The organism is Lewinella sp. W8 (assembly GCF_004375085.3).
Classification (GTDB): Bacteria; Bacteroidota; Bacteroidia; order Chitinophagales; family Saprospiraceae; genus Neolewinella.
This window is the reverse complement of the sequence record NZ_SNAQ03000013.1, coordinates 73,358-188,700: the sequence shown is the minus strand read 5'-3', so window position 1 is coordinate 188,700 and position 115,343 is coordinate 73,358. Positions and strand designations below refer to the sequence as shown.

Genomic DNA, 115,343 nt, shown 5'->3' with positions numbered 1-115,343 from the left:
CCGGAGATATCAGTGGAAACGACATCTATCTCGCCGACTACGTGGAGGAGTTAATTGCTGCTTTAACGGACCCCAATTACGTAATTAATGGAACAATTGCTTATGAGGGAGATAACTATTACGATGGCGACACCATCTTCTATTTCCACCTTCCTGATGAGATCATTGAGACTCAGCTAGCTCAACTACAAGAGGTGGACATTCTCATCAATCAGAACTATCCGGTGAGCAACCTGAGTTGGTTTGAAGCAGAACAAATTCCAGGAGCAGGCCCAATAATTACAAGCACCAGCCAGGGACGAGCCAATCTCAGCATTAAGCATAACCATTTTGGCGGTCTAGCCAAACTTGTTGCCACCTACGGAGGTGAAACAAGTACCGTCTGGTTCTACCCCGTAAACCCTCAGTTAGACCTTGGCATTTACGAGGATTACGTGATGGAAAGTCACGAAGATATCTCCATCAACCTGGAGATGAAAAACAACAAAACCTATTTCAACTTCCACCCCAGTTTAAAACTCCAGACGGACGTTCTCACCGCCTACGGGAGCATCTCGAGCTATATGTGGAGTCTAGGGCCTAACGATTACAATATTCTGGAGTGGTCGCGTTTAGAGGACCAGTGTGACTACGTGGACCTTAGGTTTCACCTGATAAGGGGGAACCAAACCATCATTACAAGAACGAAAAGAATTCAAATTAAATGTCCGATCAAAATACTGGGTCTAAGGGCCATGTCTCACGATAGTGAAACCGGCACCATAAATACGGATAGGATTGCCCTTGGCGGTTTTGACGGCGACTACCCCGGTGGAAGAAACGACACTCTATTCATCGTGTCCAACGACAATGACCTGTCGCGTAAGATTCGGTACGAAATCGTTTGGGAAGGAGGACCTCCCCAACCGGAGGATTACTGGGGGGAGTCCGGTAACGCCGGGGCTACCGGCGTAGAACCGATATGGTATTTTGGCTCACCCGGACTCAACCTGTGGGACGTTTCCCCAGAACCAGCCACCACCTACCACCGGGAAGGAGAATTCTCCGTATTGTACAATAGTTCTGCCTTCCCTGGTGCCTGGGTATTTAACCCCGACGTAGGAGACGTAGATGAGAACCATTACGAAGCGGGGGTCCGGGCATTTAGGGAGTTTGAGAACAGCCAAATTGTTGCCCAGGAACACCAAAAGGTCAATATCGCATTCGTCCGAGACTCTCGCTTTGACCGTACCAGAGACCTGGGGTCTTTGGGAACAATCATCCTGAACGGTGAGGAAGTCATCAGTGAGAGCCCAACGTTTTTTCAATTTTTGTCGGTTATTTTCGCCGCAAAAAATGACATAGAGTCCTTTATGGATGACATCGGACTCGGGGGCACCTATTTGGACCAATTTCTTGATGAATTTGAACCGGGGACCTCGATCGAAGAATCCTACTTTCAAAAAGAAGATGAAAGTAGTCGGCACTATTTAAACGTAATTGAAAAAGCATATAAGGCCTCTCTGAATAAAGAGTTTGGGCCTTACCCCGTACCTAGTTTAGGGGTTGATTTATGGATCGGGAGACTAGGGATCTTCTGGGGGGCAGAGTTAGGGCTTTACTACTTAGAGGAAAAAGCACTAGAGAAGTACTACTTCGCGAATGAGTACCAACAAACTGGTTTAACCTACGAGCATGGATTCAATGGTGGCATTTCACTTCAGGGAGGCTTCACCACCAATGAGGAATACGAGGGGGTTTTCCAAGTGACCGCCCTGGGTAGTGCTTCGGCCTCGGTGGAACTGAAATGCAAAGACAATTTTAGCCCGTCTGGTTACGAAAGTACGACCTATGAGCTTCACATCATGCCCATAGTCTTAGGCATCAACTTAGTACTGACACTCGGATCACAAGACAGTGGTTACAACTGGGATGTATTTAACGAAACGTATTCTTGGCACCTTTCCGACAAAATGGAGTTCGTAATTGGGGAAGGCACCAATGGTTGTTTCGGCACCCAATAATTGAAATTCAACACCATGAATTTACCTAAAATAATATTGCCAGTCGTAGTCTTGGCGTCTCTATTTTCGGCCTACCAGCTGTTCAGCATTTCCAGCAGGGCAAAGCTGGAAATTACGGCAAAACACGGCACCCTAAACGTATCTCATTGCACTGATTACACGGCGGGTGGAAATCGGGAGGTGGTAATCCAATTTATTGGGACCCTTGAGGAAGGGGCAACAGAAGGCAGGGTAAGCTATACGGCGGACAAGAAATATCGCCAGAATAACAATCTGCCGGCGATTAACCTCAATCTGGACAATATTTGTAACACACCAGATTCTCCGGTCAAAGTCTGGATTTACGCCAACGGGGAATTAAAAATGAGAGGAAATGAATCGATAAACTTTAGGATTAACGACGTTGCCTCCCGAAAGTCGGGCTGGACATTTGTGACAGCAGTACTTTTTGTTTTATCTCTGATACTCATCTACTATGACAAAAAAATTAAGGGAAACTAAAATTGTCGTTCTAATATTCGCTTGCCTGACCACTTCACTGATGAATGGACAGGCGTTTTTTGTCGACACCTTTCAACTAACTAATCTTTCAAAAACGACTAGAGAAATAAAGTATTCAACGTATGACGAATTCGTAATTGATAGAACTTTCGCACAGAATAATTTTGCTCGACACGATTCTCCCGAAAGCCTTCTTGCGGCACTCAGGATAGCCTTTTCTTATAAAGATGAGCTCTCATTATACCGGACGCCAATTGTCGAAAAATTAAAACCTCGAGACAAGGGGAATACTCACTACAACCTACTACGTCGCGCTACCGACCAGGACCTCACTTTTAGACTCCTAGGCAAAATTCAGATTGACTACCCAGGCCGATCAATTGCCTATCTGAAATACTCCATTAATGACTTTGAGCATGGCTTCCGATACATAGCTGTGAAGTCCATGGAAAAAATTGACTCCAAATGGTATTTAATTAACGACCCACCACTCAGTGCCATACCATTCGTACTGCTAAACTTCAGCGATCAATTCATTGGTCTTGCTACCCGAGAAGGAAGTTCTAATCGTTTACCAGAAATTATTCGAGGAACTTGCATTGATGATAGGACCCTTGATTTCGACTGCCTGAAGACATTGTATTTTGAGTCTAAGGACAGACTTAATCAGTTGAAATTGGAGGATAAACCAATACTAAACATCCTAAGAAGCCCGATATGAAAAAAATCCTCAGTCTAATTTTCTATACCCTGATCGGAACTCTGCTTCACGCCCAGCAAGAAACGACAACAGAAGTTATTGATATCAGCCTGAAGCAGTATTCTTATTGGCAATTTCAAAGCACTTCAGACTCTTTGAAGTCTGATTTAGGGGTACCCCTTTCTTTCATGTCTTCCCTAATAAAAAACCCTCAGGAGTTCCAGTCTCACCTTAAACCTGAGGAAGCAGTTAATCCCTCTCTCTTTGTCCAATATGCCGTTATAGACCAACAAAATGACTGCGGCATTTTACGGATCATTAGCATTAGTACCGCTTCCAATCAGCCGTACATAATCCCAATATGCCAAGCCGGAAATGGCTTAATTATTAGTCAACCAAATACAATTGACAATAAATTCTTTCTTCTATTAGAAAGTTTATCCCCCGTTGGCCTAAGCAATTTAAGAAGAAGATCCAAACTGCGGGAGGCCAAAATATTATCCCTGGTAAGCAACTGTGCTAATACCAATTACGGTTCAGGATTGAATTTCGATTGCATTTGGACCCAGCTTCAAGGATTCGATCCAAGATCAAGAAATAAGGTATTTGCAATTCTCAATAATACAAATGAGTAATACTATGAAACACGCATTGCGCGCTACTGCCATATTGATGCTCATTTTAGGTAGGTCAGCAATTGCTAGTACTCAAAGTACAGATGACCTGATCGCTGATCAAATCCAAATTGAGCAAGCCAATGAAGATTTAACGAGGATTCAGGAAGCCCGGGAAAAGATCCAAACCGCCATCTCCATCGGTCGCTTCATCCAGCGACTGGATTCTTTGGCCTGGATTGAGTTCCCGGTAGTGCTGGCCGATACGGTGGGCAACGTTCCCGTAGCGATCGTTTTTGACCACCTTCGCCTCTACCCCGAATACGCCCAACTGGAAGTGATCGTGGGCATGGAGCTTCCCCAGCAAACGGTCACGAGCTTTGTGGACCAGAACGTCAGCCTCAACGAAGGCACCGGGCAAACCGGAACCAATGCCGGGGGAACCATCGGCTCCGACTCCCGGGAATACGTTGAGCTCTACTTCGGTACGCCCAATTTGAAGTTCTCCCACGACGGCGGCATCATTGGCGATGCCACCCTGGGCCTCTACAGCGACGTACCCATCGGGACGATGAATCCGGAAAAGTTCGCCATGATCCTTCGGGGGTGGCACGAGTATTCCGGCAACCAGACGGGCATCGACCTGGGCACCTACGTAAAAATTGACTGCGACGGCTTCGTGGAAATGGGGGTAGAAGCCGACATCCTCTTCAGTCGCGACTGGATGCTGCCCCTCAACGCCCAGGGAGACACGATGGTGGCCGGTACGGGCACCACGGCCATCGGCCTCTACGGCAACCGGGTGGGCGGCCACATCCAGACGATCGTCAGCGACTGGAACAACATCCTGGTAGAAGTTTCTCTCCCCGATTTTGCGCTGACCTCCTACCCCGACATCGGTTTCAACCTCACCGCCGCCGTTTTTGACTTCAGCGATTACCGTAACAGTCCCAATGTGGTGTTCCCCCAGGCCTACCTTGACAACGGCTACCTGCCGCCAGGGAACGTCAATCTCTGGCGGGGAGTGTACATCCGTAACCTGGAGGTCATGCTCCCCAAACAGTTCGATCGGGTGGCCTCCAACCAAACCGCACCGGGAGGCACCAGCACTCCGGCCAACGGCGGCCAAAGCCAGGGGGGCGCCCTCATCCTCGATGATTTCGGGGAGCACCATTACACCTCCTCGGGGCTACAGTTACCGGACTTCCACAGCTTCCCCGCCAGCATTCCGGAGGGGGAAGCTACCGCCGGCCCCTCCCCGCCCGCGGCGCCACCTCCATCAGCCTCCACGGCCCAACCCATTGGCCCGGCACCTGCGCGTGCGACAAACGAAACCTCAACCGAGTCCGGAGAAGCCATCGGCTACCAGAAAGAAGTCTCCGTTCAGGACGTGGCGAGTTCCGGGGAAGGCGATCCATCCACTATCCTAACTGGTGTTGCCGGCTGGAAGGGCATCCCGGTCGCCCCGCTTCCGCCCAATAACCGTACGCGCATCGGAGTGGAACACCTGCTCATTGACGGCCTGGGCGTATCGGGACATTTTTATGCGACCAACGTGCTCAACATCGACGACGGGCGGATGGACGGTCGCTGGCGGTTTTCGATCACCAGCCTGGAGCTTGAACTGCTCACCAGCCAGGTCGTTGGTTTCGGGTTCGGCGGACAAGTAGCGGTGCCCATCGCCAAAAAAGGACAGTCCTTCGACTACGATGCCTTCGTAAACATTCCCGACCGGGAATACAACTTCACCGTCAGCCCCGCCCAGAACATGACCTTCCCGGTCTTCCAGATGGCGGAGATTCAGATTCACGAATCGTCCTACCTCAACATCGTTTCAACGCCCAATTCTTTCGTGCCTACAGCGGTCCTGTATGGTTACGCGGAAGTGCGGGCGAAAACCGCCCCCCAGGAGGATACGCCGCCGCCGGAGAACGGCAATTCGGGGGGTGACAACGAACAAAGCAATAAACTGAGTTTCACCGCGGCAAAGCTAAACTTCCACGGCCTCATCCTGTCCACCCAGGCGCCCCGGGTCGACATTGAAGTCGGGGGATACCTGAGTCTGGAGAATGAACTCAAGCTCCTCGGGTTCCCGATTCCCGTGGCGGAACCGACCCTGACCATGACACCGGCCGGCCGCCTGAAGCTGGGCTTTAACGTTGATCTCAACCTAATGGACCAGAGCGACCACGGCTTCGCCGTGGGCACCGACGTTGACATTCTGGGCGCCATGGACAGCACCGTAACCTACGACCAGTGGAAGAGCGCGGGGATGAACATCAGCTCCATCTACGTCAACATACAGCTCCCCTCCCTGTCCATCATCGGATACGCTCACGTTTTTGATGACGACCCTACCTTCGGTAACGGATTTCAGGGAGCCCTGGACATCGAAATCGGTCCGGAGGAAAAACGCCTGGTGGAAGTGGAAATGAACGCCATCTTCGGCCACACGAGCTTCAAATACTGGTACGTGGACGCCCTGGTGGAACTGCCCGTGGGGGTCCCGATAATTCCGGAAGTCCTGATGATCAACGGGATCGGCGGTGGGGCCTACTACCACATGAGCATGGTGAGCGCAAATCTGATCGGCGGATCGGACGGCAGTGCGGGAACGACGACCTCCGGGGTAAAGTACGAACCGGATGAAAACGTAGTCCTGGGGCTGAAGGCCTCCCTGCCTTTCGCCTCCATGAGTTCAGAGACGATTGATGGCGTGGTGACGCTGGAGCTGGTCTTCTCGGGGACCGGCCTCCAGGAGATCATGTTTTACGGTAAGTGCGAAATCGTTGCGCCCATTGAAATGCCCTCCGCGCTGGGTAAAATGAGCGAAAAATTCGCCGAGCGCATCGAAAAGCTTCCCCTCCCCAAAGAGGTCGTGGACGGCATCGACGAGCAGGAAACCTCCAGCCCGAACAACGCCATTTTAGCGAGTGTTTTCCTGCGCCTGAACTTTGAGGCGGGCTTTGAATTCCAGGGGACTTTCCGCTGTGAATTCAGCTTCGCCAACAACACGGTTTCGGGTGGGGGTGCCATCGACGTGCTGGCCAGCGACCCACAGGACAAGTGGCATATTTATATCGGTGGGTACAGTGGCGGTTCCATCATCGGCAACGACGGTCTTCCGCTGCATCCGATTTACGTGAGTATCGCGCTGAGTCAGAACGTGACGGGCACCGCTCAGGCCTACTTCCTGGTGGGTAACGACATTCCGGGACCGCCCCCACCGCCCGCCAACAGTGGTCCCTGCATCAACTTCCCGAGTAATGGTCCGGCCCAAAACCGGGGGCCGCTGGATGCGGGGAGGGCCGCAGCGGGCACCGGCTTCGCCTTCGGGGCCGCCGTGGAGATCGGGCTCAAATTCCGGACGCGCCGTTACCGGTGCAGAACCCTGAACACCCGGGACCGCTGCTGCTATACCTGTAGCCGCTGGCACAACAACAAAGCGGAGATCACCCTCGGAGCCGGTTTTGACGTCTCGCTGCTGAAGTACGCAAGCGGCACCTACTGCTCCCAAACCGGAGACTCCCCGCACGGACATAAGGGCTGGCGGGCAACGGGGCGCATCTGGGCCTTCATCGACGCCAGCGTGCGCTACCGTGGCGCGGGAATGAACGTGGGCCTGGGGTGTGCCATCGATGCCGACATCCCCGATCCCTCCTACCTCTACGCTACCGCCTACGTCAAGGTAGTATTCTGTTTTAACGCCACCGCCGAATTTGGTGACCGCTGTGGAACTGTCTACAATTAACGCTATGCACGGGAAAATGCACTTTTATGCCTGGCTGATGGGATTGATTTTTTGGGGCGCAAGCGCAGGTGCCGGCTACGCCCAGGAGGCCGACTATCAGTTCTTCCATAAAGTAGAGCCCAACGGATCCGTCAAGCTCCGCTTCATGCCCCTCAGCCGCACGGCCTTCCGTTTTGCGAACCGCACCCCGCAACAACTGGAAATATTCCGGGGAGCAGACCCGCAGCGGGGCATTACCCCCCAGCGGCTACGGACCATCACCCTGGCCCCCCTGCCGCCCGAAGAATGGCTCGAGAACCTGACCGGGGGCTACTGGGACAGCAGTGCACTGGCCGGGATTCATTACGAGCGTTTGCCGGATTCCTACCTTGATTCCACCTTCCTGGCCGAAGAATACGAAGACAGTGATAACCAACGGGAGGCCCTGCGGTTGGGATTCACCAATTTCGCCCAAAACCAGGACTTCAGCATCACCGAAAAGGCGGGCTACGGGCACCAATGGGAGCGGGAAGACGGCGTCACCCGCTACGGCCTTAAGTTCTACCCCACCCCGACGGGTGACACCCTTTATTACGAAATCGACCTGGCGAATTACGTTCCGCCGCCCGTCCCCGTCCTGAACGCCAAGTTTAAGGAAAGGCGGGTCTCCCTGGACTGGAATTTCAAAGAATTCACCGACCTGTACTACGGTTACCAGTTGTTCCGGTCGGATGACGCGGGGCAAACCTTTTATCCCGTTTTCAACACACCGCTCATCAACGGTATGGACAGCACCCTGAACACTACCCTCAACAACAGCGAAGTCCTGGTGCGCACGGAATCCTTTACCGAGAACGGGGATTCCGTGATCTACCGCCTGCACGGTGCGGACTACCTGGGCGGATACAGCCGGCAATACAGCCAGCGCAGCGGGGTAGTGGGGTCCGATATTGAACTCAGTCCGGTGCTGGATAAAACCATCCAAACGGATTCCAACTACGCCGTCATTCAGTGGTCGTTCGACGAACGCTTTGCACCCTACGTGGAGGAATTCAGGATTCTGCACCGACCGGATTCCGAATCGGAAAGTACCGTCGCGCTGGCGGGCATCCCTCCGGACGCCCGCGAAGTGGCCGTTCCCATGCGCTACCGCTCGAACTTTTACCGGGTGCAGGCAATCTCTTTCCAGGGCACCGCCCTGGCGAGCTTTGAATCCCTGGTGCTGATGTACGACGTGGACCCACCGGCCGTCCCCCAGAACCTGAGTGGCAAAATAGATTCCAACGGAATCGTTACCCTGAGCTGGAGCGGAAGCAACGAAGAAGACCTCGCGGGCTATTACCTCTTCAAGGGATTTTTCCGCAACACGGAATTGGCGATGATCACCCCCAATCCGCTAACGGAAACCGCTTACGTGGATACGGTCAGCATGAAGACGGGTAATGACACCGTGTTCTACCAGGTGAGAAGCGTGGATTTTCGCGGCAACGGATCCAACTTCACCCCCCGGCTCGCCCTGGTGAAACCCGACGTCTTCCCACCGGCGCCGCCACAGTTCAAGTCCATTGAAGAGGATGGTACGCTGGCGATCCTCCACTGGACGCGGAGCCCCTCACCGGACGTCGTCACCTACCGTCTCTACCGCACAGAATTGCCCGACGCGAAGGAATGGGAGCTGCTGGAAGAATGGGACGAGGGCGAATTCCCCAGTCGGTATGAAGACGCCAGTCTCCTTCCCGGAAGGTCCTACCGCTACGTGCTCCGGGCGGAGGATGATGCCGGACTGCTCTCTACGGATTCCCAGCCAGTTTCCCTTCGTCTACGGGACAGCGGCCTGCGGCCGCCCATCGAGAACTTTTCGGTCCGGGAAGCCGAAGCCCCCAATTCGGGCGCTTTGCTGCGGTGGGAGTACGGGGAAAGTCCCCGCGCATTTTACCTCTACCGGGCGCAGGGGGACCGCCCCACCTCCCTGCTGAAGGTAATTGGCGGGGACCAGCGTTCTTTCCTGGATCCGACCGGTCGCCCGAACAAGCAATACCGTTACCTCATCCGGGCCCTTTTCCCCAACGGAAAGGTCTCCCCCTTTACGGAAGAGGTTGTGTTTGAATAGAGCCCTCCCGGCCTAAACATTACTTATTCGAAATCGAAAGTTCGGGGGTCTATAAAAATAGCCAGCCTCGTCCTACCTTCGTGCTCCTGCTTATGGAATACTTGCCCCAACACATCGAGGCACTCATTTATGCTTCCGCCCAGCCGATTGCGTTGGCCGACATCCAGAATGTCCTGCTGGAAGCCTTCGGCGTGGAGTTTGCCGAAGAAGTCATTCTGGAGGCCCTCGGGGAGCTTCGGGACCGCTACGGACACGACCAGCACAGCTTCGAGATCGTGCAGGTAGCCGGTGGCTACCAGTTCATGAGTAAGGGGGCCTACCACGAAACCATCGGCACCCATCTGCGGCAACAGAGCACCAAGAAACTGAGTCGTTCGGCGCTGGAAACCCTCAGCATCATTGCCTACAAGCAGCCGGTGACGAAATCCGAGCTGGAAAAAATCCGGGGCGTAAGCTGTGATTACGCCATCCAGAAGCTTTTGGAAAAGGAACTCACGACCATCGTCGGCCGGGCTGACTCCATCGGCAAACCCCTGCTTTACGGCGTAACGGACAAGTTTATGGATTACTTCGGCATCAATTCGCTCGAGGAACTCCCCCAGCCCAAGGACTTTGCCCTGCCGGAAAACACCATCGGCAACCCCGAAGAGCTGATGGTGGAGGACCGCAACGAGGAAGAGTAGCGGGCGAAGGAAAGTGTCATTGGTCCGGGCGTGCGTTTGGGCCCGGAGGGCAGGTGCCAAGAAGCTTCCGGAATGGCCAGGCCCCTCTTCGTCGGACGATTGCACATCGCCACCGGCGATGCCATCGTCCGACGAATGACCGATCATCTTCCCGCCCAGGAGCCAAAAATCATACCCCAACCCCAACGACCGGCTTGCCGAGCAAGCCTTTTCCGGAATCTCAGCGAACGGTGGGCGTTACTGGAAGATAAAAGATTACCCGCTCCGGTCACCGCTAGGAGCAAACCCTTTTCTTGGCGGCCTGGAGAAAGTCGGCCACACCCAAAGGCCAAAAACCGTAATTGCCTTACTTTTCGCCACGCAATACTCTGATGCAAGGCAGCGATTCCAACGGAATCGCGTCCGTTCGTAGCGGTACTCAGCAGGCGGCAAGACATGTCTTGCCGCTACTTCCCAGCCTGAAGAAAATCTACCATGCCGCCCATCGTCCGACGAATGACCGATAATCTTCCCGCCCAGGAGCCAAAAACCATACCCCAACCCCAACGACCGGCTTGCCGAGCAAGCCTTTTCCGGAAACTCGGTGTAGGGTTGGCGCCGCCAGTGAATAAAAGGATTACCCGCTACGGTCACTGCGGAGAGCAAGCTTTTTCCTCGGAAGCTTGGAGAAGGCCCGCCACACGAATGACCCATCAGCTTCCCGCTCAAAGATCCAACACCGTAATTGCCTTACTTTTCGCCACGCAATACTCTGATGCGAGGCAGCAATTCCTGCGGAATCGCGCCCCTTCGTAGCGGCACTCAGCAGGCGGCAAGACATGTCTTGCCGCTACTTCCCAGCCTGAAGAAAATCTACCACGCCGCCCATCGTCGGACGATTGCACATCGCCACCGGCGATGCCATCGTCCGACGAATGACCGATCAACCTCCCGCCCAGGAGCCAAAAACCATACCCTAGCCCCAACGACCGGCTTGCCGAGCAAGCCTTTTCCGGAAAGATATTCGGCTCTGGAAATGGCTCGGCGTGGAACGCCTTGACCAGTTAATCCCCCTTCATCCTTCCGCCTAAATCCTAAAACCTCAATCCTATTCCCTCCCGGCAACCATCTCTCCGGTGCCATTGTTATTTGCCAAAGCGTAAACTATTCCCCATGGCCGATACGCCCCTCGTCAACCGCGTAGCGAACTCAAAACTGATCACCTTCAAGCTGGAAGACCACTGGCCGAAGGCGGAGATGGTAAACTTCGACCTGAAGGACTACCTCTACATGGAGCTGATGCTCAAGGAGAAAGACTTCCGGGAAGCGCTGAAGAATCACGATTTTAGTCAGTATCAGGACAAAGTACTGTTAGTGTACTGCTCTACGGACGCCATCATTCCGGCCTGGGCCTTCATGCTGGTGGCCGCCGCAGCGGCGCCCTACGCCACCGACGTCTACCTGGGTACGGAGGAAGAATATCTGCGAGCACATTTCCGCAGCGTCGTCGAAAGCCTTGACGCAGAAAGCTTTGTAGACCAGCGTATTGTCATCAAAGGATGCGGAGAAAAGCAGGTTCCCGCCTCGGCTTACCTTGACATTACGGCCAAGTTACGGCCCGTTGCCCGATCCATCATGTACGGTGAACCCTGCAGTACGGTTCCGGTATTCAAAAAGGCGATGATCCGGAAGTAGTATTTCTGCTTATCTTGGGCCTTCTCAATACTCGCCAGCCCATGCAACACAGCAGACTCGCTTTACTGTTATTTTTTGGCCTTACCGGTGCGCTTTGCACCTGCGTCCACGCCCAGGACGTCCACTATACCCTCCACAACTACGCTCCCCTCTGGCTGAACCCGGCCAATACCGGTAGCTTTTCCGGCTCCATCCGGGTAGGCGGCGTGTACCGCGGACAGTGGCACAGCCTCAACGGTATTCAGAGTCCGACCGCCTACGCCGACGCTCCGCTGGCCTTCGGTTTTCGCAAGCAGGACTGGGTGGGCGTAGGCTTCAGCCTCGTCTCCGATCAGGCCGGTGATTTCGATATTCAGTCCACCTTTTTTGGCCTGAGCGCCAGCTACCACCTGGCCCTCGACAAAAAACGGCAGAACGTACTGACCATCGGCGGACAGTACGGCAGTCAGTCTTACGGCATCACCCCGGAGGGCGTTCCCATTCAGGGCCTTAACATCGCCGAAGAACTCGGCGGACAGGGGCAATTGGGGCGCAGTGAGTTCCCCACAATGTCCGGTATGGGCCCCAACGGCAATCAAAACAACAACAGCTTCACCGACATCAACGCCGGCGTTAAACTAAAGCTGTTGATGGACGAAAAGAAAGCCAACGTCTTTGAAGCCGGCGTTGCCCTGCTACACCTCAACAGCGGTGACCGTCGGTCGTTGGTCCCTACCATGCAGGGAGATACGACGATGATGGGCGAGGAAGGCGGCAGCCGGGATTTCGACCGCCGCTCGACCATCCACGCCCACGCGCGGATGGACATGGAACTGAGTGAGAAGTGGCGCTTCCAGCCCACGGTTTTCTACCAGCAATCTGCCGGAACCAGCTCGGTATCGATTCAGGCGTGGGGCAGCCGAAACCTGAAGAAGGACCTTGACCTCCGCCTCGGCCTCGGTTACCGCACGGCCGACGCCGCCAAGGTGATGGTAGGCCTCGATGCCGGTCAGCTGCGGGGTGCCCTGAGCTACGACATCACCCTGAGTCAGGCCCGACAGGTGACCAACTATCAGGGGGCCTTCGAGTTGGGCATCGCCTACATTTTCAACATCTACAAGAAACCGGAGGTCACGCCGACGGTTCTCTGTCCGAGGATTTAACGAAGCCTTCACACCCTCGCGGAATTTTTCCGCGTTTATCCTTCTGTTGATCCGGTTCCCTATTTTGGGCCGGAACCTCCCATTAAAGCCGCTCCAGCAGCCAAACCATCGTTGCGATGAAATATTTCTTCCCGTTACTTCTCTCACTGGTTTTTGCCCTACCGATTGCCGCGCAGCCGCTCTCCGGTTCTTCCAACTACGAGCAGCTGATGGCGGCGGCAGATTCTGCCCGCATCACCCAAAACTGGTACGTAGCCCTGGAAAACTACGAAGAAGCCTACGATCAGTTTGAAGAGGAAGAACTGTTGCCCACCATCGCCCTGATGAACCTCGAACTGCGGGACATCCAGGCCGCCGTGCGCCGCTACAAGCAGGTATTTCGCCGCAGCGAGGCCAGTGACACCACCAACAACATCCACCGCTACCACTACGCCCGGGCCCTGAAAATGGACGGGCAGTACGACGAAGCGCGTACTTACTTCGAAAACTTCCTCCTCCACAACGACGATGATCGGCTGGAGGCCTTCACCAAACTGGAACTCGAGGGCATCCGCCTCTACCGCGACGCCCCGCAGGAAACCAGCGAGGTGGCCATTGAACTACTCGACCGCAAGGTCAATTCCTCCTTTAGCGAATACAGTCCCGTCCTGAGCGCCGACGGCAACACCCTCTACTTCTCCACCTGGAAATCAACCGAGGCCGTAGCGCAGACGGACGCCAATGACGCCGAGCAGTTCAGTCGCATCTTCATGTCGACCAAGGACAACAAAGGGAACTGGGGCAAGCCCGAAGCCCTGGACAAGGAGGTCAACCGGCCCGGCGTTAGCACGGCCAACCCCTCCATCAGTACCGACGGTCGCCGACTGTACTATAACCGGCTCGCCCTGAATAGCCATAAGATCACCGACTCCAAAATCTACGTCAGCGACGTAGACGACAACGGCTGGAAGAGCGGCAACCCCGTTTCCGGCATCAACGGTCCCGACCATCTGGCCATGCAGCCGGCCGTCGGGGAACTGTTTGGCAACGAAGTGCTCTTTTTCGTCTCCGACATGGACGGCGGAGTTGGTGGCCTGGACATCTACTACGCCCCCTACCAGGGCGACGGTCGCTACGGCACCCCCGTTAATTTGGGCCCCACCATCAACACCATCGGTGATGAAGTGACGCCCTTCTACTTCGACGGAACGCTCTACTTCTCCACCAACGGCCGCCCCACCATGGGGGGCTTCGACCTCTTTTACGCCGCCTGGGACGGCAGCCAGTGGAGTGAACCCGAGAACATGGGTACCGGCTTCAACAGCTTCGTCGACGACCAGAGCCTCAGCGTATTTGGCGACGGTCTGGTGGGCTTCATGACCAGTAACCGCGAAGGCGGCCGGTCCATCAAAAGCAAAACCTGCTGCGATGACATTTACGGCTTTCAGATTGCCAGCCTGTACGCCAACCTCGTGGTTGGCCTGTTCAGCGAAGCGCGGGAGCCACTCACCAACGGTACCATCGAACTGCAACCCGTCCTCAACGATGCGCCCGTAGGCTCCGGCCAGCAGAAAACCCGCGACGACGGTAACCGCTTCGACTTCGGCCTCACCCTCGAAACCGAATACCAGGTGGTGGCCAACCACCCCGGCTACTACCCGGACACGGTCTACCTGAATACGCTCGGTCTGGAGGAAAGCAAAGAATTTCAACAGGTCTTCTTCCTCAAGCCTATTCCCGCGCCCGTCGTGGATGCTCCGCTTTACGATACCGTCAGCATCGAGGAAGCCATCGTGCTGGAACACATTCTGTATGATTTCGACAAGGCCGATATTCTTCCCGAAGCGGAGGCGGACTTACGGGTAGTACAGGAAATCATGGAGCAGTACCCGGACATGGTCATTGAGCTGAGCTCCCATACGGACAGCCGGGGCCCGGCGGACTACAACCAGCGGCTCAGTAAGCGCCGGGCGGATTCCGCCCGCCGGTGGCTCATCGTGAACGGCGGCATCGCCGGCCCCCGGATCAAAACTGCCGGATACGGTAAGACCGTTCCCCAGACCGCCTCTCCGCGCCTGGCCGAACGGATTGACTTCCTCAGCGAAGGTGATGTGCTGACCGACGATTTCATCAATGCCCTGCCCGACGAGGAGACCCGGGAACGCGCCCACGAACTCAATCGCCGCACGGAATTCAAAATTCTCGAAGGCCCCACGACCATCGTCATCCGTCGCGACGTGATCGAACGGAAGCTCGACGGTCCCAACCGCAACGCCCTGCCCCAGGTGCCCGTGGATCCGGATCCCCGCGACAGCATCACCCGTTTCTCCAGTCTCTACGGACAAACCGATATTGAAGGGCTGCCGATTCTGCAGTTTGACCGGCGTCAGCTCGCGCTGGGCAAGGTTAAAAAGGGAGACACCCGAACGTTTACGTACACCTTCACCAACACCGGTAAGGTACCCGCCAAAATCATGTTGATCCAGGCCTGTAGCTGTACCAGTTACGAGCACGACAACAGTAAGGTATACCAGCCCGGAGAGAGCGGTACCATCGAAGTAACCTTTGACAGTGAAGAAAAAGACGAAGACGAAACCATCGTCGTCGATATCTTCCTGGAACAGACCGATAAACGCGACGTTCCCATTCTGGAGATGGTCGAATACAGCTTTGAATTGATTAAGTAGAATATTCTCCAGATTTCTCACAATCCTCACGCCGGGACTCTGCTCCTGCGTGAGGATTTTGTTTTGTGGTGAAGACGATTATCTTTAAGGCCTTAACTCACCTTCTAAAGCAATCCTCGCACAATGATTGAGTACTTTAAACTTGCCCTCAGTAAATACGCCCAGTTCACCGGCCGTTCCCGCCGCAGCGAATACTGGTACTTCTTCCTGGTAAACCTCGTGGTTGGCTGGGCCCTCCAGGGCCTGGGCATCGCCACGGACATTGGCCTGCTGGCCGGATTGGCCGGACTATGGTCACTCGCCATGCTGATCCCCGGCATCGCCGTGGGTGTGCGCCGCCTGCACGATACTGGCCGCAGCGGCTGGTGGTTACTCATTGCCCTCGTCCCCCTGATCGGAGCCATCCTGCTCATCGTGTGGTTCGCCACGGACAGTGCTCCTGGAAGCAACGAATACGGTCCCAATCCCAAAACGGGAGCTACGGACGACGTGGCGGCCCACCTCGTGGATTAATCCGACCCTCAACGTAAACTGATTGCCCGTGGTCGAAACATCGGCCACGGGCATTTTTTCTCCCACTAAACATCTTCCCCGCATGAATTATATCCCTAATCAGGTACAGCGCGCCATTGACCAGGACTACAACTTTCGCTTCAGCGATTACATCAGCCAGGGTTTTGACATCGTCAAGAGTAACCTCGGACTTTTCATGGGCTACACCGCCCTCTTCTTCATCATTGTGAGCATCATCGGGGTCATCCCCTTTCTCGGAACCCTGGGCACCCTGGTGGTTTCCCCTTGCCTCACCGTCGGCTTCTACCTGGCCGCCAAAAAAACCGAATACCGGCAACATCTGGAGTTCTCCGACTTTTTCAAGGGCTTCGATTATCTGGGGCCATTGGTGGTGGCGGCCCTGATCCAGTTTGGCATCATTATGGCCATCATGATTCCCTTTTTTGCCGCGATATTTCTCACCATGGACGTCAACGGACTTGACAATGGTGACCTCGGGGCCTTCCCCTGGTGGGCCTTTATCCTCATCATCCCCATCATTTACCTGGCCATTTCCTGGAGCTTTGCCCCACTCCTGATCGTATTTCAGAAAATGAAGGCCTGGGACGCCCTGGAAGCCAGCCGAAAGATCATCTCTAAACAATGGTTCGTGTTTTTCGGCTTTATTCTCCTGGTCGGGCTGCTGGGCTCTTTAGGGCTGATCATCCTACTGATTGGCATCCTGTTCACCTATCCCGTATACATGGCCTCGGTGTACGCCGCCTTTCGGGACATCGTCGGCTTACCCGACGAAGACGGTAATGAGCATATGATTACCGATCATTTTGTTGAGTAGAAAAAGCTAAGCGTAAAAGCCCCTCCCGAAATCTGTCGGGAGGGGCTTTCTTCTTTAAGCATCGTTGGGGCTCACCCCCACCCTATTGGGCACTTTCCGTAGCTTCTTCGTAGGTCGGGTAGTCGGTGTAGCCTTCCGGGCCGGGCGTGTAGAAAGTATCGAAATCGGGAGTGGCCAGTTCAACGCCCTGCTTGAAGCGTTCGACCAAATCCGGGTTGGCGATGTAGGGGCGGCCAAAGGCCACCAGGTCCCCCTTGTCGGCGCTCAAATCTTCGTGGGCCCGCTCGGCGTCGTAGTTGCCGGAAAGGATAAACGTTCCCGAAAAGGCTTTGCGAAGGTCGGCCTTGATGCTGTCCGGAACGGCGGGAGCCCCCATACCGGAGTGATCGACGAGGTGGAGGTACACCAGTCCGAGCTCACTGACCATCTTCGCCAGGGCAACGAAGGTTTCGTCAACGTCGTCGAAGGCGCCTAATTCATTGAAGACGCCGTAGGGAGAAATCCTGATTCCGGTACGTTCCTTACCGATCGCCGCCACGACCGCTTCGGCTACCTGACGGGCGAAGCGCAGTCGGTTTTCAATGCTGCCACCGTATTCATCCTTCCGTTGATTACTGAGGGGATTGATGAACTGATCAATCAGATACCCATTCGCGCCGTGGAGTTCTACCCCGTCAAAACCGGCCTTGATGGCCAGTTTGGCGCAGTTGACGTATTCCTTGATGGCCACGTCAATGTCTTCGGCACTCATGGCCTCCGGAAAGGGAACGGGTAATTCTCCCTGGCCATCAACGTACATCTTTGTTTGCTCCAGGGCAATCGGGCTGGGGCCCACTACCCGGCCACCGGCCGGCAGGTTATCCGGGTGGGACACCCGACCGGTATGCATAATCTGCAGAAAAATTTTGCCGCCCTTCTGATGAACGGCCTCCGTGACCAGCTTCCAGCCGGCCACCTGGTCTTCGTTAAAACAACCGGGAATCCGGGGGTAGCCCAGGCCATTGGGACTGGGGGAAGTTCCCTCCGTAATGATCAGGCCGGCCCCGGCACGCTGGCCGTAGTAGGTGGCCATCAGTTCGTTGGGGACGTTGTCAAGGGCGCGGCTTCGGGTCATTGGGGCCATCACCGCCCGGTTGGACAACGTAATCTCTCCGAGGGTGTAAGTGGTAAATAGTTTATTACTCATTGGGTTTCTTTTTCGCTGCAACGGACCAGCGGGGAATTGAGTTGGCTCCTAACCGGAATTTTGCCGCCTGCCGACAACCGGGCTTCCTTTGCCCACCACTATTGCCCTACCTGCGACATGGCACCTGCACCCGTTGCCCAAAAAAATCTTCCGCTCAACTGGCGCGGCTTTTTCGTTTCGATTACCGAAAAAGTGGATTCCAGCATATATTCATCTCATGCATTACCCAAGACTTTTTTCCACCTTTGCCGTCCTGAGCCTCATCCTTACTGCCTGTACTGATGATGCTTCCCCCATTGCAAACGATTCCGAAATGGCCACCGCAACTGAGCTGCCCGCCGACGACAACTACCGCCCCGTTTATCACTTCACGCCGCCGGCGAACTGGATGAATGATCCTAACGGCATGGTATACCATCGGGGAGAATACCATCTTTTTTACCAGTATTACCCCGACAGTAACGTCTGGGGGCCCATGCACTGGGGGCACGCCGTTACCGAAAACCTGGTCGACTGGGAACACCTTCCCGTAGCGCTGGCACCAGATTCGCTGGGTTACATTTTCTCCGGAAGTGCGGTGATTGACCATCAGAATACCAGTGGCTTTGGTAGCAAGGAAAATCCTCCGATGGTGGCCATTTTTACCCATCATGACCCCGTGGGCGCGGACGCAGGTGCCGTGGATTTTCAGTATCAGAGCATTGCTTACAGCGTAGATCAGGGCAGAACCTGGACGAAATACGACGGGAACCCCGTCATCCCCAATCCCGGCATCCGCGACTTTCGGGATCCGAAAGTCATCTGGGACGAAGCCCGCGAGCAGTGGCTGATGGTTTTTGCGGCCAAGGACCGGGTGCAATTCTGGACGTCCCCCAATTTGCTTGAGTGGGAACAGGTATTTGAATTCGGACAAGACGCCCCCAACCACGACGGGGTTTGGGAGTGTCCGGATTTTTTCCCGCTGCCCATCGAAGGTACGGACCGGACCGCCTGGGTGCTCATCGTAAGCATCAATCCGGGCGGCGCCAATGGTGGTTCCGGGACCTTTTACTTCGTGGGAGACTGGGACGGTGAAACCTTCACCCCCCTTTCCGAGCCGCCTTACAGTACGGATGAGGTCGTTCGCTGGCTGGATTACGGCCGGGACAACTACGCCGGCGTTACCTGGTCGGACATCCCCGAAGAGGATGGCCGGCGGATTTTCCTGGGATGGATGAGTAACTGGGACTACGCCCAGGTGGTCCCCACGACCACCTGGCGCAGTGCCATGACGATTCCCCGCAGCCTGCACCTGCAAACCACCGATTTTGGCACCCGTCTCCGTCAACGCCCCGTCAGTGAACTGAAGCAGCTCCGGGGCACGCCGATTGATATTCCGGGCGAAAAGCTGGCCGCAGGTGTGCACGAACTCCCCCTGAGCGACCTACCCGAGGCGGGCGTCTTTGAAATGGAGTTACTGTTCGATCTGGTGGATAGCCAGGCCGAGCAGGTCTACGTTACCCTGTCCAACGAGTCCGGAGATTTTGTTCGCCTGGGCTATGACCGCGGGCGCGATAAAAATGAATTCTTTACCGATCGGCGCCGTTCCGGTAAGGTCGGGTTTGAGGAACGTTTTGCCACCGAACTCCACCGGGCACCCCGCTGGAGCAATGAGGGGCAACTTAGACTCCACGTATTTTTTGACCGGACGTCGCTGGAGTTCTTCGCCGATCAGGGAGAGCCGGTAATGACGGACATCTTCTTTCCCGAATCCCCGTTCACGAAGGGCGTGCTTGAAGTTTACGGAGACGGGCACATGCGGTTGGAAGGCGGAAAAATTTGGCCCATAGCGGGTAAATAAGTCCCGAAAAGGCGCAAACGTGCTGTTAAATGTCATTTGGACGTCAAAAGCAACTATCTCCCTCAATGATAGTAAAACTATCACCACTTGAAATAGTTACTACTGACAAACGCAGCAATCATGAAATTTATGCGCCTTTCCATACTGCTGTTTCTCCCCTTTTTACTGGACTTTACTCCAGTGATGGCGCAAGCCAATACGCTTCCCCTGCTGCCCAGTTCGGCGGCAAGGAATTACCGCAACCTGCCGGTTGCCAAACTCAATTTGGCCTACCGACAGCAACTCAACGGTCAGTTTGAAGAAGCCCTGTTAACCTACAACAGCGCGCTGGCCTGGCAGGCGGACTGGATTCCGGCACTGACCGGTCGTGCGGCGCTTTACCAACGCCTTGGCCGGCACGCGGAAGCCGATCGTGATCGTGCCATCGCCGAACGACAGGACCCTTACGCAACGGCCTTCTTCATGGCCAAGGGCCGCCATGCCTTATTGCCCTTCCTGGCGCTCTACCCCCAGGAATGGTATCAGAAAGAATACGGATTTAATACCACCGAAGACCCCCTCAGCCCTCCCAGTACCCCTCAAGCCTATTACACCTATCAGTATTTCAGCATCCAGAACACCGAAGTGACCGCTCCGGCGGTAGCGGCCCTACAACACAAGGTCCTGCAGGATGTCCCGGCTTCCCGCCGGGCCCTGCTCGACCTTCCAAGAGACTACAATACCTCCGTGGTTGACATGCTGAGCGGCAACCTCGCCATGCTCGAACACGACTACGACAAAGCAGTTGCACACTACAATAATGCCCTCCTGACTAACACCGTGCACTGGCCGGAACTTTACTATAACCGTGGCCTGGGGAACATCCTGCTCCACAACTACATGAACGGTTGTGCGGATCTTTCCAAGAGCGCAGATGCCGGGTTTACTCCCGCCCAGGTAATGTTCCAAAGCCTTTGCAACTTTTAAACCTAACCCGTAATCACCCAAAACCAAGTGACCATGAAGAACCTGTTGAAATTTTCTCTCTTTCTTCTAGCGATTACGCTAGCCCTGCCTAGCTGTACCATTGTCCGGGAAGGGCAGGTCGGCGTAAAGCAAACGCTGGGTAAATACCGGGAAAAGCCCTACGACCAGGGGGTGGTTTTCTACAACCCCTTCATCACCAACATTCAGAAACTCAGCACCCAAACTGAAAACATGGAGGTGGAGTTGAATCTTCCCTCCAAGGAAGGGCTCAACATCCGGGCGGAGATTTCCATCCTCTACAGCGTTGACGGAACGCAGGCCCCCGAGCTCCTGCGGCAAATCGGCAACAACTACGAAAGAAGCGTCATTCTGCCGGTCTTCCGTTCGGCCGTGGCGGATGTATCCGCCCGATACTTTGCCAAGGACATGCACACCGGGCAGCGGGCCATCATCGAAGGCGCCATCCAGGATCAGATGGACAAAAATCTGGAAGGCCGCGGCATTGATATTGAAAACGTCCTGGTGAAGTCCATCAAACTGCCCGCGAATCTCGCTCGTGCCATCGAGGAAAAGCTGGAGGCCGAGCAGCAGGCCCTGCGGATGGAGTTTGTGCTGCAACAAGCACAACGCGAAGCTGAACAGCAGCGTATCCGCGCCGAAGGAACCCGCGACGCCCAGCTGATCATCGCCGAAGGCCTTACCGAAGAAATTCTTCGCTTCAAGTCCATAGAAGCCTTCCTGGAGTTGGCGAAATCTCCCAACACCAAGGTCATTGTCTCGGATGGCGACCTACCCGTAATGATGAATGAATCCGTGGGCTCCCCCGCCCCCGCAACGAGAAGCAGCCTTACCCGACAGCGTAAGGACTAAGAACTGAGTTTATTTGGATTAGTGAGTAAAGTGAGCGTCTTGACTACTAGCAGCACCGCGCCGGGGGGCGCGGTGCTTTTTTTTTACGCTCAGCTAACGGGTGCTTCATACAACCCAGTATTCTTCCCATAATCTTCACAGTAGCTTTGTAATTCCTTGATTTTGCCCCACCACTTTTGCGGGGTCAAATCACACTGCATGTTTCGTTGGTGGTTATTTCCAACTTTAGCGCTATTCATGATTGAGGGATGCCAAGAGAGCGCATTTCCGGCAAATTCATCCACCAATTACCTAAGTGTTATTCCCACCGCCGCCAGGGCAGCTTCTCTTCCTGAGTATACCCCCTTCCCGTACGGCGTAGCCAGTGGGGACCCGCTGCCTGATGCGGTGATCATCTGGACGATGTTAGACAGTCTCGCCGCCCGTACAGATTCGTCAATCGTCTGGCAATTGAGCCGCTCACCGGAGTTTACCCCACCACTACGGTCTGACACGATAACCGTGACGGCTGCTCACCATTACCGCCTGAAGGAGGATGTCCGGGGGCTTCAGCCCGGCACCGCTTATTACTATCGGTTTGGTCATCGGGGAAAATGGTCGAGAACCGGTCGGACCAGGACTGCCCCGGCGAGGGAATTCCGGGGACAAGTCCGGCTTGGCGTAGTTAGTTGCAATGCCTTGGAATGGGGCTACTTCAACGCTTTTGAAGTGATGGCACAGGAACCTTTCGACGCCATCATTCATTTGGGAGACTACATCTATGAATACGCCAGTGGTGCATACGGAGACACCACCATCGGCCGATTGCATTATCCGAGGCATGAAGTCGTAACGGCCAGGGATTACCACCAGCGATATGCTCAGTACCGGCGGGACCCTCAACTCCAACTCGCTCACGCCAATCATCCCTTTATTTGTGTATGGGATGACCATGAAGTCGCCAACAACAGTCATACCAAGGGAGCGGAGAATCATAACCCGGAACTTGAGGGCGATTATCTGACCCGAATGACGGCCGCCAGGGCCATATACTACGACTGGATGCCGGTCCGTGAACGGGCTTCCGGCGAATTATACCGCTCCTTTGAATTTGGCCAAACGGCCGATCTGTACATGCTGGATGAGCGGCTGGCAGCCAGGACAGCCCCGGCAGCAGATTTCTCTCTTGCCGCTCTTGAGGATACCACAAAACACATTCTCGGCCAGCGCCAATTAAGCTGGTTGTCCGGAGAACTAGCTACCGCAACGGGGCATTGGCAGTTAATCGGTAATCAGGTCCTGTTTGCTAAGCTGGACCTATCCAATATCCTGCCCCAGTACGCCGTCAACCTGGATGCTTGGGATGGTTTTCGGCATGAGAAATCTCAACTAATCGACAGCCTGAGAAAGTACCGCAACCCTAATACGGTCTTTCTGACCGGTGACACTCACTGCAGCTGGTATTTTGAAGTTGAGCCCTCCGTCGACCAGGCCCCTCCCCTCGCTCATGAATTTGGCACTCCCAGTGTCAGCAGTGCTAACTATGACGAATTCATCCAGGGCTGGGATACCCTTACCGTAGCAAAGTACCGGCTCTACCGCGACAATCCGCATTTACAATTCACTAATCTTTCCGATCACGGATTCCTTGTTCTCGACATCACCCCGGAAAAGCTAAGTGCCACCTTCAGGTTTCTGAAGGACATCCGCAAGCCGGACCTCCGGGAGAAATCCCATAAAACGTTCCTCCTCGACTATGTCCACCACCACGCTCGTTAAAGCTTCTCCGTCGTTGCCTTCTCCTCCGCCAAAGCACCCGACAACCCGGCTGCGGAATTGGCTTTTTGACCGCATTCACGGCAATAAGCTTATTTACAACACCTGCTGGGAAGCCCCCCGCTGTGATCGTGTCATGCTGAATTTAGATGCTTCGAGTGAAGTCGTAATGATCACCAGTGCCGGAGATAATGCGCTGGCGTATTTGCTCGATTGCCCACAAACCATTCACTGCGTTGACGTTAACCTGCGCCAAAATGCGCTGCTTCACCTAAAACTATCCGGACTTAAATTTTTATCCTGGAATTCTTTTTTCACGCTTTTCGGAGAGGGAAAAAGCGAGGAATTCCATCGATTATACTCCCACCGGCTACGGGCAGACCTGCCCGAGCGCAGCAAAATATTTTGGGACCGCCAGCAGCACTACTTTACCCCAAAACGACGGCGATCCGGTCTCTACTGGCACGGAAGCAGCGGCTATTTTGCCTGGGCCGTAGGGAATTTGCTACGGACCAACAATCGGCTACACGCAGAAATTGAACGATTCTTTCGGGCCACGACTTTGGAAGAACAACGGGAGTTATACTTTGGGCTGGAACCCCGGCTCCTCAACGTTTTGCTGGGCAGTAAATTAAGGCAGACGCTCAGCCTGAATTTACTTGGCGTACCCGAAGCCCAGGCCCGGCTAATCAATGAGCGAAGAGACGGCCTGCGGGGCTACGTGCGGGATGCACTCCGTCATATATTTACGGATTTACCCATCGGAGACAATTATTTCTACGCCCTCTATTTCCGGGGTCGATACACCAAAGAGTGCTGTCCGGACTATTTGTGGGAAGAAAACTTTGAACGGCTATCGCAACACCTGGATCATATTCAGACCCACACGACCACCATTACCAGCTTTCTAAAGAATAAGCCTGGTAAATACTCACACTTTGTACTGCTGGATCACCTGGACTGGTTGGCCAACCATGACCTTGCCGCAATGGTTGAAGAATGGGAGCAAGTAATGGCGAACTCCCGGCCTGGCACAAAAATCCTTCTCCGCTCGGCCTGCGAACGCCCCGACGTGGTTCCTGATTTTGTCCGTCGGCGGGTACGCTTTCGCAATGATCTGAGCGAACCACAGGCAAAACTTGACCGGGTCGGTACCTACGCGGGTACTTTTTTACTTGAGGTCACCCACTAAGCTTCTGAATTATGACCCAGAATTCTCGTGGCCCTGAGCTGGAAGACAGGCTGTCAACCTATTATCGGTTTCAGTCTAAAATTTACGACGCCACGCGCTGGAGTTTTCTTTTTGGCCGACGAACGCTCCTTCGGGAACTTCCCTTTGCCCGGATAGAGACGTTTAAAATCCTTGAAGTGGGGTGCGGCACGGGCGCCAACCTATGCCGGCTGGCGGACCGCTACAAGAACGCAAGCATTCACGGTATCGACCTGTCCCGGGATATGCTGACAATCGCTCGGAAAAAAACTGCCAAGCATGAATCCAGAGTCCAACTCTTTCGGGGGCATTACGGACAAGTTCCCCTTGAATACCCCTACGACCTGATTATTTTTAGCTATTGCCTTACCATGGTCAATCCTGGCTGGGAAGGGTTGATCGACGTTGCCATGAGTGATTTAAAAGGCGGTGGCATTCTCGGAGTAGTCGACTTTCACAATACCCCGGTCGCTACTTTTGAGCGTCATATGGCCGGTCACCACGTGCGGATGGACGGGCACTTGTCTCCCTACCTGCAGGAAGTGATCCCGCAGGGACGATCCACCATTCTTCCCGCTTATGGTGGGGTGTGGAATTACTTCCAGTTTGTTGGTAAAAAGCCAGGGTAAGCGGTTCCGGATTCCGTAGATTTTCTACCGATCCCAACTTAACTTATCGGTCCGGGTACTGCCTTGATCGATTATGTGCTCCGGAGGCCGGCAATCCCACTATTTTTGTCCCATGCCCCGGATAAAAAAACGATACCTCTTCTTTTTCGTGGTGCTCCTTTTCGCAGCGCTTTATTTCGCCAATGGTTCTCCCTTTCGCTCGGAGGTAGATTACTACGTTGACCGCCTACTTTTCCGGGCCACGGAGCGCAGCATTTTTCAGCACAACAATGAGCTACCGGAGACCCAGCGGGCGGCCTGGGAGGCCGCCTACTGGGCGGCCCGTAATCACCCCCTCGACGCCGAGGTCCCGCACCGGGAGTCCTTCATCATCGGCGACAGCGCCCGCAATTCCGCCATGGGGCTGAGGCTCCATTTACCCCTCGGTCGAGAGCTGAACGTTTCGGTAAGTTATGCGGGGCAGACACCAATTTTTGGCGAGCTGTACGCGATTCGCTCCGATGGAAGGTTACCGGGAGAACACGTCCGCCCACTGACCCACTGGCGAAACGGGCAGCACGCCTTCGCCTACGAAGCCTGGGAAACGGAGGGGGAAGAGCTGATCCTCGTCGTCCAGGGAACCCCGGGCGCTGCGGCCCGAGCCGAAGTGTTTGTGCAATCCTCGCCGGTTTTAGCATTTCCGGTTGCGGGAAAGGACGAGGATTGCATCCAGAGTTTCTGGGGTGCCCCCCGGGATGGCGGGCGCCGACGGCACGAGGGCAACGACCTTTTTGCTCCCAAGGGAACACCACTCGTGGCGGCAGTGTCCGGTGAGGTCACCCGCGTTAACAACGGTGGCATCGGTGGCAAAACCGTCTGGCTCTACGACGACGAACGGGATTTGCGTTACTATTACGCCCACCTCGACGAGCAATTCGTGCGTAAGGGGCAGTACGTGGAACGGGGGGAAGCCATCGGTACCGTCGGCAACACCGGTAACGCCCGCACTACCCCACCTCATCTTCATTTTGGCGTGTACGCCAAGGGGAAGGCCATCGACCCCTACCCCTTTCTGGCCCGACCGACCGGTAACGGACCGGCACCGGATAATCGATTCTCGATCCACCCGGCCGACCAACCCATCAGCACCCCCAGAAGAGGAAGTCATTATTTACGCAAAAGAGCCGCCCGCGACGGGGAAGTAATACGGAAGCTGGAGGCCAACGAAAATGTCTGGCTCACTGGCGTAATCGGAAGATTCTACCGGGTGCGAACGGAACGCGGGGAGCGGGGCTTCGTGAATTTTGACTAGCAGCAACAGCCGTAGCGGGTGTGCCGATTTACGTGATCACCCCGGCCCTACCCGGCACTTTGCACCTGCACTCCGCTGCCCAACTTTACTTCGGTATCCGTAAAACCAATGGATCGATAAACATCCCTAGAAGCGCGGGTAAAATCGCCTCGGCCTGGCACCTGTTGCCAACGTAACGTTATTGTTTCCCCAGCCTAAGTCAGGTGAGCGGATACCACAACCGACGCATGCCCCGATACTGGTCCAGCATATCGGGACCGTCGTAGCGGAAGGCTCCCCCGTCCCGAAATCCACGACTACGGTAAAAGGCCACCGTAGCCTCGTTGGACTCCATGCGCTCCAGCCAAACCAGCCGTTTTCCCAGATCGCCCGCAAGGTCAAGAGTGTAGCGCAAAAGGCTCGTTCCCACCCCACGGCCCCGGGCCTCCGGTCCGAGGTACAACCGATCCAACTTCAGCGCGGGAACCTCCGGATCACCCGGATACGGATAATGAAGTTGCAGGCGGAGGATACCGATGGCCCTTCCGTCCCACTCCACCCGGTAGTAGGGGGTGTCTGGCTCCGCCAAATCCCTGATAAACGCTTCGTAACCGTGAATACGCTCCACGTAACCCTCCCCGTTATCGGGCCACAGGTAGGAAAAGGCCGGGGGATAAATGCGCCGCAATAACGCATAATGCCGGGCATGATCACTGCTCCGAAGGGGATGGAGGCTTAGTTTTTCGTTTACGTCAACGATGTCCACGTCGCAAAGGTAGGGGATCAAAAACGGGAACCCGCCTTCCGGGGAGGGAAGGCGGGTTCCGAAAAGATAGTTTACTGCTTATCGTTGGACGACAATCCGACGATAGGCAATACCGGCATCCGCCTGAATTTGCAGCAGGTAGGTACCCGCCGGGAAGGTGGAGACGTCAAACTGCTCCACCGTGGACCGTGCCTTGCGCTGGCTGAGCACCCGGCCGTTCATGTCCAGCAATCGCAGCGTGGCGCTCTGGATGATCTCCTGGGGTAACTCAACGTTAGTGACCGTTTGGGTTGGATTCGGGAGAATCCGTACGTCCTCGGCAAAGGAGGGCTCCTCGGTAGACACCGACATGGGCAACATGACGGCATCAATGACGTGGACCACCCCGTTCAGTGCCTGGATATCCGTCATGGTAATCTGCGCATTTTCTACGAAGACGCCATCGTCGTTGATGACGATGTCCAGGTTTTCCCCTTCGAGGCTCAGCAGCATATCGCCGTCCGAAAGATCAGCCGCGTAGGTTTCGGTTCCCGACACGTGGAAGAGCAGGATCGTGGCCAGGGCGCCCGTGGGATCGGACAACAATTCGTCCAGCGTTCCGGCCGGAAGTGCCGCGAAGGCATCATCGGTGGGCGCAAAGACCGTGAAGGGGCCTTCGCCGCTCAGGTCATCGTCCAGCATGGCTTCGATGACGGCGATCTCCAGCGTATCGTGGGCCTCGCTGTTGACGATGATGTCCACCACCGTGGCGGGCGGGGGCGTCAGCACGGCATCAATGACGTGGACTACGCCGTTCAGGGCCTGGATGTTGGCCAGGGTGACTTCCGCATCGTTGATGAAAACGCCGTCGTCGTTGATCGTTACGACCACGTCGCCACCCTGCAGGGTCATTACGCGCTGTCCGTCTTCCAGATCATCGGAGTAGGCTTCCAGGCCGGCAACGTGGTAGAGGAGCACGTTGGCCAAAGCCGCAGAATCGGCCAGAAGGGCATCCAGGGCACCGTCGGGCAGGGCCGCAAAGGCATCGTCCGTAGGGGCGAATACCGTGAAGGGACCTTCTCCACTCAGGGTGCCAGCCAGGCCGGCCTCAATTACCGCCGTTTCCAGCGTCGTGTGCACTTCGCTTTCCACCACAATGTCTACTACGGTAGCGGGCGGAGGCGTCAGGACGGCGTCAATGACGTGGACTACGCCGTTCAGGGCCTGGATGTTGGCCAGGGTCACTTCCGCATCGTTGATGAAAACGCCGTCGTCGTTGATCGTTACGACCACGTCACCTCCCTGCAGGGTCATTACGCGCTGTCCGTCTTCCAGATCATCGGAGTAGGCCTCCAGTCCGGCAACGTGGTAGAGGAGCACGTTGGCCAGGGCCGCAGAATCGGCCAGAAGGGCATCCAGGGCACCGTCGGGCAGGGCCGCAAATGCATCGTCCGTCGGCGCAAAGACCGTGAAGGGACCTTCTCCGCTCAAGGCGCCGGCCAGGCCGGCAACCCCTACCGCCGTTTCCAGCGTGGTGTGTACTTCGCTCTCTACGATGATGTCCACTACCGTCGCGGGCGGGGGCGTCAGTACGGCGTCAATGACGTGGACCACCCCGTTTAATGCCTGGATATTCCCCAGAATGACGTCAACGTCATTAATCCGGAGTCCCATCGTGGTGGAGACTACAACATCACCCCCCTGGAGCGTCATGACCCGCTGACCGTCCTCCAAATCATCGGAATAAGCTTCAGTACCCGCAACGTGATAGAGGAGTACGTTGGCCAGCGCGGCAGAGTCGGCAATAAGTGCGTCCAGTACGCCATCGGGCAGAGCCGCAAAAGCGGCGTCGGTGGGGGCAAAGACTGTGAAGGGACCCTCTCCGCTTAGGGCATCGCCAAGCCCCGCAACGCCTACAGCCGATTCCAGGGTGTTATGGACGCCACTGTTCGCGATGATGTCCACCACCGTAGCCGGCGGGGGCGTCAGTACGGCGTCGATCACGTGGACCACCCCGTTCAGGGCCTGAATGTTCGCTACGCTTACTTCGGCGTCGTTGATGAAAATGCCGTCGTCGCTGATGGTGACGACCACGTCGCCACCCTGAAGGGTCATGATCCGCTGTCCATCTTCGAGGTCGTCGGAATAGGCTTCTGCCCCCACGGCGTGGTAGAGGAGTACGTTGGCCAGTGCGGCAGAGTCCGCCAGGAGGGCATCGACGGTACCGTCGGGCAGGGCGGCAAAAGCATTGTCGGTCGGCGCAAAAACCGTGAAGGGGCCTTCGCCGCTCAGCGTGCCGGCCAGGCCGGCAGTGATGACGGCCGTTTCCAGGGTGGTGTGCACTTCGCTGGCCACCACGATATCCACTACGGTTGCGGGTGGGGGCGTCAGTACGGCATCGATGACGTGGACCACGCCATTCAGGGCCTGGAGGTTGGCCACCGTGACTTCGGCGTCGTTGATGAAAATGCCGTCATCGTTGATCGTGACGACTACGTCGCCACCCTGAAGGGTCATGATCCGCTGTCCATCTTCGAGGTCGTCAGAATAGGCTTCGGCCCCCACGGCGTGGTAGAGCAGTACGTTGGCCAGCGCGGCAGAGTCGGCTGTCAGGGCCGCTAGCACCCCGGGAGGTAGCGCCAGAAAAGCCTCATCGGTGGGCGCAAAGACGGTAAAGGGGCCCGCGCCACTCAGGGCGTCGGCGAGTCCGGCAATGCCTACCGCCGTTTCCAGCGTGGTGTGCACTTCGCTTTCCACGATGATGTCCACCACCGTCGCGGGCGGGGGAGAAAGGACGGCATCAATGACGTGGACGACGCCGTTGGTCGCGTCAACATCGGCCATCGTTACCTGGGCGTCATTGATGAATACGCCATCCGCATTGATGGTCACCACCACGTCTCCTCCCTGAAGGGTCATGACGCGCTGACCGTCGCTGAGGTCAGTGGAAAGAGCTTCCAGACCGGCGACGTGAAAAAGAAGAATGTTGGCCAGGGTAGCGGAATCGCCGAGCAGGGTTTCTACGGTGCCCGCCGGCAGGGCGGCGAAGGCATCATCGGTGGGCGCGAAGACCGTAAAGGGGCCGTCTCCGCTCAAGTCGTCGTCAAGACCGGCCGCCAGGACGGCCGCCTCGAGGGTGTCGTGTGCGGTGCTGTTGACAATAATGCCAACCACCGTTTCGGTTTGGGCGAATGCCGTTGCCGCAAATAGCAACAGCGCAAAAAGTGTGGTAGATAGTTTACGCATATCGGGTTATTGGGTTGATTTTCGTGCGGGTAAGAAAAATGAACTCGCTTGGTTCATCCATTCCGAAAATCCGCCCCGACATCAAGGCGTTTTCATACTCATTTGTCAGCCAACAAACCGAATACGAACAGAAAAAAGTAGTTCGCCGGCACCTGTAGGGTGGTCAGCCTAAGGTGCCTTGCGGACTAATTTATTCCGGTAGATCCATGGCCGCCAGGCGGTCCAGCAGCCCATCAATGGCGGTCAGGACCTGGTCCCGGTAAGTGTGGGCCAGGTAGTAGTGGGAGTTTTCCAGGTGCTTGATCCGGTAGCTATGCTGGGCGATGCTTTCCGGCCCCGGTTTACGCATCCGGTATTGTTGCCCCTCGTAGACGAAAATATCGTTCATCACCTCGTCAAACTGCTCCACGATCCGACCGTGGCGGTCGCTGATGGCCGATACCAGTTGGTAATGTACCGTGTACAGACGGATGATCTCCCGCTTGAGACTATCGTCCCGGATGCGCTGTAGTCCAAATGACTTCAGTGCTTCGAACGCCGACTCATCCTCCACCAGAATACTGTTCCGCCAAATATTCACGAGGTCCATCGAGACACTATCCGGGCGTCGGGTTCCCTCAAATTGCAACAGTCGTTTGGCCGCTACGGTAGCCCCTTCGTGCAGGGTGAGATTATGTAGAACATCCTGACGATCCGACTCCAGGGAGGATTTCAGGTCCCGTAGCAACAGCTTTTCTTCGGCCGCATGCTTACGGTTCTCGCTGAGGTTATTGAACCACAGCCCCACGTTGATCCCGATGACGATGAGCAGTACCTCCGAAAGAAAGTATTTCCAGTTTACGCGACCTACGCTCCGTTTTAACCGAGATATCATCTTCCAAAATAGTCCAATCCTCGCATTTTTTCGGACTTTTGTCCCCGATGTTATCCAATAAACGCCATCGCCTGCTGCTGGGACTTTTCCTCCTGGGAATCGCTTCCGGGGTGGGGTATTCGATGTATTCCCGGGTGGGCCAGGGGGAATTGTGGAGCCACCTACCCCTCTTTCTGTACCTTACGCTCTACGGTTCCGCCCTCAGCTTCCTTTCCCTTCGCTGGGAGGAAACGATCACTTCGTGGAAGCAGTATCCCCTGGCGCTTTCGTCCCTGAGTGGTGTCCTGCTGGGCCTCGGCTTTCCCGGTTTTCTTCCCTTCCCCTTCCTGTTGTTGGTGGCCTGGGTGCCGCTACTCTTGGCCCACCGGGAGATTTCCGACAAGGAAAACTCTTACCGACGGGTGTGGTGGACGGGTTTCAACGCCTTTTTGCTGTACAACATCCTGGCCTCCTTCTGGGTGACCAATACGGCCTTTGCGGCCGGGGTATTCGCCATCGTCGTGAACAGCTTCCTGATGGGGCTGCCCTGGCTGGCCTTCCACTGGACGAGTCGCCGCTCCCCCAAAGTGGCCTACCTGGCGCTGCCGGCCTTTTGGCTGGCCTTCGAATACTTCCACTACAACTGGTCGCTCAACTGGCCCTGGCTGACCCTCGGCAACGGCTTCGCCCAATTTCCATCCCTGATCCAGTGGTACGAGATCACCGGCGTGCTCGGCGGGTCCGCCTGGATCTTCCTGGTTAATTTTCTGGTGTTGCGGGTATATCAGGGGTTCACGGCCGTCATTCCCAACGACAGTGCACCTGCGGTCACGCCAAAAACTACTTCCCTACGCCGGCCGATGCTCCTGCTGATCCTGGCGCTGGTGATCCCGATGGGGGCTTCACTCCTGCGCTACTTCACCTACGAAACTCCGGCGGGGGACACCATCCGTGTGGCCACCATCCAGCCCAATTTCGAGCCCCATTTTGAGAAATTTTCCAGCGACCCCGTCAGTCAGGTGGATACCTTCCTCCGACTGAGTCGGCAGGCCCTGGAGGGAGCCGGACCGGTTGACTACCTCGTTTACCCCGAAACCAGCTTCAGCTACGTCAACGAGGACGAGCCGCTGCAGGCCCGCTCTTTGAATGAACTGTATCGTTCGCTACGGGAAGAGGATCTCCGTTATCTCGTCACGGGATTTGACGGCTACCATTTCTTCGCTCCCGGAGAGCCCCTGACCCCGGCAGTGCGCTACGTCACGGGCCGCAACGGAGAGGAGGTCGCTCTGGAAGCGCTGAACGCTCTGGTGCAAATTGACCTGCAGTCCGGGGAGGTTCAAACCTATCGGAAGGGTGTTTTCGTGCCGGGCGCCGAGAGTTTCCCCTTCCGCGAAACGCTGTTCTTCCTGGAGCCCCTCGTCAATTCTCTGGGTGGTACCGTGGCGGGACGCGGGACCCAGGACGTCCGGGAAGCACTCGTGGGCGAGCGGGCAAAGATCGCGCCGGTAATCTGTTACGAATCCGTCTTCGGCGAGTACTTCACCGAGTACATCCGGGAGGGGGCCGAAGCCATCTTTGTGGTCACTAACGATGGCTGGTGGGACAATACGGCGGGCCACCGCCAGCACAACTGGTTTTCCAGCCTGCGGGCCATCGAAACGCGCCGGGCGGTGGTCCGGTCCGCCAACATGGGCAACTGTTCCTTCATCGATCAGCGGGGCAAAGTTCTCCGCAAGACCCCGTACGGCCAGGAGGGTTTTCTGGTCGACGATATGCCGCTCAACCAGCACCTCACGCCCTACGTCCGCTTCGGCGACCTGACGGCCAGGATTGCGCTGCTGCTCTCCGCCATGCTCCTGCTCGGGAACCTGGCCCGGACGATCCGGCTGGAGGCATTCGCCCAAAAGTAGCGGGGCCGGCGGGCCACCAGCACGGGCGCGAAAGCAGTCCACCCAAACGTTAGAACGTCGGTATGACCGCACTTTACCGTCTCCTTCCGTTGCTTCTTCTGGTGTTTGGGGCCATTCAGGTGGCGCGGGCGCAGGTGCCCAGTACTTCTGAACGGCCGGGGGATTGGATCCTTTCCGTAACGGCCAGGGACTTTGACTGGAAGGGGGGCAAACGCACCTTCGACGATTCCCTGGCGGTGCTGGACTACCTCAACGACTGGGTGGCCCAACAACGGGGCAGCGCCTTCTGGGAAGCCTCGGTCGATAGCCTCTTTGCCGTTGCTCCCGGGCAAATGAGGGCCCATCTGTTTCGCGGTCCGGTCTACACCTGGGAGGAACTCCGGGTGCCGGAAGACGTAGATACCCGGGCCTGGCTGCGCCGGGCGGGCTACCGCCCGCGGCGCTTCCGCTCCGGCCGGCCCTTCCGCCAGGAAGCCTGGACGGCCCTCCGCGACAGCTTGCTGGTCGCCGTAGCCGAATCGGGTTACCCCTTCGCGAGCGTGGGACTGCGGGACATCGACTGGTCCGCCCCCGGTGGCCTGACCGCCGGAGTGGACATCAGTCCCGGGCCACTGGTAACCGTCGGGCAATTATCGGTGCCCGAGAACGCCCGCGTCCGTACCCTCTTCCTTGAGCGCTACCTGGGCCTGCGGCCCGGGGAAGCCTACCGGCCCAGCCGCATTCGCCGGCTGACCAGCCGACTCAACCAACTCCCCTACCTCACCCTGCGCGGTCAGCCGAAGGTGACCTTTCGGGACAGCCTGGCCTTCATCGACCTGCCCGTAGAACGGCGGCCAGCCAGTCGGTTCGATTTCGTCATCGGCGTGCTGCCCAACAGCGCCCAGAACAACAACCGGCTGCTCATCACCGGAGAGCTGAACGGAGAACTGTACAATGGCTTCGGGCAGGGCGAGCGCATTGCGCTGCGCTTCGAGCAGTTGCGGCCCCAGACCCAGGAACTCGCCCTGGCGCTGGACTACCCCTTCCTCTTCGGCCTCCCCTTCGGAGTGGAGGGAGAACTGGACCTCTACCGCCGCGACTCCTCCTTCCTCAACCTCAACTGGCGGCTCGCCGCCACCTACCTCCGGGAAGGCAACGACCGACTATCCTTCTTCTGGCAGAACCGCCGAACGGTCATTCCCGGGCGGGGTAGCGCTACCGACCCGGTGAATCCGGCCACCACCGACACTCTGGGGGTCAGTCGCTCGCTCTTCGGCGTGCAGCTGCGGCGTAACCGTACGGACCGGCGGTTCAGTCCGCGGCGGGGCTACACCCTGGACGTGAGTGCCGCGGCGGGCTTCCGCCGCCTGCTCGACCTGCCGCCCGGCGACAGTCTGGCCGCCCGCGGCGGGCAGTACCAGGTGGAAGCGGACCTGGCCTACTACTTCGAACCGCTCAATGGCCTGGTGACCTACCTGGGCCTGCGGGGAGCGGGCATCTTCAGTCCCTCCGTCGCCCTACCCAACGAGCAGTACCGACTGGGTGGCGGCAGCCTGCTGCGGGGTTTCGACCAGCAGTCCGTCTTCGCCACCGACTACCAGATCCTGACCGCCGAACTGCGCCTTCTGCTGGGCGGCAACGCCTACCTGTTCGGCTTCCTCGACGCGGCGCGCGTCAACGCACGCAACAAAGCCCAGCCTGACCTCAACATTGACTCCCCCCTTGGCTTCGGCGCCGGCGTCAATTTCGATACCCGCGCGGGCATTTTTGGACTGAGCCTCGCCCTGGGCCGCTCCAACAACATTCCGCTCGACCTCGGGGCGCCGAAGGTGCACCTGGGGTATTTGAGTGTGTTTTAGGGGGACTTCGCCCTGGGCTCTCCTCATGGTGGAGCCTTTCGCCGAAAGGCGACTACGATTTAAGGAAGAAAACTAAGTTGCGTCTCCTCAATGATGGTCAGGTTTCCTTTCGGCGAAAGGAAACTCCAGTTGGTGTCGTCTTTTCCCAAAAGACGACCGGAGAGTGTAACCGGGGAGAAGCGGTCATTGCGCTTCCCTAAAGATTTCAGACAATGGAGATATTCCATCGGTATTTCGAAGCTGGTCAGGTTTCCTTTCGGCGAAAGGAAACTCCAGGTATACCCAATTAGTGTTTTCCTACCTCGTCGGACAAATCCAATCGCCCTCGGCGATAACTTTGTCCGACGAGGGTGCCAATGTTCTTAAACATATCACGCCTTTGCCTTTTCCCGCTGTGCTTTGGTGGCCCCGGGCTGGACGCCCTTCACCGCAGCGGCTAATTCGGGCAGCCAGTTGGGGTCCTTTTCCAGGCCATTACCGACTACGATCATGTCGGCACCGGCTTCGAGGGCGATGGCCGCCCGTTCCGGGGTGCGGATACCGCCGCCGACGATGATGGGCAGGTCCACTTCCGCGCGTACCGCGCGGATGATGGTCGGCCGGATCGGTTGCTGGGCACCACTACCGGCATCGAGGTAGATGAGGCGGAGGCCGAGCTGCTCTCCGGCCAGGGCGGTGGCCGCCGCAATGGGCGGCTTGTCGGCGGGAATGGGCGTGGTATTACTCATGTAGCTGACCGAGGTCGGGCGCCCGCCGTCCACCAGCAAGTAGCCCGTCGGGATCGTCTCCAGTTTCATCTGCTTGATGCGGGCGGCCACCTGTACGTGGCGGCCGATGAGCAACTCCGGATTACGGCCCGAGATGAGGGAAAGGAGCAGCAGGCCATCGGCCTGGTCGTCGAGCTGGTAAGTGGAGCCTGGGAAGAGAAAAACGGGCGTATGCTTCAGGTGCGCCTTGAGCAATTTCAGATAATAGGCCGACTGGGTGGTGTTCACCAAACTTCCTCCCCACAGGAAACAATCGATGTGCCCTTCGTTGGCAAACTTGGCGAGTTGCCCCAGGTTATCCCGTCGTGCTTTGTCGGGGTCGACGAGGACGGCCAACATTTTCTGGCCGTTCTTCCGGGCATTCATCAGATTGGTATACAACATGCAGTAAGGTAGATAGCGTGGGGAAATGACTTGTGCCGACAAGGTACGACGAAAGGAAGAAGAAAGAGGAAGGGTGAGGTGGAGGAGAAGGGAGTTAGAAGGAAGAAGGAAGAAGGAAGAAGACTGAGGAAAGGAGCCGGTCCTCGGAACTGTCGAGCAACGCGAGCTGATCCGAGGTCTCGGTTGGGTCAACGGCAGAGGTCGTGGTGCCGAGTGGAAAGTGGGTTGGTCATTCGTCGGACGAACGCATCGCCTACGGCGAGGGAATTCGTCCGACGAAGAGGGAGCCGGTCCTCGGAACTGTCGAGCTGCGCGAGCTGATCCGAGGTCTCGGCGGGGTCAACAGCAAGGGATTACGGTCCTGGAAGGAAAGGTGGTCGGTCATTCGTCGGACGAACGCATCGCCTACGGCGAGGGAATTCGTCCGACGAAGAGGGAGCCGGTCCTCGGAACTGTCGAGCTGCGCGAGCTGATCCGAGGTCTCGGCGGGGTCAACAACAAGGGATTACGGTCCTGGAAGGAAAGGGGGGCGGTCATTCGTCGGACGAACGCATCGCCTACGGCGATGGAGTTCGTCCGACGAAGAGGAAGCTCTTTTGCATCATCCACGGCATCCTGCGCGCAGCGCCCAAATGATCCGATACTTTCGGAAGCCAGCGGGCATAAAAAAAGCGCCCTCTCCGTCGGAGAAGGCGCTTTGAGGTGCTCAGAACAGGAGTCGAACCTGCACGCCCGCAATGGGCACCAGCCCCTCAAGCTGGCGTGTCTACCAATTCCACCACCTGAGCAGATGATTTGTTAGCGGCTGCAAAAGTAATGCCCGCTGCGTAAGTGAACAAGCCCCAGACAAAAAATAGTTACCGATAGAAGGATTTTTTATCCAAAGATGGCCCGAACGAAAATTAGGGGGCAGCGATTGAACTTTTTCAATCCCCAACAATTAATGTATGTACAACAATTATTTACGCCATGAAAACCATCCTTCATAAAGCGGACACCCGTGGAAACGCTAACCACGGCTGGTTGGAATCCAACCACACCTTCAGTTTTGCCAATTACTACAACCCGGAGCGGGTTCACTTTGGCGCGCTGCGGGTGCTGAATGATGATCACGTTGCTCCCGGACGCGGCTTCGGTAAGCACCCCCACGACAACATGGAAATCATTTCCATTCCCATCTCCGGGGACCTACGCCACGAGGATTCGATGGGTAACGAAACGGTCATTAAGGAAGGCGACATTCAGGCCATGAGCGCCGGCACCGGAGTGTTTCACAGTGAGATGAACGCCAACGCCGACCGCCCGGTAGACTTTCTGCAAATTTGGGTTTTTCCTAAAAGTCGGGACATCACCCCCAACTACAGCCAGATTACGCTCGACGAAGCTCAACTGGATAATAAACTGACGCAAATCGTCTCTCCCAGTCCGGAAGACGAAGGCGTACACATCAATCAGGATGCCTGGTTTCACCTGGGTAACCTCCACCACGGCACGGCCACGGAATACGAACTGAAGAAGGCCGGCAATGGCGTTTACGCCTTCGTCCTGGAAGGTTCCGTCACCATCGGTGACCAGATACTCGAGCGCCGGGACGGCCTGGGCATCTGGGATACGGATCGTCTGGACATTACCGCCACCAAAGACGCCCGTCTGTTGCTCATGGAAGTGCCCATGAACCTGAACTAAAGCAAGTGCATTATCCAGGGAGGGGAGGCGACGGAAAACCGTCGCCTCCCTCCCCCAAACATCATAACCACAAAATTCGCCATTTGGCGCCCCAATTATGGATACTCCCACCCAAACCAGTCTGCTCGCTGACCTGAACTGGCGCTACGCCACCAAGAAATTTGATCCCACGCGGAAGCTGTCCGCCGAGGATGTAAGCTTCCTGATGGAAGCCATTAACCTGACGCCCACCTCCTACGGCCTGCAGCCGTTCCGGGTACTGATCGTCGAAAACCCCGAAGTGCGCGAACAACTTAAGGCGGCTTCCTACGGTCAGACCCAGATCACGGATGCATCCCACCTGTTCGTTTTCGCCTACAAACTGGACATGTCCGAGAACTACGTGGACGACTTCATGGCCCGCATTGCCGACGCCCGGGGAGTTGACGTCAGTGCCCTAGAGGGTTACGGAAACACCATCAAGGGAAGCGTGGCCGCCAAGGGGGCGGAGGTAACGACGGAATGGAACCGTCGCCAGACCTACATCGCCGTGGGCAATCTGCTGACCGCCGCGGCAACCCTGCGCGTGGATGCCTGTCCGATGGAAGGCTTTGATCCCGCCAAGTACGACGAAATTCTCGGCCTCAAGGAGCAGGGCCTCGAAGCCACCGTGGCCGTCCCCGTGGGCTACCGCTCCGCAGAAGACGCCTACCAGCACCTGGCCAAGGTGCGTCTGCCACTGGACGAGCTCTTCCAAACCGTGTAAACTTTGATCCCCTCCGGCCGCTGGCCGGAGGGGATTACAACATCTCCCCCATGCTATCCATCCTATCCGTATCCCACCATCCCGAAATCCTGGCCGTCATGAATCGCCTGGTCAACAAAAATGACCAGTGGACGGGCAGCGCCGCCGACGGCGTTGAGCAAGCCCTGAGTCTGCTACAGGAGCAGCCGTTTGACGTCGTCCTGCTCGGTACGGGCATCGACGGTGAGGGAGAGGCCCGGCTGCGGCAGTATCTCGATGGGGCTCCCTACGATTGTCGGGTGATCCGCCACTTCGGTGGCGGCAGCGGGCTCCTGTTGTCGGAGATCATGGCGGCTACGGGGGAGTTTTCCGAACCGCAATAGCATCTCCTGCTTATCGGAGCCTACCGCTGGTTAGACATGCCCTAGCGCATGTATTCCCAGGCCGTCTGGTACAGTCCCTGCTTTTCCACGTACTCCAGAAAACCCGCGAAGAAGGGATCCTGCCCCACGGTAGCACTATCCCCAATGACGATCAGGTACTTTTTGGCGCGGGTCAGCGCCACGTTCATCCGGCGGTAATCCGCCAGGAAGCCAATTTCTCCTTTCTCGTTGGACCGCACCAGCGAGATGTACACCACGTCGCGTTCGCGGCCCTGAAAGCCGTCGACGGTATTGACCGCCAGCTCCATGCCCGCCAGTCTTTCTTCGGCGTCGAAGAGGTCTTCGGCCACCCGTACCTGTTCCCGGTAGGGGGTGATCACGGCGATGCTCGGCAGCGGTTCCTCCGGGGGCGTCAACCCCCGCAAATCCAGGAGGTGCTCCACCATGACGTTCAGCTCCCCGTCGTTGTAGCGGGACTGAAACCGGGGGTGTAGTTTTTCCTCAAAACCGGTGCCGGCCGTATCGATGAACACCACGGACTCCGCCAGCGGTACGCCCGGCAGACTGCGCTGGGCGACCATCTCCGCGGCCCGCAATTGACCACCGTAAAAGTGGGCGTTGCTGTAGCCCATGATCCGCTCGTTCATGCGATACTGCACCTCCAGCAGGGCATACTGCCGTTCATCATCCTGAGTGATTTCCCGGGCCAGGCACTTCTCCATCAGGGTGACGGACAGACCGCCCTTCTCTGCTTTCCGGCTCTTGACCGTTGGGGGAAGTTGGTAAGGATCACCGGCCAGAACGACCCGGTTGGCCTTGAGGATCGGTATCCAGGTGGCCGGTTCCAGGGCCTGAGCGGCCTCGTCGATGATGCAGGTGCGGAACTCCCGCTTGTCCAGCATACTGGCCGCGGCCCCCACCAGGGTGCAAACGATGACTTCGGCCGAATCGATCAGGTAATCCAGCAGCCGGTCCTCCAGCTGCTTGGCCCAGCCGGACAGCTGCCCGGCATCCCGGAACAGCAATCCCTTGTCGCGCCCCCGGGCGCGCTTGGCCTTCTTGCGGATATCGGCGGCTTCCCGGCGGAGTTTTTTTACCTGCTGGGTATCGGGATGTTCGGCAATTTGCTGATCCAGCGTAAGCCGCATCACCTCTTCCTCCACCCGGCTGATGTTACCGATGCGCACCACCTTGTGCCCCCGATTCGTCAGGCGGAGCGCCACCAGGTCCGCCGCCGAATTACTCGGCGTGCAGAAAAGTATCTGATTTTCGGTTTGCAGCAGTTCCCCGACCGCCGCCACCAGCGTAGTGGTCTTCCCCGTCCCCGGAGGGCCATGGACCAGCGCCAGATGATCCGCCCCCAGAATGTGCGCCACCGCCCGCTGCTGACTGGGATTGAGTTCCGTGAGGTGAGTAACTTCCTCCGGGGCCACGGGCCGGTACTCGGCCGGTCGGATACCCATCAGGACGTCCCGCAACTCCTTCAGGCGTCCCTTGGCGGATTCCAGTCGCTGCAGCGCCCGGTCCATTTCCACGTAGGTCCGTTCGTCAAACATGAGGTCCACCCCCACCCCACCGTTCTGCAGCCAGTCGGGGAGGTCTTCGCCGCCGAGGATGATTTTCATCCGGTTTTTCTTCACGTACTTGATCACCCCGGCGCGTTGGGGCGACTTGACCATGGGCTGGGTACTGAACAAATTTACCGAAGTCCCGGCGCGAAACTGATGGGACTCTTCCCCTTCCCGCTGGACGGTGACGGTAGGCCTTCCGCCAATCCCGTAACCACTCTGGATGACCTGGAGCGGATACCAGCTGTATCCCTTTTCCACCCGCCGGGTAAGCGGCATAGCTTGAATGATGTCCAGGTGCAGTTTACGCTCTTCGGCCCGCTCCATTTGCACGAGCTCCCGCAGATGAGTAATAGCCTGTTGCTGTTCGTCGGTCAAGAATTCCGGTTTGGAGGAGGGGAAAGTACGGGAATGCGAAGGGATACCAAAAAGTTCAGGAGGAGGAAATTCCGGTAGCGCGGGAAGGTATTGATTTCTTGGCGAGGTCGCAGGTGCCGGCTACGCCCCCCGGACTGCGCCGGGCGCGGTTTCCCCGGGTGCCATCGCCAACTGACTTTACCGGGCCTGCCAGAGATCGGCCATCAAATCACTTGGGGTCAGGGTGCTTTGGTCCAGGCCCCGCCGGCGCAACCAGTCGAGAAAGGTCTGCACGTTGGCGGAATTCATCCGGCCCCAGGTACCCTCATCCCCAAAAGCGGAAGCCGACACCTCCAGGGCCCGTTGAAGGTCGAAGTCCTGTTCGTCCGCCGGTAATCGTTGCCGGAGGATTTCCAGGGCCGCTTCGCGGTCTGCCCGATAATGGAGGAAACCCCTCCGGGTAGCCTCCAGAAATTTTTGGTGTAGCTCCTTTTTTTCTTCAAGCAAGGAGCCGTTAGCCGCAATGACGGGCGAATAGGAATAAGGCACGGTATAATCCCGCATCCGGAAGTTGCGCAGGGGAATTTCGGCCCGTTCCGCCGCCACGCCCTCCCAGTTGAGGAAGATCCAGGTGGCGTCCGCCGTCTTATTCAGCAGCGTGTCCCAGATTCCCAGTTTATCCGGATAGATAATCTTCAAATCTCCCCTTCCGCCATCGTTCCGGATCATTTGTCGGACAATCTCATCTTCGTAGCGCGCCCGATAGGAAGCGTATTTCCTTCCGTCCAGCTCCGCCGGGCGAGCAATTCCACTTCCCGCAAGTACCGAAATGGCACTCAGGTCTTCCAACAATACGGCCGCCAGGGCCACGAGGGGAAAGGGTTGGGATTTGGTTTGGTAGCTGATGATACTCTCCAGCGGACAGAGCGCAAAATCCGCCTGCCCCAACTCCACTTTCTTGGCGGGAGTAGTGGCGTAGTTATCCGCGGAGGGATCGCTGATGTCCACCCGTAAGCCGACCGCTTCGTAAAAGCCCATTTCCCGGGCCACGAAAAATCCGAGATGATTGATGTTTGGGGTCCAGTCGAGGGCTAAGCGGAGGGTATTCATTGACGGCATGGCGGTTAAAACGGTAGCGGGAAGGAGACGGCCGAATGGTGGCTGACCTCCCACTGCGCCAGCCTAACGAGCAAAACCTATCCGGGGTTTTGCGTCGGCGTCGGAATAACCCGGCTCTCCGAAATTGTATATCTCCGCCAGGGTCAGTCCTTCGGTAACCCGGTAGCCATTTTCCCCCAACAGTGCCCGGGTTTTGTCCAGGCTGAGTGCCCTGAATTCGTAAAAGGCAATCAGCCGTCCCTTGCGGAAAAGGGCCTTGTCTACCCGCGAGACATCGGTATTGAAGGTGCAGATGACCTTGATGTTCAGGTAATCACTGAAAAGGCCGTCCGTCAGTTGAAGGATGGTGGAGACGACGGAGTGTTGACTGACGTTGTCCCGGGAGACGATGATTTTTTCGGCGTCCTCAATCACCAAAATGGCATTTTTCTGGCGAATCAGGAAAGTGACGAATTCCGGTTTGAGCAAATCATTGACGAAGTCGTTGGGAATAAAGATGAACTTGCTTTCCGCATAATCGGTCATGAGTGACTTGATGTACGAGGTCTTGCCCGTTCCGGGAATGCCGTGCAGCAGCACGAGGCCGGAATTCCGGTCTTCAATCGACCGGCGGATGTCCTGGTCTACCGGGAGGAAGTCGTCATTGTAGTTGGCCGCCAGATCAAGGTCAAAGCGATCAATGTCTACTTTTTCGGTATCAAAACCACCACGGGTGCGGGTCAGGATACTGAATACGGGAAGATCCGAGCGGCCAAATTCATCCCGGATGGTGGTCAGTTGTTTTCTTACCCACTGCTCCAGTCCTTCGTGAGTGTGTCCGTAATAAACGTCTACGCCGAATTCTCCCTCGTTGAGGGTAAGTTCCAGGCAGAGCGGTGCCCGATGACTGACGAGCGTCAGTCCCCGGATTTCGTCATTCTCGGGAACATCTTCCCGGGTAGTGGATAGCGACCATCGCTTGCGCAGTTGCGTAAGCTGGTATTGCTCCCGGTCGATCAACCGCAAACATTGCTCCGCTACCTGCTTCCCCCCCTCAATGGTCAGCCACAGGCTGAGCTTGGAGGGTGCCTGATCGTGAAGCAGCGCGAAATACTGGCTGAGGATAAAGTCACCATACTGGTCGTAGGCGTCAACGATTTTAGGATTTTGTCCTGGCATTAATATACTTTGCTCAATAACGTCCTTTCCGTACGGGATAAGTTTCAGCAGCGAGGAATTTTATTAAACATGGCCCCACAAGTATTCTTTGCACCTGCACGCGTGCCTCCGTATTCCGCTTCACTTTCTGAAGCCTACCTACAGCCCTACCCGTAACCCGAACTGCAACTGAATCTGCCGAAAATCAACGTCCAGATTCACCTCCGAATTTGTCCGTTCGGGTTCCGTAATCAGCGGATTATCAAAGAATATTTGCGCGACGTCAAAGCGGAAAACCGGCATGGGAACCCCGGCGGTGATGCGGACCCGATCGGCGACCTTCCAGCCCAGGGAGAAATTGGGCCCCAGTTCCACGCCCAGTTCATGTCGTCGGTAAGGGAATCCGGCCGGGGTAAAGGAAACCCTCCTAATTGTCCGAAACCGGGGATCCGCAAAGATTCCCAGGCTGATTTTGACCCGTCGGTTGGCCGCCGGGTGACCAATTACCCGTCCCCGTTCGTAACGAAAGCCGATTTCAAAGGTGGAGGTTTCTCCCAGACCAATGATTTCCAAAATTTCATTGTCCCGATCAAACCGAAAAATGGTAGAGGCATGCTTTTCCCAACTGATTCCGCGGATGCCGTAGGTAAGATACTTTCCGTTCAGCTGTTCCTTGCGCAGGAGCAAGCCCGCCAATAAAGAGTGGGAGCTCTGCTCTACCACCCGATAATCAACGTTAGGACCGGTGGAGCTTTGGAAGGTATATTCCTCTCCGGAATTATTGAATCGCTGGGTGAGGGTAAATTCTAATGAAGTAGCGGGAGGCCAGCCTTCCCGCTGGCCAAAAGCCGAAAAGGGGATCATGGCCAGGCAGGACAGCACCAGGAGTAGACGGCGTGGTAGTCGTTGATTCATTGGGTCAGGATTGTTGAATAACAAACCACCAACTCGCCACTTTAGTGCTTCTTAACGGATCATTGCCTGGTTGGACCAAATAAGTTATGCCCTCCGTTAAGGGGCGTTATCTTTATGATCGTCGCCACCGATACTTCTTTTATGAAGCGATTACTTCCTACCATCCTTTTAGCTTTCCTCCTTAGTTGCCAAGCTGCGCCCGAGCCTTCCGCCACCACGCGTGCCGCCGCCGTGGAGGCCACCGCCCGCGAATATTTTGCCACCTTCGCCGAACGTACGGACTGGGAAAAACTGTGTGCCTTTTACCGGGAGGACCTTGAATTCGAAGACGTCCTACTGCAAATTAAGCTGGACAGTCTCTGGAAGTTCAAGCGGTTTTACCGCTGGGATGAAGAAGGAGACCGCTTCCGGAAGCTCTCCCCGGATCAGAAGCACCTTTCCGTTGCCTCCCTAGTGGTCTCCGACAGCGTAGCCGTTGCCCGGGGAAGGGTAAACCCTTTCTACTACGACGACAACCTAATCGATACGGACTGGGGGATGGACTTTACCATCTGGCTCTACTTCGATGACCAACTGAAGATCCGGCGGCAAGTGGACTGGTTTGAATACGACGCCCCGGTGCTCCGGGCCATGCTGGAGCGGGTAGACCGCATTGGTCACGAAACTCCGCCCGAGTGGCTAGACCTTACGCCTCCCTAATCGATTGGTTTGGCAAACAGTCGCTCCCAGTCGGTTTCGGCCGCCAGGTAAGCGAAAGAATATTTATTACCGTTGGTGAGCAAATGTTCAAAGTGCTGCCGGGCCGTAGCGGTGTCCTGTTTGGCGTACAGGTACCAATTGCCGAGGCCGTAGTCCAGTACATCATCCGAAGAAGCGCTCTTCCCCGCCGGCTGCAAGTCCTCTTCGGCCAGTAAACCTCGGTAGAAAAGGCACATTTTGTAGTAGCTATCGTTTTCAATGATGTCCATTCCGGGCACCACGTCGGCGATGGCCGCCTGGGCCTCCGCCTCCCGGCCAAGCCGGGAAAGAATCATGAACAACCAGTGCCCTCCGGAAACCAGGTTGTCGTCGTATTTCTCCAGTACCGTCCGGTTGCTGAAGGCCGCCAGGGCCTTCTCCAGGTCATTCTGAAGGTAATGGGCTAATCCGAGGTGGTACCAGATATTGCCGTGCAGGGTACTGAGGGGAATGTTCCGGTCATTGGGTAGCCCATCGGGTTCGACCGTGTCTTCCTTTCCCGCAATTAGGGCCGCGGCCCGCTCGAAATCCGCAATGGCTTTATCGTACTGGCGGGTAGAAATATAACGGTGCCCCCGGTGCCGTAAAAACCGGGCGTCTTCCGGATGCTTTTCGATCCCCATAGTGAAGATATCAATCGCCTCCTCAAAGTTTCCCAGGTAGGCCGCCCGACGACCGTACCAGATGTTCGCCTCCGGGTCGTCCTGATTGGCTTCGAAGGCGTTCCTGGCCGCCTCGTATTTTTCGGCGGAAGTCTTTTCCACCTGGTGATAGCTGGCTACTTCATCGACCACACCCTCTTTACCCTCCCGGCCGCCACAGCTCACCGTGAGCACTACCATGAATAGGCCCAAGAGGGCGGGAAAAATTTGTCTGATCATATTGACGTGTTTTGCGCAATCGGCTGAACGGAGGAGGCTCGCCTAATTTCCCTTGACGACGGGAATATTCCCCTCGATTCCCGATCTCCCCTCGAACCGGAAATAGTACAGGCCCTGCGGCAATTGCCACAGGGGCACGGTGAGTTTCGTGGTCCCTGCCCGCAGGAAGGTAGTTCCGTTACCACATCGCCGGCCGGAAGCATCGTACAGCACCCAGTCCACCGTCTGTTGCTGCCATACCCCAAGCTCAACGGTGACCTCCCGGTCCGCCGGAGAAGGATAGACGCGATAGCTAAAGTCTTCGTTTACCTCCCGGAGGGGGTCCGGAAACAGTTGGCTGGTCGGAATGATCACCCGGGGGATGGTCCGGCTACCGTACTCCAGTTGTACCTCAGCCAGGCCACCGGCCTCAAAGTATTCCAGCCGAATCCGATATCTGCGCCCCCCTTCCAGGGCAATGGTTCCACTGGCTTCCGTGCGGGGTTGGGGAACCCACTGATCGACGATCTGCACGTCATCCACCCAGAGGCGGACGCCATCGTCGGCGGTTACGTAAAAGGTATACTCATCCGTAACCGGAGCGAGGATTTCTCCCCGCCAACGGATCATGAAGTTATCGTTACCCACCGCTTCCAGTGGGCCGCCGCCCTCCCAGATAAAGTCAACCACGGGATCAACCCGGGTAGCCACCGGCCGGCCGCGTAAAAAATCGGTTTCGTTATTCCCGGTAAAGAAGTCGGCCGTCAGTCCCGTACCGTTGCCGATAAAAAGTGGAAGGGCCTCATATTCCGCGACGATTTCCTCCTGGTCTCCGGCTAGAAAGGAATACAGGCGACCATTATCGCCGCCGCCCCGCCAGGTGCGAAAACGGTAGAGGGTGTCACCCCGGACCTGATTCAGCGGCGCAGAAAGCGTGCGGCGGATGCCCACTACGCTGGTTACCCGGGCGGGGCTGTCCATGCCCTGTCCGTCAACGTTGACCCGTAGCCCAGCGGGAGCGGTGCGGACGGTAAAGTCCGCCTTTTCGGGAAAGACTTCCCGAAACGTCGACTGCACCAGGCCTTCGGAATCCTCTACGACCAGATACACCCGGTACCATACGTTATCACTTACCTCCCCGATGCGGGGCACCACGAAGAAGCCTTCGTTGGTTCCCCGCAGGTTTTCCAGCGCGGGGTGGGTATGTTCATTGTGGTGGAAATCGATAAACCAGCGGAGGTCCTGATTGCTCAGCGCACCATCTTCCGCATCACTGCCTGATCCGGCAAAGAAGATGGTATCCCCCGCCCGGTAGGTAGCATCGGGCAGCGGCAGGCTAATGTTGGCCAGCGGCCGGGTGTTGGCCGTCACCCGCAGGGTAGCGGCTTCACTACGAATGCTTCCCTCGGCGTTGGCGATCAGGCATCGGAATTCCGTTCCATCGTCCACGAGCTGTACGTTGGGGATGGTCAGGGTCGGTCCGTTCTCTCCGGGAATATCCACCCCGTCCCGTTGCCACTGGAAGGTCAGGGTCTCCATCCCGATGGCCTGCACGGAAAAGTTGGCCGTTTCCCCCACGGGGAGAAATACGTCATCGGGCTGAACGGAAATGAAGGGTGCCCCGGAACCCGTGTAGCGAATTCTCCACAGCGAGCCGTTGGTCGTACTCGTGTTGTCCTGCATTGAGCCCCCGCCCATCCCGGAACGCTCGAGGTAGTAAAAGTCGCCGTTGGGGGCGACCAGAAAGGATAATGGCCGATCAATATTGGTGGCGAAGGTCTCCAGGATTTCCCCCGTCGCGGGTTCCATGACCCGCACGAATCCCTGGCAGTAGTCGGCGAAGAAAAACTTATCGTGGTACTGCGGAGGGAAGGTCGGCGTTTCCGGAGCGTAGAAGGTTGCGGCGATGACGGCACAGCCTACGTCGTGATTGTAAGCGTGCAGGGGCTCGCGGTAGTTCGCCGGAAGATTTTGGTTTTGGCGAAAGCCCTCCAGGTCGGGCCACCCGTAGTAGCTGCCCGCGGTAAACTCGTTGACCTCCTCGAAGAGGTTCCCGCCCACGTCGCAACCAAAATACTGGCCCGTTACGGGATGCATGGCCGTAGAGAAGGAGTTGCGCAGACCGTAGGCGTAGATGGCGCGGTGGTCACCGTCCAGATCGTTGTAAAAGGGATTGTCTTCCGGAATGCTGCCGTCGTCGTTGAGGCGAAGGATTTTCCCCAGCAGAGTATTCAGGCTGTTCGCGGCGTTGGCGTCCGCGCCGTCTCCCACCGATACGTACAGTTTGCCATCTGGCCCGAAGTGCATGGAGCCGCCGTTGTGGATGGTTCCGTTCATGGGGTCAAGGTCAAAGATGACTTCCTCGCTTCCCGGTACGGCGAAATTACCGTTGGCCACTACGCGGGTAACCCGATTCCGGTTTTCTCCGGGGACGGAATAATAAAAGTAGACGTAGTTGTTCTGCTCAAAATCCGGGTGAAAGACCATCCCTCCCAGGCCGCGCTCGTTGAAGTTGTCAACTTCCAGCATAACGAAAGGATCGGGGAGCAGCACGCCATTTTCGATGATGAGTACCCGACCGCTTTTTTCCAGTAGGAAAATCCTTTCGTCCGGGGCCATGGCCATGGCCGTAGGGTCCAGTCCGGTAACGACTTGTTCTTCCACAAAGCCCGGGGGAAGATCCGCGGAAATGAGGGATCCCCCCATCAACATAAAGGAAAGGATAAGTATACCAATGCGCTTCATGAGTATCAATTTCAAAAACTTGTTGATCATCCAGATCACATTATATTAATAAAAATTTGGAAGTAGTCCGCGACACCTCCGGCAAATGGGGAGCCCAAGATAAAGTCAGTATCTACAACCCACCGCTACAGAAAAAAACCGCCCTATCTTAACTCCCGCAAGTTACGCATCCATTTCACCCCATCCTTCTCCTCATGCTACGATTGTTATCTACTCTACTTTTCCTGGTTTTTTCCGGGACCCTGATGGCCCAATCCTCCGTCTTTGAGCCCATCGACGTATTTGACCTCGAGTACGTTTCTGACCCCCAGATTGATCCCGACGGTCAGCGGGTGATTTACGTCCGTAACTTCAAGGACATCATGACCGACCGGAACCTGAGCAACCTTTGGGTCGTCAATTTTGACGGCAGTGACCCACGGCCACTGACCAGCGGTGCCCATAACGATTATTCTCCCCGGTGGTCGCCTTCCGGCGACCGTCTGGTCTACCTCAGCACCCGGGAGGGTCGTCCCCAGATTTACCTTCGCTGGCTGGACGGCAGTGGCACGGAACGACGGCTCACCAACCTGCAGCAAAGCCCCGGTAACCTGAGCTGGTCACCCGACGGCCGCTGGCTGGCCTTTTCCATGACCGTACCCGGCACGACCAAACCCCTGTCGCCTCGCTCCGGCCAACCCGCCGGAGCCGCCTGGGCCGACGCCCCGAAATTCATCGATCAGATGGTCTACCGGGCCGACGGCGCCGGATTCCTGAAACCCGGCCACCAGCACATCTTTCTGCTCTCCGCCGATGGCGGACACCCCCGGCAGCTGACCAGCGGTGACTTCGACCACGGTGGTAACCTGAGCTGGACGCCCGACGGGAAATCCATCGTCTTTTCGGCCAACCGGCACGCCAACCACGAAGAAGATCCCCTCAACTCCGCCATCTACCAGATTGAGGTAGCCTCCGGCAAAATTGCTACCGTAACGGACCGCCAGGGCCCCGATAACGGCCCCGTCGTGTCTCCGGACGGAAACATGATCGCCTACACCGGCTTTGACGACCGCCTGCAGGGATATCAGGTAAATAACCTGTACGTCTATGATCGGAAAAGCAAGAAAGCCCGGCAGCTTGCTTCCGATCTTGACCGCGACGTAAGTAACCTCCACTGGGATGACGGCGGCAAGGGCCTCTACTTCCAGTACGATTCGGAGGGAAACACCTACCTGGCGCACATCACCCTCGACGGCAAAATGACCAGGCTCGCCGATAATCTCGGTGGCCTTTCTCTTGGGCGGCCCTATTCTGGCGGCACCTTTTCGGTGGCGCAGGGCAATTTTGCCTTCACATACGGCACGCCCGAACACCCCGCCGATCTAGCCGTGGGATTCCAGGAAAACTCAAGCATGCGACTGACTAACGTCAATGAAGACCTCTTCAGCTACAAGAAACTGGGCGAGGTAGAGGAAATCTGGTTTAATTCAGGAGCCGATGGCCGCAGGGTGCAGGGCTGGTTGGTCAAGCCACCCAATTTTGATCCCACCAAAAAGTATCCCTTTCTGCTCGAAATCCACGGCGGCCCGTTTACCAATTACGGCAGCCGGTTTTCCGCCGAGATCCAGCTCTACGCCGCAGCCGGTTACGTGGTCCTCTACACCAATCCTCGGGGAAGCACCAGCTACGGCGCCGAGTTCGGCAACCTGATTCACCACAATTACCCCGGAGAAGACTACGATGACCTGATGGCCGGAGTAGACGCCGTAGTGGCGAAAGGGTACGTAGACCCCGAACAGCTCTTCATCACCGGTGGCAGCGGTGGCGGAGTCCTGACCGCCTGGAGCATCGGTAAAACGGACCGCTTCGCCGCCGCCGTGGTCGCCAAACCCGTCATCAACTGGTACAGCTTCGTCCTCCACGCCGACAATCCGAACTTCTTTTACAAGTACTGGTTCCCCGGCAAGCCCTGGGAACATCAGGAACACTACATGGCCCGCTCGCCCATCTCGCTGGTCGGTAACGTAACCACCCCCACCCTGTTGCTCACCGGTGAACAGGACTACCGGACCCCCATGTCAGAAACGGAGCAATATTACGCGGCCCTTAAGCTTGAGGGAGTGCCCAGTGGCATGGTGCGCATCCAGGAATCCGGGCACGGTATCGCCAATAAGCCCAGTAACCTGATCGCCAAGGTGGAAAACATTCTGGCCTGGTTCGCGCGCTATCGGAAGTAGAAACAACAGAAGAACATATTACTACGCGATTCCTTCGGAATCGTGGCCAACGAATGAGCAAAAGAGTAGGGACAAGGCATGCCTTGTCCCTGCGTGGTTTTATGGAGGGCTTCTCTAGTCAATAAACCCATGCTTCCACACAATCCGAATCTCCTGGCTCCTCGCCCAAACCCACGGCACCCGCCCGCCGGGGCCATGGTCCATAATTATTAGGGGCGAGGAAATAGTATTCTCTTACCCGCGGCGCTTTTCGGCAACCACCTCAGTTTTGGTGGCCTCCGAAGCCTCGTTCAGCGGACGTAGCTCCAGAAAATCCTCTTCCTCATTATCCTTCCGTTCCGCTTCGGGCTTGGGGGCAGCCACCAGGTACCCCTGCAATTCCTTGCGGTAGCGCTGCCCCAGCCATGCTTCGAAGAAGGACGCACAAATCCCCACCGACCAGATCGCAAAAACGGGCTCAAAGTAGACCCGGATCAGGATCAGCGGGACGGACAGCAGGGCAATGCTCTTGATGAGGTAGCCCCAGGAAAACAGTTTTGGACCGGGCGTAAGAAATACGGAGTCCTGTTCGTCGGGATCAACGTAGACCCGCACGGACTCATGCTCGTACAGGAAGGATTCCAGTTCCCAGGCCTGCTTTTCACTGAGCTTCATCTCCCCGGGGGCCACCCTGATGGCCTGTTTGGCCGTTCCCTTCTGGAAATAGGTGTAGGGTTCCTGGAGCGTGGGTTCCCAGTAGGTTTCCATCTCGTTCTTTTTGTTCTTCACCTGCCTTTTCACCAGTTTACGCTTGGTACTTAGTCGGGCATAGGTTTTGGGCTGGGTGACCACCATCTGTCGGGCGCGTTCTGCCTTAATGCGGAGTGCAAACAGGGGGATTACCCGGCTGAATACGTAAATCCCGTACATGCCCATGAAAAAGTAGAAGAGCTTCATCGGGTGGGGGAATTGGGAGTTGGGTAGGCATGCGCTACGGTGAAGAAGAACTGGTTGGCGGTAGCATCTCCGTACGGGAGGGACAATCTGAAGTGGTGCATCATCATGTCCGGAAGAGTTGGGCCACCCGCTTTACGGGCCGCAGGATCATGTAGAGCGCCATGAGCGACAGGGAGACCATGATGCCCCCCGTAGCCATTCTTTTTCGTCGTTCCGTCCCCACCCAACCCCGGAGGACGCTGGCCTCGGCGGGATTTTCGGGATTGACGTACACCACCAGGTCAACGGTGTCACTGCGGGTGATCCACTCCCGGAAACCGGCATCCTGCCGGGCCGCATCGTTGGCGGCCGGAAAGGGGCTCAAGCTGGTTCCCGTATAGGTTTGCCCTGCGAAAACGTAGGTGTACTCCAGGTCAAAAAACACTCCGGAGGGCGTGGTCTCCACCGAAAAGGAATCGGCCGTCACGGGTACGAAAGTATAGAGTTGTTTGGCCCGTAATTCTTCCTGCCAGGCCCTCCACAGACCGCTTACCCCCACCACCAGGATGGCCCCGACGACTAGCGTCTGGATCAGTTTGATCGGGAAAGAAACCAGCTGTTCGTTCGTCATGATGCCGGGTTTATGAAGGTGACCGTCTGCCACCAGACCTCGGGATCCGAGGAGACGGCCAGGTAGGAATAAAACAGCAAAACAGGCATAAAAACTCCCAGGACCAGGTAGACGAGCAGCTTTCCCCACCCCAGATGTGTATGTCCGATGGCCAGGAAATTTTCCTGCGGATCGGCGGGGTTGTAGTGGGACCGTAGCTTTCCGGACTCCAGCGCTAGCCTCAGGTTAGTCTCCACTTCTTCGGCCTCACGGACGCCCATCTGAAATTCTTCCGGCACTAACTTATTGCCCACGTACTTCTCTCCCTGGGTGAAGAAGGTGTACTGGTCGTGTAGGTAGTTCCACCGGATCAATTTGTTTTGGGTTTCCCGGAGACGAAAGTCGGGGTCATCTTCCGGGAAGTGGATTTTCCGGGTTGGCCAGGTGATCATCAGCTGACGCCGGCGCTCCTTCTCGAAGCGCAGCCAGAATCTCCATCCGAAAATGGCCACCAGCAGTATGGACCAGAATATCAGCATATTTTTTTATTGGCTCAGGCAAATTGCTTTTCGATCATTGGTATCCGTCGGGGCATCGGTTCGTCAGTTATTCGACTCTCAGGCGTTCCAACACTTTCTTCATCCTTCAGGACCAACGGCTCTTCCGGATACACGCCTTCCACTATCCCCCGCATGGAATGGCGAGGATACCACAGTTGGTACAATAAGACCACCAGCAGAAAGGCGAAGCCAAAAAATGCCACCAGGATGGCCTTGCTAGTTTGACCGAAACCGTAGACGTCTTGAGTCCACCGGAATACCCGCCAAAACAGCAGCGGAAAACCAACCACCAGATAGGCGTACAGGATTACCCGGGGCCAGGTAAGTCCGGCAAATCCGGCCGTCAGATAATTCTCTGAGGGGTCTTCCGTATTGAACCGAACGTAAAATACGCGATGCTCGGCCAATTCCTCCATGAGTTCCCGCTCATACTCGGGCTCCAGCGCTGACGGCGGAGCAGGCATAATTGCCCTTCCACGGTAGCTGCTCCCCTTAACGTAAAAAACGTAGGGCTCCGGGAAACGGGGACGATACTGCATGGCCTCTCCCTGGGTAGCTCCTTCGGCGGAAGGGAGGCGATCAAACCGCTGCTGAAACACAGCAGCAGCCTTTGGCCAGCGGATCGCCCGCTGCCGTTGTGCCTCCCGACGGAACTGGTTCCGCAGCAGGACCAGGGCCACCAGCCCGGGTAACAATAAGACCAAAAACAACGTCATGATCTTCAGGTTTTAATAATTATCGCCACAGCATATCGCGTTCGGCGACTTCTTCGGTTTTACCGCTGGCCTGGAGGCGGGCGGTGAGCAGGTGCAGTCGCCCGGTGGGTTCGCGGGTGTAAATGGTGTCGAAGTCATGTTCCACGACCTCCCCGAGCCGCTCCGCCAGATCGGCCGCGCCCTGTTTATTGCCCAGGGCGGACGGGACGGAGAGGAAGTATTCTCCCTTGGTCCAGTCGTCGGGCAAATCCAGCCGCAGCAGGTAGCGCGGATTGTCTACGGGAGACATCAGCTCGGCCAGCGCGCCGGCGAATAGCTGGGTATCGTGGTGCTCGGCGTCGCTCAGGTAGAGGAACATTTCCTCCCCGTCCTCCTCCAGCCGAAGTTGGTCTTCGGTTGCGGAGTGGAAGAGTCCGGCCTTCCGCAGGCTCGCCGCCAGGGCCCGGCCGTAGGTTTCCAGGCGCGACCGGGTATCGGCCAGTAGTTCAAACCGCCGCGTGGCTTCGGCCATGGATCTTCCGGGATTGAGCAGCAGATAGCCCGCCAGCCAGCCCAGGGCGACCACCCAGAAAACCGCAAAGGACATGGGATTGAAAATCGCGGGCAGGATGGACAATCCGATCGGATAGTACAGGTAAGGGGGCAGCTTCAACTCCCGGGCGTAAATCGCTTCGTGGCGTTCGGCCAGTTGCAGGGCGAGGGCCCGCTGGTGCATGGTCCGAAATCGCAGGAGCACCGGAATCAGGCACCCCAGCGCCAGCACCAGCCCGACGATGGTCGCCAACTGGTTAAAGGGCAGCAGGGTCGTAATCGCCGCCGCCGCAAAGGCCAGCAGGGTGGCCCGCTTGATTTCCAGGAGGGCCAGGCGATAATCCTGCTCAAAGTAGCGGTCGATGCTCTCCTTGTAGTGGAGCGTCAGCGGATCTTTCCGCTCGTAGTGCCGCACGGTGGGTGGCTTGATGGCCTCCACGAGCTGGGATCCCGTGGCCAGGGCCCGGTTCCAGGCCGCTACGAGTTGCTCACGGCGGGTGGCCGCGCCCTTGGCGCGGTCGCGCACCAACTCCATTTTCTGGGGTGTGCTCTCGTTCCAGTCGACGCCAAAACGATCCAGTCCGTTCTGGATCACGGGCTTGTCGTCCAGGCGAGGACCGGCGAAGGCCCGAAACCGTCTGCGGAGCCGCTGGACGTCGGGGCCGCCCTGGCGGACACCGGGGTGGACCACCACCGGGTGCCAGATATTGGCCGTCTTGTTGGGCTGGTCACGAACCGTACGAATGGCCCTCCCGCGCATCTGGTTGCTGAGTACGAAACTACCCACCGTATTGGCCAGCACGAGGCTGTTGATCACCGGCGCATCCCAACCCTCCCCCAGGAGGCTCTTGGTGCCAATGATGATGCGGAACTCCCCTTCGGTAAACAGCTGGGTGATCCAGCTGACGGAGTACTTGTTCGCAATACCGCCGGTATTGACCTTGAGGTAGTTGGAGCCCGGAAAGAGGGGCTCGGTGCGGAGCACCTTATCGTCGGGCAACTCGTCGTTGGCCAACTCCAGCAGGCGATTTTTGGCCGACTTCGGAATGATGACCAGGCTACCCGTCAGCAGGCAGAGCTCGTCCTCAAAAAGGGTGTTCTTGCTTTCCCGGCGGAGCGCCTCGAAGACGGGTACCGTACCCATTTTGGTGAGCTCCGTTCGGTCATGTTCCGTGGTGGGCAACAGTTCCGGGTAGATATGATCGGTCAGCATCACCATCCGTAAGTCCGCGCCCATGTCTTCACTTTCGAAGCGGGCGATGTCTACCAGTGCCTGAAGCTTCGCCCGGGGGCTGGCCAGTTCCGCCACGGATTTCTTCTGGGGTGGCAGGGGGCTGTCCAGGTAGAGCTTTCCCTGGTGCCAGGCGCCCATGGTGGTAATGATGCGCCGGAAGGGGCGCAGCATACTTTTGCCTTCTTCCGTGGCGAAGTAGGGGTCTTCCCGGAGCGCACGCTGCAGAAAGACCGTCGCCCAGTAGGTATCCAGGGGCGGTGCCAGGGTGGCCTCGCCGTGCAGGACACCCAGCGCCGCCACGGGCGGCTCGCTGCCCTGCGCCCGCAACACACTCAGCAGTGCCGTGAAGTATTCCGGCCGCTCGAAGATATCCGTGTAGTGCTGCTCCGGCTCCGACAACCAGGGGTGCTCCCGCACGAAGAGCGCTAGAGCGGATCGCTCGTGCATGGCCTCCAGCAATTCCCGCTGGCGGTCCTGCCAGTCTTGCATCACCGCCGCCTCCCCGGCGGGGGGCAGGACGGGATAGAGGTAATCCTGGTGGGGACAGAGGTCGCCGCTGGCGACCAGTTCCGGAATGCTGATCTCCTCGTCAATCTCGCCGCAAAAGCTGTGGTAACGACGCCACTCGATGCCGCTGACGTCGTAGGGCGGCGTAGCCGTGAGGGCCACCAGCTCCGGAGAGTGTTCCTGGGTCAGGGCGTCGAGAACTTTCCACCATTCATTGCGCAGGTGATGGCATTCATCCACGACCAGTAGTTCTACCCAGTCCAGGTCCTTAACGCCGTTTCGCTTGACGTACTCGAATACGGCCTGGTAGGTTACGATGGTCAAATCCCCGGGTTGCTCCAGGTCGTGGGAAATGAGGTAGGGTTCGGCCCCGAAGTCATCACAGAAGCGCTGCGCCCACTGGGCGCGGATGGTGAGGCTGGGGGCCAGAATGAGGGCGGGCTTATCGATCCTGCGAACGATTTCCAGTCCGAGCACCGTTTTTCCCGCTCCGGGCGGCGCCACCACGTGGATACGGCCGTCTTCCCGGTAGAGGGGAAGATGGTCCAGCACGCGCGCCTGGTAGTCGCGCCAGGGATAACGAAATTTTAGGGTGTTCATTTTCATGCTCCCAATATAATCAGCCCGGCGATTCACCGCTGCCTCCCTCGACAAAACAAGAAGAAAACTCGATTTCCCGGGGCGGAGGTCGACGGACGGAGGTTGCGGCTTTCCGTACCGTTGCCCGGTGCCGAAAGCGATTGAGTTGGTCAGCATATTATCGTCACCGCTCGGAGGGTATCGGCGAGCCAAACCCTTATTTCTTTTAACGATATGCCCGAAAGTCGTCGGACGTAGGCTGTTCAGTATGAACTTTCGCGACACCTCGGAGCAGCTCGTTACACTCGACAGCTCCGAGGAGCGCTCTACGGAAAGTAGTAATGCCGGTCCTCGGAGCTGTCTTCGCGGGGCCGTTGGGCCGGTTGCTGCTCCGAGGTCTCGGTTCTAAGGAGCCTCTTAATTTTTACAAAATGAACAGCCTACGTCGGACGAGCCGTCGCGGCTGCGCCGCGTAAAATGCGTGTGACGACCTGGCAAACTAGGGCATCCGCTTGGTCAGTAGCCGAATTTGTCCCATGTGGTTGGCCTGGTGTTCCATGACGTGGTACCAGGCCCAGTGGTTATTCATGTTACTCCCGCGGACCTTAGCGGCAAACCATTCGTCATCACGCGTTTTCAGCAGGCGAAGGGTTTCTTTGCGGACTTCGTCCCAAACGTTGAGGTAGTAAGTGATGGGTTTTCCCTTCAGCGTGGTCCGCGCGCGATCGCCCAGGTTCATCGCTACGTTCCACCGCTTGCCTTCCTCCGCGTTGAACCCCCGGTTTTCGAAAGTATATACCTGGTAGTAGCGCTCGGTGGCGGCCAGGTGGAGGATCAGGGCACCGATGCGGTTTGCTTCCTCGTCCAGTAGAAAATCCACTTCTTCCTGATTCAGGTTCGCAACGCTGTTCGTCACCCGACGCTTGAGGTCTTCGAGCATGGCCACCGTGGTGCCAATTTGCGGGGAATAGCCCCGCGGGGCTTTGATGGTTTGAGCACGAAGGGGCAGGCATCCTAACAACAAGAGAAAAAAGAGCGCGGAGCGAGGCAACATAATGGGTGGTTTTTGACGTCTATTGCTTAACGCCGTAGCCAAGGCGGACCGTTTACGGGTGGTTCTTTTTTGCATTTCCCATTGGCCTGGCACCTGCACGCCGTTGCCCAAGTGATGCACCCCATAAGGCCTCCACCGTAATACTTTCCGTCAGGCTTACCGAAACCGTCAGCGCCGAGTATTCCGCTTCGCTACATACATCGTTGCAATTCCTTAGAAATTAACGATCCCGACGAGCCTTGCGACCACCGAAGGTAGCTGCGAAGCAAAACTCGGGGCCGCCTCCCCTTCAATCCTTCCTTCATTCATCCATCGATCCTTAAACCTTATCTACCTTTGCCCCATGAAGCAATCCGTGGTTAACGGCCTCAAGTTCCTGCTTTTCGTCGGACTTGGTTTTGGCATCCTCTACCTCGTGTACTACTATCAGCAAACGGCCTACCTGGAAGACTGTGCCCTGCGGGGCATTCCCGAAGCCGAGTGCAGCCTGGTGGACAAGGTCATTGCCGACTTCCGGGGAGCTAATTTCTGGTGGCTGGGGCTGACACTGGTGGCCTTCAGCGTGAGTAACCTGAGTCGGGCCATTCGCTGGAACATGATGCTGCGGACCTTCGGCAGTACTCCCCGGCTGATCAACGCCTTTCTGACCATTAATCTGGGCTACTTTGCCAATCTCGGCTTTCCCAGACTGGGAGAAATTGCCCGTCCGGCCGCGATGGCCCGCTACGAAAACATCAGTCTGGAACGCGTGATCGGCACGGTGGTGGTGGGCCGCATGGTGGACGTCATCAGCCTGCTATTGCTCACGGCCCTGGGCCTTTACCTGGGCCGGGAAACCCTCTGGAACTGGCTGCTGGAGAACGCCAGCCTGGGCGATCGCATCGGGGGTTTACAAAACCTGATCATCATCGGAGGCGTCCTGGGGCTGCTGGGGCTTGCCCTGGTGTGGTGGCAACGAAAACGGATTGCCGCGACCCCAATCGGCGGTAAAATCTTCGGCATCATCAATGGTTTTGTGGAGGGTATGCGGACCATCGGAAAGGTGGAAAGTCCGGCCTTATTCATCCTGCACAGTATCAACATCTGGGCGATGTACTTCCTGATGACCTACTTTGTCTTTCTGGCCTTCGAGCCCACCGCCGGACTTGGCCTGGTGGCCGCCCTGGTTACTTTCGTCGCCGGGGGCTGGGGAATCGTAGTGCCGAGTCCGGGAGGAATGGGCAGTTATCACTTCATGACCCAGAATGCCCTGGAGCTTTACGGCGTTCCCGGTCAGGACGGCTTCAGCTGGGCCAACATTGCCTTCTTTTCCATCAACATCGGCTGCAACGTGCTGATCGGGCTGATTGCCCTGCTGGTACTGCCCAGAATCAACCGGCACTACCATCCGCTACCCCCCGGAACCGAAGCGGCTCCGGGCGAGGTACTGAACTAATCCCCCCGCCGCACCTTATCTCTCCATGTTTCGTTCCTACCGTATCGGCCGCATCTTTGGGGTTCCCGTGGATTTACACTGGACCTTCCTGGTCGTTCCCGGACTGATCATCTACCTCGCCTACCGGCCGGGCTACGGTATTCAGTGGGCGTCGGTCAGTTGGTGGGTAAGCATTGCGGTACTGCTCTTTTTGTTCGTGCTGATTCACGAACTCGGCCACGCCCTGGCCGCCCGTAATCGGGGGGTCGTGGCGGAGAAAATCATTCTTTTCCCCCTTGGTGGTGGGGCCTACCTGCCCGAAAGTCCGAGTCGGGCCATTGACGAAGTCCTGATCTATGCCGCCGGGCCACTGGCCAACATTGCGCTGGCGGGCATTGCGCTACCGCTGCTGCTGTCCCGGCCGGAGGGCTCCCTGCTGTTAAAGTATTACCTCAATCCCTTCGGCAACCTGGTGTTGGTACCGAGCCGGGTGGATCAGCTGCTGGGACTTTCCGTAGCGGTCAACCTCGTCCTGGCGGCCGGCAATCTGTTGCCGGCCTACCCCCTGGACGGAGGGCGCATCCTCCGGGCGCTGCTCCGAAATCCGCTGGGGGATCGTCCCGCGACGGTCATCGTTACCGGACTGGGGGTCGTAATCGGCATCGTCCTCCTGTTGGCGGGCATCAGCATCAATGACTTTTTGCTGGCCGCAGGCGGAGGGTTCATTGTCGTCCTGTCCATCATGGAATACCGGCGCGGCTGGCAACGCCGCCGGCTGGCCAAACTGGGCATCGGGCGCGTCCTTCGCCCGGAACCGGCGGATAAGGAAGGCGTACTCGCCACCCGACTGTACGCCAGTGATCGGGTGAGTAAGGCGAAGGCGCAGTTTGCCCGTACGGAGTGGCCCGTACTGCCCGTATTTGACAACTGGAACGTTCAGGTAGGCTTCGTTGAACGAAGATTGCTGGAGGAGGAAGCGCACGATGACCGGGTCCCTCTACGAGCCTTTACCGAAGCAGAATTCGTTACCGCTAAGCCAGAAGAGGACCTGCTGACCATTACGGAGCGAATCGTTGCCAGCAACGTTTACGGAGCAAGCGTGCACACCACCAATGAGCGGGTAATCGGCTACGTTTTCACCGAAGACGTCATTGGCCTGCTCAATACCTGGCCCCGGCGAGTCCGGCGGCGGTTCCTCGAACTAATTGGTCGGGAAGACTAGCGCGGACGTCCGCTACTCGATACCCAGTTTTTCCTTGACGGCCGGCATGAGGTCATTGACCTCCTGGGTGTAGAGGAGCGCGTTGAAGATCGATCCATCGAACACCATTTTGATGTTGCGAGCCTCGGCCACTTCGTCAATTGCTTTCCGGGCGCGTTCAACGATGGGACCCAGCAATTCCGCCCGTTTGGCCTGTAGCTGATTCGGGATGGATTGTTCAAACTGGATGGCGGTCTGCTGCAGCTTTTGCAGTTCGGCCTCGTATTCCCGCATCTTCACGGGAGCAGTGGTGGCCGCCAGCGCTTCTACTTCCTTGTAGCGCTTTTCAAACTTCTCGGCCATGGCCACCAGGTCTGCCTCCAGCTTAGCCTGATAGGCCCCCAGAGAGTCATCAGCAGCTTTGCTTTCCGGCATACTGGCCAGCAAGTTGCCAAAATTGAGGTAAGCATATTCCTGGGCCTGGACGGCGCCTCCCAGCAGGAGGAGAAAACAAAAGAGGAAAGAAAAACGCATCATAGGAAGCTTGACATTTATTGCCGCGCAAAGGTAATCTGACAATGCTCTTCCGGGTTTTAAGGAAGCGTTAAAAGAATTTTCAACTTTATTTGTTTTAAATTTTATTTTTTAAAACAATTCCCCGTAACTTGCCATCCCAAAGCAAGTAAAATGAAGTACGCACAATTGCCCATCCCCGCCGGCTGGAAGCTCTTCTTCCAGGAGGTTTACCGGAGAATTCACCGGCAGTTCACCAGTCCGTGGACGAAGTTGGTCGTGCTGTGCTGCTTGTGCTTGCTCCTCACCCGCAAAGAGTTCAGCTTCTCGCTGACGATCAATCCGGCGGGGTTCTTGCAGATCAACGAGCACACCGTCTTTCAGGACCTTGATGATTCGTCGGGGGCGCTCACCGCAGGTGCCGTGGCTGCGGACGGTAGCCAGGCCTTACTGGCCGCCTACGAAGCCCCGAAGCGGGAGTGGACCGAACGGCAACTCAAGCAGCTCGCCTACGTGGAGCAGTACCGGGAAGTGGCGCTGGAGGAAATGGAGAAACACGGCATTCCCGCCAGCATCACCCTGGCGCAGGGATTACTGGAGAGTGGGACTGGCCGCAGTTCGCTGGCGCGGAAAAACAACAACCATTTCGGGATCAAGTGCTTCAGTAAGAAATGTCATAAGGGGCACTGCTCCAACCACAGCGATGACCACCACAAGGACTTCTTCCGCATTTTCGGTACCCCAGAAGAAAGCTATCGCGCACATTCCAACGTTTTGATGAAGGATCGTTACCGCAAGTTGTTTGACCTTCCCATCACGGATTACCAATCCTGGGCCAGGGGGCTTTCCAAGGCCGGGTACGCCACTGATCCGCGGTACGCCGGAAAGCTCATCGCCATGATCAAGGACCTGGAGCTGCATCGCTACGATGCCCTATTTACCCAGCATCACCCCACGCATGATTACTTACCCGCCAAGTAGGCACCGGTCCCCACGACCCCAAGAAACTAGGTTTGACGTTTTGAGTGTAACGGCCCGCCCTCCCGATTTGGGGGCGGGTCTTTTTCTTTATTAGATGGCTAACCAGCCACCAAGCTTTTCCCGGATTTCCCGAATCTCAGATTCGGCAATTTTGCCGTAGTCGTGGCGAACGAAGATGCGTTCGGGCAGCGACTGCACGACATCAACAAAAGCATACAATGGTTTGGGAAGATGGATGTCCGGATTGCGTCTCGGATCAATTTTGACGCGGAGTGGATCCTGAGGAGATATTGATGAATCACGCAGTGGGATAATCGTGACGTATTCTATCTCGGATTGTCGAACGTAGTGAGTGGAAATTATGCTTAAAACAAAGTGATCGGGAGCTCCTGGAATTAGTTCATAGACGTGAAAGCTCTCAAACTGAAATTGGGGCATTAGCGAGTTGGGTGTAAAAGGCTAAGTATTCTTCACAGGCACCTAGGGACTCTTTTCTAGCAGCAACGTATTTCTCGTACTCTGCTTCGGTCATTCCTAATTGCTCTGCTCTTGAGGGCACCACTGGAGTATGGTTTGCAAACCGAATAGGATTACCTGCCGCGCTAGCTAAATGGCTACCGGGGTAGTTACGATATGCTGAATTAGATCCGAATTTCACGTTATGCAACCTTTGTTTGTGTACGCCCGATTTTCAAGAGAGAATAGATGGGCGGGTAGTTTGAATACATACCTATAACACAAAACTAGCCATAAGTTCTTATAAACTAAAGCCTTAGGCCAGTCCCCAAAAGCATAGAAAAGCCAGATCCAGGCAGCAAAACATAAACTATTTGGTTACAAAACAGTCCAATTCAGCATCCCTCATCGCATATTTGATTTTATCATGCGACAAATGCACGCAGAAGAGTGATGGAATTCGACAACAGCAGAAGCGTAAAAAAAAGTTTCCTAAGTGTCATTTTTTTACGGATCGGGGTAAATCCAGCGGTAAACGGTCAATAAAATTGCCCCTTACTTTCCAATACAGAAGTTTGAGAAGATATTCCCCAGCAGGTCATCCGTAGTGATTTCTCCCGTTATTTCGCCTAATTCTCTCAGGCTTTGGCGAATATCCATGGCCACGAAATCCTGGCTCAGTCCTGTATCCAGTCCCTGGAGTACCCGCTCCAGCGCTTCGTCTGCCCGCCGCAGCGCGTCGTAGTGCCGGGCGTTGCTTAAGATTACCGCCTGCTCTTCGAGCGCGCCCTGACCACCCGTAGCGGCGGCGAGCATGGTTTCTTCCAGATACGCCAGGTTACTTCTGGATTTAGCCACAATCGGCACGAATCGGTCTTTGGATACGGTCCATTTACCACCGTACTGTTCGCCAAAATAGTGGTCGAATTTGGTGTAAGGGTTCAGGTCCATCTTGTTGGCCACCACCACCAACTGTAAGTCTTCCTTGTAGAGTCGGTCGAGGTCCGCCTGCAGTACTTCCGGGCTGGTTTCAATGACGTCAAAAACGTACAGGAGTACCTGGCTGCTCTTCACCTTTTCCAGGGCCCTTTCCACCCCGATCGCCTCGATGGCATCGCTGGCTTCCCGGATACCAGCGGTGTCGATTAAGCGGAAGTTTACTCCGCCGATGACCAGGTTTTCTTCAATAGTGTCCCGGGTGGTGCCGGGCACGTTGGAGACGATGGCCCGTTCCTCGTTCAGCAGGGCGTTCAGGAGCGTACTCTTCCCGGCATTCGGGCGGCCGGCAATCACGGTGGTGATACCCTTTTTAATCGCATTTCCCAGCTTAAAGGAGGTGGTTAGTGCCTTAATCCGCTCCCGAATCCGCAACACCAGTTCCTTGAGTTGGCCCCGGTCGGCGAATTCCACATCCTCTTCGGAAAAATCAAGCTCTAATTCAATTAAACTGGCAAAATCGATGAGTTTCTGCCGTAGCTCCTTGATCTCGTTACTTACTCCCCCCCGCAATTGCCCCAGAGCAATCCGGTGCGCCGCTGCGGACTGACTGGCAATCAAGTCGGCCACCGCTTCGGCCTGACTCAGATCCAGCTTCCCGTTCAAAAAGGCACGTTGACTGAATTCTCCCGGCCGGGCACTGCGGGCCCCGGCATCAATGCACAGCTGAACGACCCGACTGAGAATATAGGGACTTCCGTGACAACTGATTTCTACGGCATCTTCACCCGTGTAGGAAGCGGGCGCACGGTAGAGGGTGAGCACCACTTCGTCAACCGGTTGTCCATCACGGTCCGTCAACAAACCGAAATAGGCGTAACGCGGTTTGGCTTCGACCAGTGGCCGGGCGGAAAAAAAGGGATCGAGGAGCTCGATGCAGCCCGCGCCGCTAAGTCTGATGACCCCGATGGCTCCTTCTCCGGGCGGGGTGGCGATCGCAACGATGATTTCTTGATGCAGCATGGGCGGCAAAGATACTGCTAACTGGTGGTGACTTCCCCTTCGGGCTATTCCCCTAAATATCGAGCCAGCTGGGTAGGTTTGGGCCATTCAGGGGTGCTCGGCGGGGAGGAAGGAATTGGATGGGCGGTAAGAACAAAAACCAGAATTGTCGTACTTCTACATATTTACGTAACAACCCGAAATCCAGCCCCGAAAACCGGATGTGGCGGAGTAGGATCTGAGGTATCGGGGCGGCGCAACTTACTCCAGCTTTTCCACTTTTGTCGTACTTCTACATATCTACGCAGAACCCCAGGGGTAGTTAAAAAACAGATGCGTTGTAATAGAACCTGAATTGGTGCATCTGCTCCGGTTTTCCACCTTTGTCGTACTTCTACATATTTACGCAGCATTTCAAAAACCAGCTGCTCTATATGACCATACTGCTGCACCCAACACTAATCCGGTGGAGGAGCGAGGTGATGCGCGATTTTCCGGCGTATAGACGTATCTATACGTCAAGCTTTTACCCTTCTCCCTCAAAACACAAAAACGGCCCCACCGGATTGTTCCGATGGGGCCGCCAGGTCAGGAAGTTGTGTCCAGGATGGGTTTACCGCAACACTACCATTTTCTTCGTGGCAATGAATTCTCCGGCCGTCAGCGTGTAGGTCAGCACGCCGCTGGAGCCCAGATCACTTCGGAGCAATTCGAGTTGGTTCGCTCCGGCTACCGCGTCCAGATTACGCACCAGCACTACCCTACCGCCGGCATCCCGCAGCGTCAGCGTAGCGGGACCGCCCTGGGCCAATTCAAAGCGGATCGTAGTTGTCTCGGATACCGGATTAGGGGTATTTTGGAATAATTCATTTTGCGTGAACGCAGGTGCAAAGTCTCCCTCGAAGTGCAGGCTTAGTTCGCCCGCGCCGCCGGTGGCGGCCGTCCCCTCGCGGTAGGTGATCGCGTCCGTCAACCGGATCACGTCCCCTACTTGCAGGTTCTCGGTGGCGCGCACCTCCAGACTGATCAACGTCGGCCCGGTGAAGGCCACGGCGATCATTCCCTCACCGGCGCGGTTCAGGTTCATCGCTCCTTCGCCATCGTAGGTCACGTCCAGTAATTCCAGGCCGGCGTCCAGCTCCAGGGTTCCCTGGAAGCCCGCCAGCTCGCCGTTACGGATTTGAATCGTATGCGTCTGGCCTGCGGCCAGTTGGGCGTCGTCTACCTTCAGTTCCAGTGCCGCACGACCGCCGCGTGGCCGGACCACGTTACCCAGCTCAACGCCCACAAAATCACCGTCGCGCAGGTTACCCGGCAGGTTGTTTACGTTGTAGACCTCCGGGAAGGTGATCATCCAGTTGTCGGGGGTCAGGTTGTAACGCCCTTCCACAAACCGCCAGGTGATGCCTTCGGCGTTGAGTTCTGCGTCCAGGCCAAGGATTACCCGGCGCATCGCCACCAGATCGAAGATATTTACCTCCGCATCCATATTGACGTCCGCCGCTACGTGGTCGTAGCCGGTATCCAACAGGTTGGATCCCAGGATGTGGTTCGTGATTGCCACAATATCCGTCACCGTAACTGCCGTCAGGTCAAACTCGGCGTCGTATTCGGCAAAAATGGAGAAATCACCCCCAATTTCCAGGCTGGCGAATTCATACTGACCGTTGTCTGCGGTCATGACGGTTTCGTCCATGTTACTGGCCCCGGTCAGGGTAACCGCTACGCCGCCAATGGCATCATCATCCTGGGTGGCGATCATACCACTTACTGAAGCACGTTCCTCACACAAATCTTCCTCGGAAACCTGCACCTCAACCTCCACCGAGCAGTAGTCGGCGTTACCCGCATCGTCGATGGCGTACACCCGTACGCTCACGTCCTCACCGAAGTCTTCACACGTCAGGTCAATGCCCAGACGGCCAACGGCAGGAGCGAATCCAGCTTCCGTTGCTTCTTCTTCGGTGTAGATGCTGTACTCGTCGATCACGTTGCCGAAGCAATCCACCACATCAGAGGCGATGAAGTCCGTAGCCCAGATGGCCGCCACGCCACCACCGCTACCGTCCGGCATCAGCGTGACCGTCAGCGTCTGGATACAGATCGGGGTGGGTGCCTTGTCCGGCGTGACGCAGAACTCGAGGATGTCCACGTCGAAGTTTCCACAACCGTCACCGGCGCGGATGCGCAGCGCGTGGTTACCTACGGGGACATCACTCAGACGCACGGTGTACGTATCGTCACCGTTGGCTACTACTTCGCTATTCGTCAGAAAGCGGGCCCGTTCGAAGGCCGCTGGCGTACCGGCGTAGTCGGCATCAAGCTCAACGGTCACTGAAACGTCGGAGCACTCGTCGAAGGCCTCGAAGGTCAGCGTTACCTCCGCGACGCAATTGTCCGGACTAATTCCCGTGAAGCACTCGGTGGGTTCCATGACGTTAACCACCGGCTCCACTTCGTCGTAGATCTTGATGAACTGCACGTAGCGGAAGAAGCCGCGGCTAGCATCCTGGGCGTACTCGTCGCTGTCGATGTTGTCGTTACCGTTATCGTCGTCGTCTCCGTCGTTGTCGTCACCGTTGTCCAGCAGAATATCAACCTGCGGGAAGCCGGGGTTGTAGTTCAGGTCGGCAAACTTGCTCAACCAGGCGATGTCGTCGGCTGTCGTCGTTACGTCCTCCCAGGGGCGTACGTGCAGGTACATCAGTTCCGTTTCGGGGTTGCGGTCACCCTCACGATCCCGGGGGATCAGGTAAGCCTGCCCGATGCTGTTGTACTCACACCAGTTGATGATGTCGTAAGTCACTTCCAGTTTGAAGCATTCCTCGGGCGCCGTACCCGTCGTGCGGAAGGTGTCCACGGTGGAGTTGATGGTGAAGAGATCGCAAGCTCGTCCAGCGATGCCGATACTGTCATACACGGGGACCTCCGCACAGTCCGCCTCCGCGTCCAGCGGGAAGGTCAGCGTGTAGTCGTGGATACCGTAGACCGTGATGCGCTGCGTACAGGCAGCAGCGTTGGTCAGGCCCTGGCCGTCCGTGGCCGTGAAGACCCGCGTAAACTGGCCAACACCACAGCTGTTCACGTCACCGCTGATCGTCTGGGTGATCGTCACCTCACAGTTGTCGATACCGGTAGCCGCACCAAAGGCAGCGTCCAGCTCCTCATCCGTGGCCTCATTGATGTCGGCGGGAAGCTCAGCGTTGTAGGCAATGCAGCTGATGTTGACCGGAGCCGGAGCGAAACAGACCGGGCGGGCCTTGTCTTCCACCAGCACTTCGAGCCAGCAGTAGTTTACGTTACCTTCTGCATCGGAGACCTCCAGGCCGACCAGTACGTTTCCGATATCCGCACAAGTCAGCAACAGTTCCTCCTCATAAGATGCGCCGGGGAGGAGCTCATAGGTGCCGTCCACTAATTGGCGGACGCGGCCGATGCGGAGCGTCACCTCACTACAATCATCGTAGGAACCATTGTCCAGCATCTCCGGGGTCAGCACCACTGATCCCGTACTTGGACCGCCATTGGAGGAACCCGCAGTCAGACTCACGTTCAGGCCATCCTCGCAGATGGCTACCGGAGCCGTACGGTCAACAACCGTGAAGGTGACGTCGGTGAAGTCGCTGTTTCCACAATCATCCGTATAGGTATAGCGCAGGGTGTGTGTACCGGCGGGGATTGGACCGGCAAGCTCCGCATCACCGTCGTCCAGGTCCAGGAAGAAGGTACCAATCGGGGCGCCGTTAAGATTTTGGAAGGGGTAGATGTCCGCCTTCAACTCGATACCGGCGCTGCAATTATCCGTCAGCACGATGCTCGGATCGTCCAGGCGGATGAAGGCCGCACATTCGTCACCGATGTTGGTGCCAAACTCGAGCGGGCCGTCGTCGATCACCCCGTCAAAGTCCCGGTCCTGCGTGGGAGCCGTAAAGACCGGAGCCGTGGTGTCCTCTACCTTCACCACCTGGGTGTAGGTTAGCGGAGGACCGGGCGCACACCAATCCAGCACCGTGTAGACCCGGACGAAGGTGTAGCTGTTCGGGCAATTCATGATTGCGGGACCGTCTACGTAGGTCAGTCCGAGGTTACAAACCGTTTCGTTAACCACTAATGGGATGGTGCGATCTCCGAAAGTAAAGAAGGGCAGGTCGCTCGTCCGGGGCAGGGGGTTACCGTTCGCATCCAGGGCAATATCCTCGTCGCATTCAAAGGTTGCTGCGGCCAGCACATTACCGGTCGGTTCGATATCGTCCAGGGTAGGACGTACGAAGCGGATTTCAAAGGAGGTAATCGCCGGATCATTACTGCCGGCGCAATCACTCATTTCGGTGGCGATGAAGGTGCGGGTAATCAGCACCTCGTCGCAATCGGGGTCGTCACCGAAGGTAGCCACATCGTTGACGCAGACCTGCAGTCTTGGCGCGCAACCGTCGCTGAAGGAAGGAACAACGGGAGTTCCCTCTCCTTCGGCGATCAGATCCAGACGGTCCCGTAGGGCGGGCGCCATCGTGCTGGCAATCGTTTCAAAATCACCGGCTTCATTTCGCTCCACCACCCAACAGCGGCTGACGTTAGCCGCCAGGGCCGTGAGGGTGATGGCTCCGAGGTCCGTACAGAGTAGTACTTCGTCATCGGGGGTTTCCACCACCGCTGGCGGGGTCCGGTCCAGGGCCGTAACGAAGCCCCAGCAACCCGGGAAGTCGAGTTCCAGGGCTCCGGTGCCCACACTCTCGATGGTGTAGGCGAAGCGGCCACAACCGTCAATAATCGGACCGTTGGAAGGATCATCGTCCTGCACCACAATCTCAAACTCAAAGGCACTCAGGCAGACCCGCTGCCCGGTAAGCACCATGGAGGGGAGTAACTGGGCCTGACAGTTGGCGTTCAGTGCCACGGTCAGTTCGCTGATGCACGAAAGCAAGGGTTGGACGAAGTCCACCGTAACGTTTACCTCGGCGGTACTTACGTTACCGTTCACGTCCGTGGCCGTGACCAGAATGACGTTCAGGCCGATGTCTTCGCATCCGAAATTAAGCACGGTACCACCGTCGGTAATTTCCAGGTTCTGGATGGGCCCGGCAATCCCCTCGGCCGTCAGGCTGGCCACGCCGCAGGCGTCCGTGGCGCTGGCAATATCGTTGACCGAAAGCGTAGCCACGCCATTCTCGTCGAGGATAACCGTTCGGGGTGTGGTCGTGATGACGGGTGGAATCTCGTCTCCCACCGTAACCACGGCCGTGCAGGTATTCACGTTATCGTTCACGTCCGTAACCGTCAGCACCACGTCGACCGCGCCGACGTCGTCACAGCTGAAGTCGGTTTGGCTCAGTTCAAGGCTGGCGATGCCGCAGGCATCGGTTGATCCGTTATCCACGGCACCTGCGCTCGTGCGCCCGTCTCCGGAAGCATCCAGCATAACGGTAAGTTCCTGACAGCGGGCTACCGGCAGCACTTCGTCCACCACCGTCACCGTGGCGGTGCAACTGCTGGAGTTGCCGTTGTTGTCGAAGACCAGCAGGACCACCTCGTTCGTGCCCACCTCCGCGCAGCCGAAGGCAAGTTCGGTGAACTGGTTGGCTTCGTCGGCCGGGTTGGAGGTGAAGACGACGCGATCAATGCCACAGTTGTCATTGGAACCATTGTTTACTTCATCCGGCGTGGCAACACCGTTTCCGTTTTCGTCCAGGGAAACCGTAATGTTCTGGCAAATAGCCATCGGAGGGACTTCGTCTACCACCGTCACCGTAGCGATGCAACTACTGCTGTTGCCATTGTTGTCGAAGACCAACAGGACCACCTCGTTCACGCCTACCTCCTCGCAGCCGTAGGTGAGCTCCGCGAACTGGTTTGCCGCGTCGGCCGGGTTAGAGGTAAAGACAACATTATTGATGCCACAGGCATCGGTGGAATTATTGTCTACCTCACCGGGGAGGGCCGTACCGTTGCCGTTTTCGTCCAATGACACCGTGATATCCTGACAAAGGGCCACCGGCGGAACCTCGTCGATTACCGTCACGGAGGCACCACATCCGGTTTGGTTTCCTGCTTCGTCACGGATAAACAACGTCACTTCCAGCAATTCACCTACGTCCCCACAACCGTACTCCAGAGAATTAACCGGGGTTTGGGGATCAAAGCTAAAGCTGGGTCCGGGACAGGGAGCCGTGGAGCCATTATCGACCTCGTCCACGGTTAGGGTACCCAGACCGTTTTCGTCCAGGAGCACGGTGACTTGTTCCCGGCAGTTCGCGACCAGGGTGATGTCATCTACGACAGTCAAATTGAGAATACAATTAGCCTGATCGTTATTCACGTTGGTGGCATTGACCCGATAAAGACTGGTTCCCAGATCATCACAACTGAGTGGTCTTTCGTCACAGAATTGGGTACCGGGAACTCCAAGCTGGTCCACACAAACCACAAGATCTTCGTCGGGGAAGCAGCTGTCGGTGGCATCCGTAAAGAATTCCTCTACGGTGATGGTTTCCTGGGAAAGGAAAACCGTGATGTCTTGAGAACAGGTCAGGCGCACATCACTCGCAATTCGAATTCTACTAGTACAACTACTGGTGTTGCCGCCTACGTCCGTGACGAATAATTCAATTTCGTAAATCCCTAAATCCTCGCAAGTATAGGTTCGGCTCAACTCGGTGGCCGCCTCGTCGTAGCTGAAGGTCAGCGGAGAACAATTATCCGAGGCTCCGGAGCCAAAATCCAGCTGAGCTGCCGGTAATACCAGGGAACCTCCATCCGGAACGTCAAAAGTTCGGACAACCGCAGAGGGCGGGCAGCTAGCCACCGGCGGGGTGACGTCTTCTACCGTCACGTTAGCCACACAGCTGCTTTGATTTTCGGAGGGATCGGTGACGTAGAGCGTTACGGGGAAGGTGCCCACCTCGCTACAGTCGTAGGTCAGCACCGTGACGGAGGATTCCGGATCGAAGCTCAGGTCGATGACGCCGCAGAAATCGGAAGAGCCGTTGTCTACGTCGTTAACCGAGAGCGTACCGCCGCCGTTAGCGTCCAGGGTAACCGTAACCGGGCGGCAGCGAGCTTCGGGCTGGGAAACTTCTTGCACCAGGAGCTCAAAGGTGCACTGGCTGACATTATCACTATCATCCTCGGCGGTAATGGTTACCGTTCGTACCCCCAGGTCTGAGCAATCTTCAAAGTCAATGAAAAATGGAGAAATCCCTGGAAATTCATCACAATTATCACTCAAGGAGACAATGGCATTATCGACCGAATAAGTATCCTGAAGATCCATGAAGATATTATCGGGACCAAACGTTCCGATCCGCACCGTATCGTTTTTGCAGACCAGGGTCGGCGGAGTTGTATCCCGGACCATCACCTGAGCGATACAGGAATTTTCGTTACCGGAAGGGTCTTCCGCCGTGAATTCCACGGGGAGGGTTAGCCGAGCGTCCGCGCAACCAAAGTCCATCCGATCCAGGCCGGTACTGGTCACCGTACAGTTGTCGGTCGCCGTACCAACGTCGGCGGGGACGATGGAAGCTGCTCCGTTTTCATCCAGGTAGACAGTGATGTCGTTACAGCTCACCTCCGGCAGAATATCGTCCCGCACCGTAATGATGACCGGGCAGGGGGCACTTACGTTGCCGTTGACGTCAGTGACGTAGACGACGTCGTTGATGTCCCCGACGTTTTCGCAGTCATAATCCTTACTGACAATGGTGCCCGCGGCGTCAAAACTGAGGAAATCCACCCCGCAATTGTCGGAGCTAACGTTGTCCAGGTCGGCGGCCAGGAGGCTACCATTTCCGTCGTCATCCAGCTCTACCAATCCGCCCTGGCAATTTGCCACGGGGCTTACCGTATCACGCACCATGACGTTGGCTACGCAGTTGCTCTGGTTGTTGGAGGGGTCGCTGACGTAGAGGGTAACGGATTGACTACCCAGTTCATCACAACCGAAGCTAACGGTATTTTGCGCGGACGCAGGTGCAAAACTGTACTCCAGGGAGCCGCAGTTGTCCGAAGAGCCGCCGTCTACGTCGGCGGTGCTCACGGTGGCGTTTCCTCCTCCGTCCACGTAGACAGTGATGTTCTGGCAAACGGCCGTGGGGGCGGTATCGTCCACCACCACTACGGTAGTATTACAGGAACTGGTCTGGCCGTTCTCGTCGCTTACTTCCAGAGTTAGTTCAAAATCCCCTACCTGCGAACAGGTAAGCGGAGTACTGGAGCCCAGCGGCGCTCCCCCGACACTAGCCGCTAAAAGGAAGAAGCTGAGATCTTCATTCGCCGTACAGTTGTCGGTGCTTCCGTTATCAACCTGAGTGCCAAATAAAATTCCGTCGGAAAGATTTACGCTTAGCCCGGTAACGCAGCGGGCGGTGGGGGCGATCAGGTCCCGTACCGTAATCGAAGCGGTACAATTGCTCTGGTTACCGGATTCGTCGGTAACGTAGAGCGTTTGGGAGAAGAAGCCTACATCGTCGCACCCCAGGTCGAGGCTGGTTACCGTAGCGTTTGCTTCGAAGGATAGCGTCACCGCTCCGCAGTCATCCAAGGAACCGTTGTCCACGTCGTTCACGCTCAGGGAGCCGGCACCGTTGGTGTCCAGGTCAACCGTCACATCCTGGCAAATGGCAGTGGGCGGGTCGACGTCACCCAGCGTAAGGATCACCGTACAGGGTGGCGTGCCAGTGAGCCCGGAATCGTCAAAGACCACCACGTCCACGGATACGGTGGAGCCATCGTCAAGGGAGGCCGTAGTGCCCGCTTCCGGAAGTTGGCTGACGGTGAGGTTACCGCAGTCTGTGGTCGCCATAAGTTCTCCGGTCAGGTCCGGGATGGTGATTTCGCAGTTCCCGTCTACCGCAATGGTACGGTTCGCCGGGCAGGCGGTGATGGTGGGGGGAACGTCGTCCACAACCGTCAGGTTAGCAAGGCAAAAAGCCTGTTGCCCCACTTCGTCTTCCACGGTAAGGAAGACGGGATTCATTCCGATCAGGTTACAGTCCAGCTCCCGATTAATGGAAAAGTTGAGGTTTTGGCCGCAGCTGGCGGTGGAGTTTACACCAATCAATGCTGGCGTAGTATCATCGAGGGCACTCAGGTTCACCGTAACGTCCTGGCAGACGGCGGTGGGGCCATCCTGTGGGCGCATCAAGATATTGAAGTGACAGGTAGCGATTACGTCAATCGGCCCAGACCTATCCACATAACTATAATTCGCACCATAGCCTCCGGCCGCCAGCGTCAGTTCGGGAAGGTTCCCGGTACCGGAGGCCACCTGCGCCCCCTCGTTATCGCGAACACTATAGGTGTAATCCAGGGGACATACTGGCAACTCCAGCGGCAGCATCAATTCAGGGTCGACAATTCCCGTACACCCTGCATCAATATCTACCACTACATCGGCCGGACAGGTAATGTCCCGTATGCTTGAAGTCGTGATAGATAGGCTGCAAAAATCATCGCGTCCGTCATTATCGTAAGCCCGTAAGCGAACGTTACTCTGGGTTCGACCGATATCATTACAACCACGGTCAAGGTCTTGGATTTCGATCTCCACCACGATACACTCATCGGTGGCGACGTAGTCGATCTGCTCCAAAATTTCCTCGTCGGAGATGCCCTGATATAATTCGATTTCCGTTACCCCGGTGGGACAGGTGATCGTGGGGGCATCGCTGCCGCCCTGTAATTCCACCTCAACCGTAAAGGAGCAGGTTCTGATGGGTTCTCCGGGCAGGGCCTCCAGCGTGTAGGTGACGGTACTAATGCCTTCCGGAAAACTGAAGGATTGCAGTTCTCCCGTTCCCGTAACGGGTTCTGCCCCTAACTCGGGCGTCACAATGGAGTAAGAGAGGTCACCGCATATGCCACTGGAGGGGTCCAAATTGGCCCGGTTTTCGGCGATCGGGGAATCCTCTACGAAGAGTTCACAGGGGTCCACCACGTCATCCCGCGGGACAAAAATATTAACGTCGCTAGGGCACCTCAATTCGTTAGAGCCATCGCGCCGGTTGAGCGTTACCGTGAAGCTACAACTTTGGGTAGCCTCAAATTCGTCCTCGTCCAGATAGCTGGCCTGGTAGATGACGGTACTCTCGCCCACTGAAAAATTGTATTCATCAATCCCCTCGTTGCCGGGAGCATCTACCGTGTCAACGACACCTTCGGGAGAAATAACGAAATATTCCAAGACGGCATCGCAGGAGGGAAGTTCGTCGACCCGGAAACCGTCATCAATCAGGTTATCACAGGCGCCAATTTCAAAGGTTCGGTTGGGTGGGCAGGTCAGGGTGCCATCGGCACCGGCCTCGATGGTAGCGGTAAAATCACAAAAACTGGTCTTTACGCCATTGCTCACGCTGAGCAACAAGGGCTCTACGTCGCCGATGTCGTTACAGTCAAAAAGGATACCGTTGGCACAACTATTTTGGTCCAGGCAGACCAGCGTAGTAATGGGCCGATCGTTGGGGTCATAACTGCCCGTATCTACCATATCGGCCGACAGGCGGGTGCCATCATTAGTAACGTTTACGGTCACATCCTGGCATTGGGCCACCGGTGCATCGAACAGATCTTCGTTGGTTTCGTAGCGGTAGGTGATATAGCCATCGTCGGGACGGTTGTCAGTACCGTTTCCATCTTGTTTGTCCCGGAATACAGCGTTGCTATTGGCGAAACTACCGCCGCCACCGCCACCGTCGGCGTTAGAACCGGACCCTCCTCCGGAAAAGCCACCACCGCCGCCACCGCGGTAGATGAAAACAGCCCGAATTCCAGAACCGCCACCGCCGTAGCCGAAGCCACCACGCACCCGGATTAAATCATCAGAAAAGCCGCCGCTCCCACCATCGATTCCGCCTGGGTATCCCTCGGCGAATGATTGGAAATTAGGCGTTTTATATCCTCCCCCACTGTTTGCTACGGATTCGTAGGTCTGATTATTTTGTCGCCCGCCACGATTACCGTCGGTTCCGCCCGCAGCAGGAATGGGGCCTCGACCGTCAGTTCCATTTTCTCCCGCATTCCCCGGTTTACCCCGACCGTTTTCCGCGCAGCCAATGGAAGCATAAGCGCCACCACCACCGCCAGCTACCGCCAAAAGGATCCAACAGGTAGAATCCCATTCGATGCTGGGAACGGTTACTCCGTTGTTCAGACAATCTCCATTTCCACTCACGTCGGGGTCCTTATACAAAACCGCCGAGCCACCGCCGCCGCCTACTCCGGCAAGACCATCGGCCGTAAGGTTACCCCCATGTTGCCCCGTGATGATCCGGATAGTCCCCCCCGGATTTAATTTGCCCGGACCGTAACCAATCCCGAAGGATGCCGTTACCCGGGCACCATTACCTCCCGGTTCAATACAGAAAGTAGTCTTTCTCCTTCCACCATCTCCTCCGCGCAGGGTGAAGGTGATTTGGTTGGTTCCAGTCTGAAAATTATGATCACTCGGAATCAGGAAGTCCCGCACTTTGTCATCCTTATCGTAGCCAAAGCCGTAAATCTCCCCGTCAGTTTCCATATCAACCTGGGCTACCCCGACGGAGGGAGCGAGCACAAGAAAAGCCAGGAAAGCAAGCAGGAAAAAAGGTAAAGTTCTGTTCATGAGGATGGGATATCGAGCGAGAAAGTCAACGGCTGAGTGAGGAAGGCGTCGAGTATTCTGAGCGGCCGAGGACGGGATCATGGAAATCGAACACAAGGTACTGAAATCCATCAGCCCCCGTGCTGGTTCGAGTGTTAAACAACACTTATTCGTATTTGTGCAACGTTCAGTTCTTTAAGGTCATTATTTCCTCCTGAATCCCCACGCACGGAGTAGCCGTTTATTGAAGGCCGATTCATCACGAAAGAACTGATTTCTTACTTACGCCCGGGGCAGCGTGATGGTGAAGGTCGTCCCCTTCCCTACCTCGGAAGCCGTCACGGCAATCTTCCCGCGGTGGTACTGCTCGACGATGCGCTTGACGAGGCTCAGCCCCAGTCCCCAACCCCGCTTCTTGGTGGTGAATCCCGGGTTGAACACCTTGCGGACGTTCTTGGCGGCAATCCCCTTTCCGGTATCGGAGATATCAATGTAGACTTTATCCTCCAGTTCCCGGACACTTCCGCTGATGGTACCCTTTCCGTCCATGGCGTCCAGCGCGTTGCGCAGGAGGTTCTCGATCACCCAATCAAACAGCAGGGGGTTGATGGCGGCCCGGATGTCGCCATCGGTGGGTCCGGGAAAATCGAAGGAGACCTTGCGGGGAGCCCGTTTTTCCATGTACTCCCGGCATTTGTCCAGTTCGGCAAAAACGTTGACGGGCTCCAGTTCCGGAGCCGCCCCGATCTTACTGAAACGGTTGGCGACCATGGACAATCGCTCCACGTCCTTGCCCATTTCGTCGGAGACTTCCAGGATGTCGGGTTGGTCTTCGTACATCAGCTTAATGTGCTCCAGCCAGCCCATGATGGCACTGATCGGTGTCCCCAGCTGGTGGGCGGTTTCCTTGGCCATCCCCACCCACACGCGGTTTTGTTCGGCCTTGCGGGCCTGGTTGATGCCCAGGTAGCCCAGGAAGATGAAGGTGCCGATGAGGAGCAACTGAATCAAAGGAAAGAACTGCAACTGGGTAAGTAACTGACTCTGCCCGAAATACATGAGCTGGGAGCCCAGTACTACCGGCGGCCGACCACTCGCAATCATTTTTTGCAGCTGCCCCATGATGTAGGCCGTATCCCGGTCCCTCCCGCCAAAATTGATCGCATCCACGTATTCGCCCTGGAGGGTCGTCAGGATTCTCGGCACGGTTTCCATCCGCTCCAGGATCTCCAGCTGGATCGTCATGCTTTTCTGGAGGTCTTCCTCCGTGGCCACGTTACTGATGTCCTCCATCGCCTGCTCGAACAGACGAACGTAGTTCTCTTCGGTCTGGGACAGTTTTCCGGCCAGTTGATTCGTGTACCACACCGAGGCCACCACGATACTGAGACCAATAATGGCCATGTAAATGGGCCAACGAGAAGATGTATTGAGCAAGTTCATACGTGAGGGACGTCTGTCCGAACGTCGCAAAGTTAACGTTTGCGGAATACTGTGCATTGCGCTTCGCGCGGATTGACGGATGGAATGACGGAAGGATTGAATGACCAAGGGGTGGAAGGCTTCAGTGCATCCACCGTTCCGGTAGTACGCCGGCCGAGTATAGGGCGACGGCGCGCAGGTGCAGTGGACTCAGGATTGAGGATTAAGGCCCAAGGCTTTAGGACATCCTGAAACCGAAACCTCCGTGCTTAATTCTAACAACCTTGCACCTGCGCTTCGCCGCCGTAGTAGAGGATTGAGGATTTAGGCTTAAGGATTTAGGAGAAGAATACACGGCAATACTGGGCATGCGGCCTAATTCCTTAATCCTGAATCCTTAATCCTGAATCCTAAAAGTCAGACCCTCGCCTTGGCCTGATTGAGGCCCATGCTTTGCAGGGCCCGCCGGCTGGCTAGCTGTTCGGCACTCTTCTTGTTGAAGTCCTCCCCGACGGCCAGGCGGCGCCCGTTGACGGTTACCGCTACGCGGAAGCGATCCCGCTTATCCTGCTTGAAGCGCTTGAGGATTTCGTAGTCCACTTTCTGCCCGTTCTTCTGGCAGTGCTCCAGGAGTTGGCTCTTGTAGTTGTCGTCAAAGTTTTCCAGCCCCTCCACGTCCACGTAGTTCCGCAACATGCGGTCCACGATGAATTTGGTGGTCTTCTTGTAGCCCTGCTCCACGTATACGGCCCCCACCAGTGCCTCCACGGCATTTCCCAGCATCGATTTAGCGATGCGAGTATTGTTGTAGGTGGACAAAATCTCGTCGAGCCCCATATTGAAACCAATCTCGTTGAGGCTCTTCCGCTTGACGATCTTGGACCGCATTTTGGTCAGGAACCCCTCGTCGCCGGTAGGGTACTTCTTGTACAGGTACTCCGCCACGATCGTACCCAAAACGGCATCCCCCAGGTATTCAAGGCGCTCATTGTTCTGGTTGCCGTAGGGGGATTTGTTATTGCCGTCGTTGTTGCTCTTGTGGTGAAAGGCCAACTTGAAGATGCGCAGGTACGCGGGGGTAAACCCCAGCAGACGCCGCAGTCGCCGGACCAGGTCCTTCTCCGGAGAAAAATAGTAGTTGTAAAATCTTCTGATTGCCTTGATCACCAGTGAACGTTACTAGCTCTTAAAAGCCTTAAAGATAGTGGCAGAATTGTGTCCACCAAAACCAAAGGTGTTACTCAGTGCTACGTTAACTTCCCGTTCCTGCATTTTGTTGAAGGTCAGATTCAGCTTGGGATCGATCTCCGGATCATCGTTAAAGTGATTGATCGTCGGTGGTACGAAGTTGTGCTGAATGGCCAGAATACAGGCCACGGATTCAATGGCGGCAGCGGCCCCGAGAAGGTGGCCGGTCATGGACTTGGTGGAGCTGATGTTCAAATCGTAAACGGCGTCCCCGAAGGCCAGCTTGATGGCCTTGAGTTCGGCCGTGTCGCCCAGTGGCGTGGAGGTGCCGTGGGTATTGATGTAGTCCACATCTTCGGGTTGGAGGCCGGCGTCCTTCAGGGCATTGACCATGGCCATTTTGGCACCCGCTCCTTCGGGGTGAGGGGCGGAAATGTGGTGTGCATCCGAGCTGGCGGCGTAGCCAGCAATTTCACAAAGGATGGTGGCCCCACGCGCCTGGGCGTGTTCCAGACTTTCCAGAACCAGTGCACCGGCCCCTTCTCCCAGCACGAATCCTTCCCGTTCTGCATCGTAAGGCCTGGAAGCCGTAGCGGGATCGTCGTTTCGGGTGCTGAGGGCCTTCATGTTGTTGAAGCCCCCGATGGCCACCTGGGTGATCACGCCTTCGGAACCCCCGGTGACCATGAAGTCTGCCCGACCGAGGCGGATATCGTCGGCGGCAGCCGCCAGGGCATGTCCGCCCGAAGCGCAGGCACTCACGGTAGCGTAGCTGGGGCCCCGCAGATTAAAGTGCATGCTGATGTGCCCGGCGCCCATGTTGGCGATCATCCGGGGAATCATGAAGGGATTGTACCGGGGTGTTCCGTCACCGGAAACAAAATCCGTAATTTCTTTTTCCAGGGTGGAAAGACCACCGATACCGCTGGCCCAGATGGTGCCCGCCCGGTCGGGATCAAGCTCAAAGACCTTGTTGCCTTCGGCATCGTGGATGCCGGCCATCCGCATGGCCTCTTCGGCGGCGTAGAGGGCCATCGTGCAGTACCGGTCCAGCCGGCGATGGACTTTGCGGTCCAGGAGGGTATTGGGGTCCCAATCCTTCAATTCGCAGGCGAACTGCGTTTTAAATTTTTCCGCATCAAACTGAGTAATGGGGCCAGCACCGCTTTGGCCAGCCTTCAGTCCGGCTAGGTATTCGGGAACGCTGTTTCCGATGGCGGTAAGAGCACCGATTCCGGTAACGACAACTCGTTTCATGGGTAATTTGGCTTTTGGATGAACTTCAAACTGGTTGGCAAAAAATACGCAACCGAAACATCAAAAAAAAACCGCCGCCCGTGGCCTGTTGGGCAGGCACGTCGGGCGGCGGAGAGAAAGGGAACGGGAACAATTATTCTTCCACGCTGCTTTCGAGGTAAGTTACAGCCTGGCCGACGGTCTGGATATTCTCCGCCTGCTCGTCCGGGATGCTAATGTCGAATTCCTTTTCGAACTCCATGATGAGTTCGACGGTGTCGAGACTGTCGGCACCCAGGTCATTCTGGAAGCTGGCTTCCGCGGTGACCTCTGCTTCGTCGACGCCGAGTTTGTCGACAATGATCTGTTTCACTTTTTCTTCAATGCTAGCCATAGTATAGTTGGCGTTTAATGAACAATTTCGGCCGCAAAGAAAGCTAGAAAGGTTTGCTTGCGCAAATTCTACCCCACAAGCTTTCACCCTGCCGCCATTCTCTAGGACAACACCCTTAAGTTCCTTTTTGTGGTCTGCAACTAAGGATTATTCTGCTCCGGAGCAGGCAAAATATTGAATATCAGCAATTTACCTTACCACCTGATTCCAGCAAAAAATGTCCAGTACGCCGAGGCAGACGGGGCATCCCGCCAGCGATCTCCCAGGGAGGGCTGAAAGTTAGCCCCCAAAAATATTGGATCCAGCGTCACCCTGCCGCCAACTTTGGCCAGCCACTGAACGTCCCGGGGGCCGTAATTTTCGTCAATCCCCGTCGTGCCGAAAGTAAAGGATGGCTGAAGCATTAGCGTAGTAATGACGTTAAAGCTCGTTTCCGCTTCGCGCAGGCGAAGAGCCATACCGACCGGTACCCCCAAGCGGAAGTATTCCGGTTGGTCATCCCCGTCCGCCAGAGGGGCAAACCTGATGCGTTCCAGCCCTAGCCCCACGGCAGGTACAATTTTACCGCCTCCCACCAGAGTTTCCGTAAAAAGCGCCGTAGTCCTGCCTTCCCGGTAGACTTCGGAAGCCGATTGTTGGGGAACTATGTCCGAAAGCGTAGTACTGCTTTGCCCGGAAACATACCACTCCAACTGTGCATACAACCCTTCCCCGGAGAAAATTGCGCACACAGTAAAAAGCAAGAAAAATTTAATTGGTCGGCTCATGGTCACACATTACAAAAGTTAAAATACCTTGGATTTCTTACCTCGCTAAGTATCTTTGATAGTAATATACATTTTTGGCCGATAAAAATCGGCGTTATAATCTCTATATGAAGGCGCTGCTTACCTGCCTTGCGCTGTGTGTTGCCGCGAGTATTTTGTCAGCACAGTCAAGCCCAAAAACTAAACAAAGAGCTACGCTGGGGGAGGAATTGAATCAATTTTCCCCGGTAGACGGGTTTGTTATGCCTTGTGATCCCGCTACCAGCTCGCTCAACATCGTTTTTGCGGAAGGGGAAAATAACCAGAACGGCGATAACGATCCCGCCAACGGCGCCTTTATGCGTTGGCAAACGACCGGCTCCAGCACTGGACTGTACTACTTTGAGATCGTTTTTGGCACTTCGGTATTTCCCGTCAACGTCCCCGGGTCAGCAAACACCATCTTCATTCCCGGTAACCCCGGCGACCCGGTAGATGTTTCGATTGACATCGGTATGAGCCTGAATACCATGGGTTGCCTGCCGTCCGGCAACTGGATCCTAAGAACCTGGGAAGCCATCGATCTTGACCTGGACGGTTTCCCCGACCGGGACAATGACGGAAACGTCATCGGCTGTTTCGTGGAAGAGCCCTACACCTTTTTTCCCAGCTGTCCGGACCCCAGTATTACGCAATTTACCGTCGACCCAAGAGACATTGGCTGCAACAACGCCACCGGTTCCATCAGCCTGTTTGACTTTACTACCGATCAACTCTACTGTGTGGACACCGACGGTAACGGTGCCACCTTTACCTGGACGGGACCAAACGGCTTCACCAGCAGCAACCGTGACATCTCGGGTCTGGAACCCGGAGTGTACCGGGTGATCGTCGAAGATTTTTACGGGTGTACCTCCATCTGGTTCCGGGAAATTCGGATTCTGGACAACGTGGCCGTCGATTGTCGGGCCGTGCCCCCAACCACCTTCGGAGGAAGCGACGGCCAGGCCATTCTGGACATTACCGCCGGAACGGGAAACTACACCATTGAGTGGACCGGCACCAGTTCGGGAATGACCACCGGAGTAGACGGCGAAAACGTCATCCCCAACCTGACGGAAGGGACCTACAACTTCACCATCACGGATAACATCAGCGAGTGCGTTGATATGTGTACGGTGGTGATTACTCCCCCACCCTGCCTGCTCAACATCACCTGTTCGATCAACGACGACGAGGACGTCGTGATCACCATCAATGGTGGCTCGGCCAACTACTTTATAAGCTACGGTGGACCAAGCGTGATGGACAACGTCGGCCCCTTCGGCGACGAGGGCATCACCTTCCCGGGAGAAGATTTTGACCCGGGGCAGTACGTCTTCACCGTCTACGAAGAAGACCGGCCGGACTGCCGCGCCTTTTGCATCATTGACATTCCCGGCCCCGACTGTACGGACCTGGTGTACGCCATCCTCGACCAGGAAGACATCAGTTGTGCCGAAGCCGACGACGGCCGGATCAGGATTACCGTCTCGGGTGATTTCAACCCCGTACCCACCTGGAGTGGCCCCAACATTACGGGCACCAACGACACCCTGCTGGAAAACCTGGAACCGGGCATTTACAGCCTGCAGATTATTGATGATCGCTCCTGTTTTGCCGATACTACCATCACCCTGACCGAACCACCCACCCTGGAATTTGACTGCGGTGGAGTGGACGAAACCTTTTCCTTTCTCGACGACGGGAAAATCGGCCTGACGATGGACGGGGGAACGCCTCCTTATCAGTTATCCTACACGGCGGTTGATCCTACGGGCAGTCCGCTGCCCGGCGCATCCGGTCTTGCGGTCATGACCGGTGATACCCTGCGGAACCTGATGGCCGGCACCTATAATCTGGTGCTGACCGACCAGAACAACTGCATGGCTACCTGTACCGCCATTATCGGAGAGTTTGTTTGTGACCTGGCCGTTAATCCAGTCATCAACTTCATTTCCTGTACGGATGAAGTTGACGGCTCCATCGACCTGAACGTGACCGGAGCCGACGATGGCCTGATCATCGACTGGAACTTTGACCAGTACGACGGTCAACAGTTCGTGAGCGGTCTCGGTCCCGGAAGTTATTCCATTACGGTTACCGATGATACCGGTTGCCCCCTGCCCCCCATCGAAGTAGAACTGGTCAATCCTGATCCCCTGCTGTTGGATCTGACCAATCCCGTACTGGTTCGCTGTAACGGAGACAGTTCCGCCCAGATCAGTGCCCAGGTCTCGGGGGGAGTTGGTTTGATCAATTACGACTGGTCCGTCGGCACCTTTCCCAATGCTGCCGTGGTCAACAACCTTCCGGCGGGGACCTACTGGCTCAACGTTACCGACGAAAATGGTTGTTTTGCCACCGACACCATCGTGGTGGCCGAAGCTCCCCTACTCGACATCAGTTGTTCGGCCGAATCCGAAACCGTTGCGGGTGCCCGTGACGGCAGCATCCGGGTGGTCATCTCCGGGACGGCCAGCAACGTGGTCCTGACCGGCGACCTGGGTATCGTGCCGCTCAGTCCCGGTGCCGATACCACCTTCACCGACCTTCCCCCGGGGAATTACGACCTGGTGGTCACCAATTCCAACGGCTGCTCGGTAGTGTGTTCCTCCATCATCAACCAGGGGGGATGCCAGACGGACGTCAGCGTGGACGTCACCCAGCCCGACTGCGACAATGCGCTGGGCACGGCCACGGCGGTCCCCTCCATGGCCGTCGGTCGGGTTCGTTACAACTGGTCCCATGGCCCGACCACCCAAACGGTGACCAACCTCGACCCGGGGGCCTATTCGGTCATCATCACCGATGACCTGGCCTGCCGCGCCACGGCCAACTTCATCATCAACGCCTTTACGGACTTCCCCCGGCTACGGCTGCTCGACTTCACTCCCGCCTGCGATGACGGGTGCGCGGAACTTGAGGTGGACGTATCCGGAACCTCACCGTTCCTGATTCGCTTTACCCGGCAACGTAACGGTGGAGCGATCGTAATGGATAGCGTACAGATTATCGACGACGGAGCCATTCAATTTTGCCCCGCAGATTTTGGTTATCCGGACCTCGGTGGTGTCCTCATCAACCTTCTGGACATCACGGATGGAAATGGTTGTAGCCGGCCATTAAACGTCCCCCTGGACGTCCCCCAGCGCCCCGTTGCCCGGGGCAACCTGGACACCACCATCTGTCCGGGTGGGCAGCTACGGTTTTTTGGCGAAATCTTTAACGCCAGCCGACGGACGGGCGAGGTGGTGCTGCCTAACGGAGCGAGCAACGGGTGTGACAGCATCATTGCCGTCAACCTGGACTTCTTTGCACCTGCGCGCGGCGCCCTGGACACCACCTTATGCCTCAACGGAGAATTACGATTTGGGGGACAGCTCTTCAACCTTGGCCGCCCCACCGGCACGGTACGCCTGACGGGAGCCTCCGCCAACGGCTGCGACAGCATCGTTGACGTCAGCCTAGACTTTTTCCCCGAAGCTACGGGCACCCTGGACACCGCCATTTGTGAAGGCGGTCGGCTGGTGTACTTCGGGCAGGTCTTCAGCGAGGGCAGGAGAACGGGTACGGTACGTATTCCGAGTATTGCCGCCAACGGCTGTGACAGTATCGTCGACGTCAGGCTGAGCTTCCTGGAGCCGCCCATGGGGCAGCTCGACACCACTGTATGTACCGGGCCACCCTTCCGTTATTTCGGGCAGACCTTCGGCCCCGATCGCACCAACGGAATCGTACGCCTGCCCAACGGTGCGGCCAACGGCTGTGACAGCCTCGTGGAGGTCAATGTAACCGTCATCCCCCCGCCAATCGGCCAACTGGATACGGCCATTTGCGAAGGAGACTCTTTCCGCAAGGGAGGAGTGCTGTTCGATGAGCCCATCATTAATCGCGTAACCCTGACGGGGGAGCTGGGCGTTTCCGGCTGCGACAGTCTCGTCTCGGTCACGGTCAGGTTCCTCCCCACCGGCACGGTGATCCTTTCGGGAGACGGGATAATTTGTCCTGACGGAGAAGTCAACATTGACCTCACCTACACCGGGACCGAAATTGCCACCATTGAGTTATCCACGGACCCGGGAGTGCCGATCAACCTGAATCCCGGAGATACGACCATCCAGCGGCTGCTCCCTCCGGGCACGCGGGTCAGCATCCTCAACGCCCTCGACGGCGGCAGTTGCCCCATGACCAGCTCGGGGGAGTTGACGGTGACCACGACCGACCTCGCCGTAGACATCATGATTCTGAGCGGCGACGAAAATCTGGCCATCAGTTGTAATGACGGAGAAGACGGGGCCATCATTGCCGTAGCCTCCGGGGGCAGTACGCCCTACGCCTACCTCTGGGAGAACGGGGCTACCACCGCCCCCCGGGGGAACCTTCCGGCGGGTACCTACTCCGTGCTGGTGACCAGCGACCAGGGATGTGAGGTCCGGGATACCGTGCAGTTATTTGATCCGGAGCCCATCCGCCCCACGATTACCGAAATACCGCCGGACTGCCTCCACCCCGCCCCGCGGGTGGTCATTGATTCCCTGAACGGAGGGGTGGGTCCCTTTCTCGTCCGCCTGGCGGGAGCCCCCGGATTCCGTCCGGTGGCGACCTTACCGGATACCCTTACACTACCGGAAGGCCGCAGTACCGTGGAGTTCCAGGACGCCAACGGTTGCATGACGTTCCGGGATTTTGATTTCCTGCCGTTACCGCCTTCCATCCTGGAGCTGACCCCACGAAATGCCGTCATCGATATTGCCGACAGCGTCGAAATCCGCACCTTTACCAATTTGAATGCGGTGGGTTATTTCCTGTCTCCCGGACCGGCCGAACTGCTGACCCAAAATTCCTTTATTGTTGCTCCGGACGTCAGCACCACCTACACCGTCACGGCCGTGGATGCTGCCGGGTGTACGGCCACGGATTCGGTACGGATCATCGTTGACCGGGAGGTGTCCTTTTACGCGCCCACGGCCTTCTCCCCGAACAATGACGGCGTGAACGATTTGTTCCGTCTTTACGGGCGGGAGACCATCGAAGGCTTCAGCGATCTGTACATCTACGATCGGTGGGGCAACCAGGTTTTCGTTTTTGAGGGCCCCGTGGGCCCGGGGGAAGACGGCTGGGGCTGGAACGGGGAGTCCGAAGACGGGGAGCCCTACAATCCGGCGGTGTTCGTCTATACCATCCTGGTAAACTACGTCGACGGCCGCTCCGAAAGGTATTCCGGAGAGTTCGCGCTGGTCCGGTAAGTCCGCTAAATTGTCGTTACCTTAACGGATGCTCACGCCCCGGCCAGCACCTATTTTTTGCATCATGGCAACGGAGTGCAGGTGCAAAGTTTTTCCCATGCCGCCGGGTGTCAATCACCGTCTGGCCGCAAAGAAGTATTAAAATTGGCCCGGGAGCCGCTAACAAAATCAAAAAAGGATACCGTCGGTAACCGAATCAGTGCATATTTGTCGTTACTCTGGCAACCTGAACAACCCAAAAACCGGAATCATGACAAAGCAATTGTTCATCGGATTACTTCTGTTCTGCTGTGGCAGCCTCCTGTACGGTGCGGCCATGCCCCTGGAGGTCGTCTTCAGTGAAGACCACGAGCGCTACATCAGCCGCTTCAAGGATATCGCCATCAGGGAGATGGAGCGCACCGGAGTACCCGCCAGCATCAAGTTGGCGCAGGGGATTTTGGAAAGTGACGCCGGCCGCAGTGTACTGGCCCGTTCGGCCAACAATCATTTCGGAATCAAGTGCGGTTCGAACTGGAAGGGCGGTGAATACTACCGCCGTGACGATGACTACGATGAAAACGGCCGCCTGATCAAGAGTTGTTTCCGGGAATACCGCAACGCGGACGCCAGCTTTGTGGCCCATTCCGAGTTTCTGCGGGACCCCGCCAAGGCCTTCCGGTATGGCTTTTTGTTCCGGTTGAACCCCACCGACTACCGCGCCTGGGCCAAGGGTCTCCGGCAGGCCGGTTACGCCACCAACCCTCGCTACCCCGAACTACTGATCTCCCTCATCGAGCGGTACAACCTCCAGCAGTACGATGCGCCCGGGGCCGTGGATCCGGTGGAAGTAGAAGAACCCGTAACGGAACTGCTGACGGGAATCCTGCGGGAGAATGACGTAAGTTACTTCATCAGCGAAGCCCCCCTGAGCGTAGAGGAGGTTGCCCAGAAGGTTGACCTGAGCATCCGCCGTATCCTTGACTACAACGAAGCGCTGAATCAGGAATCTCAGGAGGTCCCCTCCGGAGAGCGGGTTTACCTGCAGAAAAAGCGGAAAAATTACCGTGGCCGTGAACGGTACTATGCCGTTCAGGAAGGAGAAGATCTTTACGACGTGGCCCAGCGCTTTGGCCTACGCCTGGACAAGCTGGCCTCCCGTAACAAGCTCACGGAAGAGGCCGATCCGGCCACCGGGGAAAAGATCAAGCTGCGGGGCGGCAAGGTAAAGGATGCTCCGCGACTGGAAAGTGCGCCCGACCCCAATGCTCCGAATCCCAACAATCCCGAAATTCCCACCACGGACGATGGGTTGATCGACCTCGACGAGCCTGACGTAGATACTCCGCCCCAGGACGGCCCCGGCGTGGTTCGCCCCCGGCCACTGCCCCCCACGCGGCCGATTCCTACCACTCCGACGCCGCCCAACAACGAACCCACTCCGCCCCCCGTGGTGAACCCGGGGCCCGACTTCGGTGAGCCCGGCACGAATCCGCAGCCAACGCCGCCCGTAGTCACTCCGGGTCCCGATTTCGGTGATCCTCCCACGACGCCCACCCCGACGCCACCGGTGGTTACTCCGCGCCCGGACGTGGGCAACCCCACGCCAACGCCCCAGCCCGATGCGGCTACCCTCCATACCGTGCAGGCCGGGGAGACCCTGTTTGCCATCAGTCGTAAGTACCAGTTGACGGTGGATCAGCTGAAGTCCATGAATAACCTCACCTCCAATCTCATCAGTGTGGGGCAGCGATTGCGGGTGAAGTAGGTAAAAGGACCGTAGGGGTTTTGTACCTTAGCGACCCGGGCGCCGCGTGGCGGCGCCCGGGTCTTCCCCTTTCGTTATCCTCATTCACTTATGCATAGAATCCTACTGCTTTTACTGTTTGTCCTTCCCCTATCCCTATCGGCACAAAACCTGCAGCAGGAAGGCGAATACGGCATTGACTGGGGTGGGTACCTCTTTGGATTTAAGGGAGGCGCCAGCCTGGGCAACCAGGACTGGACGGGACTGGAAACCGAACTCCTGCTGGGTTACCACGGTGCCCTGTTCGTGGAATCCGTTCCGGCTCAGGGGAAGTTCAGCTTCTACGGACAGCTGGGCTACCACATCCGCGGCAGCCGCATCAGCCGGCGCCGGGGATTCACCTTCGGGGGAGCCGGCGTGACCCTGCCCGCCGATGATTTCCGCTTTCAGAACATTTCCCTCGGGATCGGGGCCAAGCAGGTTTTTGGCTACTCCCGAATCGCCGACTTTTACTACCTCCTCGGCGTACGCTTGGATTATAACGTGGACACCAACCTGGACGAATACGATCAGCTGGAGGGCTCTTTCGGTCTGAACTTCCGGGCCAATTACCCCTTTGAAAGTTACAGCTTCATCAACCGCTTCACCTACGGCGTCAGCGCGGGAGCCGGCGCCAATATTCCCATCAATGATGCCATGGGTGGCTTTGTGGAAATCTCCGCTCACCCGGACCTGAATTTCCAGTATAACCAGCCCCCCATCCAGAACGTCATCGACCCCTTCGGCGCCGGGAACCGGACCATCGGCGAACGGGCCATTCGGAATTTCACCATCGAAATATCGGTCGGGCTCCGCTTCCTCCGGAAATGGACCTACATTGATTAGGCGGACGGCCCGGCAACTGCTGGAGGGCATCAGTACGCTCTTCTTTCCCCGCCTGTGTCTGTCTTGCGAGCGGCCCCTGGCCGCACAGCAGGAACTTCAGTTGTGCGTCCCCTGCTTCGAATCCCTGGCCTTTACGGACTATTGGACCCTGCCCGAGAACCCGGTAACGGACCGCCTGGCGGGCCGCTTGCCCCTCCAGCGGGGAGTAGCCCTTCTTTACTTTAACCGGGACACCGTCTGCCAATCACTGATCCACGCACTGAAGTACAACAACCGGCCGGAGATCGGCCGGCAGCTCGGCAAATTACTGGGCCAGAAATTACGGGAGGCTCCCGGCTTTGAAGACCTTAGCGGTATTGTCCCCGTACCCATCCACGCCAAAAGACGACACCAACGGGGCTACAACCAGGCGGAAATCATTGCTGCGGGCGTCGCCGAAGCCCTCTCGCTGCCCGTTTACCCCGACGCCCTCCTCCGGCGACAGTTCGCCGGCTCCCAAACCAAGCGGGACCGGATGGCCCGCCTCGACAACGTACGAACGTCCTTCCAGGCCGGCCGCGGAGACTTCTCTAACCAGCACCTGCTCCTGATCGATGACGTCCTGACGACGGGGGCCACGCTGGATTTTTGCGGCAACGCCCTTTTGGAACACCATCCGTCTCTCCGGATCAGCGTTGGAACTTTAGCCATCACGGAAAATTGAAAAATTTGGTTTGCCTTTCATACCTTTGCGCATGGAAACGAACCAAAGCTACCCCTCCAAGTTTGCTGAACAAGGGCTCACCTTCGATGATGTCCTGTTATTACCCGCCTACAGCGAAGTATTGCCCCGCGAAGTTGACCTGTCTTCACAGCTCACCCGGGGACTAAGACTCAACGCCCCGATTGTTTCCGCCGCCATGGATACCGTCACGGACGGACGCCTGGCCATTGCCATTGCGCGCCAGGGAGGCATCGGTATTGTCCACAAGAATATGACCATCGAGGAGCAGGCCGAACAGGTCCGCATGGTGAAGCGCTCGGAGTCCGGCATGATCGTCGACCCGGTGACGCTGCCCATTGATGCGACGGTAGGAGACGCTCAGTCCCTGATGAAAAGACACCGGATTGGGGGTATTCCGATCGTGGACGACCGTTTTCACCTCATCGGTATCCTGACCAACCGCGACCTCCGCTTTGAAAAGGAACTCAGTCGGCCGGTCGCCTCCATCATGACGCGGGAAAACCTCGTTACGGCCCCCGTGGGCACCAATCTTGATCAGGCTAAGGAAATTCTGCAAGCCCACAAGATTGAGAAACTTCCCGTAGTGGAGGAAAACGGCAAGCTGGCCGGATTGATTACCTACAAGGACATCATGAAGGTCAAGAACTACCCCAATGCCTGTAAAGACAGCTATGGGCGACTGGTAGTCGGTGGTGCCATCGGGGTTACCAATGACATGCTTGAACGGGTCCAGGCTCTGGTGAACGTTAACGTGGACGCCATCACGGTGGATACGGCCCACGGCCACAGCCGCGGCGTACTCGACGCCGTGCGCCGGGTGAAGGACACTTTCCCCGACCTTCAGGTGATTGGAGGAAACGTCGCTACCGGTGCCGCCGCCAAGGCCCTGGTTGACGCGGGCGTCGACGGCGTAAAGGTCGGCGTTGGTCCCGGCTCCATTTGTACTACCCGGATCGTCGCCGGCGTTGGTGTCCCCCAACTGAGTGCCATCCACAACGCCGCCGAAGCCCTCAAGGGAACGGGAGTACCGATCATTGGCGACGGCGGGATTCGCTATTCGGGGGATATCGTCAAGGCCCTCGCGGCGGGTGCCTCCACCATCATGGCCGGCAGCCTCTTTGCCGGCGTGGACGAAAGTCCCGGAGAAACCATCCTGTACGACGGCCGGAAGTTTAAGGTCTACCGGGGCATGGGGTCGCTGGGCGCCATGAACAAGGGCAGCAAGGACCGTTACTTCCAGGACGTGGAAGACGACGTCAAGAAACTCGTCCCCGAAGGCATCGAAGGACGAATCCCCTACAAGGGTAGCCTCGCCGAAGTGGTCACCCAGTACCTCGGCGGCCTCCGGGCCGGTATGGGATACTGCGGAGCCAGTACCATTGAAGACCTCCAGAAAGCCCAGTTCGTACGGATCACCAATGCGGGGATGCAGGAAAGCCACCCGCACAACATCACGATCACGAAGGAGGCGCCGAATTACTCGCGCCGGTAACGGTTGTTGGGTTTAGCATCTCTGATTGGCAGACGCTTCGGTCGGTGGGTCGCGGGCCCTGGCCCGTTCTGCGAACGGTCCGCAGCCCCCCGCTCCGCAGTCAGGAACGGCCTTTCGGGCCGAAGGGCTGGCGGTGGGATTACCCCCACATGGCTCCTTACCCAAGGCCGCGGCACCTGCACTTGTTGCCCTAAGGATGCCGTTTCACTTCTCGCTATCGCCAAATTTATTTGGTCGCCTCCCCCCGCCGGTCCAGGACCGCCCGGGTAAGTTCGCCGGCCAGCTTCTCCAGGTCGATGTCCAGTATTTCCCGGTTGACCCGCAAGACCAGTTCCCGTTGGTCTTTGGGCAGGGAGGCGTAGCCGTGCAGGGCCCCCAACTGAGCGCCGGTCACGGCCGCCACGGTGTCGTTATCCCGTCCGTAATTGGTCACGAATTCCAGTGCCCTCGAAAAATCCAGGTCACAGAAGATCATCGCCGTAAGGTGGATGAGATGGATTTCCCCGGCATGGAAGGGCGCATCTTGCTTGGCCCTATCCAGCCATTTGTAAGCCTCCAAAGTTTGTGCGTAGGTGAGGCTGTCGTAGGGATAGGCGTCCGGTATCCGGAAGGTCATCTCTTTTAGGTCCTCGTGCGTTAAGCGACGAGCCGTACGCGCGATCGTCCGGGCCTGGCGAAACTGCTGGTAAGCCACCCGGCCGAGGAGGCGGGAACGGAAAAATCCCGCCGGATCGACTTCCTGAATTACTTTCCGCAGGCTGTCCACGTCTGCCTCCGGTGCGAAGCAGGCGGCCGTCATGGCGGCCGTCAGCGCGGTGATGTCGCGGGCGTAGCCGAGGTCGAAAATGGCCAGGTCGTACGCCGCCCGGTAGGCCGCCTCCGGGCGGCCCGGATACACGGCCCCCACTACGGGAGCGTAAAGCATACCGGCACAGGCCATCTCTCCGCCGTAAAAGCGGGAAATGGCGTCGCGGTAAGCGTCAATGTCCTTACTGGCATAGGCCCGACTGACCCTCGCCCATTCCTGCAACCAGGTGAGCCGAAGCATGCCGTCTTCAAAGGGTTCCGGTTCCAGTCCGTCGGTGGCCCGCAGGGCGTCCACCCGGCGGGCGTACTGATCGTTGAGGTACTCCGCGAATCGTGACGCCGCGGGCTCCAGGGGCCGAATCCGGCTACGTGCTTCGTGCTCCCGCAGGAAGTAGCGGGTCATGAGGGCCTTCCATCGGGTATCGTCCGTACCCGCACCGGGAGGCAGGTTGAAGTCCCAGGGACCCTCCGGACTCGGAATCCGCAGCACCAGATCAAGACTGTCTACGTGACCGTATTCTTCGCTGATCGCCTGCCGGTCCCACATTTCCGTCGGCGCTCCCATGGCATCACCGATGGCCGATCCCACCAGGCTGCCCAGGATCTTGTCGTACAACACACTATCGACCAGGCGAAAGTCCTGGTAGTCGGCTTCGGAATAGGCGGAAGACACGGAGGCGGAATTTTGTGAAGGACGCCGGGCTTCTTCCTCTCCTGACTCACAGCCTCCCAGGAGGACCATCAGGGGGAAAAAGAAGTGCTGAAACGACAAACGACGCATACGGGGAAAGTTACTAGCCCAAGGTAGTGAACGCTGGATGATTCCCCTCACTCCCCTCCCCCCAGACCGTTAAAACCGGAAGCCCGCCATCACGCTGAGTCCGCGGGTCTCCAACCAGCGGCCATCGGGGCGTTGGGGCCACCAGTCGCCCAGGCTCCGCGAAAGGTCAATTCCAACCCCCAGCGACAGTGGGAAATCCCGGGGAGCGAGAAAGAAGCCCGCCTGGGTATGCAAGGCCCAGTAATCGAATTTCTGGGAGGCAGATTGCCCCCGCAACAAGCGATTCCCGGCCAGAATCTGGCCAGTACTGAGTTGTACCCGCGTCAGGGTGCGGGATTGGGCAAGCCGTAATTCATTGAAACTCAATCCCGCCCCCAAACGGAGGGAGAACAAGCGCCCGAGAGGTTGCTCGTAGTGAACCAGCAGAGGCACCGAACGCACGTCAAGTTCCTGATCCGTGCGTACTTCCACCCGGAGGATATCTTGTTCACTTATATGAGTATTAGAAGAGCGCTTGATTTCAATTTCCAGGGTCGACTCCGAAAAGCCGTCCTTGGCCTCCAGTTCGTAGGTACTCGTTCGGAGTCCATCGGGAGAATTTTCTTCCCGGCTCTGGTCAAAGTTGAGTTGCCGGCGGGTAAAATACTGGTTGCTCTGGGGTTGTTCCCGGTATGCGGCGGAAAGCCCAAACCGTCCTTTTTGCCAGCCAAGCGCCAGAAAGCTACCGTTTCCGGTCTCAAATCTTTCTCCCCGGTCTACGGGCGAAAGTTCGACTCCCGGAGGCGTTTTTACCTCCGTTCTCATCCGGATGATTCCCGCACTGAGTTGTACCGTGCCGGGGACGGTCGTAGAAACGGGGGTGAACTTCCCGGGAGTGACGGGTCGGGAGGGCACGGACGGTTGGGAAACCGCCAGCTTCTCAATTCCGTACATGGGTAGTGGCGAAATCCCGTCAACCTTAAGGAAAGCGCGGGTGGGAGTCGCTACGGGCGGGACCGGTTTGGCTGCAAGTGGCACCTCCGGCAACTTTTCGGGGCCACGGAGGGCAGGTGCCAGGTTCCTCCCGGTGGCCAGGTAATGATCAGGATTGCTGGGGAGCTTCCGGTCGGGCCACTGGCCCGCCCCTTCGGCCGCTAGTCTTTCGGGGGCGGGATAACTCGCGGACGGCACCAGGTCTGCCTCACCTCTGTGGGTGGTGGCGTTGGGAAACTTTTCCTCAGAAGTGGACTGGGGCGTTGCTACCGTTGCTTCCCGGAGGCGATCCTGCTCTCCCTCCATAATCACCTCCTCCGCCTTTTCCGTTTCCTCCGGCAGGGCGTAAGCAAGCGAAGCCTCCGTCGGTGGCGGAGCAACCAGACCGGGTTGTTCATCAGTCCGCTGGGCCAGTTCTCCCTTCCGGGGCCACAGGATCAGGGTTAGTCCCAGGATTCCTCCAAACAGGAGCAACCACCATACCGGCAGGATCCGCTTCTTTCGGGGAGGAGGCAAATCCGCCTCGATTTTTCCCCACAGGTCATCTCCCGGCAAGGGACCGGCTCCCCGCTGTTCCCAATCTTTCAGGCGATTGGGCCAATTACCGTTCTGTCTCCAGTTTGCGCTCACTTTCTGAGAGATTGTAGATGAGGAAATTGTTGAAGTATGGCCGAGCGAAGTCGGCGTTTTGCCTTTGATAATTGGGATTTACTGGCGCCTTCCGTGATGCCCAACTGGACGGCTATCTCCTTATGGGTGAGGTTCTCCAGGTAATAAAGGCTGAATACGGTGCGGTAGCCCTGGGGCAACTCCCGCACGAAATTGAAAATTTGGCGCCCGGAAAGCGACGTCATTTCTTCCCCGATGTCAACGTCCGGTAATTCCTCCCCGGCGGGCAGGTGCTCCTCCCCGAGCAGCCGGGGACGTTTTCTCAGCTTTTGCAGCACTACGTTAAGTACTACCCGTCGGACCCATCCCCCCAGGGCTCCGGTCCCGCGGAACTGATCGATGTCCTGCAGTACCTTAAGAATACCGTCGTGCAGAAAATCCTCCGCTTCCTGGGCGTCGGCGGCGTAGCGTAGACACATGCGATAGAGGGGTACGCGAAAGCGTTCGTAAAGCGCCCGTTGCGCCTTTCGGTCCTGATTACGGCAGCCCGCAACCAGCCAGCTTTCATCGTACTCTGGCTGCGTCATCCCCCTTAAGGTACAAGAATGGTCGGAGGGTTGCCCGGGAGATAGATAATTTTGGCCCCTAAACGCAAAAAAGGCCCGTCGACAATTCGACGGACCTCTTACATACACTCACCTTATCTTAAAATTCTCACATATCGGGGACTGGACACAGTCGGATGGTAAATACAGACCGTTTTTTGTCGTCCCTCTAGCACCGAAACCATCGAAGGCCGGAGTGGTTCGCTCATTTCCGGATGATTTTTAAATAAATCGGAAAGCTTGCCAAAAACTGACACGCTCCCGGTGGTTTCTGCCTGGTCCGCAATTGTTAAAAAGTGGGCGGCCAAAAAGCATGTCGGGCGTCAGCTTTTTGTAGTGCAGGTGGTGGTGTATTTTTGTGCTCCCAAAAAAAATCAAATGGCTACTCGTTTTTTTCTATTCGGCCTTTTCCTGGTCCTCTTCAGCTTTGGCTGCGGGGAAGAGGACCCTTGTGATCAGGCACTCCCCTCCATCGAAACCTACATTGAAGACAACCAGCTTACCGTTGAGGAAGCAACGCAGGGGCTGAAGTACATTATTCTGGAGCCCGGTAGTGCCGGCCGCCCGGTAGATGACGCCAGGGTCACCGTTAACTATGAGGGACGCCTGACCAACGACATAATCTTCGAGAGTACGAACGGTAACCCGGTAGAATTCACCCTCAACCGACTCATCCAGGGCTGGCAGATCGGTATTCCCCTGGTGGGAGAAGGTGGCCGGGTGATGCTCTTTATCCCCTCCGAAATTGCCTACGGCAATAACCGGGTGGGTACCATTTGCCCGAATTCTGACCTTATCTTCGAGATTGAACTCGTTTCCTTCATCAACTAGGACGCTCATTCGCCAGCTAACGCATCACGAGATCAAGCAATCCCGGCGGGAATTTCCCATCCGCCTGCTGTGCCCGGATTGGCAGGACCCGCGAAACGTGGGGGCCGCGTTTCGCCTGAGTGATGCCGCCGGTATCCGTCAGCTCATTCTGGCCGGCGATACGCCGGCACCCCCGAATAGCCGGATTAACAAGACGGCACGTTCTACGGTCCGGAGCGTTCCCTACCGCCATTACCCCGACGCCGTGGCAGCCCTGCGCGAACTGCGGGGCGCGGGTCATTACCTACTAGCACTGGAAATCACGGACCAAAGCCAATCGATTTTTGAGTACTCCCTACCCGCTGCGGTTCGCGAAGATCAGCGGGACCTGGTGCTCGTCACCGGGGCCGAAAGCCAGGGGGTAGCCCCGGACTTACTGGCCCTGTGTCACGACAGCATTCACCTGCCCATGTTCGGCCAGAATACTTCCATGAACGTCAGCGTAGCCACCGGCATTGCGGTATACGAGCTGCTGCGGCAGTTGGCTTAATCTCCTTTTCGTTACTGGGGCCGGTGCAGGTACAGCAGCGCCTGCACCTCTTCATCGTCGCGGAGGGCCGGATACCATTCCAGCAGGAGGTCATGATCTTTGTAGTAGGTAGACAGCGCTTCGTTGAGAAACTCGAGGGCCAACCGGCGCTTATTGCACAGGAGGTGAATGGCCACGGCACCGAACATGAGGCTGGCGTCGTTGTAACGTTCCAGGGCTTCCCGCAACAGGTCCATGGCGTCCAGCTCCCGCCCCTGATCAATAAGGAAGAGTGCGTAGGAAACGATGGCATCGCTGAAGCGATCATCGAGTTCCAGGGCCTTCAAAAAGGCCGGCTCGGCTTCTTCGGGTTCATTGATGGCGGCATTACACAGCGCCAGGCCCAACCAGCAGTCGGCGGTATGTCCGTGCTGTTCCACGGCCCGCCCATAATTGTAGGCGGCCATCCCCCACTTTTCTTCGACCACAAAGCATTCCGCCAGGTGCTGGTAGATGTCGTACATCGACGGTTCCAGTTCGATGGCCCGGAAAAAGGCTTGTCGCGCCTCCTTAAGTTGGCCCAGTACCTGATAGGATCTACCCACCCGCATGTAGGTTTCATAGCTGTCTTCGGCCTCTTCGGAGGCGAAGTAGGCCCGATAGACCTTCAGGGCCTCTTCGTAGCGATCCAGGTCGAAAAGCTTGTCGGCGTATTCCAGATCGTAGTTGGCGTTCTGCACGTTGAGAGACCGGGCGTTGGCGAAGGCGTCCAGGGCATCCATTTCCCGTTGTCCGTCATCGCACCAGAGCCCGAGGTAGTACCAAAGTAAATCGTTGAAGGGGTCCTCTTCCAGGAGTTCTTCCAGCAGGGCCCCGAGGTGACTACGCTTGGTGCCAAATTCGGAAGCGTTCAGCATTTCGTCCAAGGCCGGTTCCTGGTAGGGGTCCAGTCGTACCGACTCTCCGAAGGCTTCCCAGCTTTCGGAAATATCCCCCTCCTGAAGCAGGAGGAGGCCATCGAAGAAGGCCAACAAGCTGAGCTTGTCCTCCGCCTCCACAATCTGGTTGAGGTGATTGAGGACGTCCCGCGCGCCTTCACGATCTTCAAAATGTGTAAGCACCTCCAGGCGAAGCATCAGGGACTCTTCGTCGTTGGGAGCGTAAATACTCAACTTCTCCAGCGCGCCCAGGGCATCCTCCTGTTCAAGATTAATCTTATGGATGAGGGCCTTCCATTTGTAGAACTCGGGGGTGAAGGCATGCTGACTGATGGCTACGTCTGCGACCTCAAGGGTCCGGTCGTAATCATGCTCATTGAAGTAGTGGATCAGTAGCTCTTCAAATTCTTCTTCGGAAAGGAACAGGTCAAACTTGTTCGCGATTCCTTCTTCGTAGCGGGCCACCAGGGCCTCCAGCAAACGATCTCGCTGGTCGTTTCTTTTCTTACTCATAGAGAGGTGTCGCGGTCCCGGCGTAGCGTTTTAAGGCCATTGGCTGGGACTCGTGCTAAAAATACGCTACAAGTCCGAAAAAGTTGCCCTGGGAAGCCAACAATAATTTGGCCCCAAAAGACAAATTCTCCAATCCCCAGAAAGGAAAAAATATTCCACCAGGACATTCTCATGACCCCGGCTCATACGGGCTTGTGCCGGCACCCGCGCGCGACGCCCAGAATCATAGCAATACCGTCCGAATAAAGGTCAGAGATCCGCGCTTTGGGAACCATAAAAGTAGCAGTGAGACGTACTGCCCCCTAAAGACGACGAGCTCGAACCTTCCGTTTCGCCGATGCATTAATTTCGCTGTCGGGCCCGTTTGGCGCGCTCCCAAAGTCGCTTGCGAAAGAGTTTTTCGGCTTCTTCGAGTTGAATCAACTTGGCGGCGGGCAGGATTTCCAGGTAGGCCGCTTCCGCGTCCAGGTTCAGTTCCAGCAGCTTTCGTCGATTTTCCCTGACCTCCAGCAGTTGTCGCTGGGCCTCTTCCTCCGATAAATCGGGCGGTGGATCGGCCGCTCTCCGTCCGCCTCTACGACCGGGACGCTGCTCAAAAATGGCCTTCTTCAGTTGGTGCATTTGCTCTTCGTATTTCCAGAAAACGGGAAAGAAGGCCTGCGCTTCCTGCTCCGTGAGTTCCAAATACTCCGAGATGAAGGCCTGCCGGGCTTGCTTGATCCGCTCAAAGCGGTCTCCTTCCCCCCTTGGTGGTGGTGGAGGCGGACCGGGTTGCGCGCTAGCCACAAACCCGAAGCACAAAAGGCTCAAAAACATGAGATGCTTTAGCATGGGACTATTCATTTAGGGGAGCGGACTCCAGCAGCTCCGTTTCAAAATCGTATAACTGTTCAGAAATGTAGGCGTCGATGTCCTCCTCACTGATGTCGGCGAGCAGCAATTCGCTTTCCGTCATCTCGTTGGCCAAAAGACTTCCTTCCTCCGTAGCCGGCCCTCCGGCAAACCAGAGGCCAAGGACGAGCAGCAGTCCGGCGGCCACGGCTGCCGACCAGCGCCACAGGCTGGTTCGCACCGCCCGTTGCTTACCGGCAGCCATGCTCCGCTCGGCAAGCTCGGCGAAGTATTCCGGACCGGGAGTTCGATACCCGTCGCCGCGAGACTTCAGGGAGGCCAGCAGGTCCGGTAATTGGTCTTTATCGTTGTTGGACATAAGCCTTTAATATTTCTTCAATTTTTTTGGCGGCCAGGTGGTAGCTGGCCTTTAGGGCACCCTCCGAGGTATCGGTGATTTCACTGATCTCCCGGTAGGGCAAGTCATCAAAATACCGGAGAGAAAACACCATACGCTGTTTTTCCGGTAAGGTTTTCATGGCCAGGATCAGTTGCGCCTGCGCTTCATCCCCGTCGAAGTAAGGGTCGGCGCGCAACGCACTTTCGGCCAGCCGTTGGGGCTCTTCGTTCGTAAAGCTCTTTTCCCGTCGTTTCTTCGACCGCAGCCAGTTGAGGGCTTCGTTGGTCGCCACCCGGTAGAGCCAGGTACTTAATTTGGCGTCTCCGCGAAAACCATCAATGCTGCGAAAGACCTTTACGAAGGTATTCTGCAGGACGTCGTCAACGTCCGCCGGAGACGACAGCATGCGCAGCAGGTGGCGATGGAGCAGGGGGCCATATTCATTGACCAGGGTCCGAAAGGCCCCTTCCCGGCTCCGGGCGTCGCTCAAACCAGCCACCAACTGTTTTTCGTCCAGGGCAATCTGCAAAATGGTTGATTTATGGTGGGTAATAAGGATTATGATAGGTTTCCAGAAAACGGGTGGACTAAACTACCCCAAATCATACGAACAATCATTTGACACCTCTTTTGCCGGATGGTTTAACGCCCCAATACCATTTATCTGTTCCAGACCGTTATCTTTCCCATCCTGGCCAGTGAAAAACCATGCCCCCGGGCCCGGATACACCAATACACCAGACACATAACGCCAATACTCATATTTATGCGTAGACTGCTCTTCCTACTTCTTTGTCTCTCAACCTTCAGCTTCGTTTCCGCCCAGGATTTATTCACCGTACAGGTAGGCACCTTTCGCGACGTTAAGGCCGCTGATTTTGCCGAATTGACTCCCCTGGGTTTCGTGTACGGAGCCCCCAGGGAAAACCAAACGGTAGACGTTTACCTCGGTAATTTCAGCAACCAGGCCAGGGCCATCAACGTGGCCAGAGATCTGATCAACCGGGGGTTCCGCAACGCCCAGGCGTTGGCCCTGCCCACCGCCCAGGGGCAGGAAGTGACGGGCATCCAGATTGCCCTGATTGGCAACAACCAAATCGTTGAGTGGTCAAAGTACGAGGCCGTGGGCCCGCTTTTCGTCGAAGCCGTAGACGGCGTTACCCGCGTGCTGACCGGTTTGTACCCGGACAGCAAGTCCGCTGCCGATGCCCTGCCCACCATTCGCAGCAACGGCTTCCAGGACGCCTTCATCAAGCGCGTAAACAACATCCGGCTGATTCCCATCAACACCTTCGAAACGGGCATCAAAAAGCCACTGATCCCCTTTGAGCTGAACGATGCACCGGCCACCACCGCCACGCCTTCTCCCCAGCCCGCCGTTTACGGAGAAGTGGCCGCTCCCACTACCTACGGTGGCGACCTGACGGCACGTACGCCGGAACCCGCCGCCAATACGGCGAGCCTCTCTGCGATCCCCGCTCCGGCCGAGGCTCCGGGCCTGCCGGCCATTGACGGCAAGACGAAAAGAAGCAGTTCGGCCGAAGTACAACGGGTCCTCAAGGAAAGGGGCTACTACGAAGGGAGCATCGACGGGTACTACGGTCCCGGAACCACGGCGGCCTACCGCAGTGCCTGGGAAGAGATGCCCGAAATCCGCAAGTACCGTCTACAGACCCTGAGCAAGAACCCCGCCGCCAACCAGCCGGAATGGCCGGAAATTCAGGTCCTGATGGCGGTCGTGGACGACCTTGCCGCCGGCATGACCAATGCGGACCGGGAAAGTCAGCTCAGCCTGCAGCGCAATCAGATTTTCAACGCCCAGCGTGCCCTCTCGCCCGCGGCCTCCAGCCGCGTACGGACCTGGGCTTCTACCCTCTGGACCAACCTGGACGCCTGGGCCGCCGAAGATCCTTTACACGCCAAAATCATTACGGCCTTCCGCCTGAGTTATCACCAGTCGCAGGTTCGGCTAGAGGACCATTACATGGATAAGGGACTCCCGATGATTGAATCCCGGGACCTGGCCACGGCGATGCTCCAGAGCCTCGTTGGGGGGCCGCTTGATCGCTTCCTGTAGTGTAAACTGAGATTAGGGGCTGGGGCAGTGCCCACCCTCACGGTAAAAGAGTTTACTCCTCCTCCATGGAGCGCTGTACGCCGTCGTAATCCTCCCGGCTCTCGATGATCATCCGGTACAGCGTATCCTTCAACTCCTGGATACCTTCCCCCGTCACGGCAGAAATGTACTGATGGGGAAGGTCTTCGGGGATTTCCCCCGCCCGCATTTCTTTCAGCTCCTCGTCAACCATGTCCGCCCGAGTGAGGGCCAACAAGCGGGGTTTATCCAGCAGTTCCGGATTGTAGGCCTCCAGCTCCCGGAGCAACACCCGGTATTGCCCGCGGATGTCGTCCGCATCGGCGGGAATGCAGAACAGCAGACTGGCGTTACGTTCAATGTGGCGCAGGAACCGGTGCCCTAATCCCTTGCCTTCGTGAGCTCCTTCGATGATGCCGGGAATGTCGGCCATGGCGAAGGACTTCCCGTCGCGGTACTGCACGATCCCCAGATTGGGCACCAGGGTGGTAAACTCGTAATTGGCGATTTCCGGTTTCGCCGCCGAGACTACGGACAGCAAGGTAGATTTCCCCACGTTAGGGAACCCCACCAACCCCACGTCGGCCAGGACTTTCAGCTCCAGGATTTTCCAGCCTTCCTCACCCTCTTCGCCGGGCTGGGCGTAGCGGGGCGTCTGGTTGGTCGAGGACTTGAAGTGGCTGTTCCCCTTGCCGCCCCGGCCGCCGCGCATCAGGATGCGCTCTTCCCCGTGTTCTGTAATCTCAAACTCGTACGCGCCGGTTTCGCCGTCACGGACCATCGTTCCCAGCGGCACTTCAAGAATGACGTCCTGCCCGTCGGCTCCGTGGCGGTGGTTCTCACTACCGTTGCCACCGTGTTCGGCCTTAGTGTGTTTGCGGTACTTGAACCCCAGCAGGGTCCATAGATTCCGGTTCCCCTTCAGGACGATGTGACCACCACGGCCACCGTCTCCACCGTCGGGGCCACCCTTGGTGATTCCCTTGGCACGATAGAAGTGCGCCGAACCAGGCCCCCCGTTTCCCGAGCGGAGCCAAATCTTTACGTAGTCTACAAAATTACCGTTCATACCAAAGGCAACAACCCGTGGCCGCCAATAGGTTTTCCCTGCGGCCCGAGATTATTCAGCGGGCTTGACGATTTCACGGACCGAGGCCGCAACTTCCTCGATGGACTGCATACCGTCCACCGTGTGCGACAGGCCGAGTTCATCGTAGTAAGCGTATACCGGGGTGGTATAGTTCACGAAGTTCTCGTACCGCTGCCGGATGGTATCCTCGTTTTTATCGTCCGCCCGACCACTGGTCTTTCCGCGGCCGATAATCCGACGCACCACTTCGTCTTCGTCCACGTCCAGCAGGATCAGGGCATTGATCTGCTGGCCCATGCTCTCCATCAGGTCATTCAGGGCGGCGGCCTGGGGGTCCGTACGGGGGAAACCGTCGAAGATGATCCCGGTAACGTCAGGGTTAGCTTCAACCCGCTTGCGCAGCATGGCAATGGTAACCTCATCGGGCACCAGGTCTCCGCGATCCATATATTTCCTGGCTTCTTTGCCCAGCTCCGTTTCGTTTTTCAGTTCGTAGCGGAACATGTCTCCCGTACTGATGTGAAGGAAACCAAATTCCTGAACGAGCAAATCCGCCTGCGTTCCTTTTCCCGAGCCCGGAGGGCCGAAAAGAATCAAATTATACATACTAGATTTCTGAATGGAGTGCAAAGATAAGGCTAGCCGCTCCCCCGGCAAATTGCGGATATTTTGATTATCCGATTCGTTAGCATTTTGACGACGGCTTGATGGGAGACCTGGGGTTGTGCGTCCGAATACCCCATGATGGCCAGCTTTGTTTTCGGGTGCGGATTTACTTCCGGATTTGGGCAACGGCGTGCAGGTGCCCAGTTTAGCCCGGGAAGCCATGAAAAAACCGCCCCCCGGGGCGGGGGGCGGTCCAATCATCAATCGATTCCCACCCCGGAGGGTGGATCGTTTACTATTTATTCCATAATCACCATGCGTTTGGTGGCCACCCAGTCGCCGGCGGCTACGGTGTAGGAGTATACACCGGAAGCTCCGCCCAGCTCCTGCTTGGTCACCCGCAGGCTGTTGTAACCCGCAATGCCCTCCTGACGGTACTCGCGTACCAGACGGCCGGCAGCATCCGTAATCGTGATGATTACCTCCGCTTCCGCAACGGGTAATTCAAAGCCAATCATCGTCTCCCGGCTTACGGGGTTCGGGATGTTCTGCAGCAACTGGTATCCTCCGGTCACTTCAACGGCACCGTTGAAGATCAGGGCGATATCACGCACTTCATTACTACCGCGAACGTAAGCCTCTGCCTCCGTGTACCGGCTTCCGGCGGTCAGCGCATCGCTGAGCTTTCCGTCCGTGAGTGCCGTCACTTCGAGGGTAAAGAGAATTTCATCTCCCGTCCAGGTGTTGGGTACGGAGCTTCCCGCCCAGTTCCAACTCGTAGTGATCAATCCGGCACTGGCAAAGCGCATACCGAAGTTACCGGCTCCCACCAGTCCCGGAGTAATGGATTCAATCTCCACTGCCGCCCGGTCGAACTCCAGGGTAAACTGGTAGCCCTCAACGGAAGTGAGGTCCTTGGCCCGTACGGGAACGGCGTAGGATTCACCCATCTGCATATCCAATTCCTCCATTTCCAGGTCCAGGTAACCCTGCAGGTTACGTGCCCGTCCGGTGGCTTCCGAATTCGGAATCGCCGTACCGTTCACGTCACCCAGTTTCACGCCGATGAAGTCGGCATCCAGGACGTTACCAGCGAGGTTATTCACGTTGATCACCTCGGGGAAGGCCGTAGACCATGGGTTGGTCGGCACGTCAAACTCGTGGCTGGTGGCCACGAAGGACCAGCTGGGCATTCCGTTCGGGAAGGCATCGGACAATCCGAGGATTACCCGGCGGATAGCAATGATATCCGACACGTCGATGTCTTCCGTTCCGTTCACGTCGGCGGCCAGGAGTCGGTAAGGATTATCCAGTTCCGCTACCCCGAGGATGTGGCGCGTAATCGCCACGATATCGGAAGTACGTACCCCGTTGAGGTAGTCCTCAAAGTGGGTCGGCGTAATGGTGTAATCCGCGCCCAGGGCCACGTTTTCGAAGCGTAGGCGACCGTCAGCGGCAGTAGTCAGGTTGAAGTTGGCTTCTTCCGGACCTTCCAGCGCTACCTGGACGTTCTCGATTCCTTCCATGTCTTCCGTCGTGATCAGGCCGGCAATGGTACCCGCGCTGGATTCACATACGTCAGGCTGGAACAATTGGACTTCCACCACTACGGAGCAGTAATCTGCGTTTCCGTTGTTGTCGATGGCGTATACCCGTACCGGTACTTCTCCACTGAGGAAGTCGGCACAATCGAAGTCGAGACCAAGGTCGCCAACTGCCGGGGCAAAGCCATCTTCCGTGGCGGTTGCCTCCCGGTAGATGCTGTACTGGTCAATCACGTTTCCGAAGCAGTCTTCGACCTCAGAGGCCACGAAGTCCGTCGCCCAGATGGCCGCCATTCCACCACCCTCGCCGTCGGGCATCAGGGTTACGGTCAGCGTCTGAACACAGATCGGAGTCGGTGCCTTATCCGCGGTTACGCAGAAGGCAATCACCTGAACGTCGAAGTTACCACAACCATCGGCGGCGTTCACCCGCAGGGCGTGGTCGCCAACGGGGATACCGGAGAGGCTGACGGTGTAGAGGCTGTCTCCACTCAGGCTGAACTCCGCGTCCGTGAGGAAGCGGCTCCGTTCAAATTCAGTGGCCACACCGGCGTAGTCGGCGTCCAGTTCAACGGTGACGGAGATATCCGAGCACTCGTCGAAGGCGACGAAGTCCAGGGTGACGTCCGCCACACAGTTATCACCGGTTCCGGCGAAGCATTCCGCCACGTCATCCGCCAGGATAACGGGTTCTACTTCGTCGTAAATCTTGATGAACTGTACGTAGCGGAAGAAGCCGCGGCTGTCATCCTGTGCGTAAGGGTTGCTGTCGATGTTGTCGTCACCGTTGTCATCATCATCACCGTCCAGATCATCTCCGTTGTCGAGGAGGATGTCATTCTGCGGTGCTCCGGCGTTGTACTCCCGATCGCTGAACTTGCTCAACCAGGCGATATCATCGCTGGTCGTGCCCTCGTCAGCACCCGGACGTACGTGGAGGTACATCAGCTCAGATGCGGGATCACGATCACCCTCGCGGTCGCGGGGGATGAGGTAAGCCTGACCGATGCTGTTGTACTCACACCAGTTGATGATGTCATAGGTTACTTCCAGCTTGAAGCATTCGTCGCTGGCCGTCTCCTGCGTACGGAAAGTATCTACGCTGGTGTTGATGGTAATCAGATCACAAGCATAGTCATCGAACTCAATACCGTTGTATTCGGGAACGTCCGCACAGTCGCCTTCCTCGTCAAGCGGGAAGGTAATCGTGTAGTCAAACAATCCGATTACCCGGATACGCTGAACACAGGGTGCAGTATTCGTCAGGCCTTCTCCATCCGTGGCCGTAAAGGTCCGGGTGAATTGACCGACGCCACAGCTGTTGACGTCTCCGCTAATGGTCTGCTCAATCGTTCCACCACAGTTATCCACCAGGGTGGCCGCGCCAAAGGCTGCATCAAGCTCCTCGCTCGTGGCCTCACTCAGGTCGGCGGGCAGCTCAGCGTTGTAGTCGATACAGCTCATGTTGATGTCTGCCGGAGCAATACAGGTCGGAGCGATCTTGTCCTCCACCAGCACGTCGAGCCAGCAGAAGTTGACGTTTCCACTACCATCTTCTACCCGCAGGCCAATCAGCACGGTGCCAATGTCCGCACAGGTAAGAATGACTTCCTCTCCGTAAACCGCACCGGGCAGGAGTTCGTAGGTGCCGTTCTCGAGCTGGCGTACCCGGCCGATTTGCAGCGTTACGTCTCCACAATCATCGTAGCTACCGGCGTCAATGTCTTCCGGCACGAGGCGGGCGAAGCCTTCGCTAGGCCCACCACTTTCGTTGGCGGAAGTCAGGCTGACGTTCAGCGCATCCTCGCAGATTGCAATGGGCTCGGTACGATCCTCGACGATAAAGTCGACATCGGTAAAGCCAGCGTTGCCGCAAACGTCCGTGTAACTGTACCGGATAATGTGTGCACCCGCAGGGATCAGGGTTGAAATTTCCGGATTCTCGTCGTCGAGGTTCAGGAAGAAGGTACCGATGGGGGCACCGTCCAGGTCACCTCCAGGATAGATGTCCGCTTTCAGTTGAATGGTCGCAGAACAGTTATCCGTCAGCTGAATGGATGGATCATCCAAACGGATGTAGGCTCCACAATCCTCACCCGAGTTGGTGCTGAAGACCAGTGGCCCTTCATCAATCACTCCATCAAAGTCATTATCCTGCGTAGGACCGGTGAAGGAAGGAGCTTCCGTATCACCAACTTTAATTGTCTGAGTGTAGATGATGGGGTCAGCATCGGGGTCACACCAGTCAAATACGCGGTACGTCCGGACGAACTTGAAGGAGTTCGGACAGGTCTGTACCCGTGGTCCATCCTCGTAGCTCAGGGCAATGTTGCAGTAGCTACCGTTTCCGGGAACGTCGTACATACCCAGTGCCGTCATCACGAAGGGTTCGCCACCCAGTGAGGGTACCGGATTGCCGTTGGGCAGGGTTTCAAAGCTATCACTACAGCTGAAGTTCAGCGTTTCTTCCGTCGGAATGGTTACGTCATCCAGCGTCGGAGGACGAACCGTGATCTGCTGAACACAAGAGGCAGAGTTACCACTGGCGTCCGTTACGGTGAAGGTCCGCAGAATGGTCTGCTCACGACACTGAGGATCGGAATTGGGGATCAACAGGTCACTCAGCTGAATCACCAGGTCCTCGTAGGGCGTACAGTTGTCTTCCACTACGGGGATTCCGGTGAAGTTCAGGAAGTCCGGCATATCGTCGGCCTCAAAGATGAGTACCTGCTCCTGGAAGATCTGATCGATGTCGGTACAGATGAAGTCTTTGTCGCCAAAGCCATCCGCGTCGTCGGCACAGTCAATTTCAGGACGCTTCTTGTCTTCGATGAGGATTTGTCCCCAACAAGAGTTGTCACACTGAGGATCGACCAGGCTCACGAACAGCGTCTGGTTCACCTGATCGTTGGTCACGATCGTGGTCGGGTTCCCCATTTCGTCACGCAGCGTATCTCCACTGGTCGTGAGCAGTACAACCTCCAGCGAGTTAGCGCAGGTCAGGAAGCCTTCCATGATCATGTCGGGCGTAATCTCCGCCTGGCAATCTTCGCCGAGGGAAATATTCTGGAATCCGGTACAGGACAGGTTCTGAATATCGAAGATGTCAATCGTGATGGTCGCCACCATTTCCGGACAGTCGTTGACCGCGGCAATGGTGTAGTCGATGGTGTAATCCATGGAGCGATCAAGCGTACCGGGAATGATTACATTCTCGGGGTCGAAGTCGTCGCTACCCAGCTCGTTACCGTCAACGTCCACGATGGTGATGGGGTTACCATCCTCGTCCATGAAGGTCAGCACTCCTTCGCTGAAGGTTCCTCCGATGTTCGGACGACCGGCCAGCGATTCGAACAGATTGATGACCACCGTAGCTTCATCACAGCCAAGACATACGGTAATGGTATTATCCACTCCGGGGTCCTGGTAGCATTCTACGGTGACGATGGCGATATCCGAATCGTCTTCGTCTTCACCGTTCTGGCCGTCGCCGTTGATCTCATCATCGACTTCGTTGCCGTCTTCGTCATCGTTGTCGCTGTCGTTGTCGGGCGTAGAATCAATGTCATCGTGAGACTCGCCCTCATCGTCAGTGGCCGAAACGATCTCGGCCTGGTTAACCAGCACCTGACCGGACTCTACTCCGTCGGGGTTAACGTCATCCGGACCAACTTCTCCCAGTGCATAATCCGGGAACATGGGCGGAGCTACCGTCAGGGTAATCGTAACCGTGGTCGACTGACCGGGCAGCAATCCGCCTTCCGGCAGGGTGCCTTCCGCTACGGATAGCGTATCGGAAGCCGTTCCGTCGCCGTTGTCCGTCCAGTTGGGGTTCAGTTCGGGGTCGAAGAGGAATCCGTCGGGGATGTAATCCACCAGTGCGATATTATCCGCGGGGATGGCTCCCTGGTTGAATACCGTAATGGTGAAGGTAATTTCCTCCCCGGTCTCCACTACGTTGGGCTCACCGTCGGCAAGTCCTTTCTGCAGTGCGAGGTCGAATCCACCCACGAAGATGGAAGCAGGGTCATGGTTATCCTCGTCTTCGCCGGCAAGTCCGTCACCCTGGATTTCGTTGTCCTCGAAGAATTCATCGTTGTAGGGATCTTCATCCATGGGGGAATCAACATCCTCTACTTCGTCACCATTCTCGTCCGTGGCGTCACTGATCTCAGCCAGGTTGGTCAGCTGCATTACCGCTTCCATGGCGGGGTTGACCACCAGGGCGATGTCCACACTGACCGTCTCACCGGGAGCCAGGCCACCTTCGGGCAGTGCTCCGTTTTCAACCGAAAGGGTCGTTTGAACGAGCAGCGTATCCGGACCAATGGTCCCCGTTTGCATCCAACCGGCGGCATCATTTACCGGGATGGTCGGATCCCACATGAATCCGTCCACCTGATTGGTCACGTAGTCAGACACCAGGATGTTATCGGCCGCGATCATACCCTGATTCAGGATATTGATCGTGAAGTAGACCGTGTCGCCCGCCTCGACGTTTACGGACTGTCCTTCGGCCAGCTCCTTGATCAAGGCAAGGTCGAAGGCCTCAATGACTACCGTAGCCACGTCGTGGTCATCGTCGTCTTCGCCAGGATTGTCTCCGTTACCGTTGACTTCGTTATCCTGCGTCAGGGTATCGTCGTCGGGGTCCTGGTCGTATTCAGAATCTACGTCCTCCTGTGCGTCGCCCGTGTCGTCGGTCGCATCGCTGATCTCCGCAAAGTTGTCGATCACCGTACCGGCCGGTAGCGGGTTGTCAATCGTCAGGAAGAGGCTTACCTGTACGGAAGCCTGGGGGGCCAGCGGCGCATCCAGTTCATCCCCAACCTCAATGGTCCGGGTGATCAGTCCACCGTTGTCTGTCCAGTCCTCGTTTCCGTCGATGCCTCCTTCGAAGAACATGTTCTCGGGTAGGTAGTCCGTGACTTCAATGTTGTCCGCGGCGATGTCTCCCTGGTTGAGAATGGTGATTACGTATTCAATCGTGTCACCGGGTTCCACGGCCATATCCTGATCGGGGCCAAGCTCCTTAATCAGGGCCAGGTCGAAGGTTGCCGTCGTGATGACCGCCACGTCGTGGTCGTCATCATCTTCTCCGGGGATGTCGCCGTCACCGCCCGTTTCGTTGTCGTCCGTCAGGTCGTCATCGTCGGGGTTGTCGTCGAATTCGGAGTCATCGTCGTCCTGCTCGTCACCGTTTTCGTCGGTAGCATCGCTGATTTCCGCGAAGTTCGCTACGTCGATACCGGCTTCCAGCGGATTGTTGAGGGTCAGGTAGATGTCTACCGTGACGGACTCATCGGGCTGCAGGCCACCGTCAATCGTCAACGTCGTCGTGGCGATGCCGTTCGATTCCGTCCATCCGATCGTGGCGTTGTCCGTAACTCCATTACCCGCTCCGGCCTCGAAGGTCATATTCGCCGGGATGTAGTCACTGATGACAATGTTGTCCGCAGGAATGTCACCCTGGTTGAATACCGTGATTGTGTACGCCACGGTGTCTCCTGGAGCGACAACGGCACTCTGTCCGTCCGCCAGCTCCTTGATCAGGGCCAGGTCGAAGGGCAGGATTTCGACCGTAGCAATGTCGTGGTCATCCTCGTCTTCGCCCTGGTTTCCATTGCCGCTTACGTCATTATCATCGTTCAGCGTGTCGTCGTTGTCCTCATCGGGAGTCGAGTCGATATCATTCTGAGGATCACCGTTCTCGTCCGTGGCACCTGCGATTTCCGCAAAGTTATCGACCGTCGCACCGGCCGGTAGCGGATTATCGAGCGTCAGGAAGATGCTCACCTCGATTTCCTCACTCGGCTCCAGCGGATCGGGAAGACCACCGTTGGCTACGCTCAGGGTGCGCATCGGGTTGCCGTCACCGTTCAGTGACCATCCGGCATCATCGTTACCCATAATACCACCTTCGTAGTAAAGGCTGCCGTCAGCGGGGAGGTAGTCCACCAATTCAATGTTATCGGCCGCAATCATACCCTGGTTGATCACCCGGATGCGATAGTGGATGGTATCACCGGGGCGTACTTCCGCGGGCTGGTCGTCGGCCAGTACCTTGATCAACGCAAGGTCAAAGCCTTCGATCGTGATGCTGGCGATATCGTGATCGTCATCATCTTCTCCGGGGATGTTGCCGTTACCGTTAACTTCATTGTCGGCGGTCAGGTCATCGTCATCGGGATCCTGGTCGTACTCAGAGTCGATGTCACCCTGATCGGCTCCCGTGATGTCGGTTGCCCCGCTGATTTCAGCGAAGTTATCGATCACCGTGCCGGGAGGCAGGAGTGGGCTATCGAGCGTCAGGAAGAGATCAATCGTAATTGATTCATTTGGCGGCAAGCCACCGTCGATCACCAGCGTGTTGGTCGCCAGACCGTTGCTGGCCGTCCAGCCCAGAGTGGCATTATCCGTCACGCCATCACCGGCCCCCATTTCGAAGGTCATGTTTTCGGGGATGTAATCGGTAACCTCAATGTTGTTGGCCGTCATGCCGCCCTGGTTAATCACCGTAATGGTGTACCGAATCGTGTCACCGGGTTCCACGGTAGCGGACTGGCCATCCGCCAGTTCCTTGATCAGGGCAAGATCGAAGGGAGCGACCACCACATCTTCGGGGTCAGCGTCGTCTTCGTCACTCACCGGATCGCTATCGCCAACCGTACCCGTACCGTTGCCGTCATTGACGTCATCGGCGGCGCTGTTCACCTGGCCACCGGCATCGTTGGTCGCGTCATCATCGGGGGTAGAGTCGATGTCCTCGACTTCTCCGCCTTCACTGTCCGTAGCGTCACTAATTTCCGCTACGTTGATCAGTTGGGTGTTACTCTGCACACCACCGTCTACCGTCAGCACGATGTCGATCGTGGTACTTGCTCCGGCCGCGAGGACACCATCCAGGGTGATCACCGCATTATCGCCGGAGGCACTCCAGCCCGCAGCGGCATTGTCCGCCTGGTTTTCATCGAAAGTGAAGCCATCGGGCACGTAGTCGGTAATCTCGATGTTCGCAGCATCCACCATTCCCTGGTTGAATACCGTGATGGTAAAGGTTACCTCGTCACCGGGCTCAACGATGCCATCTTCGCCTTCACCGAGTTCCTTGATCAGGGCCAGGTCAAAGGCACCGATGGAAATCAGGGCAGGGTCAGCATCGTCTTCGTCGGTATTCTCTTCGGTATCACCGGGCTCGCCGCTTCCGTCGCCGGTCGTGGCGTCATCAGATGGCGTTCCTACGGCGCCACCGGCGTCGTTGGTGTCGTCAGTATCGGGCGTAGAGTCGATATCCTCAACTTCACCGTCCACACTGTCGGTAGCGTCGCTGATCTCCGCAACGTTGACGAGGTCTTCACCATCCGTTCCGGGGTCCACCGTCAGGAGGATAGTCAGGGTGGTGCTGCCGCCAGGTGCCAGGGTCCCGGGGACTACAGCCGTGGCCGTACCGTCTCCATTATCCGTCCAGATCGACAGGTCATTGTTGGCGCTGAAGCTCAGTCCCGTGGGGATGTAATCCGTCACCTCAATATTGGCAGCAGTAACCATTCCCTGGTTTTCCACCGTGATGGTGAAGGAAACTTCATCACCGGGCATGACCACTGCCTCCTGACCGTCGCTGAGTGTCTTGACTAAGGCAAGGTCAAACTCACCGATGGAAATCAGGGCGGGGTCAGCGTCGTCTTCGTCCGTGTTCTCTTCGGTATCACCGGGCTCACCGCTACCGTCACCGGTAGAAGCGTCATCCGATGGGGTACCTACGGCGCCACCGGCGTCATTCGTGTCGTCAGTATCGGGCGTAGAGTCGACGTCCTCAACTGCTCCACCTTCACTATCGGTGGCCGCACTGATTTCCGCAACGTTGACCAGGTCTTCACCATCCGTGCCGGGATCAACCGTCAGAAGGATGGTAATCGTGGTACTTTCTCCGGCAACCAGAATACCCGGCAGGGAGGCCGTAGCGGTTCCGTCACCGTTATCGGTCCAGAGTGCCGCGTCGTTGTTGGCGCTGAAACTCAGGCCATCGGGAATGTAATCCGTCACCTCAATATTGGCAGCATCCACCATTCCCTGGTTTTCTACCGTAATGGTGAACGACACTTCATCGCCGGGTTCAACGACCGGATCCTGACCGTCACTGAGCGTTTTAATCAGTGCCAGGTCAAAGGTATTCACGCGGATCAACGCGGGGTCAGCGTCATCCTCGTCGGTATTTTCCTCAGTATCACCGGGTTCTCCGCTTCCGTCACCCGTCGTCGCGTCGTCGGAGGGCGTTTCGGGTTCACCACCGGCGTCGTTGTTGGGGTCGTCGTCCATGTCAGAATCAAAGTCCTCGATGGGCGTTCCGGTACCGTCGTTAGATGCGCTAATCTCCGCAACGTTGACCAGCTCTTCTCCGTCGGTTCCCGGATCCACCGTCAGCACAATGTCAACCGTAGTGGTTTCTCCGGGCTCCAGTGGGCCGGCGAGCGTAATGACGGCATTATCACCGTCCGCACTCCAACCGGCAGCATCGTTATCTGCCTGGTTTTCGTCGAAGCTCAGGCCGTTGGGCACGTAGTCCGTGATTTCAATGTCCGTAGCCGTCACCATACCCTGGTTCTCCACCGTGATGGTGAAGGTTACCTCGTCGCCGGGCATCACCATGCCGTCGGCGGGGTTCGTGACCACTTTGGTCAGCGCCAGGTCGAAGGGTGCTACGACCACGTCTTCGGGGTCAGCATCATCTTCGTCGCTTACCGGATCACTGTCGCCAACCGCACCGGTTCCGTTACCGTCATTGACGTCATCGGCACCGCTGTTCACCTGGCCACCGGCATCGTTGTTCGCGTCATCATCGGGGGTAGAGTCGATGTCTTCAACGGCACCACCTTCACTGTCCGTAGCGTCGCTAATCTCCGCTACGTTCACCAATTGGGTGTTCGCAGAAAGACCACCGTCTACCGTCAACACGATGTCAACCGTAGTACTTTCTCCGGCCGCCAGCACACCATCAAGGGTAATTACGGCATTATCGCCGGATGCACTCCAACCGGCCGCGTCATTGTCGGCCTGGTTTTCGTCGAAGGTGAAACCATCGGGCACGTAGTCCGTGATCTCGATGTTGGCCGCATCCACCATACCCTGGTTAAATACCGTGATGGTGAAGGTTACTTCGTCTCCGGGCATGACCACTTGGCTCTGGCCATCGGCCAGTTCCTTGATCAAGGCAAGGTCAAACGGATTCACCCGAATCAGGGCGGGGTCAGCGTTGTCTTCGTCCGTATTGGCGTCCGTGTCGCCGGGAGCACCGGTGCCGTCACCACTGGTGACGTCATCGGAAGGCGTTCCCGCAGCACCACCGGCATCATTGTCCGGATCGTCGTCCATCGGAGAGTCAAGATCCGTTGCGGGCGTACCCGTACCATCGTTTGCCGCACTGATCTCGGCAACGTTGATCAACTCTTCGTTGTCCGTACCGGCATCCACCGTCAGCACGATGTCGACCGTAGTACTTTCTCCGGGCTCCAGTGGGCCGGCGAGCGTAATGACGGCATTATCACCGTCTGCACTCCAACCGGCAGCATCGTTATCTGCCTGGTTTTCGTCAAAGCTCAGGCCGTTGGGCACGTAGTCCGTGATTTCAATGTCCGTAGCCGTCACCATACCCTGGTTCTCCACCGTGATGGTGAAGGTTACCTCGTCGCCTGGCATCACCATGCCGTCGGCGGGGTCCGTGACCACTTTGGTCAGCGCAAGGTCGAAGGGTGCTACGACCACGTCTTCGGGGTCAGCATCATCTTCGTCGCTTACCGGGTCGCTGTCGCCAACCGCACCGGTTCCGTTACCGTCATTGACGTCATCGGCACCACTGTTCACCTGGCCACCGGCATCGTTGTTCGCGTCATCATCGGGGGTAGAGTCGATGTCTTCAACGGCACCACCTTCACTGTCCGTAGCGTCGCTAATCTCCGCTACGTTCACCAATTGGGTGTTTGCCGTGAGTCCACCATCCACCGTCAGCACGATGTCGACCGTAGTACTTTCTCCGGCCGCCAGCACACCATCAAGGGTGATTACGGCATTATCGCCGGATGCACTCCAACCGGCCGCGTCATTGTCGGCCTGGTTTTCGTCGAAGGTGAAACCATCGGGCACGTAGTCCGTGATCTCGATGTTAGCTGCATCCACCATACCCTGGTTAAATACCGTGATGGTAAAGGTTACTTCCTCTCCGGGCATCACCACTCCGCTCTGGCCATCGGCCAGTTCCTTGATCAAGGCAAGGTCAAACGGATTCACCCGAATCAGAGCGGGGTCGGCATCGTCTTCGTCCGTATTGGGATCGGTATCACCGGGAGCGCCGGTTCCGTCACCACTCGTGACGTCATCGGATGGGGTGCCAACGGCACCACCAGCGTCGTTACCGGCGTCGGTGTCCGGCGTAGAGTCGATGTCTTCCACCGCACCGTCTTCGCTGTCCGTAGCCGCACTAATCTCCGCTACGTTGATCAGTTCTTCTCCGTCCGTGCCGGCATCAACTGTCAGCAAAATCGTCAGCGTTGTGCTTTCACCCGGAGCCAGTTCGCCGGCGATCGAGGCCGTAGCCGTACCATCACCATTGTCCGTCCAGATCGCACCGTCGTTATTGGCGCTGAAGCTCAGGCCCGTGGGAATGTAGTCGGTCACTTCGATGTTGTCGGCCGTGACTTCACCCTGGTTCTCCACCGTGATCGTGAAGGACACTTCATCCCCCGGCATGACCATAAGCTCCTGACCGGGGCTTAGCGTTTTAATCAACGCAAGGTCGAACTCGCCAATGGAAATCAGCGCGGGGTCCGCGTCATCTTCATCCGTATTCTCTTCAACATCACCGGGAGCGCCACTGCCGTCACCGGTCGTGGCATCGTCGGAAGGCGTACCCACCGCACCACCGGCGTCGTTACCGTCGTCGGTATCCGGGGTGGAGTCGATGTCTTCCACCGCGCCGTCTTCGCTGTCCGTGGCGGCACTAATCTCCGCTACGTTCACCAGGTCTTCACCGTCCGTGCCGGCATCCACCGTCACCAGAATGGTAATCGTGGTGCTTGCACCCGGCGCCAGCTCACCGTCAATGGCGAAGGTAGCCGTACCGTCACCGTTGTCCGTCCAGCCCGTAGCGTTCGCACTCAGGCTCAGGCCCGTCGGCAGGTAGTCCGTTACTTCGATGTTGTCGGCCGTGACTTCACCCTGGTTCTCCACCGTAATCGTGAACGAGACTTCAT

General features: G+C 57.0%; 73 protein-coding genes and 1 tRNA gene (1 of these 74 cut by a window edge). 37 read left to right on the top strand and 37 right to left on the bottom strand.

The genetic code is table 11. From position 1 onward, the window contains the following. The 12 genes from E1J53_RS15350 to E1J53_RS15300 all read left to right on the top strand — a co-directional run. Positions 1 to 2,003, top strand: the 3' portion of a protein-coding gene (locus tag E1J53_RS15350) for a hypothetical protein (RefSeq protein WP_134273630.1). Its footprint begins 523 nt before the window's first position; 2,003 of the gene's 2,526 nt are visible here — the last part of the coding sequence; the start codon falls outside the window, past its left edge; it ends in the stop codon at positions 2,001 to 2,003. Positions 2,004 to 2,018: 15 nt separating this feature from the next. Next, the gene (locus E1J53_RS15345; RefSeq protein ID WP_134273629.1) at positions 2,019 to 2,504 is read left to right on the top strand and encodes a hypothetical protein; all 486 of its coding nucleotides are present in this window, start codon (positions 2,019 to 2,021) and stop codon (positions 2,502 to 2,504) included. Beyond that, positions 2,479 to 3,225, top strand: coding sequence for a hypothetical protein (locus tag E1J53_RS23990; RefSeq protein ID WP_173021513.1), 747 nt, complete (start codon positions 2,479 to 2,481; stop codon positions 3,223 to 3,225). The genes E1J53_RS15345 and E1J53_RS23990 overlap by 26 nt, the downstream gene beginning before the upstream one ends. Then, positions 3,222 to 3,839: a hypothetical protein gene (locus E1J53_RS15340; protein ID WP_134273628.1), complete on the top strand. Its 618-nt coding sequence runs from the start codon at positions 3,222 to 3,224 to the stop codon at positions 3,837 to 3,839. Before E1J53_RS23990 ends, E1J53_RS15340 begins: the two co-directional genes overlap by 4 nt. Before the next feature lie 4 nt (positions 3,840 to 3,843). Then, positions 3,844 to 7,569, top strand: coding sequence for a hypothetical protein (locus tag E1J53_RS15335; protein ID WP_134273627.1), 3,726 nt, complete (start codon positions 3,844 to 3,846; stop codon positions 7,567 to 7,569). Between the two features lie 37 nt (positions 7,570 to 7,606). After that, positions 7,607 to 9,658: a fibronectin type III domain-containing protein gene (locus E1J53_RS15330; RefSeq protein WP_134273626.1), complete on the top strand. Its 2,052-nt coding sequence runs from the start codon at positions 7,607 to 7,609 to the stop codon at positions 9,656 to 9,658. Positions 9,659 to 9,750: 92 nt separating this feature from the next. Further along, on the top strand, positions 9,751 to 10,341 hold the full coding sequence (gene scpB / locus E1J53_RS15325; RefSeq protein WP_134273625.1) for an SMC-Scp complex subunit ScpB: 591 nt from the start codon (positions 9,751 to 9,753) through the stop codon (positions 10,339 to 10,341). 1,152 nt (positions 10,342 to 11,493) lie between these two features. Continuing rightward, positions 11,494 to 12,015, top strand: a complete 522-nt coding sequence (locus E1J53_RS15320; RefSeq protein ID WP_134273624.1) for a DUF2480 family protein — start codon at positions 11,494 to 11,496, stop codon at positions 12,013 to 12,015. A 41-nt stretch (positions 12,016 to 12,056) separates the two neighbouring features. Continuing rightward, positions 12,057 to 13,157, top strand: coding sequence for a PorP/SprF family type IX secretion system membrane protein (locus E1J53_RS15315; RefSeq protein WP_134273623.1), 1,101 nt, complete (start codon positions 12,057 to 12,059; stop codon positions 13,155 to 13,157). Between the two features lie 116 nt (positions 13,158 to 13,273). Then, the gene (locus tag E1J53_RS15310) at positions 13,274 to 15,823 is read left to right on the top strand and encodes an OmpA family protein (RefSeq protein ID WP_134273622.1); all 2,550 of its coding nucleotides are present in this window, start codon (positions 13,274 to 13,276) and stop codon (positions 15,821 to 15,823) included. Between the two features lie 126 nt (positions 15,824 to 15,949). Continuing rightward, on the top strand, positions 15,950 to 16,336 hold the full coding sequence (locus tag E1J53_RS15305; protein ID WP_134273652.1) for a DUF805 domain-containing protein: 387 nt from the start codon (positions 15,950 to 15,952) through the stop codon (positions 16,334 to 16,336). A gap of 82 nt (positions 16,337 to 16,418) precedes the next feature. Next, positions 16,419 to 17,171 (top strand): BPSS1780 family membrane protein, encoded by a 753-nt coding sequence (locus E1J53_RS15300; protein ID WP_134273621.1) that lies wholly within the window; start codon positions 16,419 to 16,421, stop codon positions 17,169 to 17,171. Positions 17,172 to 17,253: 82 nt separating this feature from the next. Here E1J53_RS15300 and E1J53_RS15295 read toward each other — a convergent pair whose 3' ends face one another. Then, positions 17,254 to 18,357, bottom strand: coding sequence for an alkene reductase (locus E1J53_RS15295; protein ID WP_134273620.1), 1,104 nt, complete (start codon positions 18,355 to 18,357; stop codon positions 17,254 to 17,256). A 217-nt stretch (positions 18,358 to 18,574) separates the two neighbouring features. Between E1J53_RS15295 and E1J53_RS15290 the strand changes: the two genes are divergently transcribed. The 7 genes from E1J53_RS15290 to E1J53_RS15260 all read left to right on the top strand — a co-directional run bounded on the left by E1J53_RS15290 (position 18,575) and on the right by E1J53_RS15260 (position 26,918). After that, positions 18,575 to 20,197: a glycoside hydrolase family 32 protein gene (locus tag E1J53_RS15290; protein WP_134273619.1), complete on the top strand. Its 1,623-nt coding sequence runs from the start codon at positions 18,575 to 18,577 to the stop codon at positions 20,195 to 20,197. 129 nt (positions 20,198 to 20,326) lie between these two features. Then, a complete protein-coding gene (locus E1J53_RS15285) occupies positions 20,327 to 21,163 on the top strand; it encodes a hypothetical protein (protein ID WP_134273618.1) in 837 nt (278 codons plus the stop codon). 33 nt (positions 21,164 to 21,196) lie between these two features. Then, positions 21,197 to 22,033 (top strand): prohibitin family protein, encoded by an 837-nt coding sequence (locus tag E1J53_RS15280; protein WP_134273617.1) that lies wholly within the window; start codon positions 21,197 to 21,199, stop codon positions 22,031 to 22,033. A 198-nt stretch (positions 22,034 to 22,231) separates the two neighbouring features. Next, positions 22,232 to 23,791: an alkaline phosphatase D family protein gene (locus E1J53_RS15275; RefSeq protein ID WP_134273616.1), complete on the top strand. Its 1,560-nt coding sequence runs from the start codon at positions 22,232 to 22,234 to the stop codon at positions 23,789 to 23,791. Next, a complete protein-coding gene (locus E1J53_RS15270) occupies positions 23,769 to 24,980 on the top strand; it encodes a BtaA family protein (RefSeq protein WP_134273615.1) in 1,212 nt (403 codons plus the stop codon). The genes E1J53_RS15275 and E1J53_RS15270 overlap by 23 nt, the downstream gene beginning before the upstream one ends. 11 nt (positions 24,981 to 24,991) lie before the next feature. Then, positions 24,992 to 25,627, top strand: coding sequence for a class I SAM-dependent methyltransferase (locus E1J53_RS15265; protein WP_134273614.1), 636 nt, complete (start codon positions 24,992 to 24,994; stop codon positions 25,625 to 25,627). A 112-nt stretch (positions 25,628 to 25,739) separates the two neighbouring features. Beyond that, positions 25,740 to 26,918 carry a M23 family metallopeptidase gene (locus E1J53_RS15260; protein ID WP_173021511.1) on the top strand — a complete coding sequence of 393 codons (1,179 nt, stop codon included), beginning with the start codon at positions 25,740 to 25,742 and terminating at the stop codon, positions 26,916 to 26,918. Between the two features lie 199 nt (positions 26,919 to 27,117). On the opposite strand, the gene E1J53_RS15255 is transcribed toward E1J53_RS15260, so the two are convergent. The 3 genes from E1J53_RS15255 to E1J53_RS15245 all read right to left on the bottom strand — a co-directional run bounded on the left by E1J53_RS15255 (position 27,118) and on the right by E1J53_RS15245 (position 31,762). After that, on the bottom strand, positions 27,118 to 27,663 hold the full coding sequence (locus E1J53_RS15255; RefSeq protein ID WP_173021510.1) for a GNAT family N-acetyltransferase: 546 nt from the start codon (positions 27,661 to 27,663) through the stop codon (positions 27,118 to 27,120). 78 nt (positions 27,664 to 27,741) lie between these two features. After that, positions 27,742 to 30,888, bottom strand: a complete 3,147-nt coding sequence (locus E1J53_RS15250) for a fasciclin domain-containing protein (RefSeq protein ID WP_134273611.1) — start codon at positions 30,886 to 30,888, stop codon at positions 27,742 to 27,744. A gap of 190 nt (positions 30,889 to 31,078) precedes the next feature. After that, a complete protein-coding gene (locus E1J53_RS15245; protein WP_134273610.1) occupies positions 31,079 to 31,762 on the bottom strand; it encodes a hypothetical protein in 684 nt (227 codons plus the stop codon). A 47-nt stretch (positions 31,763 to 31,809) separates the two neighbouring features. Between E1J53_RS15245 and lnt the strand changes: the two genes are divergently transcribed. Together lnt and E1J53_RS15235 are read left to right on the top strand one after the other, a co-directional pair. Next, the gene (gene lnt, locus E1J53_RS15240; RefSeq protein WP_134273609.1) at positions 31,810 to 33,651 is read left to right on the top strand and encodes an apolipoprotein N-acyltransferase; all 1,842 of its coding nucleotides are present in this window, start codon (positions 31,810 to 31,812) and stop codon (positions 33,649 to 33,651) included. A 62-nt stretch (positions 33,652 to 33,713) separates the two neighbouring features. Then, positions 33,714 to 35,489 carry a BamA/TamA family outer membrane protein gene (locus E1J53_RS15235; protein WP_134273608.1) on the top strand — a complete coding sequence of 592 codons (1,776 nt, stop codon included), beginning with the start codon at positions 33,714 to 33,716 and terminating at the stop codon, positions 35,487 to 35,489. 371 nt (positions 35,490 to 35,860) lie between these two features. Here E1J53_RS15235 and E1J53_RS15230 read toward each other — a convergent pair whose 3' ends face one another. Continuing rightward, on the bottom strand, positions 35,861 to 36,640 hold the full coding sequence (locus E1J53_RS15230) for a geranylgeranylglyceryl/heptaprenylglyceryl phosphate synthase (RefSeq protein ID WP_134273607.1): 780 nt from the start codon (positions 36,638 to 36,640) through the stop codon (positions 35,861 to 35,863). A 703-nt stretch (positions 36,641 to 37,343) separates the two neighbouring features. Beyond that, positions 37,344 to 37,428: transfer RNA gene (locus E1J53_RS15225), tRNA-Leu, on the bottom strand. Positions 37,429 to 37,609: 181 nt separating this feature from the next. Between E1J53_RS15225 and E1J53_RS15220 the strand changes: the two genes are divergently transcribed. The 3 genes from E1J53_RS15220 (at position 37,610) to E1J53_RS15210 (ending at position 39,433) form a co-directional block, all read left to right on the top strand. Continuing rightward, on the top strand, positions 37,610 to 38,326 hold the full coding sequence (locus tag E1J53_RS15220; RefSeq protein WP_134273606.1) for a pirin family protein: 717 nt from the start codon (positions 37,610 to 37,612) through the stop codon (positions 38,324 to 38,326). Between the two features lie 97 nt (positions 38,327 to 38,423). Continuing rightward, positions 38,424 to 39,071 (top strand): NAD(P)H-dependent oxidoreductase, encoded by a 648-nt coding sequence (locus E1J53_RS15215; protein ID WP_134273605.1) that lies wholly within the window; start codon positions 38,424 to 38,426, stop codon positions 39,069 to 39,071. 50 nt (positions 39,072 to 39,121) lie between these two features. Further along, complete coding sequence (locus E1J53_RS15210) at positions 39,122 to 39,433, top strand: response regulator receiver protein (RefSeq protein ID WP_134273604.1); 312 nt, start codon at positions 39,122 to 39,124, stop codon at positions 39,431 to 39,433. 41 nt (positions 39,434 to 39,474) lie between these two features. Here the strand turns inward: E1J53_RS15210 and E1J53_RS15205 are convergent, their stop codons facing one another. From E1J53_RS15205 to E1J53_RS15190, 4 genes are all read right to left on the bottom strand, one after another. Then, positions 39,475 to 41,379 carry an AAA domain-containing protein gene (locus tag E1J53_RS15205; RefSeq protein ID WP_134273603.1) on the bottom strand — a complete coding sequence of 635 codons (1,905 nt, stop codon included), beginning with the start codon at positions 41,377 to 41,379 and terminating at the stop codon, positions 39,475 to 39,477. Between the two features lie 177 nt (positions 41,380 to 41,556). Beyond that, a complete protein-coding gene (locus E1J53_RS15200; protein ID WP_134273602.1) occupies positions 41,557 to 42,468 on the bottom strand; it encodes an ABC transporter substrate-binding protein in 912 nt (303 codons plus the stop codon). A gap of 72 nt (positions 42,469 to 42,540) precedes the next feature. Continuing rightward, positions 42,541 to 43,635, bottom strand: a complete 1,095-nt coding sequence (locus E1J53_RS15195; protein ID WP_134273601.1) for an AAA family ATPase — start codon at positions 43,633 to 43,635, stop codon at positions 42,541 to 42,543. 138 nt (positions 43,636 to 43,773) lie between these two features. Then, positions 43,774 to 44,529, bottom strand: a complete 756-nt coding sequence (locus E1J53_RS15190; protein ID WP_134273600.1) for a hypothetical protein — start codon at positions 44,527 to 44,529, stop codon at positions 43,774 to 43,776. A gap of 141 nt (positions 44,530 to 44,670) precedes the next feature. Between E1J53_RS15190 and E1J53_RS15185 the strand changes: the two genes are divergently transcribed. Beyond that, positions 44,671 to 45,228 (top strand): hypothetical protein, encoded by a 558-nt coding sequence (locus E1J53_RS15185; protein WP_134273599.1) that lies wholly within the window; start codon positions 44,671 to 44,673, stop codon positions 45,226 to 45,228. Here E1J53_RS15185 and E1J53_RS15180 read toward each other — a convergent pair. After that, positions 45,225 to 46,148 carry a tetratricopeptide repeat protein gene (locus E1J53_RS15180; RefSeq protein WP_134273598.1) on the bottom strand — a complete coding sequence of 308 codons (924 nt, stop codon included), beginning with the start codon at positions 46,146 to 46,148 and terminating at the stop codon, positions 45,225 to 45,227. The genes E1J53_RS15185 and E1J53_RS15180 overlap by 4 nt on opposite strands. Before the next feature lie 42 nt (positions 46,149 to 46,190). After that, complete coding sequence (locus E1J53_RS15175; RefSeq protein ID WP_173021509.1) at positions 46,191 to 48,872, bottom strand: PQQ-dependent sugar dehydrogenase; 2,682 nt, start codon at positions 48,870 to 48,872, stop codon at positions 46,191 to 46,193. A 194-nt stretch (positions 48,873 to 49,066) separates the two neighbouring features. Here E1J53_RS15175 and E1J53_RS15170 point away from each other — a divergent pair, with 194 nt between their 5' ends. After that, positions 49,067 to 51,088, top strand: coding sequence for a S9 family peptidase (locus tag E1J53_RS15170; RefSeq protein WP_134273596.1), 2,022 nt, complete (start codon positions 49,067 to 49,069; stop codon positions 51,086 to 51,088). Between the two features lie 234 nt (positions 51,089 to 51,322). On the opposite strand, the gene E1J53_RS15165 is transcribed toward E1J53_RS15170, so the two are convergent. The 6 genes from E1J53_RS15165 to E1J53_RS15140 form a co-directional block, all read right to left on the bottom strand. After that, the gene (locus tag E1J53_RS15165; RefSeq protein ID WP_134273595.1) at positions 51,323 to 52,024 is read right to left on the bottom strand and encodes a hypothetical protein; all 702 of its coding nucleotides are present in this window, start codon (positions 52,022 to 52,024) and stop codon (positions 51,323 to 51,325) included. A gap of 103 nt (positions 52,025 to 52,127) precedes the next feature. Continuing rightward, positions 52,128 to 52,634 carry a DUF3592 domain-containing protein gene (locus E1J53_RS15160; RefSeq protein WP_134273594.1) on the bottom strand — a complete coding sequence of 169 codons (507 nt, stop codon included), beginning with the start codon at positions 52,632 to 52,634 and terminating at the stop codon, positions 52,128 to 52,130. Further along, a complete protein-coding gene (locus E1J53_RS15155; protein ID WP_134273593.1) occupies positions 52,631 to 53,152 on the bottom strand; it encodes a hypothetical protein in 522 nt (173 codons plus the stop codon). The genes E1J53_RS15160 and E1J53_RS15155 overlap by 4 nt, the downstream gene beginning before the upstream one ends. 14 nt (positions 53,153 to 53,166) lie before the next feature. Beyond that, a complete protein-coding gene (locus E1J53_RS15150; protein WP_134273592.1) occupies positions 53,167 to 53,889 on the bottom strand; it encodes a hypothetical protein in 723 nt (240 codons plus the stop codon). Between the two features lie 19 nt (positions 53,890 to 53,908). Beyond that, positions 53,909 to 56,767 (bottom strand): DEAD/DEAH box helicase family protein, encoded by a 2,859-nt coding sequence (locus E1J53_RS15145; protein WP_173021508.1) that lies wholly within the window; start codon positions 56,765 to 56,767, stop codon positions 53,909 to 53,911. 472 nt (positions 56,768 to 57,239) lie between these two features. Next, positions 57,240 to 57,794 (bottom strand): DinB family protein, encoded by a 555-nt coding sequence (locus E1J53_RS15140; protein WP_134273590.1) that lies wholly within the window; start codon positions 57,792 to 57,794, stop codon positions 57,240 to 57,242. Positions 57,795 to 58,137: 343 nt separating this feature from the next. On the opposite strand from E1J53_RS15140, the gene E1J53_RS15135 reads away from it, so the two are divergent. After that, a complete protein-coding gene (locus E1J53_RS15135) occupies positions 58,138 to 59,229 on the top strand; it encodes a lysylphosphatidylglycerol synthase transmembrane domain-containing protein (protein WP_134273589.1) in 1,092 nt (363 codons plus the stop codon). A gap of 25 nt (positions 59,230 to 59,254) precedes the next feature. Then, on the top strand, positions 59,255 to 60,430 hold the full coding sequence (locus E1J53_RS15130; protein ID WP_134273588.1) for a M50 family metallopeptidase: 1,176 nt from the start codon (positions 59,255 to 59,257) through the stop codon (positions 60,428 to 60,430). A gap of 12 nt (positions 60,431 to 60,442) precedes the next feature. On the opposite strand, the gene E1J53_RS15125 is transcribed toward E1J53_RS15130, so the two are convergent. Continuing rightward, complete coding sequence (locus E1J53_RS15125) at positions 60,443 to 60,946, bottom strand: OmpH family outer membrane protein (protein WP_134273587.1); 504 nt, start codon at positions 60,944 to 60,946, stop codon at positions 60,443 to 60,445. Positions 60,947 to 61,096: 150 nt separating this feature from the next. Here E1J53_RS15125 and E1J53_RS15120 point away from each other — a divergent pair, with 150 nt between their 5' ends. Continuing rightward, entirely contained in the window at positions 61,097 to 61,903 is an 807-nt protein-coding gene (locus E1J53_RS15120; RefSeq protein ID WP_134273586.1) for a glycoside hydrolase family 73 protein, read from the top strand. Positions 61,904 to 61,993: 90 nt separating this feature from the next. Here the strand turns inward: E1J53_RS15120 and E1J53_RS15115 are convergent, their stop codons facing one another. From E1J53_RS15115 to E1J53_RS15070, 8 genes are all read right to left on the bottom strand, one after another. Beyond that, the gene (locus E1J53_RS15115; RefSeq protein WP_134273585.1) at positions 61,994 to 62,341 is read right to left on the bottom strand and encodes a hypothetical protein; all 348 of its coding nucleotides are present in this window, start codon (positions 62,339 to 62,341) and stop codon (positions 61,994 to 61,996) included. A 573-nt stretch (positions 62,342 to 62,914) separates the two neighbouring features. Beyond that, positions 62,915 to 64,318 carry a tRNA uridine-5-carboxymethylaminomethyl(34) synthesis GTPase MnmE gene (gene mnmE, locus E1J53_RS15110; protein WP_134273584.1) on the bottom strand — a complete coding sequence of 468 codons (1,404 nt, stop codon included), beginning with the start codon at positions 64,316 to 64,318 and terminating at the stop codon, positions 62,915 to 62,917. Positions 64,319 to 64,910: 592 nt separating this feature from the next. Beyond that, positions 64,911 to 75,890, bottom strand: a complete 10,980-nt coding sequence (locus E1J53_RS15105; RefSeq protein WP_216650059.1) for a T9SS type A sorting domain-containing protein — start codon at positions 75,888 to 75,890, stop codon at positions 64,911 to 64,913. A 261-nt stretch (positions 75,891 to 76,151) separates the two neighbouring features. After that, the gene (locus E1J53_RS15090) at positions 76,152 to 77,273 is read right to left on the bottom strand and encodes a HAMP domain-containing sensor histidine kinase (protein WP_253931836.1); all 1,122 of its coding nucleotides are present in this window, start codon (positions 77,271 to 77,273) and stop codon (positions 76,152 to 76,154) included. A 435-nt stretch (positions 77,274 to 77,708) separates the two neighbouring features. Further along, positions 77,709 to 78,458 carry a ribonuclease III gene (gene rnc, locus E1J53_RS15085; protein WP_368671760.1) on the bottom strand — a complete coding sequence of 250 codons (750 nt, stop codon included), beginning with the start codon at positions 78,456 to 78,458 and terminating at the stop codon, positions 77,709 to 77,711. 12 nt (positions 78,459 to 78,470) lie between these two features. After that, positions 78,471 to 79,736 (bottom strand): beta-ketoacyl-ACP synthase II, encoded by a 1,266-nt coding sequence (fabF, locus tag E1J53_RS15080; RefSeq protein WP_134273582.1) that lies wholly within the window; start codon positions 79,734 to 79,736, stop codon positions 78,471 to 78,473. Between the two features lie 133 nt (positions 79,737 to 79,869). Next, entirely contained in the window at positions 79,870 to 80,109 is a 240-nt protein-coding gene (locus E1J53_RS15075) for an acyl carrier protein (protein ID WP_134273581.1), read from the bottom strand. Positions 80,110 to 80,303: 194 nt separating this feature from the next. Next, positions 80,304 to 80,876 (bottom strand): hypothetical protein, encoded by a 573-nt coding sequence (locus E1J53_RS15070; protein WP_134273580.1) that lies wholly within the window; start codon positions 80,874 to 80,876, stop codon positions 80,304 to 80,306. A gap of 242 nt (positions 80,877 to 81,118) precedes the next feature. On the opposite strand from E1J53_RS15070, the gene E1J53_RS15065 reads away from it, so the two are divergent. The 5 genes from E1J53_RS15065 to guaB all read left to right on the top strand — a co-directional run bounded on the left by E1J53_RS15065 (position 81,119) and on the right by guaB (position 90,970). Beyond that, a complete protein-coding gene (locus E1J53_RS15065; RefSeq protein ID WP_173021507.1) occupies positions 81,119 to 86,143 on the top strand; it encodes a gliding motility-associated C-terminal domain-containing protein in 5,025 nt (1,674 codons plus the stop codon). 250 nt (positions 86,144 to 86,393) lie between these two features. Next, the gene (locus E1J53_RS15060) at positions 86,394 to 87,890 is read left to right on the top strand and encodes a glucosaminidase domain-containing protein (protein WP_134273578.1); all 1,497 of its coding nucleotides are present in this window, start codon (positions 86,394 to 86,396) and stop codon (positions 87,888 to 87,890) included. Positions 87,891 to 87,980: 90 nt separating this feature from the next. Then, a complete protein-coding gene (locus tag E1J53_RS15055) occupies positions 87,981 to 88,754 on the top strand; it encodes a hypothetical protein (RefSeq protein ID WP_134273577.1) in 774 nt (257 codons plus the stop codon). After that, complete coding sequence (locus tag E1J53_RS15050) at positions 88,747 to 89,457, top strand: ComF family protein (protein WP_134273576.1); 711 nt, start codon at positions 88,747 to 88,749, stop codon at positions 89,455 to 89,457. Before E1J53_RS15055 ends, E1J53_RS15050 begins: the two co-directional genes overlap by 8 nt. 31 nt (positions 89,458 to 89,488) lie before the next feature. Next, positions 89,489 to 90,970 (top strand): IMP dehydrogenase, encoded by a 1,482-nt coding sequence (gene guaB / locus E1J53_RS15045; RefSeq protein ID WP_134273575.1) that lies wholly within the window; start codon positions 89,489 to 89,491, stop codon positions 90,968 to 90,970. A 226-nt stretch (positions 90,971 to 91,196) separates the two neighbouring features. On the opposite strand, the gene E1J53_RS15040 is transcribed toward guaB, so the two are convergent. The 3 genes from E1J53_RS15040 to E1J53_RS15030 form a co-directional block, all read right to left on the bottom strand. Beyond that, on the bottom strand, positions 91,197 to 92,558 hold the full coding sequence (locus E1J53_RS15040; protein ID WP_134273574.1) for an ADP-ribosylglycohydrolase family protein: 1,362 nt from the start codon (positions 92,556 to 92,558) through the stop codon (positions 91,197 to 91,199). A 69-nt stretch (positions 92,559 to 92,627) separates the two neighbouring features. Then, positions 92,628 to 94,160, bottom strand: coding sequence for a hypothetical protein (locus E1J53_RS15035; protein WP_134273573.1), 1,533 nt, complete (start codon positions 94,158 to 94,160; stop codon positions 92,628 to 92,630). Continuing rightward, a complete protein-coding gene (locus E1J53_RS15030) occupies positions 94,157 to 94,726 on the bottom strand; it encodes an RNA polymerase sigma factor (protein ID WP_134273572.1) in 570 nt (189 codons plus the stop codon). The genes E1J53_RS15035 and E1J53_RS15030 overlap by 4 nt, the downstream gene beginning before the upstream one ends. 396 nt (positions 94,727 to 95,122) lie before the next feature. Between E1J53_RS15030 and E1J53_RS15025 the strand changes: the two genes are divergently transcribed. After that, positions 95,123 to 95,575, top strand: coding sequence for an FKBP-type peptidyl-prolyl cis-trans isomerase (locus E1J53_RS15025; protein ID WP_134273571.1), 453 nt, complete (start codon positions 95,123 to 95,125; stop codon positions 95,573 to 95,575). Further along, positions 95,550 to 96,104, top strand: a complete 555-nt coding sequence (locus E1J53_RS15020) for a TrmH family RNA methyltransferase (protein WP_173021506.1) — start codon at positions 95,550 to 95,552, stop codon at positions 96,102 to 96,104. The genes E1J53_RS15025 and E1J53_RS15020 overlap by 26 nt, the downstream gene beginning before the upstream one ends. A gap of 11 nt (positions 96,105 to 96,115) precedes the next feature. On the opposite strand, the gene E1J53_RS15015 is transcribed toward E1J53_RS15020, so the two are convergent. From E1J53_RS15015 to E1J53_RS15000, 4 genes are all read right to left on the bottom strand, one after another. Beyond that, positions 96,116 to 97,534, bottom strand: coding sequence for a lipopolysaccharide assembly protein LapB (locus E1J53_RS15015; RefSeq protein ID WP_134273569.1), 1,419 nt, complete (start codon positions 97,532 to 97,534; stop codon positions 96,116 to 96,118). A gap of 342 nt (positions 97,535 to 97,876) precedes the next feature. Next, complete coding sequence (locus E1J53_RS15010; protein ID WP_134273568.1) at positions 97,877 to 98,365, bottom strand: hypothetical protein; 489 nt, start codon at positions 98,363 to 98,365, stop codon at positions 97,877 to 97,879. Positions 98,366 to 98,369: 4 nt separating this feature from the next. Next, the gene (locus tag E1J53_RS15005; RefSeq protein WP_134273567.1) at positions 98,370 to 98,744 is read right to left on the bottom strand and encodes a hypothetical protein; all 375 of its coding nucleotides are present in this window, start codon (positions 98,742 to 98,744) and stop codon (positions 98,370 to 98,372) included. Beyond that, the gene (locus E1J53_RS15000) at positions 98,728 to 99,294 is read right to left on the bottom strand and encodes an RNA polymerase sigma factor (RefSeq protein ID WP_216650058.1); all 567 of its coding nucleotides are present in this window, start codon (positions 99,292 to 99,294) and stop codon (positions 98,728 to 98,730) included. The genes E1J53_RS15005 and E1J53_RS15000 overlap by 17 nt, the downstream gene beginning before the upstream one ends. A 237-nt stretch (positions 99,295 to 99,531) precedes the next feature. Between E1J53_RS15000 and E1J53_RS14995 the strand changes: the two genes are divergently transcribed. After that, positions 99,532 to 100,842: a peptidoglycan-binding protein gene (locus E1J53_RS14995; RefSeq protein ID WP_134273566.1), complete on the top strand. Its 1,311-nt coding sequence runs from the start codon at positions 99,532 to 99,534 to the stop codon at positions 100,840 to 100,842. Between the two features lie 52 nt (positions 100,843 to 100,894). On the opposite strand, the gene obgE is transcribed toward E1J53_RS14995, so the two are convergent. The 3 genes from obgE to E1J53_RS14980 form a co-directional block, all read right to left on the bottom strand. Further along, positions 100,895 to 101,929 carry a GTPase ObgE gene (gene obgE, locus E1J53_RS14990; RefSeq protein ID WP_134273565.1) on the bottom strand — a complete coding sequence of 345 codons (1,035 nt, stop codon included), beginning with the start codon at positions 101,927 to 101,929 and terminating at the stop codon, positions 100,895 to 100,897. Positions 101,930 to 101,980: 51 nt separating this feature from the next. After that, positions 101,981 to 102,556 carry an adenylate kinase gene (locus E1J53_RS14985; protein ID WP_134273564.1) on the bottom strand — a complete coding sequence of 192 codons (576 nt, stop codon included), beginning with the start codon at positions 102,554 to 102,556 and terminating at the stop codon, positions 101,981 to 101,983. A 299-nt stretch (positions 102,557 to 102,855) separates the two neighbouring features. Then, the coding region (locus E1J53_RS14980) for a DUF11 domain-containing protein (protein WP_173021505.1) at positions 102,856 to 115,343 on the bottom strand (12,488 nt) is incomplete at its 5' end.

What these genes read in the sequence shown, in the direction of transcription:
- E1J53_RS15345 (WP_134273629.1), top strand. Translation starts at nt 2,019, where the DNA reads ATGAATTTACCTAAAATAATATTGCCAGTCGTAGTCTTGGCGTCTCTA.
- E1J53_RS23990 (WP_173021513.1), top strand. Translation starts at nt 2,479, where the DNA reads ATGACAAAAAAATTAAGGGAAACTAAAATTGTCGTTCTAATATTCGCT.
- E1J53_RS15340 (WP_134273628.1), top strand. Translation starts at nt 3,222, where the DNA reads ATGAAAAAAATCCTCAGTCTAATTTTCTATACCCTGATCGGAACTCTG.
- E1J53_RS15335 (WP_134273627.1), top strand. Translation starts at nt 3,844, where the DNA reads ATGAAACACGCATTGCGCGCTACTGCCATATTGATGCTCATTTTAGGT.
- E1J53_RS15330 (WP_134273626.1), top strand. Translation starts at nt 7,607, where the DNA reads ATGGGATTGATTTTTTGGGGCGCAAGCGCAGGTGCCGGCTACGCCCAG.
- scpB (WP_134273625.1), top strand. Translation starts at nt 9,751, where the DNA reads ATGGAATACTTGCCCCAACACATCGAGGCACTCATTTATGCTTCCGCC.
- E1J53_RS15320 (WP_134273624.1), top strand. Translation starts at nt 11,494, where the DNA reads ATGGCCGATACGCCCCTCGTCAACCGCGTAGCGAACTCAAAACTGATC.
- E1J53_RS15315 (WP_134273623.1), top strand. Translation starts at nt 12,057, where the DNA reads ATGCAACACAGCAGACTCGCTTTACTGTTATTTTTTGGCCTTACCGGT.
- E1J53_RS15310 (WP_134273622.1), top strand. Translation starts at nt 13,274, where the DNA reads ATGAAATATTTCTTCCCGTTACTTCTCTCACTGGTTTTTGCCCTACCG.
- E1J53_RS15300 (WP_134273621.1), top strand. Translation starts at nt 16,419, where the DNA reads ATGAATTATATCCCTAATCAGGTACAGCGCGCCATTGACCAGGACTAC.
- E1J53_RS15295 (WP_134273620.1), bottom strand. Translation starts at nt 18,357, where the DNA reads ATGAGTAATAAACTATTTACCACTTACACCCTCGGAGAGATTACGTTG.
- E1J53_RS15290 (WP_134273619.1), top strand. Translation starts at nt 18,575, where the DNA reads ATGCATTACCCAAGACTTTTTTCCACCTTTGCCGTCCTGAGCCTCATC.
- E1J53_RS15285 (WP_134273618.1), top strand. Translation starts at nt 20,327, where the DNA reads ATGCGCCTTTCCATACTGCTGTTTCTCCCCTTTTTACTGGACTTTACT.
- E1J53_RS15280 (WP_134273617.1), top strand. Translation starts at nt 21,197, where the DNA reads ATGAAGAACCTGTTGAAATTTTCTCTCTTTCTTCTAGCGATTACGCTA.
- E1J53_RS15275 (WP_134273616.1), top strand. Translation starts at nt 22,232, where the DNA reads ATGTTTCGTTGGTGGTTATTTCCAACTTTAGCGCTATTCATGATTGAG.
- E1J53_RS15270 (WP_134273615.1), top strand. Translation starts at nt 23,769, where the DNA reads ATGTCCACCACCACGCTCGTTAAAGCTTCTCCGTCGTTGCCTTCTCCT.
- E1J53_RS15265 (WP_134273614.1), top strand. Translation starts at nt 24,992, where the DNA reads ATGACCCAGAATTCTCGTGGCCCTGAGCTGGAAGACAGGCTGTCAACC.
- E1J53_RS15260 (WP_173021511.1), top strand. Translation starts at nt 25,740, where the DNA reads ATGCCCCGGATAAAAAAACGATACCTCTTCTTTTTCGTGGTGCTCCTT.
- E1J53_RS15250 (WP_134273611.1), bottom strand. Translation starts at nt 30,888, where the DNA reads ATGCGTAAACTATCTACCACACTTTTTGCGCTGTTGCTATTTGCGGCA.
- E1J53_RS15245 (WP_134273610.1), bottom strand. Translation starts at nt 31,762, where the DNA reads ATGATATCTCGGTTAAAACGGAGCGTAGGTCGCGTAAACTGGAAATAC.
- lnt (WP_134273609.1), top strand. Translation starts at nt 31,810, where the DNA reads ATGTTATCCAATAAACGCCATCGCCTGCTGCTGGGACTTTTCCTCCTG.
- E1J53_RS15235 (WP_134273608.1), top strand. Translation starts at nt 33,714, where the DNA reads ATGACCGCACTTTACCGTCTCCTTCCGTTGCTTCTTCTGGTGTTTGGG.
- E1J53_RS15230 (WP_134273607.1), bottom strand. Translation starts at nt 36,640, where the DNA reads ATGTTGTATACCAATCTGATGAATGCCCGGAAGAACGGCCAGAAAATG.
- E1J53_RS15220 (WP_134273606.1), top strand. Translation starts at nt 37,610, where the DNA reads ATGAAAACCATCCTTCATAAAGCGGACACCCGTGGAAACGCTAACCAC.
- E1J53_RS15215 (WP_134273605.1), top strand. Translation starts at nt 38,424, where the DNA reads ATGGATACTCCCACCCAAACCAGTCTGCTCGCTGACCTGAACTGGCGC.
- E1J53_RS15210 (WP_134273604.1), top strand. Translation starts at nt 39,122, where the DNA reads ATGCTATCCATCCTATCCGTATCCCACCATCCCGAAATCCTGGCCGTC.
- E1J53_RS15200 (WP_134273602.1), bottom strand. Translation starts at nt 42,468, where the DNA reads ATGAATACCCTCCGCTTAGCCCTCGACTGGACCCCAAACATCAATCAT.
- E1J53_RS15195 (WP_134273601.1), bottom strand. Translation starts at nt 43,635, where the DNA reads ATGCCAGGACAAAATCCTAAAATCGTTGACGCCTACGACCAGTATGGT.
- E1J53_RS15190 (WP_134273600.1), bottom strand. Translation starts at nt 44,529, where the DNA reads ATGAATCAACGACTACCACGCCGTCTACTCCTGGTGCTGTCCTGCCTG.
- E1J53_RS15185 (WP_134273599.1), top strand. Translation starts at nt 44,671, where the DNA reads ATGAAGCGATTACTTCCTACCATCCTTTTAGCTTTCCTCCTTAGTTGC.
- E1J53_RS15180 (WP_134273598.1), bottom strand. Translation starts at nt 46,148, where the DNA reads ATGATCAGACAAATTTTTCCCGCCCTCTTGGGCCTATTCATGGTAGTG.
- E1J53_RS15175 (WP_173021509.1), bottom strand. Translation starts at nt 48,872, where the DNA reads ATGAAGCGCATTGGTATACTTATCCTTTCCTTTATGTTGATGGGGGGA.
- E1J53_RS15170 (WP_134273596.1), top strand. Translation starts at nt 49,067, where the DNA reads ATGCTACGATTGTTATCTACTCTACTTTTCCTGGTTTTTTCCGGGACC.
- E1J53_RS15165 (WP_134273595.1), bottom strand. Translation starts at nt 52,024, where the DNA reads ATGAAGCTCTTCTACTTTTTCATGGGCATGTACGGGATTTACGTATTC.
- E1J53_RS15160 (WP_134273594.1), bottom strand. Translation starts at nt 52,634, where the DNA reads ATGACGAACGAACAGCTGGTTTCTTTCCCGATCAAACTGATCCAGACG.
- E1J53_RS15155 (WP_134273593.1), bottom strand. Translation starts at nt 53,152, where the DNA reads ATGCTGATATTCTGGTCCATACTGCTGGTGGCCATTTTCGGATGGAGA.
- E1J53_RS15150 (WP_134273592.1), bottom strand. Translation starts at nt 53,889, where the DNA reads ATGACGTTGTTTTTGGTCTTATTGTTACCCGGGCTGGTGGCCCTGGTC.
- E1J53_RS15145 (WP_173021508.1), bottom strand. Translation starts at nt 56,767, where the DNA reads ATGAAAATGAACACCCTAAAATTTCGTTATCCCTGGCGCGACTACCAG.
- E1J53_RS15140 (WP_134273590.1), bottom strand. Translation starts at nt 57,794, where the DNA reads ATGTTGCCTCGCTCCGCGCTCTTTTTTCTCTTGTTGTTAGGATGCCTG.
- E1J53_RS15135 (WP_134273589.1), top strand. Translation starts at nt 58,138, where the DNA reads ATGAAGCAATCCGTGGTTAACGGCCTCAAGTTCCTGCTTTTCGTCGGA.
- E1J53_RS15130 (WP_134273588.1), top strand. Translation starts at nt 59,255, where the DNA reads ATGTTTCGTTCCTACCGTATCGGCCGCATCTTTGGGGTTCCCGTGGAT.
- E1J53_RS15125 (WP_134273587.1), bottom strand. Translation starts at nt 60,946, where the DNA reads ATGATGCGTTTTTCTTTCCTCTTTTGTTTTCTCCTCCTGCTGGGAGGC.
- E1J53_RS15120 (WP_134273586.1), top strand. Translation starts at nt 61,097, where the DNA reads ATGAAGTACGCACAATTGCCCATCCCCGCCGGCTGGAAGCTCTTCTTC.
- E1J53_RS15115 (WP_134273585.1), bottom strand. Translation starts at nt 62,341, where the DNA reads ATGCCCCAATTTCAGTTTGAGAGCTTTCACGTCTATGAACTAATTCCA.
- mnmE (WP_134273584.1), bottom strand. Translation starts at nt 64,318, where the DNA reads ATGCTGCATCAAGAAATCATCGTTGCGATCGCCACCCCGCCCGGAGAA.
- E1J53_RS15105 (WP_216650059.1), bottom strand. Translation starts at nt 75,890, where the DNA reads ATGAACAGAACTTTACCTTTTTTCCTGCTTGCTTTCCTGGCTTTTCTT.
- E1J53_RS15090 (WP_253931836.1), bottom strand. Translation starts at nt 77,273, where the DNA reads ATGGCCATTATTGGTCTCAGTATCGTGGTGGCCTCGGTGTGGTACACG.
- fabF (WP_134273582.1), bottom strand. Translation starts at nt 79,736, where the DNA reads ATGAAACGAGTTGTCGTTACCGGAATCGGTGCTCTTACCGCCATCGGA.
- E1J53_RS15075 (WP_134273581.1), bottom strand. Translation starts at nt 80,109, where the DNA reads ATGGCTAGCATTGAAGAAAAAGTGAAACAGATCATTGTCGACAAACTC.
- E1J53_RS15070 (WP_134273580.1), bottom strand. Translation starts at nt 80,876, where the DNA reads ATGAGCCGACCAATTAAATTTTTCTTGCTTTTTACTGTGTGCGCAATT.
- E1J53_RS15065 (WP_173021507.1), top strand. Translation starts at nt 81,119, where the DNA reads ATGCCTTGTGATCCCGCTACCAGCTCGCTCAACATCGTTTTTGCGGAA.
- E1J53_RS15060 (WP_134273578.1), top strand. Translation starts at nt 86,394, where the DNA reads ATGACAAAGCAATTGTTCATCGGATTACTTCTGTTCTGCTGTGGCAGC.
- E1J53_RS15055 (WP_134273577.1), top strand. Translation starts at nt 87,981, where the DNA reads ATGCATAGAATCCTACTGCTTTTACTGTTTGTCCTTCCCCTATCCCTA.
- guaB (WP_134273575.1), top strand. Translation starts at nt 89,489, where the DNA reads ATGGAAACGAACCAAAGCTACCCCTCCAAGTTTGCTGAACAAGGGCTC.
- E1J53_RS15040 (WP_134273574.1), bottom strand. Translation starts at nt 92,558, where the DNA reads ATGCGTCGTTTGTCGTTTCAGCACTTCTTTTTCCCCCTGATGGTCCTC.
- E1J53_RS15030 (WP_134273572.1), bottom strand. Translation starts at nt 94,726, where the DNA reads ATGACGCAGCCAGAGTACGATGAAAGCTGGCTGGTTGCGGGCTGCCGT.
- E1J53_RS15025 (WP_134273571.1), top strand. Translation starts at nt 95,123, where the DNA reads ATGGCTACTCGTTTTTTTCTATTCGGCCTTTTCCTGGTCCTCTTCAGC.
- E1J53_RS15015 (WP_134273569.1), bottom strand. Translation starts at nt 97,534, where the DNA reads ATGAGTAAGAAAAGAAACGACCAGCGAGATCGTTTGCTGGAGGCCCTG.
- E1J53_RS15010 (WP_134273568.1), bottom strand. Translation starts at nt 98,365, where the DNA reads ATGCTAAAGCATCTCATGTTTTTGAGCCTTTTGTGCTTCGGGTTTGTG.
- E1J53_RS15005 (WP_134273567.1), bottom strand. Translation starts at nt 98,744, where the DNA reads ATGTCCAACAACGATAAAGACCAATTACCGGACCTGCTGGCCTCCCTG.
- E1J53_RS14995 (WP_134273566.1), top strand. Translation starts at nt 99,532, where the DNA reads ATGCGTAGACTGCTCTTCCTACTTCTTTGTCTCTCAACCTTCAGCTTC.
- obgE (WP_134273565.1), bottom strand. Translation starts at nt 101,929, where the DNA reads ATGAACGGTAATTTTGTAGACTACGTAAAGATTTGGCTCCGCTCGGGA.
- E1J53_RS14985 (WP_134273564.1), bottom strand. Translation starts at nt 102,556, where the DNA reads ATGTATAATTTGATTCTTTTCGGCCCTCCGGGCTCGGGAAAAGGAACG.